This window comes from Buttiauxella cochleicola, assembly GCF_021282405.1.
In the GTDB taxonomy this organism is placed as follows: Bacteria; Pseudomonadota; Gammaproteobacteria; order Enterobacterales; family Enterobacteriaceae; genus Buttiauxella; species Buttiauxella massiliensis.
Map to the genome: position 1 here is coordinate 52,927 of NZ_JAJSOU010000002.1, position 115,343 is coordinate 168,269.

The window sequence follows — 115,343 nt, forward strand, 5'->3', positions numbered from 1 at the left end:
GCGTTGTTTGACGTCTTCGTGCGTCAGCAGCGCTTTGCGCTCAGCCCAACGTTCAATGCCTTCAAACAAAGTGCCTGACTGATTCCAGCTCGGTTGCCCGGCAGTCTGCGTAGTATCAAGGTGAATATGAGGCTCAATAAATGGGGGGATAGCAAGGCCGCCTCGCCCATCAAGCACCTGTTGGCTTTCGGTTTGGGTTTCACTCATTGGTTTTATGGTGCTGATGCACCCATTTTCGATGGCTATTTTCCATAAGCCTTCGCGCCCGACCAGACGCACATTTTGAATTAACTCCAACGCCAGATTGCTCATACCCACTCCTTGTTAATTAGCCGCCCCTATTTCATAGCACACAAGGCAAAATGGGGACATTTATTGTCTTCCCGCGAATAGCTAAACATTTCCGCAACTTAGAAAAACCCACTAAAATCAGCAATATACCTATTAAGAGGTATATAAAGGTGTATTTGATTTGTATCAATAATCGCCATTGCTGAATCGTTAAGGTAGGCAGTAATAGAAAAGAAATTGAGGCAATTATGAGCAAAGTCAAAATCGCAATCATCGGTAATGGCATGGTCGGCCATCGCTTTATCGAGGACTTACTTGATAAAGCCCAGCCAGGCCAATTCGACATTACTGTTTTCTGTGAAGAGCCGCGCAAAGCCTACGATCGCGTGCACCTGTCTTCCTATTTTTCCCATCATACCGCTGAAGAATTATCCCTGGTACGTGACGGCTTCTACGAGAAGCACGGTGTAAAAGTGCTGGTCGGCGAACGCGCCATCACCATTAACCGCCAGGAAAAAGTCATTCACTCGAATACTGGCCGTACCGTGTATTACGACAAACTGGTCATGGCGACCGGTTCTTATCCGTGGATCCCACCGATTAAAGGTTCTGAAACACAAGACTGTTTCGTCTACCGCACTATCGAAGATTTGAACGCTATCGAAGCCTGTGCCCGCCGCAGCAAGCGCGGTGCCGTGGTCGGTGGTGGTCTGCTGGGCCTTGAAGCCGCAGGCGCGCTGAAAAACCTCGGCGTTGAAACGCACGTTATCGAATTCGCACCAATGTTAATGGCCGAGCAACTCGACCGCATGGGCGGCGAGCAACTGCGCAATAAAATCGAAAGCATGGGCGTGCGCGTTCATACCAGCAAAAACACCCAGGAAATCGTCCAGGAAGGCACGCAGGCGCGTAAAACCATGCGCTTTGCCGACGGTACGGATCTGGAAGTCGACTTTATCGTCTTCTCAACCGGTATCCGCCCTCGCGATAAACTGGCTACCCAGTGCGGCCTGGCAACTGGTCAACGCGGCGGCATTGCGGTCAACGATACCTGCCAGACTTCTGACCCGGACATTTACGCCATCGGGGAATGCGCGAGCTGGAACAACCGCACATTCGGCCTGGTTGCACCTGGCTACAAAATGGCGCAGGTTACCGCTGACCACCTGCTCGGCTCAGAAAATGCCTTCGAAGGCGCAGATATGAGCGCCAAGCTGAAACTACTCGGCGTGGACGTTGGCGGGATTGGTGATGCGCATGGTCGCACCCCTGATTGCCGCAGCTATGTTTATCTCGACGAAAGCAAAGAAGTTTATAAGCGCCTGATTGTTAGTGCCGACAACAAAACCCTGCTCGGCGCGGTTCTGGTGGGCGACACCAGCGATTACGGCAACCTGCTGCAACTGGTTCTCAATAACATCGAGCTGCCAGAAAACCCGGATGCGCTGATTCTGCCTGCACATGCCAGTTCCGGTAAGCCAGCAATTGGTGTTGATAAACTCCCGGACAGCGCGCAAATCTGTTCCTGTTTCGATGTCACCAAAGGTCATCTGGTTAAAGCCATCAACAACGGCTGCCATACTGTCGCGGCATTGAAAGCAGAAACCAAAGCCGGCACCGGCTGTGGTGGTTGCATCCCATTGATCACTCAAGTGTTGAATGCTGAGCTGAGCAAACAAGGTATCGAAGTTAACCACAACCTGTGTGAACACTTCGCGTTTTCACGCCAGGAGCTTTATCACCTGATACGCGTTGAAGGAATTAAATCCTTCGACGAGCTATTGCAAAAGTACGGCAAAGGTTACGGCTGCGAAGTCTGTAAACCGACCGTAGGTTCTCTGCTGGCTTCTTGCTGGAACGACTATGTGCTGGCACCACAACACACACCGCTTCAGGACACCAACGACAACTTCTTGGGCAACATCCAGAAAGACGGGACTTACTCAGTCATTCCACGTTCCGCTGGCGGGGAAATTACGCCAGAAGGTCTGATGGAAGTGGGCCGTATCGCACGCGAATTCAATCTCTACACCAAAATCACCGGTTCCCAACGTATCGGCCTGTTTGGTGCGCAAAAAGATGATTTACCAGAGATCTGGCGTCAGCTGATTGAAGCCGGTTTTGAAACTGGCCACGCGTATGCGAAAGCACTGCGTATGGCTAAAACCTGTGTTGGTAGCACCTGGTGCCGTTACGGCGTTGGCGATAGCGTTGGTTTCGGTGTTGAGCTGGAAAATCGCTACAAAGGTATTCGTACCCCGCACAAAATGAAGTTTGGCGTGTCCGGTTGTACCCGTGAGTGTGCGGAAGCACAGGGTAAAGACGTCGGCATCATCGCGACTGAAAAAGGCTGGAACCTGTATGTGTGCGGTAACGGCGGTATGAAACCACGTCACGCAGATTTACTGGCCGCAGATTTAGACCGCGAAACGCTTCTCAAATATCTCGACCGTTTCATGATGTTCTACATCCGTACCGCAGACAAACTGACCCGTACCGCACCATGGCTCGACAGCCTGGAAGGCGGCATTGAGTATCTGAAACAAGTCATCATCGAAGACAAGCTGGGCCTGAACGCTCAACTTGAAGCTGAGTTAGAGCGCCTGCGCGAGAAAGTGATTTGCGAGTGGACTGAAACGGTGAATACCCCGGAAGCTCAGGTTCGCTTCAAGCACTTCATCAACAGCCCGGTGCGCGACCCGAACGTGCAAATCGTGCCTGAACGTGAGCAACATCGCCCGGCGACACCTTACGAGCGTATCCCGGTTACCCTGGTAGAAGAAGTGGAGGAAAATGTATGAGCCAGTGGACTACTGTTTGCCAGTTAAACGACATCCTGCCTGCTACCGGTGTCTGCGCGTTGGTAGGTAATGAGCAAATTGCAATTTTCCGCCCACGTAATGACGACCAGGTTTTCGCCATCAACAACATTGACCCGTTCTTCGAAGCGAGCGTGTTATCTCGTGGTCTTATCGCCGAACACCAGGGTGAACTTTGGGTCGCCAGTCCGTTGAAAAAGCAGCATTTCAGACTGCGAGACGGACTGTGCATGGAAGACGAGAGCCGCTCAATTGCGCACTACCCGGCGCGCGTTCAGGACGGACAGGTTCAGATTAAAGCTTAAAACAAGCCCTTGAGGCTTCATCGTAGAGCGGAAGACGTAAAACGCTTCCCTCTGCGATTTTTTAGATTCTCTTTTTCTTTCAATTTGTTGGGATAACAAAAATGTTCACCGATACCATTAATAAATGTGCAGCGAATGCCGCTCGCATTGCCCGATTGTCGCAAAACAACCCGCTTGGTTTCTGGATCAGCTCCGCAATGGCTGGTGCATATGTAGGCCTTGGGATCATTCTAATATTCACCCTCGGTAACCTGGTCGAGCCATCTTTGCGCCCACTAGTGATGGGAGCGACCTTCGGTATCGCCCTGACACTGGTTATCATTGCTGGCTCTGAATTATTCACCGGCCACACTATGTTCCTGACTTTTGGTGTTAAAGCAGGCACCATTTCCCACGGTCAAATGTGGGGCATTTTGCCGCAAACCTGGCTAGGTAATCTGATTGGCTCCGTGTTTGTTGCCCTGCTGTACAAATGGGGCGGCGGTAGCCTGCTGCCGTTAGACACAAGCCTGGTTCACACTGCGGCGCTGGCAAAAACTTCGGCTCCAGCCATGGTGCTGTTCTTTAAAGGTGCGTTGTGTAACTGGCTGGTTTGCCTGGCAATCTGGATGGCAGTCCGTACTGAAGGTGCTGCGAAATTCATTGCTATCTGGTGGTGCCTACTGGCATTTATCGCTTCCGGCTATGAACACTCCATCGCCAACATGACGCTGTTTGCTCTGTCCTGGTTTGGTCATCACAGCGATGCATATACTATGGCGGGAATCGGCCACAACCTGCTGTGGGTAACGCTGGGGAATACCCTTTCTGGCGTAGTATTCATGGGTCTGGGTTATTGGTATGCTACTCCGAAAGCCGAGCGTCCCCAGCCTGCGCAACTCACCGCGTCGGAGACTGCCCGCAACTAATTTCTTTTGAGGATTGAACGTGGATCACCTGCCTATATTTTGTCAATTGCAAGGTCGTGCCTGCCTACTCGTCGGTGGTGGCGATGTTGCAGAACGTAAAGCGCGTTTGTTGATGGAGGCAGGTGCACGAGTCACTGTAAATGCCCTGGATTTCTCCCCGCAATTTCATGTGTGGGTGGAACAGGGCATGATTACCCTTGTTCAGGGTGAGTTCGACGCCGCACTGCTCGATGTTTGTTGGCTGGCCATCGCCGCGACAGACAACGATGTAGTGAATCAGCAAGTCAGCGATTCGTGTGAATCCCGCCGTATTTTCTGTAACGTGGTTGATGCGCCAAAACAGGCCAGCTTCATCATGCCATCGATTATCGACCGCTCACCGTTGATGGTTGCCGTTTCTTCCGGTGGCACCTCTCCCGTTCTTGCTCGTCTGCTGCGTGAAAAACTCGAAGCTATTCTGCCGCTGCATCTGGGGAAAATTGCCTCTTATGCCGGGACGCTGCGTGGCCGGGTAAAAGCGAATTTCAAAACTATGGCCGAGCGTCGCCGCTTCTGGGAAAAATTCTTCACTAACGACCGGCTGGCACAATATCTGGCAAACGAAGACAAGCAAGCCGTCGATAAAGAAACTGAGTCGATGTTTGCCACGCCTTTAGATCATCGTGGTGAAGTTGTTTTAGTCGGCGCAGGCCCAGGAGATGCAGGGCTTTTGACACTCAAAGGGCTACAGCAAATCCAGCAGGCCGATGTGGTGGTTTATGACCGCCTGGTTTCCGACGATATCATGAACCTGGTGCGCCGTGATGCCGACCGCATATTCGTTGGTAAACGCGCGGGTTATCACTGCGTCCCGCAAGAAGAGATTAACCAGATTCTGCTGCGTGAAGCGCAAAGCGGTAAACGCGTGGTGCGTCTGAAAGGCGGCGACCCGTTTATCTTTGGGCGCGGTGGCGAAGAGTTAGAAACCCTGTGCGATGGCGGCATTCCGTTCTCCGTCGTACCAGGAATTACTGCTGCGTCGGGCTGTTCAGCTTATTCCGGCATTCCGCTAACTCACCGCGATTATGCGCAAAGCGTACGTCTCATTACCGGCCACCTGAAAACAGGTGGCGAGTTGGACTGGGAAAACCTGGCTGCAGAAAAACAGACGCTGGTGTTCTATATGGGCTTAAACCAGGCTCCTGCTATCCAGGAGAAACTGATTCAATACGGTATGTCCGCGGAAATGCCCGTAGCGTTAGTTGAAAATGGTACTGCGGTTAAACAACGCGTGGTCAGCGGAATATTAAGTGAGCTTGGTGAATTATCGACGCAGGTTGAAAGCCCGGCCTTAATTATTGTCGGCCGAGTTGTTGCATTGCGCGATAAGTTGAACTGGTTCTCGAATCATTAATTTTTATTTAAGATAACAAAAAGGCTTGCCCGAGTATTCTCGCCAAGCCTTTTTGTTTATAAGCAGTTAATTAATTTACCAATCATCATAAGCAATATTTATTTCATGCAATAACGTGTCTGATTTCAGACTTAGTAATACCATTAGTAAACCCTATAATTAACCACCTTTTTGAAAGGTCATTACATATACCAAAAACAATTCGAGTTGCACAAAGGCGGCAAGTGCGCGAATCCCGATGAGCTTACCCTGGTAAGTGATTCGGATAGGTAAACGCAGCCAACGCATATGCAGCTTGAAGTATGACGGGTATAAAAATAATTAATGATAGGGAATATCAATGAACAAGTTCGTAAAAGCTGCTTCTGCACTAGCTGTCCTGGCTCTGTTGTCTGGTTGTACAGGTCACATTGAGAACAAAGATAAATCTTGTGGTTATGATTATTTACTGCACCCAGCAATTTCTATTTCAAAAATTATTGGCGGCTGCGGCCCAGCATCTCCACAATAATAATTCAGAAGCAAATATAAAAACCGCCCAAATATAAGGGCGGTTTTTTTTATTATTAGACAGCTACGATGTCCTCCCCATTAAGAGAGTAAACGAGCCATAAGTCATTAAGGCTGTGCGACAAACCCAATCACTTCATAGACTTTCTTCAGCGTAACGCTGGCATGTGAACGCGCTTTTTCAGCACCATCTTTCATCACTTGCTGCAAATAAGCTTCATCATTACGGAAATTGTGATAACGCTCCTGCAATTCAGTCAACATACCAGATACGGCATCAGCAACTTCACCTTTCAGGTGGCCATACATTTTGCCTTCGAACTGCTGCTCAAGTTCAGGGATAGGCTTACCAGTAACAGCAGAAAGAATATCCAACATATTGGAAACCCCTGCTTTATTCACCGGATCGTAACGCACAACAGGTGGCTCGTCCGAGTCAGTTACCGCGCGTTTGATTTTCTTCACGACCGATTTCGGGTCTTCCAACAGGCCGATAACGTTATTACGGTTATCATCTGATTTAGACATTTTCTTGGTCGGCTCAAGCAGAGACATCACGCGCGCGCCTGATTTAGGAATAAACGGCTCAGGCACTTTAAACACGTCGCCATACAGCGCATTGAAACGTGCTGCGATATCACGACTCAGTTCCAGGTGTTGTTTTTGATCGTCACCAACCGGCACCAGATTGGTCTGGTACAGCAAAATATCTGCTGCCATCAATACCGGGTAATCAAACAGGCCGGCATTAATGTTTTCAGAATAACGAGAAGACTTGTCTTTAAACTGAGTCATACGGCTCAGCTCACCAAAATAGGTGTAGCAGTTCAGAGCCCAGCCCAACTGTGCATGTTCTGGCACGTGAGACTGTACAAAGATGGTGCTTTTAGCCGGGTCGATACCACAAGCCAAGTACAGAGCTAACGTATCGAGTGTCCGGCTACGCAATTGCGTTGCATCCTGACGCGCGGTGATCGCGTGTAGGTCAACGATGCAGTAAATGCAGTGGTAATCATCTTGCATGTTGACCCACTGACGCAGCGCACCCATGTAGTTACCAATGGTCAATTCACCTGATGGCTGCGCGCCACTAAAGACGATGGGCTTGCTCATGTTCTTATTCCTGATGTTCTTTGTTAGAGAGCCCTAATGCGGGCAGTAAATCGTTGAAATGGTCAAACACGTAATCGGGTTTGCTCAACTCGATGGACTCACCATAGTTATAACCGTAAGTCAGGCCAATGGAACAGCATCCAGCCGCTTGAGCGGCGAGAATATCGTTGCGGGAGTCACCAACAAAAAGCAGTTCTTCCGCGCTAAGATTCAACTCTTCCATCACTTTATGCAGCGCTTCGGGATGCGGTTTTTTGTTTTCCACATCATCGCCACCAATTATGACTTTGAAGTATTGCGCGATGCCCAATCTTTCCAGCATTGGTAAGACAAACGGTGTCGGCTTGTTAGTTACCAGCCCCATCGGCAAGCCTTTTTCGGCCAAAACAGCCAATGTATTAGCGACTTCCGGGAACAAGAAGCTGCCCTCTTCTGCTGTTTGCGCATAGTAGGCGTCAAACAGTTTACGAGCAATGCTGCATCGATCGGCTTCAGGCTCTTCACCTTTGAGCGCCCAGGTCAATGCGCGCTTAACCAGTACATCAGCACCGTTGCCGATCCACTTTTCAACTTTGTCTTCACCCGCGGTCGGCAACTCCAGCGCATAAAGCGCCTGATCCATTGCCTGCGTCAGACCCAATGCTGTGTCGACCAGTGTACCGTCTAAATCAAAGGCGATACCGCGAATTTTACTTAACTTATCCATGACTTACCTTTGCTAACTCACTACGCATACGATCAATAACGGCTTTGTAATCTGGCTGACTGAAAATCGCCGAACCGGCAACAAACATATCAGCACCTGCCGCAGCAATTTCAGCAATATTGTCTACTTTCACGCCACCATCCACTTCCAGGCGAATGTCATAGCCAGAAGCATCAATGCGCTCACGTACCTGACGCAGTTTTTCCAGCGTATGTGGAATAAATGATTGTCCGCCAAAACCTGGGTTAACAGACATCAGCAAAATGACATCGAGTTTGTCCATGACGTGATCAAGCCAACTCAGCGACGTTGCTGGGTTAAGCACCAGGCCTGCTTTACAGCCGTGCTCTTTGATCAGTTGCAGGGAACGGTCAACATGCTCTGACGCTTCCGGGTGGAAGGTAATGATGTTGGCACCGGCCGCGGCGAAATCCGGAATAATGCGATCAACAGGCTTCACCATCAGATGCACATCAATAGGGGCAGTAATACCGTAATCACGCAGCGCTTTTAACACCATAGGACCAATGGTGAGATTAGGAACGTAATGGTTATCCATAACATCGAAATGGACGACATCCGCACCTGCAGCCAGCACCGCAGCCGTGTCTTCACCCAGGCGGGCAAAATCGGCTGAGAGGATTGAGGGGGCAATCAAAAACTGTTTCATCCGCTTCTCCAATAGCAAATCAAAAAAGACCGCGGACGAAACGTCTTAGGCACTGACTTTATACAGCGCCAGCAGTTCGTCCACCTTGTTACGTGTTCCACCATTCCGGCTAATGCTGCGACGCACCTGCACGACATGCAGTTTTGCCTGGTGATACCACAACCGGGTGAGTTCCGTATCATGGTTAGAAATCAGCACCGGAATGCGATTTCCTTGCAAATTTTCGGCTAACTGCGCGAGATGTTGCTGCTGCACAGCGTTAAAGCTATCGGTGTGATACGCCGTAAAATTAGCCGTTGCAGACAAAGGCGCGTAGGGAGGGTCGCAATAAACAACAGATCCCGCACTGACATTTGCCATGCTGACATCGTACGACTGACACAAGAATATGGCGTTTTGTGCTCGTTCGGCAAAATGATACAACTCTTCTTCAGGAAAGTAGGGTTTGATGTAACGGCCAAACGGGACATTGAATTCACCACGTAGGTTATAACGACACAGGCCGTTGTAACAATGGCGGTTCAGATATAAAAACAGCAGTGCACGACGAAACTCATCTTTGCACTGGTTAAATTCGGTACGATTGAGATAGAACGCCTGCTCATCGTTTTGCTCGGCAGTAAAGAGTTTACGTGACTCCTGAACATACTCATCCGTGCGGGTTTTGACGATGTTATAGAGGTTAATCAGATCGCTATTAATATCTGCGAGGATGTAACGAGAGTATTCAGTATTCAGAAAGACTGAGCCGGCACCAACAAACGGCTCAATCAGACAATCACCTTTCGGCAGATACTTTTTAATGTCTTCAAGCAGGGGGTATTTCCCCCCCGCCCATTTCAGAAAAGCGCGATTTTTTTTCATGCTGCCTAACTATTTACACCTTTTCCTGCTGTGGAAAGGTTCCAACAGCGGCTGCGCTTGTTCATCACTTCAGATCAGACTGAACCTGATGGATAGGTTTTGCCCATGGGTTCTTGGCCTGCACATCGGCTGGTAATGTTGCAACGGCACGTTTTGCCTCATCTTTGTTGGCATAAATACCGCTAACCAACACATACCACGGCTGACCATTTCGCACAGTCTGGTAAACCATATAGTGCTGCAGGTTCTCTTTCTTCGCCCAGGCATTCAGGTTTGCTGAGTTAGAAGAGGAGCTGAGCTGCAAGGTATAATGGCTTCCCGGAGCACCTTTGATTGCACCTGCATCACCCGCGACAGCGCCAGTTGCGGCCGTTGCAGGAGCAGCTTCTGCGGCTTTCGTTACCGGGGCTGCTGCAGTTTGAGTAGCAGCAGCTTTAGGTGCCGCAGCACTGACTGGTGCTTTAGCTGGTGCAGTCGCTGTTGGCGCAGGAGCTGTAACAGGCTCACTACGTTTTGCCGTAGCTACCGGTTTTGGTTCCGCTTTCACCGCTGGTTGTTTTACAGGCTGAGCCTTGTGCTGGGACTCAATCACGACAGTTTTACGTTCCTGACGCGGAGCTGCTTGTTTCTCTGGCTCTGATTTCACTACCGCACGCGGAGCTGTAGTTGCACCCGCAACTGCCGCAACAGTAGCCGGTGCTGTTGGCAATGTTGAGCTATTAACTGCATTGTCAATCTGGCCGGACTGTTGAGTCAGTGCATTATTCAGGTCGCCCGGAACTTCAACACGCTGTTGTCCCTGTGGCGCAGGTTGAGTTTGCGCATCAGACGGCGTTGAAGAAATTGCAGGAAGAGTCACTTCTTGCGGGTTACCTGCGGTTTCGGTCTGATTAGCAGCAGAGGTGTTGCCTGGCTGCGGTTGTGCGCCATTAGCCTGGTCAGCAGCAGCGCCGGACAAGTCGATATTCTTTTCAGCGTTCGGATTGTTATTCGCTGTTTCAGTATCAGTAGAAGGGGCCTTCAGGGCCGAACCAATTCCGATGATTAGCAGCAACAGTACAAGAATACCAATGCCCATCATCAGGTGCTGGCGGGAGACCGGAACTTTCTGTTTAGCGGATTTTTTGCGGGTACGCGCCGGGCGACGTTCTTCTGCATCAACTTGCAGATCATCGTCGTTTTCATACTCTTCTTCATCACGAGCACGACGGGTACGCGCTGGACGAGGCTCATCAGAGTCTAATTCAACATCATCGACATTGATTTGCGGCTCATTATCGCGCTCATCAGATTTACGGTTACGGCCTGAACGACGATCGCTGGGATCGGGTTTCAGCTCGTCTTCCGGTTTAAATTCATCCATTTAACACCCCACTCAAAGGCTTGTGCCAGCAATTCAAAGTCAGCACATCGCCCGAAGTTAAAAATCGCCTGACTTCAGCGACCGAAATTTCTAATAATTAAGCCTGCTGACAATCAGCAATGGCGGACAAAACGATATCGTGTGGAACTCCGCCACGCATTTCACTCTTCCCGATTGCCAGCGGCAGCACTAAGCGCAGCTCACCAGCCAAAACTTTTTTGTCACGCATCATGTGGGGCATATACGCGGCAGCAGACATTTCTTTCGGCCCAGTAACTGGCAGCCCGGCACGTTGCAGCAATTTAATAACGCGCTGCACATCTGCCTCACTGAAGTTCCCTAAACGCTGAGCTGTTCGTGCCGCCATAACCATACCTGCGGAAACAGCTTCACCGTGTAGCCAATTGCCATAGCCCATTTCTGCTTCTATAGCGTGACCAAAGGTGTGGCCCAAATTCAGTAAAGCACGTAAGCCACTTTCGCGCTCGTCAGCGGCAACAACTTCTGCTTTCAGCTCACAACAACGACGAATACACCAGGCCATTGCTTTACCATCCAGCGCAAGCAATGCATCCAGGTTTTCTTCAAGCCAGTTAAAGAAATCGCCGTCGAGAATAATTCCGTACTTAATGACTTCTGCCAGACCAGATGCCAACTCCCGAGCAGGTAAAGTATTTAGACAGTCGAGATCCACCACTACCGAAGCAGGTTGGTAGAACGCGCCAATCATATTTTTACCGAGGGGGTGGTTAACGGCTGTTTTACCGCCAACAGAAGAGTCCACTTGCGAAAGCAAAGTGGTTGGAACTTGAATAAAGCGCACGCCGCGTTGATAACTCGCCGCGGCAAAGCCAGTCAGGTCACCGACGACACCACCGCCCAAGGCAATGAGTGTCGTATCACGACCATGTGGCTTTTCAAGCAACGCAGTAAAGACAGTGTCTAATACAGCGAGACTCTTAAATTGTTCGCCATCCGGAAGGATGACGGAATCGACTTTAACGCCCGCTTGCTCCAGCACGCCACGCACCTTATCCAGGTAGAGCGGCGCCAGGGTTTCATTGGTCACCAGCATCGTCTGGTCGCCAGCTTTCAGCGGCCCAAAAGATGCCGAGTCACTAAATAACCCAGCAGCAATGGTGATAGGGTAACTACGTTCCCCGAGAGTGACTGTTAACCTCTCCATAACGCGAAGTCCACCTTGATGTTGCTTAGCCCGCAGGCGTTTTTTTCGATTAAGCCAGAATCAGTTGCTTTCCAACATATTAATAATCTGGTTAGCAACCACTTTGGCACTTTGGTCGTCAGTGCGAATCGTCACATCAGCAATCTCTTCATAAAGAGGATTGCGTTCCTGAGCTAAGGCTTCAAGAACTTCACGCGGTGGAGTCTCAACTTGCAGTAGTGGGCGTTTTTTATCACGCTGCGTACGAGCGAGCTGTTTTTCAATTGTGGTTTCAAGATACACCACAACTCCACGGGCTGAGAGACGGTTACGGGTCTCACGAGATTTTACAGAACCGCCGCCAGTTGCCAGCACAATGCCCTGTTTTTCAGTGAGTTCGTTGATGATTTTTTCTTCGCGATCGCGGAAGCCGTCTTCGCCTTCAACGTCGAATACCCAGCCCACATCAGCTCCGGTACGTTTCTCAATCTCTTGATCAGAATCGAAAAATTCCATATTGAGTTGCTGAGCTAACTGACGCCCAATAGTGCTTTTGCCGGCACCCATAGGCCCAACCAGAAAGATATTGCGTTTCTCTGCCATTTTTTCGGTACTACTAAGACAATTCGTTGATGATAAACCCGCCCTGTTACAACCAGGTGCAGCGGGACATGAACTGAAACCTCATAAGCGATAGTGCGAGAGTCAGACTGAAAATTATCTCAATACTCAAGGTGGTTTGGCAACCGATTATATTCCCCAGCCTTCTTATGAAGAAGAAAATGCATAAATCGGGGTTATCTGTCACAAGACTTGAGCAACCAGCCTCTCGAAACGGTACACCTTGTAAGCTAATTCCTCTCTGCCGTCAAACACCTGGGCAACGTTTCAAAGAAAAACTGCACGATGAGGAAAGAAAACACTACGAAACAGGGATAAGTCGAGGGGTAATAAATACCACTAATTCACGGCGTTGATGATTTTTTGCATCATGGCGAAACAGGCTGCCCACAATAGGTATTGAGCCAAGCAAAGGGACGCTGTCGCTACTGTCAGTGTTGTGTTGCTGGAAGATCCCACCAAGGGCAAGGGTTTCGCCATTTTTCACCGCAACAACAGTTTCAATTTCTTGCTTGTCAATCGCCAGAACTTCGCCATCAGATTGCTGAATGCTACGGCCAGGCATGTTCTGGCTGATGCGCAATTTTAGACGAATATTGCCATCTGACTGAATAGTGGGCGTCACTTCCATCCCCAGAACAGCTTCTTTAAACTCGATTGCAGTTGCCCCGCTCTCGCCACTGGATACCTGATAAGGGATCTCCGTACCTTGCTTGATGCTGGCAGGCTGTTGATGTGCCGCCATCAGGCGCGGGCTGGCAATGATTTCAAGCTGTTGCTGTTGTTCCAGAGCAGACAATTCAAGCTCCAACAGTCGGCCATCTATTCGAGCGATATTAAAACCGACCTTTGTAGTAGCGTTCTTGACGGAAAGATCGGCTGAAAAACCTGTGGTCTGATGAAGCTTACTTTCCCCTTTTTGCTCGGCAGTAGACCACTTCACGCCAAGTTCACGTAACTTATCCTGGTTAATAGTGACGATATGGGCTGAAATTTCTACTTGCCCGATTGGCAAATCCATTTCTTTCACCCAGTCAGCAATCTGTTTGAGCACTGTCTTATTATCACGCACAATCAGCCGGTTAGTGCGTTTGTCAGCCGTGATATTACCCTGAGCACTCAATAACTTATTTCCACCAGATTTTAGTGATGTCGATAAATCTTCAACATCGGCATGATGAGGAGTGAAGACCTGGTAGAACATCGGTTGATCAAGTGCCTGCTGTTTTCGTTGCTCCATCGCTTGCGCTTGTTGCTCACGTAAGCGAGCCTTCGGAAAAATCTGTATTACATTTCCTTCACGCTGCTGGCTAAGCTCCGCACTATTCAATACCAATTCAAATGCTTGCTTCCACGGTACGTCAATCAAGTTAAGCGAAAGAACTCCATCCACGCCAGGAGCAACCATAAGGTTAACGTTTTGGTTTTCAGCTAATGCCTGCAAAACCTGGGTTACCGGCGCGTTATCGAGGACCAGAGAAATACCTTTACCAGCCTGGCTGGAGAGAGGCAGAGCCAACACCAGAAGAAATACCCGCATCCATGGCATATGTTTTTCCTTTTATTTCCCAACGATAAGAAGAGGGTTTGCAGGCAGGATTAACCCTCGCCACCACATACCCCATCCCGACATTTTCAATGCGAACATCGGGAAATAGCTCTTTATCAACTTTGATTCGCTGCCCGATACCTTGTGGACTGAGCATCAGCGCAGTATTCGCAGTGGGCGAACTGATTACTCCCTGTAATACCCAGGCCGCCAGTTGCACGGTCAGTTTTTCACAAGGAGAAATATGCTGCTGAAAGGGGTTTGGAGGCATCGCACTCACGGTTGAAATGACCATGAATCCTACCCAAAAAATGTTACGCTCCATCTGAAAACTCCATTTTTATCACAAACTTGAGTAAGTCACCTTGTTCAGTAATGGTGAAAGAGTGCCCCGATACCACTCGATATTCTGCAAGCCTGGTAAATAAACCCGGTAGCTCTTCCCATGGCAAAAGAATTTCCAGTGTTCCCTCCTTATTTTCAGGCTGCCACTTCAGCAACTTCCCCCTTGATTCCCCAACGAACTCCGCCACAGAAAATACCCGTAAATTAGATGGACGCATGTGCAGTTCAGAGGGTGAAACTTGAAGGACTTTGCGTTGCAACTCAGCAATGCGTTGAGTTGTCTGCTTGTTGTCCACTTCCAGCTGAGAAAAATGAGAATGATGTGGCCGTATCAAACTCACCCAGGCAACAACGCTGACTAAGCCCGTTACGACGACAATCATCGCCACACGCCTCCAGCCTGGCCCACTCAGCCAGCGTTCAATTAACCAGGGCATTTGCCACCTCAGATATCGTTAAGGTGAAAACAAAACCAAAACCGCCCTGTGCTTCGCGCTGGACCGCACCTGTCCGAACTGTAGAAACACCTTCAAGATGAGCAAGTTCCTTTTCCAGCCCCTGTAAATCTTCAAGAAGGTTGGTGCGTCCCTTTACTATCAATTGCCCTTTTTGCAGTGTTAGGGAAGACAGCCAGGCCCCACCTGGCATAAAGCTAGCGATATGGATCAAACGTTTTTCCCAAATCCGAATAGCTTTTTGCTGCTCTTCACGAATGCGCTGCAAACGCAGTATTTCTTGGTTCTGCTTTTGTAAAACCAGCCGCTGCTGATAGAGATGCTGCAATGCTGATTGCATGCTTGTCAGGTGGTCGTTTCGTGCCTGCTGTAGGCGAATTTCCCATACGGTGAACTGCAGCGCGCCCATTACAAGCAACGGCACAAGCACCAAAATCAGGCTGAATAACAGGCTCCAGCGGCGTACACGTTGCTGGCGCTGTATCTGACGCCAGGGTAGTAAATTAATCAGGCGCATCAGCTGAATACTCTACCTATCGCCAGCGCTATCGCGACCGTAAACTCAGCGCCATTACGCGGTAATGGTGGCTGTAAACGGGAAAATGCTCGCCAGGCATCCAAAGATAAAATCTTCGCCGGTACTGGTGACGATTGCGCAAGGCTCAATGCAACCAACTCAGGCTCGGTTTTTAATTGCTGACACAAGTCGAAAATTGTTGGCACCGCGTTGGTATCACTCCATCCCCAACGTGGCACAGGCTCGGTAGAAGCCCACAGCCAATGGCCCTGTTCTTGATGAACCAGGTACTGATATTTCTCCAGACGACACGGAGAAACGAGTGCCGGCAATGCGCTGGCTCCGGGGGTTAGTGTCGTGGGATAGAGCCTTATCGCGGCCAGACTTTTGAGCAACGCAGCAACATCTGTCTGGCGCGCAGCTACTATCAAATGTGGGTCAGCAACATCTTGTGACGGTAAATAATCCCAACACAATTGAGCCGATGTCATTTGCAACTGACGGGCAGTTGCTGAGGCGATATAAGCTTCTCTTGCTGGTTCAGACAAACGTTTATCGGGAGCCGGGACCGGGCGTTGTAATGTCCGTGACACAGGAAAAGAGATGCGTATCTGGTGACGTAGAGGTAACTCTTTTCGCCACTCCACCAGTGCTTTAGTCAGCGCTTCAGTATTCATTATTAGCCCATCGCTGAAGGTGCCTTCAGGCAATGGCAATTGCCACCAATGCCGAAGTTGCCACCCTTGCCGTTGGCGCTGAACAGCCACAACACGAATGCTTTCGCGTTGAATATCCATGCCAATTTGCCAGGTTGTGAATACCATGTTTACGATCTCCTTATCGCCGGTTACGGAAAATGCCATACCAATGCCACTGGCTTGCCTTTATACTACCGCGCGGTTGTTTATAAACTGCCCAATGGAAACGTAATGGGAAATTTAAGGTGAAGTTCGTAAAGTATTTATTCATCCTTGCAGTATGTTGCATTCTGCTGGGAGCAGGCTCGATCTTCGGGCTCTACAAATTTATTGAGCCGCAGTTGCCTGATGTCGCCACGCTGAAAGATGTGCGACTGCAAATTCCAATGCAGGTTTATACAGCTGATGGCGAGTTAATCGCGCAATACGGTGAAAAGCGCCGTATTCCGGTTACGCTCGATCAAATTCCGCCGGTGATGGTGAAAGCATTTATTGCGACTGAAGACAGCCGTTTTTACGAACACCACGGTGTCGATCCGGTTGGGATCTTCCGTGCCGCCAGCGTGGCACTGTTTTCTGGTCATGCATCGCAGGGCGCAAGTACTATCACCCAACAGTTGGCACGTAACTTCTTCTTAAGTCCTGAACGCACGCTGACGCGTAAGATAAAAGAAGTGTTCCTGGCAATTCGTATTGAGCAGTTGCTGACCAAAGACGAAATCCTAGAACTGTACCTCAACAAGATTTATCTCGGTTACCGCGCTTATGGCGTGGGTGCTGCAGCACAAGTCTATTTTGGTAAGTCAGTTGATGAATTGAGCCTGAGTGAAATAGCGGTTATTGCCGGTTTGCCAAAGGCACCGTCAACCTTTAACCCGCTTTACTCGCTTGATCGTGCAACTTCCCGTCGTAATGTGGTGTTATCACGTATGTTGAGTGAGAACTACATCACTCAGGCGCAATACGATGAAGCGCGGAATCAGCCAATAGATGCGAACTACCACGCACCGGAAATCGCGTTCTCCTCACCTTACCTGTCTGAGTTAGTCCGCCAGGACATGGTTGCTAAGTATGGTGAGAAGGCCTATGAAGATGGTTATAAGGTTTACACCACCATCACTCGCAAAACGCAGGAAGCCGCGCAACAAGCCGTACGTAACAACGTAATGGCCTATGACATGCGCCACGGCTATCGCGGCCCATCAAACGTGTTGTGGAAAGTAGGTGAAACACCGTGGGACAAAACGAAGATTGTCGATTCGCTAAAGAATCTACCGGCCTACGGCCCGCTTTTCCCTGCTGTGATTACAGAAGCATCACCGAATGAAGCTACCGCATTGTTGGCGGATGGCAGCGCCGTTTCCATCAATATGGACGGTATGCGCTGGGCGCGCCCTTATCGTTCAGATACTGCACAGGGCCCAACGCCACGAAAAGTGACCGATGTGGTGCAATCCGGGCAGCAAATATGGGTGCGTAAAGTCGATGATAATTGGTGGCTTGGACAAGTCCCGGATGTGAACTCCGCCCTGGTTTCCATCAACCCACATGATGGTGCTGTAGTCGCACTCGTCGGTGGCTTTGATTTCAACCAGAGCAAGTTCAACCGCGCAACGCAGGCATTACGTCAGGTTGGCTCCAACATCAAACCATTCCTCTACACAGCGGCAATGGATAAAGGTTTGACGCTGGCGAGCGTGCTCAACGATGTGCCAATTTCGCGCTGGGATGCCGGTGCGGGTTCCGACTGGCGCCCGAAAAACTCCCCGCCAGAATATGCCGGACCAATAAGATTGCGTCAGGGTCTTGGTCAGTCGAAAAACGTGGTAATGGTGCGTGCGATGCGCGCTATGGGCGTGGATTATGCGGCTGAATACCTGCAACGCTTTGGCTTCCCTGCGCAAAACATCGTGCATACCGAATCGCTGGCATTAGGCTCGGCATCCTTCACACCAATGCAAGTCGCGCGTGGTTACTCGGTGATGGCTAACGGTGGCTTCCTGGTTGACCCGTATTACATCTCTAAAATTGAGAATGAAATCGGTGGCACAATCTTTGAAGCGAAGCCGAAAGTAGCTTGCCCGGATTGTGATATCCCGGTGATTTATGGTGAAACGCAGAAGTCTAACGTGCTGGAAAATCAGAACGTAGAAGACGTAGCGCAGTCTGAGGAAAAACAGAATGTTAGCGTTCCGATGCCGAAGCTTGAACAAGCGAATAACGAGTTGGTTGCGCAGAGCAGCCCGCCTGAATACGCGCCACATGTTATCAACACCCCACTGGCTTTCCTGATTAAGAGTGCGTTGAACTCAAACATCTATGGCGAACCAGGTTGGCAAGGTACTGGCTGGCGTGCAGGGCGTGATTTGAAACGCAATGATATCGGCGGCAAAACCGGTACGACAAACAGTTCGAAAGATGCATGGTTCTCAGGCTACGGACCGGGCGTGGTGACTTCTGTCTGGATTGGCTTTGATGATCATCGTCGCGATCTTGGACGTACATCAGCATCAGGTGCGATTAAAGATCAAATCTCAGGTTATGAAGGTGGGGCGAAGAGTGCTCAACCAGCCTGGGATGAGTTTATGAAAGCCGCACTGGAAGGTGTTCCGGAAGAGCCGTTAACGCCGCCACCAGGCATTGTTACGGTCAATATCGATCGCAGCACCGGGCAACTTGCCAATGGCGGGAATAGCCGTCCTGAATTCTTTATTGAAGGTACCCAACCGACGCAGCAGGCTGTGCATGAAGTCGGGACTACGATAATTGATAACGGCGAGACCCACGAGCTGTTCTAGGTAGTGATAAAGCCCGTTTCACCTTGAAACGGGCTTTAAGAGAAAAGTTACAAACGCCCCTGCTCTTTCAACCATTCACGCACGAGGAAAAGCGCACTCACATTCCGCGCTTCGCTAAAATCTTCCTCGTTAAGCAGATCAAGCATTGATTCTATCGGCCAAAGCACTTGCGGTAGTTCTTCTGGCTCATCACCTTCCAGAGATTCTGGATAGAGATTTTCAGCAATCACGATGTTCATTTTGCTGGAGAAATAGGATGGTGCCATCGTCAATTTTTTCAAAAATGTCAGCTGATTAGCTCCGAAGCCAACCTCTTCTTTCAACTCGCGGTTCGCTGCTTCAAAGACCGTCTCGCCCGGGTCAATTAACCCTTTAGAGAAGCCAAGTTCATATGATTCCGTGCCAACCGCGTATTCGCGAATCAAAATCAAATGGTTATCAACGATAGGGACTATCATTACAGCTTCGCGGGCAGATGGGCGCATGCGCTCATAGACTCGGCGCACACCGTTGCTGAACTCCAGGTCCACCGTTTCGACATTAAACAGCCGTGAACGAGCCACTGTTTCAACATGTAAAATGGTCGGTTTTTGTAATGGTTTGCTCATCGTTGCAGGGCTAACAGTAAATACAGGTGCTCCATTGTGCGTTATGCCACATATCTCACGCAACGGACATTAGTTATTATTTACATTTTTGCAACTTTAGGTGATTTTTCAAGACCTCCGTCACGTGTCAATAGACGACAAATGAAATAGGAATTTGCTGATATTTCTCGTAAAGTCGCTTTGCTAACATTATGTTACAGCAGGCTATACATACAAAAATGCCTCAAGATTGAGGCCGTACCTGCCGATAACGTTTTTTACACCCAGATGCTGTAAAGGGTGCAACTTGCTGCGTTTTAATAAGAAAACGAGTGTTTGATGGGGAAGGCATGAGCACCTTATTACTTCTTTTAGCTGCTATGCTGGCCTGCATCTTAATTGCGGGGTGGCTTATCTGGCGCAGCCTGCGTTTACGCGCTCGTGCTTCACAAGCCCAATCGTTTAGCGGTGCAACTTCGCGCAAGTTGACCACAGACGAACGCAGCGCCGTTGAAAACTATATTGAATCATTAGACCGCACGCAGGATATCGTGGGGCCTTCAGGTGCCAGTGCTGCACCGACAAAACTAGTATTAAATTCCCTGAGCAACACAGCACTTGCTCTCACACGCTCCATCACCCGCTATGGCTTATCAACTGACGACCCGAATAAGTGGCGCTATTACCTTGATTCAGTAGAGGTACATCTTCCGCCATTCTGGGAACAGTACATTACTAACGATAACTACGTTGAGTTGATTCGTACTGAAACCATGCCGTTGGTTATCTCCCTTAACGGGCACACCCTTATCGACTACAGCAGCGAAAATCGTGGTTTTGCACTGGAACAAACTCCTCATAGTCAGGCCTCTATTCGTGGCGAAGAAAGCGAACAGATAGAGCTGCTCAATATCCGCCAGGAAACGCCCGAAGAGTATGCACTGAGCCGCCCCGATGGGTTACGCGAAGCCATTCTTATTTGTGTCGCCTTTGTAATGCTGTTTTTGTGCCTGGTTACGCCTGCAGTTGTGTTGCCGTGGTTAGTCGGTGGTGCATTTATGCTACTGGCTGCGAGCCTTTGGGGCCTATTTGCGCCTCCGGCAAAGAATGCGCTGCGTGAGGTCCACTGTTTACGTGGGACACCTAAGCGCTGGGGGCTTTTTGGGGAATCGAATCAGGATCAGGTTAACAATATCTCTTTGGGGATAATTGATCTGATCTACCCTGCGCACTGGCAACCTTATGTTGCTCAGGACCTGGGGCAAAAAACCGATATTGATATTTATCTCGACAGGCATGTTATTCGCCAGGGTCGATTCCTGTCACTGCATGACGAAGTACGCAACTTCCCTATTCAGCATTGGGTTCGCAATCTGGTGATTGCCATTGGAAGCCTGGCCGTTTTAATCATGCTGACAATTTGGGTGCCGCTGGAGATGCCTTTAAAACTGAGTATCTCCAAGCTAAAAGGCGCGCAAACTATAGAAGCGACCACCGTAGCTGACCTCGATAAAACGACGCTTCGTGTTGGTGATACGCTGAAAGTAAACGGTACTGGCATGTGCAATATCCACACGCCTAGTAATTATACCAATCGACAATCTTATCCGTTTACCCCCTTCGACTGTTCGCAAATCATCTGGAATAACGCACAGGCGTTGCCGTTGCCTGAATCCGATATTATGGATAAAGCCACAGCACTAACTCAGGCGGTGAGTGGGCAAATTCATCCGCAAACCAGTGATGATTCAAAAGTTAACCCGCAGCTACGCAGCGCTATTCAGAAATCAGGCATGGTGTTGTTGGATGATTTCGCCGGTATTGTGCTGAAAACACAGGCACTATGTACCGCAGAAGATGAATGTGTGCGCCTGAAAAATGCGCTGGTCAATCTGGGTAATACCAAGGATTGGGATACGCTGACTAAGAAGGCAGATTCAGGAAAACTCACAGGCGTAAATGTTCTGCTGCGACCGGTCAGTGCCGAGTCACTAGATAACCTGGTCACCACCTCGACAGCGCCGTTCTTTATTCGTGAAACAGCACGCGCAGCACAGTCTCTGAACAGTCCTGCTCCTGCTGGATATGTGATTATTAGCGATGAAGGAAGTGATCTCGTAGACCAGCCTTTGCCACCGGTTCCGTTGTATGACATTCCGGCCCAGGAGCAGTGGAGTGAATTCCAACGCCTGGCAGATATGCTGCTTAAAACACCGTTTAGTGCCGAGGGCATTATTACCGGCATCTACCAGGATGCTAACGGTACGCAGCACATCACCCTGCATAAAATCCCGGATAGCAGCAGCATGTGGCGCTACATCAGTACTACACTGTTGCTTATCGGCATGATTGCCTGTCTGCTCATTAACGGCGTGCTGGCGATTCGCCGCTATCGCCGCAGCCGCAATCGCCTGGCGCAAATCCAGCAGTACTACGATAACTGTATAAATCCATCGTTAACCACGATCTCCGCTGTACGCCCGCTGTTCTAAACGTCACGCGGCAGGTTGTGCTAACCTGTCGCGCAGTTTCCTCTAATCAGGTCCGAACCTATGCATATTGATATTGCCTGGCAGGATGTCGATACCGTATTGCTCGATATGGACGGCACATTGCTGGATCTCGCGTTCGATAGCCACTTCTGGCAAAAATTGGTGCCAGAAACAGTCAGTGAGCAAAGGAACATTCCACTGGATGAAGCCCATCAGTTGATCGCCCGCGAATATCACGCCGTACAACATACGCTAAACTGGTACTGCCTGGATTTCTGGAGTGAGCGTCTTGGCCTGGACATTTGTGCCATGACTACAGCTCAGGGGCCAAACGCGGTGATACGTGAAGATACGGTCCCGTTCCTTGATGCCCTAAAATCCTGTGGCAAACGTCGTATTTTACTGACGAATGCTCACCCACATAATCTGGCTGTCAAACTTGAGCACACTGGTTTAGCTCAGCACCTTGATTTATTGCTTTCCACCCACACATTTGGTTATCCGAAAGAAGATCAGCGGTTGTGGCAAGCCGTTGCCGAGCATACCGGGCTGGAACCCGCCAGAACGCTATTTATTGACGATAGCGAAGCTATTCTGGATTCCGCCGCGAAGTTTGGTATTCGTTATTGCCTGGGCGTAACCAATCCCGATTCTGGCCAGGCTGACAAAACTTATCAGCACCATCCGGCATTGAACGACTATCGCCGACTACTCCCGAAGTTGATATCTAAGGAGTCGTGATGAAAGAAAAATCGTCTGAAGGTGTGCGTCTCGACAAATGGCTGTGGGCTGCACGTTTTTATAAAACGCGTGCTATTGCCCGGGAAATGGTTGAAGGCGGTAAGGTGCATTACAACGGGCAACGCAGCAAACCGAGTAAAATCGTTGAGCTGAATGCCATGCTGACGCTACGTCAGGGCAATGACGAAAAAACCGTTAAAGTGCTGGCGCTAACTGAACAGCGCCGCCCGGCCACCGATGCCTCGCAGCTTTATGAAGAGACAGCAGAAAGTATCACTAAGCGGGAAAAAGTAGCGCTGGCACGCAAAATGAACGCGCTGACCATGCCCCACCCCGACCGACGCCCGGATAAAAAAGAGCGTCGTGATTTGATGAAATTTAAACACGGTGGCAACGAATAAAAGATGTCATCCGAATGAGAGAAAATTATGACCCAACACGACCAACTACATCGTTACCTGTTTGAAAACTTTGCCGTTCGCGGTGAACTGGTAACGGTTTCAGACACCTGGCAGCAAATCATGCAAAACCATGATTACCCAGCCCCGGTAAAAACCATTCTTGGTGAATTGCTGGTCGCAACCAGTCTACTGACTGCAACGCTGAAGTTTGATGGTGATATTACTGTGCAATTGCAGGGTGATGGCCCAATGACCCTTGCAGTGATTAACGGCAACAATAACCAGCAAATGCGTGGTGTTGCGCGTTTTAAAGGTGATATCCCTGCCGATGCGGATCTGAAAACGTTGGTTGGCAATGGCTATCTGGTCATTACTATCACCCCGGCTCAAGGAGAGCGTTACCAGGGTGTTGTCGGGCTTGAAGGTGATACTCTGGCGGCATGTCTGGAAGATTACTTCTTACGTTCCGAGCAGTTGCCAACGCGTCTGTTTATTCGTACTGGTGATGTTGAAGGCAAACCAGCTGCGGGCGGCATGTTGCTGCAAGTTCTGCCAGCGCAAGATGCGCAGGCTGACGACTTCAACCACCTGGCGGCACTGACTGAAACCATCAAGGCTGAAGAGTTATTGACCCTGCCAGCTAATGACGTGCTGTGGCGTTTGTACCACGAAGAAGAAGTGACACTTTACGATCCGCAAGACGTTGAATTTAAGTGTACTTGTTCACGCGAACGCTGTGCCGATGCACTAAGAACTCTGCCTGATGAAGAAGTGAATAGCATCATTGCAGAAGAAGGCGAAATCGACATGAACTGTGATTACTGCGGTAATCACTATGTGTTCAACGCCATGGACATTGCAGAGATCCGCAACAACGCATCCCCAGCCGATCCGCAAGTGCATTAATGCCTTCTGCCCTTCCGTTTGTGGAAGGGCAAATCTGCGTTTCATAGAATTGAGTGCTTAATCACACCTCGTCCGTTAATCGCACTATTTTTTAACATATTCAGAATATTTTCCCTGCCGTATTAGCATTTCCTGCCATACTCTCACCCCGTTGTGACTCGCTTCACAGCGTTTTCCGCTATACCCAAGCTATTCAAAATGCCGGTAGGCGGCAATCGAGTGAATCCCGATGAGCTTACTCAAGTAAGTGATTCGGGTAAATGAGAGCAGCCAACACCCCCGCATTTTGAAGGGCGAAGGGTATATATGGATTCGAGTGGATGCTCAAATCTATGATAGGTGTCGCGGTTAACAACCAATAAACAACCCTACAATCTCAGGCAGTACAAATTGGCTAAGGAGCAGTGAAATGCGAGTTAAAGGCATAACCCCGCAAGATCTCAAGGCTTATGGAATTCATGACGCAAGTGAAGTGGTTTACAACCCCGATTACGACACTCTGTATCACGAAGAACTCAATCCCAATCTGGAAGGTTTTGAGCGCGGCATAGAAACCAATCTCGGTGCAATAGCTGTAGATACCGGCATATTTACCGGCCGCTCCCCAAAAGATAAATACATCGTCCGTGACGACACCACCCGCGACACTCTGTGGTGGGCAGATAACGGCAAAGGTAAAAACGACAATAAACCGCTAAGTGAAGAAACCTGGCAGCATCTGAAAGGTCTGGTTACTACACAACTCTCTGGCAAACGCCTCTTTATTATTGATGCTTACTGCGGTGCGAATGCAGACACCCGTCTGTCGGTGCGTTTTATTACCGAAGTGGCCTGGCAGGCTCACTTCGTTAAGAACATGTTCATCCGTCCAACCGAAGAAGAGCTTGAAACATTCGAAGCAGATTTTGTGGTAATGAATGGCGCCAAGTGCACCAACCCACAATGGAAAGAGCAGGGTTTGAACTCTGAAAACTTCATCGCGTTTAACCTCACCGAGCGCGTGCAGCTTATTGGCGGCACTTGGTACGGTGGCGAAATGAAGAAAGGGATGTTCTCGATCATGAACTACCTGCTGCCGCTAAAAGGCATCGCTTCAATGCACTGTTCGGCAAACGTCGGCGAAAAAGGCGATGTTGCTGTGTTCTTTGGCCTGTCTGGAACAGGCAAAACAACGCTTTCTACCGATCCGAAACGCCGCCTGATTGGTGATGACGAACACGGATGGGACGATGACGGCGTGTTCAACTTCGAAGGTGGTTGCTACGCAAAAACGATTCGTTTATCCCAGGAAGCAGAGCCAGAAATTTATAATGCGATTCGTCGTGACGCGCTGCTGGAAAACGTAACGGTACGTGCCGATGGTTCAATTGATTTTGACGACGGTTCGAAAACCGAGAACACTCGAGTTTCTTACCCGATTTACCACATCGAAAACATCGTTCAGCCGGTTTCGAAAGCCGGGCATGCCAAGAAAGTTATCTTCCTGACTGCTGATGCTTTTGGTGTATTGCCACCGGTTTCGCGCCTGACTGCCAACCAAACCCAGTATCACTTCCTGTCAGGCTTCACGGCCAAACTTGCGGGTACCGAGCGTGGCATTACTGAACCGACTCCAACTTTCTCTTCCTGTTTTGGCGCTGCATTCTTATCGCTGCACCCGACACAATACGCAGAAGTGCTGGTGAAACGCATGCAGGCGGCAGGTGCACAGGCCTATCTGGTTAACACTGGCTGGAATGGCACAGGTAAGCGTATCTCCATTAAAGACACGCGCGCGATTATCGACGCTATTCTCAATGGTTCTCTGGACGATACCGAAACCTTCACGCTGCCAATCTTTGGTCTTGCTGTTCCAACAGCACTGGCAGGTGTGGAAGCCAATATTCTGGATCCGCGTAAAACGTACGCATCACCAGAACAGTGGCAGGAAAAATCGGAGCAGCTGGCTAAGTTGTTTATCGAGAACTTCGAGAAATATACCGACACTCCAGCGGGTGCAGCCCTTGTAAGCGCAGGGCCAAAGCTTTAATTTTCGAATAGCAAATGAGTTCGTAAGGTGGATTGGCGCAAGTGACATCCACCATCTACGCTAACCCGACCTACAAAAAAGCGAACCTTAAAGGTTCGCTTTTTTATTTATCACTCAGCTTTCTTTTAGCTGGCTGACCGTTTTGTTCATCGGTAACGGTAAATAAGCCCGTATCCGCAAACCGCCCCGCTCGCTAACGCCGATATCCAACAGGCCGTTATGGTTGTCGATAATACGCTGCACAATCGCCAGCCCTAAACCGGTGCCGCTGGTGCTCCGCGCGCTATCGCCACGCACAAAAGGCTGGAACAGGTGTTTGAGCTGGTCAGGTTTAATCCCTGGGCCGTCATCTTCCACCTGGAACCAGGCGCGGTTTAACTCGCCGCCACTGCTGACTTTAATCCAGCCATTTCCGTAACGCGCAGCATTCACCACCATATTGGCCACGGCACGTTTAATGGATAACGGGTGGATGTTGACCAGCAATTCGCCGGCTTGCAGATCGGTGTCGATTTCTCGCTCGTATCCACTTTCCGCAGCCACCACTTCGCCCAACACGGTATTGAGATCGGCAGTTTCCAGCGGCATCTCTTGCCCTGTACGCAGGTAATCGATGAACTGCTCGATTATCGCATTACACTCTTCGATATCTTTGTTAATCGATTCAGACAGATAGCCATCTTCTTCACTCATCATTTCTGTTGCCAGACGAATACGAGTGAGGGGGGTACGCAGATCGTGACTAACACCCGCCATTAGCAGCGTGCGGTCATCGGCGAGTTGCTTCACACCAGCAGCCATATGGTTGAAGGCTCGCGTTACCGAGCGCACCTCAGAAGCACCATATTCACGAAGCGGTGGTGGAATGATCCCCTTACCTACTTGCAAAGCAGCATGTTCAAGGTCAACCAAGGGTCGGTTCTGAATACGAATAAACAGCCATGCGCCACCTATCGCCAGCAGCATTATTGCAAGCGTATAGCGGAACAGTGGTGAGAAGTCGCCCTGATGAATTTCAGTCAGAGGAACGCGAACCCAGATATTCGGTGACAGCCAAGTCTTCAACCAGACAACTGGCGAGCTTTTGTTAACCTCAACACGAACTTCGGTTGGGCCACCCAACTGCTGCGCCATTTGATGGCTGAGGAATTCGTAATGCTGAGCCCAACGTAAACCCGCGTCTTCCGCCGCTTCATTGGAATAAAGAGAGATACCCAATTCACGGTAGATTTCACGCCGAAATGCAGGCGGAACCACCAGTTGCGTGCCATCTTCCAGTTGCAGCTTATCGGTCATCAGCATACGGACTTCGTAAGCCAGTACCTTATTAAACTGTTGCAAACTCGGCAGAATGGCGAAGTTCAACACCACAAGATATGTCGTCACCAGGCTGACGAACAGCAAGGTGACGATCAGTAACAGCGTGCGTGCAAACGAGCTTCTGGGGGAGAAGCGGACTCGCCTCATGCCTTGGAACCGTCCGGCACGAATACGTAGCCCAGGCCCCATACGGTCTGGATATAGCGTGGATGCGCAGGGTCTTCTTCAACCATGCGGCGCAGGCGGGAGATCTGCACGTCAATAGAACGTTCCATCGCACTGTATTCACGGCCACGGGCCAGGTTCATCAGCTTATCGCGTGATAATGGCTCACGAGGGTGGCTCACCAGTGCTTTCAGCACCGCGAACTCGCCGCTGGTTAATGGCATAGGCTCATCTTCACGGAACATCTCACGGGTGCCGAGGTTCAGCTTAAACTTACCAAACGCAATAACCGCCTCTTCCTGAGAAGGAGCGCCCGGCAGTTCATTGGCCTGGCGGCGCAGAACAGCACGGATACGCGCAAGCAGTTCACGCGGGTTAAATGGTTTTGGAATGTAGTCATCGGCACCAATTTCCAGACCAACAATACGGTCAACTTCTTCGCCTTTGGCGGTGACCATAATGATTGGCATTGGATTGCTTTGACTGCGCAGACGGCGACAAATAGACAAGCCATCTTCACCTGGTAGCATCAGATCAAGCACCATCAGGTGGAAGGACTCACGGGTTAGCAGGCGATCCATCTGTTCTGCGTTAGCAACGCTACGGACCTGGAAGCCTTGTTCGGTGAGATAACGTTCTAACAGCGCGCGCAGGCGCATGTCGTCATCCACGACCAGAATCTTATAATTCTCTTGCATTCTTATACTCCCAAAGGCACGAACAGTGAGTGCGTATTCTTAAAAAACTGGAGCGTTACGACCAGTCAAATCTGGTATATATTCTAGTCGAAATTGTTACAAAGCATATTAAACAGATGGTTATAGGCACTTTTTAACACAGAATAATGACTTACTTCGCAAATCTCCGGGATTACCATCACCCTGATATTTCGGTTTAAATCACCTTTAATTGTTTCACCCATGCAAGGCTTGCTGATGAAAACGCCATTAATTACCCGCGAAGGCTATGAAAAGCTCAAACAAGAAAAGGACTACTTGTGGCGTGAAGAGCGTCCAGAGGTGACAAAAAAGGTCACCTGGGCGGCAAGCCTTGGCGATCGCAGTGAAAATGCCGACTACCAGTACAACAAAAAACGTCTGCGAGAAATAGATCGTAGAGTGCGTTATCTCACGAAATGCCTCGAACAGTTGAAGATTGTCGACTATTCGCCACAACAGGAAGGCAAAGTGTTCTTCGGCGCGTGGGTTGAGATTGAAAACGATGCAGGAAACCAGATGCGTTTTCGCATTGTGGGCTACGACGAAATTTTTGGGCGCAGAGACTACATCTCTATCGATTCGCCGATGGCGCGTGCGTTGCTGAAAAAAGAAGTCGGCGACTTGGCCATCGTGCAAACACCTGCCGGTGAAGCGCAGTGGTACGTTAACGAAATCGAGTATGTGAAATAGCCCGCAGGCCAGCAACAGAACCGTCCGATTCATCACCTCTCGGGCGCTGTAGCTGGCATTTTTGCCCTCCAATCCGTATAACTACACCCCTGATATGTCAGTCTACACAGATGAAAAAACCATGATGAATGATTCACTCTGCCGCATTATTGCCAGCGAGCTTAAGGCCAGAAATGAACAGGTTGACGCCGCCGTTCGCCTGCTGGATGAAGGGAATACCGTGCCGTTTATTGCACGTTATCGTAAGGAAGTCACCGGCGGTCTGGACGACACGCAACTGCGTCAACTGGAAACTCGTCTGGGCTATCTGCGCGAATTAGAAGACCGTCGCCAGACGATCCTCAAGTCCATTACCGAACAAGGCAAACTGACCGACGAGCTCGCCGCAGCCATCAACGGCACGCTGAGCAAAACCGAGCTCGAAGACCTCTATTTGCCGTATAAACAAAAGCGTCGCACACGTGGCCAGATTGCTATCGAAGCAGGTCTGGAGCCGCTGGCTGAGTTGCTGTGGAATGACCCTTCCCACACGCCGGAAGAAGCCGCTGCAAGTTATGTTGACGCCGATAAAGGTGTTGCCGATACCAAAGCCGCACTCGATGGCGCACGCTACATTCTGATGGAGCGTTTTGCCGAAGATGCGGCGTTGCTGGCAAAAGTGCGTAACTACTTGTGGAAGAACGCGCACCTGGTCGCAAACGTGGTTGCAGGCAAAGAGGAAGAAGGCGCGAAATTCCGCGACTATTTCGACCATCACGAACCGATTGCCACCGCTCCTTCTCACCGCGCCCTCGCCATGTTCCGTGGCCGTAACGAAGGCATTTTACAGCTCGCGCTGAATGCCGATCCGCAACACGATGAACCACCGCGTGAAAGCTATTGTGAACAAATCATTATCGACCATCTCGGTTTGCGCCTGAACAATGCTCCGGCAGACACCTGGCGCCGCGCAGTGGTGAGCTGGACCTGGCGCATTAAAGTGCTGATGCACCTTGAGACGGAGCTGATGGGTACAGTACGTGAACGCGCCGAAGACGAAGCGATCAACGTTTTTGCCCGTAACCTGCATGATTTATTGATGGCAGCCCCTGCTGGACTGCGTGCGACTATGGGTCTCGACCCAGGTTTGCGTACCGGCGTGAAAGTGGCAGTAGTTGATGCAACTGGCAAACTTGTTGCCACCGACACCATTTACCCACACACCGGGCAGTCCGCGAAAGCTGCTGTTGCAGTTGCTGCACTGTGCGAAAAACACAACGTTGAGCTGGTTGCTATTGGCAACGGCACAGCATCGCGTGAAACCGAGCGCTTCTTCCTCGATGTGCAGGAGCAATTCCCGAAAGTCACCGCACAAAAAGTGATTGTCAGCGAAGCGGGCGCATCGGTGTATTCCGCATCCGAGCTTGCAGCGCTGGAATTCCCTGATTTAGACGTATCTATTCGTGGCGCAGTTTCCATTGCTCGCCGCCTGCAAGACCCACTGGCTGAGCTGGTGAAAATCGATCCTAAATCTATCGGTGTCGGCCAGTATCAACACGATGTCAGCCAGTCTCAACTGGCGAAGAAACTGGATGCGGTAGTCGAAGACTGCGTAAACGCCGTGGGCGTGGATCTGAACACCGCCTCTGTGCCGTTACTGACGCGCGTGGCAGGTTTAACGCGCATGATGGCGCAGAACATCGTTAACTGGCGTGATGAAAATGGCCGTTTCAAGAATCGCCAGCAGTTGCTGAAAGTGAGCCGTCTGGGGCCAAAAGCGTTCGAGCAGTGTGCGGGCTTCCTGCGTATTAACCATGGTGATAATCCGCTGGATGCCTCCACCGTTCACCCGGAAGCGTACCCGATTGTTGAACGCATTCTGGCCGCGACCGAACAGGCGCTCCAGGATTTGATGGGCAACGGCGAAGCGTTACGTGGCCTGAGCCCACGTGATTTCACCGATGAGCGTTTTGGTGTGCCAACGGTTACCGACATCATCAAAGAGCTGGAAAAACCAGGCCGTGACCCGCGTCCTGAGTTCAAAACCGCGAAGTTTGCCGATGGTGTTGAAACCATGAATGACCTTCAGCCTGGCATGGTGTTGGAAGGGGCTGTCACGAACGTGACCAACTTCGGCGCGTTTGTCGATATCGGCGTGCATCAGGATGGTTTAGTCCACATCTCCTCACTTTCCGACAAGTTCATCGACGACCCGCACAAAGTGGTGAAAGCCGGTGATATCGTCAAGGTGAAAGTCATGGAAGTGGATCTGGCGCGCAAACGTATTGCCCTGACCATGCGTCTGGACGAGCAACCTGGTGAAACCACGCGTCGTAGCAGCGCACCGCGTGAGCAAAACGAGCGCCGCCCGGTACAACAGCAGAAACCTCGTGGGCGTGACAACGCCAACAGCAGTAGCGCAGGCAACAGCGCGATGAGTGATGCACTGGCAGCAGCATTGGGTAAGAAACGTTAACTCTTAATGCTGATTTCCCCCTCTCCTTTCATCAGGAGGGGGCGGAATAAACCTGCATCTATTCCCCAGCGTTAAATTCAGCACAATTTGCCTCTTTCATGCCCGGCAGCTAATGAATAACATTTCTTTAGCATGCGCGATAATTCTTCAGAAAATAGAGTGAGTTTGCGATAGATCAATTTTCGCAAAAATATAAAAACATCACTAATATTTATCAAACATGTAACACATGAAATATCATGACAACATTACCAGAGATAAAATAATAAAATTAGCATTTTAAAATAAACATAACATACTGTTATTAATCAATTTTATATAAAAACAGCATATACACCCAACATTTCTAATAAATAAAATCCCCCTGAAAAAATAAATTCAAACGAGTCATTCGCCACAAAAATAATTATTGAAGAGAGAAACCATTCTCATTATCATTGATTTGTTCGTTATTTCTCCTCAATGCCCAACGATATTTTTAAATACCCGAGCCCAACTCTAAGTAGGTCCTATGCGTTTCTTACCAAGTAGTGCGTGGAAGATTACCGGCTTTTCCAGCGAAATTAGTCCGTCATACCGCCAAAAATTATTATCACTCGGTATGTTGCCTGGTTCTTCATTCAACGTTGTACGTGTTGCGCCGTTAGGCGATCCGATTCATATCGAAACACGTCGCGTCAGTTTGGTACTACGTAAAAAAGATCTCGAATTACTGCATGTTGAAGCCATTGCCTGATTGGCGGGGTGAGCGCTCGCGCTCGTTGCTATTTTCTTTAAGTTCACGAAAAAAATGAAAAAATTAACTATCGGCTTAATCGGTAACCCTAACTCCGGAAAAACCACGTTGTTCAACCAGCTCACCGGTTCACGCCAGCGAGTGGGTAACTGGGCGGGCGTTACCGTAGAACGTAAAGAAGGTCAGTTTTCAACGCTTGCGCATCAGGTCACACTTGTTGATCTGCCAGGTACCTACTCGCTGACCACCATTTCATCGCAAACTTCTCTGGATGAACAAATTGCCTGCCACTACATCCTGAGTGGTGATGCAGACTTACTGATAAATGTCGTCGATGCATCCAACCTTGAGCGCAATTTATATCTGACGCTGCAATTGCTCGAACTCGGCATTCCGTGTGTCGTCGCGCTCAACATGCTCGACATCGCCGAGAAGCAAGATATTCGCATTGATATCGACGCGCTGGCCGCCCGACTGGGTTGTCCGGTTGTACCGCTGGTTTCCACTCGTGGCCGTGGCATGGAAGGCCTGAAACTGGCAATCGACCGCCGCCAGCCAAACACGCATAGCGATTTAGTGCTTTATCCGCCAAAATTAATTGAAGAAGCCGACAAACTGGCCACTGAAATGCCTTCCGATATGCCCGCACAGCAGCGCCGTTGGTTAGCGCTGCAAATGCTGGAGGGCGATATCTACAGCCGTGAATATGCCGGTCATGCCGCTGACAAACTGGACGCGGTGCGTGCACAGCTCGCTGAAGAGAACGAAGATCCAGCACTGCTGATTGCCGATGCACGTTATCAAACCATCGCCGCTATCTGTGATTCCATCAGCAACAGTCTGACCGCCGAACCGCATCGTTTAACAGCAATGATGGATAAAATCATCCTTAACCGTTTCCTCGGTTTGCCTGTGTTCCTGCTGGTGATGTACCTGATGTTCCTGCTGGCGATTAACATCGGTGGCGCATTGCAGCCCATTTTTGACGGCGGTTCAGCGGCCATCTTTATCCACGGTATTCAGTGGATTGGGGCCACACTTCACTTCCCAAGCTGGCTGACGATTTTCTTAGCGCAAGGTATCGGTGGTGGTATCAACACCGTGCTGCCACTGGTGCCGCAAATCGGCATGATGTACCTGTTCCTCTCATTCCTTGAAGACTCCGGTTACATGGCGCGTGCGGCATTCGTTATGGACCGCCTGATGCAATCCCTCGGCTTGCCGGGTAAATCATTTGTCCCGTTGATCGTCGGCTTTGGCTGTAACGTGCCTTCGGTGATGGGTGCGCGTACGCTCGATGCCCCGCGTGAACGCCTGATGACCATCATGATGGCGCCGTTTATGTCATGCGGTGCACGTCTTGCCATCTTTGCAGTATTTGCCGCCGCGTTCTTCGGGCAGCAAGGCGCGCTGGTTGTCTTCTCGCTCTATATTCTGGGCATCGTGATGGCGATTCTGACCGGCCTGATGCTCAAGCACACCATCATGCGCGGTGAAGCAACACCGTTTGTGATGGAGCTGCCGGTGTATCACGTTCCGCACCTGAAAAGCCTGCTGCTGCAAACCTGGCAACGCCTGAAAGGTTTCGTGCTGCGTGCCGGTAAAGTTATCGTCATCGTCAGTATTTTCATTGGTGCGCTAAATAGCTTCTCGTTTAGCGGTAAAGAAGTGGACAACATCAATGATTCGGCGCTGGCATCGGTTAGCCGCGTGCTGACCCCGTTGCTCAAACCGATTGGCGTCCACGAAGATAACTGGCAGGCGACCGTTGGCCTGTTTACTGGCGCAATGGCGAAAGAAGTGGTTGTCGGTACATTGAACACGCTTTACACCGCTGAAGACATGCACGAAGAACCGTTTGATGCTGCAAGCTTCAACTTGCTCGACGAGTTAGGCAGTGCTGCCGGTGAAACCTGGCAAAGCCTGAAAGACACCTTTAGCCTGAGCGTGCTGCTCAACCCAATCGAAGCCAGCAAAGGCGATGGTGAAATGGCAAGCGGCGCAATGGGCGTGATGAGCAGCAAATTTGGCAGCCCGGCTGCGGCCTATAGCTACCTGATTTTCGTTCTGCTCTACATCCCATGTATTTCGGTGATGGGCGCAGTGGCCCGTGAATCAAGCCGTGGCTGGATGATGTTCTCGGTACTGTGGGGGCTGAATATCGCCTATTCACTTTCCACGCTTTACTACCAGACAGTGACATTTAGTGCCCATCCGCAATTCAGCCTGGTCTGTATTCTTGCGGTAGTGTTGTTCAACGTGCTGTTGATTGGCGGCCTGCGCCGGGCGCGTAGCCGTGTGGATGTCAGCATCATGTCGACCCGTAAAACAGTCACCGCGCCCTGCTGTAAAAGCAGCGCTGGCGATTGCCACTAAGGAGAAGGTATGGCGAGTTTAATTGAGATTCGTGATGCGCTGGCGCTGCAAGGCCGCCTGGATGCGACGCAAATTAGCCAACAGCTCGCCACACCTTTGCCATTGGTGAACGCCATGCTAGGTCGTCTTGAAGCAATGGGCAAAGCGATGCGCATCACCGAAGACCCGAGTGATTGCCTGACCGGCAGCTGTAAAAGCTGCCCGGAAGGTAAGAAATGTGTTCGGGAAGTGTGGGCGCTGCGGGCATGAAACTAAAAACGGCGGGCCAATCCCCGCCGTTTTCTATTAAATCTGTTTCTGAAACTCCACCACCACCCGGCAAAATTCCTGCGGATGCGAAATAAACGGCGCGTGTGCTGCTTTCGGGAAAATCACCGCTTTGCTTTGCGGCCAACGCTCATCCAGCAAGCCCGCGATTTTACGTGGTACCAGCCCATCAAGATGCCCATATAAGCGCAAGAACGGCACCGTAAGCTGACTCAACGAATCGCGCAAATCTGCCGTTTTCAGGATTTCCAGGCCGCCGTTTAGCACTTCTACAGTCGGCATAGGCTGCTCAAGCACAACCGCTTTCAGGCGGCGAGCATCCTGCCGTGCAGTTTCTGTACCCAACGTTTGCAACGCCAGAAAACGCTCCACGGTACGCTGAAAATCTTCGCTTAGTTGGTGCTGGAAGTTCGCCAGCACTTCCGGTTTGATTCCCGGCCAGTCGTCATTTGCAGCAAAACAGGGGGACGATGCAACCGTGATTAACCCTTTCACACGTTCGGGATTACCCAGCGCAATCTGACTCGCCACCAGCCCGCCCAAACTCCAGCCCATCCAGATTGCGCGTTCCGGCGCTTGCGCCAGTACAACTTCAGCCATTTCTTCAAGTGTCAGCGCGCCGAAATCCTGGCTACGGCCATAGCCCGGCAAATCGACCAGATGAAGGTGAAAATGCGAGCCGAGTTCCTCGGTAATGTAATGCCACACTTCCGCGTTCAGTCCCCATCCGTGCAGCAGCACAAGATCGACTTTTCCCTCACCTTTTGTCTGCCACCAAAGCTTGCTCATCAGTTACTGTTCTCATTTTTCTACGCAAGGAAGCGAATATGCTAACAATCCCAGGGTTGTGTTGGCTATGCCGGATGCCACTCGCGTGCGCACATTGGGGAGTTTGTTCATGCTGCGCCAAAGCATTACCCTCTCCACCGCCCTGTTGCCCGTGTTGTGGTTTGCCCAGCGCCAATACGCGTGTGGCCTGTGGTCGCTGCCTACAAAAACCGCCCGCGTGGGATTCACTGGTGTTTGTCACCGATTATTGTTCGCCGTTAAAGCAGCTCGTTCAGCATTTTAAATTTAACGCCACCGTGGCGCTGGCTCCGGCTTTAGCGCGTTTACTGCTGCTGAAAGTGCTGGCGACCAGAGACCACAAAGCGGATTGCATCGTTAGTGTTCCGCTGCATTCACGCCGCGTCTGGCGCCGTGGCTTTAATCAAAGTGACCTGCTGGCAAGACGCCTTGCACATTGGCTGCAATGTGACTATTTTCCTAAAGGAATCAGGCGGATTCGCGCAACGCCAACACAGCTCCAACTCACCGCCCGAATGCGGCGAACTAACCTTAAAGGGGCTTTCAGGGTTGATTTTCCCGTGGCAGGCCGCCATATAATTATTGTGGATGATGTCGTCACGACGGGCAGTACGGTGGCGGAAATTGCGCGAATGCTGAAAAAGCAGGGCGCGGCGACTATCCAGGTGTGGTGCCTTTGTCGAACCTTGTAGACCCTCGATGATGGGCGTATTATAACCGACTAAAATAGTCAACTATTGAGCAATCGTTATGATCCGTATTTCCGATACAGCACAATCCCACTTTGCCAAACTGCTGGCAGGTCAGGAAGAAGGGACGCAAATTCGCGTATTCGTCATCAATCCTGGTACTCCAAATGCGGAGTGCGGGGTTTCTTACTGTCCGCCGGATGCGGTAGAAGCATCAGATACTGCCCTCAAATTCGAGCAGTTGACCGCATATGTCGATGAATTGAGCAAACCTTATCTTGAAGATGCTGAAATTGATTTCGTCACCGACCAGCTTGGTTCACAGCTGACGCTGAAAGCGCCAAACGCCAAAATGCGTAAAGTTTCCGATGATGCGCCTTTGATGGAGCGCGTTGAATATATGCTGCAAGCGACGGTAAACCCACAGCTGGCAGGCCACGGTGGTCGCGTTACGCTGATGGAAATTACCGACGAAGGTTTTGCGATTCTGCAATTTGGCGGCGGTTGTAACGGCTGTTCAATGGTAGACGTGACCCTGAAAGAAGGCATCGAGAAGCAACTGCTGGCAGAGTTCCCTGAACTGAAAGGCGTTCGTGATTTGACCGAACACCAGCGTGGCGAACACTCGTACTACTGATTTTCACCCTCATCCCGGCCCTCTCCCGCAGGAGAGGGAGCAAATTCTGGGCTGTCTCTTATACGCAACTTTGAAGGGCAGTTCCTGCCAATTCGGAGAAGGTTCCGTTCACGAGGCGAAAGTGTATTTATGTCGCCTCGGAACAGGTGAACGTCTTAGGGTGGCCACCGTCGCCACCCTAAGAACCCGGACTCCCGGCAAATAAATCGCCGCAAGCGGTAAACCTCCATTTTGCCTCCGTGTCAGGGTCGGTTGCGATTCGTTCCCGACGATCGCGCCCTCCAGCCGTTCCCGACGGCTGGCCCCTGCCACCTGGAGTCAAAATGGAGGCGATTTAAGCCGGACCCGAAAGTCAAAGTCAAAAGCCAGATCGGTTTTGACCTTGTTCCCGGCTTCAATCGCACCGTTTTTTACCCTTCAGTTGGGGTCACGTGGTCGGGAACCACGTGAGAGAGCGATCGTCTGGAACGAATCGCGAACGACCCCGAATGTTGGGTGAAAAACGGTGTTTACCGCTTTAGCGGCGATTGATTTGCCGGGCGCCTGGATTATTAAGGAGTTGGCGTTAACTCCTTAATACGTTCACCATTTTCGGGAATTAAAGAGATAACTGAACGCACGGGTGAACGGAAAACCTGCGGGGCTTACAGATCTCGCCCCGACAAGATTGCCAGGGCGAGTTGTATATAAGAGACTGGCCTCGGGAGAAAGTTAGAGCGAGAGCGTATTACACCTTCACCTTTTCTTACGTCGCTTATCCAAATCCTTCAGCAACTTATTCACTGTTTCGTCTGCGAACATTGCTTCGAGCGATGTCGACAACTTGCGCCGCCAGTTTTTGTACTGGTAGCTGGTGCCTGGAATATTCACCGGCTCCGCCATACCTAACCAATCTTCCGGTTGCAGACCCAACAACGCACTGTTGCTGTCGGCGATGTAGCGCTGCATTGCGCGATTAAGCGTTGAAGTCATCGCCATCAGCGAGGCTTTGTGCCCTGCTCGTTTAGGCAAACAACCATATTCGTGCAGGCTATCCAGCAAACCTTGTTTCGCACGCTCACGATCCTGATACAACTCCGTCAGCATCTCTTCATCAGGATAAAGCCCAAGCGTTTTACCCAGCGTCAAATCACCGCTTTCCCAGTAACCACGCAGCGTCGGTAAATCGTGGGTGGTGGCAACCGCCATCGACTGCTTCGGCCACGCTTTTGGCGAGCGGAACTGCTTTTCGTCGTCATGCTCGAAATAGAGCACTTTGTAAGAGTAAACCCCGCTATCGCGCAGTTTACCGACGATCTCAACTGGTACAGTACCCAGATCTTCACCGATCACCATGCAATTATGGCGTTTGCTTTCCAGAGCCAGGATCGACAGGAGATCGTCAACCGGGTAATGCACGTATGCGCCTTTGTCTGCGGTTTCGCCATACGGTATCCACCACAAACGCAGCATCGACATCACATGGTCAATACGCAATGCACCGCAGCTGGTCATATTGGCGCGTAGCAGCTCGATAAACGGCTGATAGGCGCGCGCAGTAATCACATGCGGGTCCATCGGCGGTAAACCCCAGTTCTGGCCGAGCGGGCCAAGAATATCCGGCGGAGCACCAACTGAGGCCTTCAGGCAGTAAAGCTCACGGTCACACCAGGTTTCAGAACCGCCTTCAGCAACACCTACCGCTAAGTCGCGATACAAACCGATTGGCATTTTAAAGCCCTGACTGGTTTGCCAGCATGCATCGAACTGAACGTAGGCAAGGTATTGCAGCCACAGATAGAAATTCACTTCGTCACTGTGTTCGGTACAGAACTCTTTTACTTCAGGATTGTGCGCGTCGCGGAAACCTTCCGGCCACACCGGCCAGCCCCAGCGCATTTCATCTTCTTTGACCTGATAGGCATGCAGCGCATCGAACGCCGCCTGGTAATACAGGCTGTCGCCGCCTTCCTGCACAAACTTCTGGAAGGTAACAACTTGCTCATCACGCGCCCCGCGCCGCGAGAATTGCTTCCACGCCATCCGCAGCGCAGCCATCTTCAGCACGGTAACGGTGGAATAATCTACCCACTGTGCATCACGAACTTCTTTAAGCATTTGCTGCGTGACCGGCATTTTCCACCAGTCTTGCGCTTCATCACTGAGCAAGAAATCATCAACCGCGTTCACATCGATATAAATCACGTTCAACCAACGACGAGACGACGGGCTGTACGGGCTGGCGCTTTCCGGATTTGCAGGATACAACGCGTGGATTGGGTTCAGGCCGATAAATGCCCCGCCGCGTTTTGCCACATCCACCAGCATGCGCTGTAAATCACCGAAATCGCCAATTCCCCAGTTATGCGCGGAACGTAAGGTGTAGAGCTGCACGCATGCGCCCCACAGTTTTTCATCCTGCATCAGAGCCGCAGGTTCATAACAGCGTTTTGGCGCAACAATCACGCGGCACTGCCAGTGGTGTTCGTTCTGGCTGACCGTCAGGTCGTGATAGCCTTCCGCCAGAGCAGAAGGGAGAGTGAGTTTTTTGCCCGCCAGCACATGACCTTTGTGCTGCTTACCGTCTTCGGTAGTCAGTTGCCAGGTGTAATCACCGTTGCCTTCCAGCACCGTCGCCATGCGAGTACCGGAGGTAAACACCAGCACATTTGCGACCGGCGTAACCGCCACCTTTTTCAAGGTGGTGGTACGGCTCATGGCTTCCAGCAAACGCTGCTTGGTGTCCGCAGGAATAGCCTGCGGTTTGCCATGGGCGTTAATGTAGTTTGGGCTAATTCCCGCCTCAAGAGCGGCGTTATCAAGACGTTTGCTGTCCATGCGTTCCCTTAGCGTTTTGCCTGCCAGATGCGTTGCTGATAATCACGGATAGAGCGATCGGAGCTGAACATGCCGCAACGTGCCGTGTTCAGAATCGCAGCGCGAGTCCATGCCTCCTGGTCGAGATACAACGCATCAGCTAATTTCTGAGCTTCTGCATAGGCGGTGAAATCGGCCATCACTAAATACGGATCGCCACCTTCTTTGCCGATACTGTGCAGCATCTGATCAAAGGCGTGTTTATCACCATCAGCGTAAATGCCCTTCTCAAGCTCTTTGAGCACAGCATCCAGCGCTTTGTCTTTCTTACGCCATTTCACCGGGTCATAGCCTTTAGCTTTCAGCGCTTTCACTTGTTCCACGGTGTGACCAAAGATAAAGATGTTTTCCTCACCCACTTTCTCGGCGATTTCGACGTTCGCGCCATCCAGCGTGCCGACTGTCAGTGCACCGTTGAGTGCCAGTTTCATGTTGCCGGTACCGGAAGCTTCTTTACCTGCGGTAGAGATTTGTTCAGAAATATCCGCCGCCGGGATCATCACTTCCGCCGCAGAAACGCAGTAGTCCGGCAAGAACACCACTTTCAACTGATCGCCAACGATCGGATCGTTATTGATTGCGTGCGCGACTTTGTTGATCGCGAAGATAATATTTTTAGCCAGGTAGTAACCCGGTGCTGCTTTCGCGCCGAACAGATACACACGCGGTACACGGGAAGCACCTGGGTTTTCACGAATCTCTTTGTACTGCGCCAGGATATGCAGCAGGTTCAAGTGCTGGCGTTTATATTCGTGCAGGCGTTTGATTTGCACGTCGAACAACGCATCCGGGCTTATCACGATGCCAGTGCGCGCTTTGACGAATGCCGCCAGTTTCACTTTGTTCTGGTATTTGATGTCGCGATATTCTTTGCGGAATTTCGCGTCGTCAGCGTATTTTTCCAGCCCTTCGAGCACATCCAGATCGTTAGCCCACTCTTTCTTGAGCTTCTTATCGAGCAGCGCAGCAAGCGCTGGGTTGCACTGTTTAATCCAGCGGCGTGGCGTGATGCCGTTGGTGACGTTATGGAATTTGTTCGGCCACAACTGGTGATATTCCGGGAACAGGTCTTTCACTACCAGATCGGAGTGCAGCGCCGCCACACCGTTTACCGCAAAGCCACTGACCACGCACATGTTCGCCATGCGAACTTGTTTGTCGTAAACCACCGCCAGTTTCGCCCAAACTGCTTCATCACCCGGCCAGGTTTTAGTCACCAGTTTCTTAAAGCGTGCGTTGATCTCATTGATAATCTGCATATGACGCGGCAGCAGCGCCTTCACCAGTTTCTCGTCCCAGCACTCCAGCGCTTCCGGCATCAACGTGTGGTTGGTGTACGCGAAGGTTTTGCTGGTGATGGCCCAAGCGTCGTCCCAGCTCATCTGGTGCTCGTCGATTAATACGCGCAGCAGTTCAGGAATGGCGATAGTCGGGTGCGTGTCGTTAAGCTGAATGACTTCAAACTCCGCCAGTTCAGAAAGCTTGCGGCCCGCAAGATGGTGACGACGTAAAATATCGCCCACTGAACACGCACACTGGAAATACTGCTGCATCAGGCGCAGCTTCTTGCCGTTCAGGTGGTTGTCGTTCGGGTAGAGTACTTTCGTCAGTTTTTCAGCGTCGATACCCTGTTGTTCTGCTTTCAGGAAATCGCCGTCATTGAATTTGGTGAGGTCAAAAGGATGCGCATGTTTTGCCTGCCACAAACGCAGCGGTTGCGCCACGCCGTTACGATAGCCGAGAACAGGCAGATCCCAGGCTTCGCCATGGAATATAAACGCCGGTTCCCAACGCACGGTTTTACCGTCTTTCAACACTTTGCCGCCGACGCCGACCTGCACGTCGAGCGCCGAGTTATGCTGGAACCACGGGTAGCTGCCGCGCTTCCAGTCGTCGGGCGCTTCCATCTGCTGGCCGTCTTTGAACGACTGGCGGAACAGGCCGTACTGGTAATTCAGGCCGTAACCAATCGCAGACTGGCCAACCGTTGCCATAGAGTCCAGGAAGCATGCAGCAAGACGCCCCAGGCCACCATTGCCTAGCGCCGGGTCGGTCTCTTCTTCCAGCAAATCAGTCAGGTTGATATCGAATGCTTTCAGTTCATCCGCCACTTCCTGATACCAGCCAAGGTTCAGCAAGTTGTTGCCCGTCAGACGACCAATCAAAAACTCCATTGAGATGTAGTTAACGTGGCGCTGCTTCTTCTCAGGTTTAGCCACAGGCTGCGACACCAACAGTTCTGCCAGCGCACCACTCACGGCGTGCCACCACTGTTGCTGGGTCATTTCTGAGGCTGAGTGCAGTCCATATCGCTGCCACTGACGTGTCAGTGCAGCCTGAAATTGTGCTTTATTGAAGGTCGTCTGTGACATAGGGGCTCGGGTCCTGTGATGTTCTAATTTCATTACCCGTTAGTGTGCCGGGTGGCCTGGGCTTATTCCTCCTCCTGAGGGGGATTAGGGAGGGAGGAGTAGCGGGGAGTAGCTAGAAATGTGATCGCCGCCACTTAACGGTAGGTGCTTGCTGGCAGAATGCCCACCAGCACTGAATTTTTGCTTCGACCAACTCTACGCCTCGATTGGATTCATCTAATCAATAGATTTGTGACAAAGTGCAACTTACAACGTCTGAAACCCTTAACAATCTTGCAATAAGCCGCAATCTGGTCGACCTTGTAGTTAGTATTAATTACGAAGCGTGAAAAAAATCGCATTCGTGCATATCTCATACACAGTGAAGTGATTGACCATGCTGATCCCCTCCAAATTAAGTCGTCCAGTTCGTCTGGAAAATACAGTGGTCCGCGACCGGCTGTTGATGAAATTATCAACAGCTAATAACTATCGGCTGGCGCTAATCACCAGCCCGGCGGGTTATGGGAAAACCACACTGATTTCTCAGTGGGCGGCAGGGAAAAATGAGCTAGGTTGGTACTCTCTGGATGAGGGTGATAACCAACAAGAACGATTCGCCAGCTATTTGATAGCGGCTATTCAACAAGCTACATCTGGTCATTGTGTGACCAGCGAAGTGATGGTGCAAAAACGCCAATACTCAAGTCTGACAGCCTTATTCGCACAGCTCTTTATTGAAATGGTGGAATGGCATCGCCCACTATTTTTAGTGATTGATGATTACCATCTAATTACTAACCCTGTAATTCATGAAGCTATGCGCTTTTTCATTCGCCACCAGCCAGAAAATATGACGCTGGTCGTGTTGTCGCGCAATTTGCCACAGCTGGGAATCGCCAATTTACGCGTGCGCGATCAGCTGCTGGAAATTGGTAGCCAGCAACTTGCATTTACACATCCGGAAGCGAAACAATTCTTTGACCATCGGCTGAATTCTCCACTCGAACATACCGACAGCAACAGCCTGTGTGATGATGTCGCGGGCTGGGCAACCGCACTGCAATTAATCGCGCTTTCCGCACGCCAGAACAGCAACTCATCGGCGCATCACTCTGCGCGCCGTCTTTCGGGCATTAATGCCAGCCACTTATCCGACTATCTGGCCGATGAAGTGCTGGATAATGTCGATGCGCAAACGCGTAACTTCCTGCTGCGTAGCTCAGTCCTGCGTTCGATGAACGATGCATTGATTGTTCGCGTCACGGGCGAAGAAAACGGCCAGATGCGCCTTGAAGAAACCGAACGACAGGGATTATTCATTCAACGCATGGATGACAGCGGCGAGTGGTTCCGTTTTCACCCACTGTTTGGCAATTTCTTGCGTCAGCGCTGCCAATGGGAACTGGCGACAGAACTTCCGGATATTCACCGCGCCGCCGCAGAAAGCTGGATGGCACAGGGCTTCCCAAGCGAAGCTATTCACCACGCCCTTGCCGCAGGCGATGCCAGCCTGCTGCGCGATATCTTGCTGCATCATGCCTGGGCACTGTTTAATCATAGTGAACTCACGTTGCTGGAAGAGTCGTTAAAAGCGCTGCCGTGGGAAAGCCTACTGGAAAACCCAAAACTTGTTTTGCTTCAGGCGTGGCTGATGCAAAGCCAACATCGCTACAGCGAAGTGAACACGCTTCTGGCGCGTGCTGAACAAGAAATGAATGTCGTGATGGACGATGTCATGCATGGCGAATTCAACGCCCTGCGTGCCCAGGTTGCCATTAATGACGGCAACCCTGACGAAGCAGAACGTCTGGCCATGATTGCTCTCGACATGCTGCCGCTTGCTAGCTTCTACAGCCGTATTGTCGCAACATCAGTTCACGGTGAAGTGCTGCACTGCAAAGGTGAGCTCACCAAATCGTTGTCTGTTATGCAGCAAACTGAGCAGATGGCGCGCCGCCACGATATGTGGCATTACGCGTTATGGGGCTTATGTCAGCAGAGCGAAATCTTACTGGCACAAGGCTTCCTTCAGTCTGCATGGGAATGCCAGGAAAAAGCCTTTGCGCTGATTGAAGAGCAGCACCTTGAGCAACTCCCCTTACATGAGTTCCTGCTCCGTATTCGTGCGCAACTCCTGTGGGCATGGTCGCGCCTGGATGAAGCTGAAGCAACCACTCGCATGGGTCTGGAAGTACTTTCAGGTTATCAGCCACAACAGCAATTACAGTGCATGGCGTTGTTAGTGCAATGTTCACTGGCGCGAGGCGACCTGGACAATGCGCGTAATCACCTGAACCGCCTGGAAAATTTGTTGGGCAATGGCTCGTTCCACAGCGACTGGGTTTCCAACGCCGACAAAGTGCGGGTGATTTACTGGCAAATGACGGGGGATAAAAAATCTGCCGCCAACTGGCTGCGCCTGACGCCGAAGCCGGAGTTTGCCAATAACCATTTCCTGCAAAGCCAGTGGCGTAATATCGCACGTGCACAAATTTTGCTGAGTGATTTCGAACCCGCCGAAATGGTGCTCGAAGAGTTAAACGAAAATGCGCGCAGCCTGCGTTTAATGAGCGATCTTAACCGCAACCTGCTGTTGTTGAACCAGCTTTACTGGCAGGCGGGGCGTAAAAGCGATGCGCAGCGCGTGTTGCTGGAAGCACTCGCTTTAGCTAACCGTACAGGGTTTATCAGCCACTTCGTCATTGAAGGTGAAGCGATGGCGCAGCAGTTGCGCCAATTAATCCAACTCAACACACTGCCTGAGTTAGATCAACATCGCGCGCAGCGCATTTTGCGGGAAATTAACCAGCACCATCGCCATAAGTTCGCCCATTTTGATGAGAACTTTGTTAACCGTTTACTGACGCACCCTGAAGTACCGGAGCTTATTCGTACCAGTCCACTGACTCAGCGCGAATGGCAGGTTTTAGGGCTGATTTATTCGGGTTACAGCAATGAACAAATCGCCGGAGAGCTGGATGTTGCGGCCACGACGATTAAAACGCACATTCGTAATTTGTATCAGAAGCTGGGTGTCGCGCATCGTCAAGATGCGGTGCAGCATGCGCAGAAATTGCTGAAGATGATGGGTTACGGAGTTTAAGAAATAATCCTCTCCCTAAGGGAGAGGACTGTTTAAGAGTTTTAAGACGCCAGCGATAACTTCGCCTTAACGCCCCGCTTTACTAGCCACTGCGCCACCCTTGCCTGCTGTTCTTCGGTCAACCACATCCCTAATTTGGTACGACGCCAGATGGCATCATCAACACCACGCACCCACTCATGCTCAACCAGGTAGCGCAATTCGGCCTCGTAAAACTCATGTCCGAAATCTTCACCTAAATCACTGATGCTGGTGGCTCTGCCCAGAATCAAATCACTGTTGCTACCGTAAGTACGTGAGAAACGGCGTGCCAGGCTTTCTGTCAGGAACGTGTAACGGCGGCGCAACTGCGCGGCGTAATCATCACGGTCGCCATTGATATCGCCACCCGGCAACGTACTGCCTTTGGTCCAGGCCGGGCCCATTTTTGGGTAATAGCCTTTCAGTTTATCCAGCGCGTGTTCGGCGAGTTTACGATAGGTTGTGAGCTTGCCGCCAAACACAGACAGCAGCGGTGCTTTGCCCTGCTCGTCATGGATATCGAGCGTGTAGTCACGCGTGATCGCCTGCGGTGAATCAGACTCATCGTCGCAAAGTGGGCGCACGCCCGAATATGTCCAGACGATATCTTCGCGGCTTAGTGTCTTTTTGAAGTGTGCGTTATAAGCATTCAGCAGGTAATTAATTTCATTGTCGTCGATGTGAACATCTTTCGGATCGCCCTTATATTCCACATCGGTGGTACCAATAATAGAAAACTCATCCATCCACGGAATCACGAACACGATACGCTTATCTTCGTTTTGTAGAATGTAAGCCTGCTTCTGGTTGTGCACACGTGGCACCACGATATGGCTGCCTTTGATCAATCGGATACCGTATGGCGAAGGCAGTTGCAGACCATCATCAAAGAAGTTCTTCACCCACGGACCGGTGGCATTTACCAGGCCACGAGCGCGCCAGGTAAAGGTTTCGCCGGTATCGATATCCTGGGCTTCAACAATCCAGTGGCCATTTTCACGACGAGCTCTGGTTGCGCGGGTACGTGTTTTCACTTCCCCACCTTCACGCGTCACCATTTGTGCGTTCGCCAGAACCAGGCGAGCATCGTCTACCCAGCAGTCAGAATATTCGAAACCGCGCACGATATTCGGTTTCAGCACCGAATCTGCACCAAAACGCAAACCGGTAGAGGCAGGCAAACTGGTGCGTTTACCCAAATGATCGTACATAAACAGGCCAATTCGAATCATCCACGCCGGGCGCAGATGTGGGCGATGTGGCAAACGAAAGCGCATTGGGAAGGCGATATGTGGCGCCATATTGAGCAGCACTTCGCGCTCGGCTAATGCTTCGCTCACTAAACGAAACTCGTAATGTTCCAGGTAGCGTAGGCCACCGTGAATCAATTTAGAGCTATTAGATGATGTAGCACTGGCCAGATCCTGCGCTTCGAGCATCAACACGGATAAACCACGGCCTGCGGCGTCAGCGGCGATACCTGCCCCGTTAATTCCTCCGCCAATCACAATCAGATCTTTAGTTTCCATGTTGCCCTCACACGCTTTCGTTAAAGTTCAAATATGTTCGTTATCGCTCATACTAGCAAGAGTACGCGCGCTTTGTAACGAAAAAAAAACATTACTGCGTGATATGGATAACATAATGACGTTAATATACTCGAGCTACTTCAAGATGCAGGTAGGCGGCAAACGAATGAAGCCCGATGAGCTTACTGTAGTAAGTGATTCGGGTGAATGAGGGCAGCCAACAACCCTGCAACTTGAAGGGCGACGGGTATATCAGCAGGCAGAGGGGGAGATTCCCTTAATACAGCGCAAGGCAATTCAATAAAATGACGAGCAAAACCATGGAAACTTTTGAGTGTATTGGTGTGGAAGAAGCGCACCAGAAGTTGCAGCAAAAACACGCTGTGTTAGTGGATATCCGCGATCCACAAAGCTTTGCGATGGGCCACACGCCGGGCGCGTTCCATCTGACCAACGACCGTCTTGTCGCTTTTATGCAGCAAACCGATTTTGAAACACCCGTCATGGTGATGTGCTATCACGGCAACAGCAGTAAAGGTGCGGCGCAGTATTTGCTGCAACAAGGATACGATCAGGTGTATAGCGTCGATGGTGGTTTTGACGCATGGCATCGTCATTTCCCGGCTGAAGTCGAACATGGCGCATCTTAAATCGTCAGGGAATAGAGACGTTGCGGGTATAATCATTTTTTTCTGTACGGATTTAGTAGAAAACCTATGATCATGATTACCTCGTTTGCCAACCCGCGAGTCGCGCAGGCATTTGTCGACTATATGGCGACGCAGGGGATTATCCTCACAATTCAAACCCATGAACAAACGGATATCTGGCTGGCAAACGACAGCCAGGAATCGCGCGTTCGTGCCGAGCTTGAACAATTCCTCGCAAACCCTGGTGACTCACGCTATCTGGCAGCAAGCTGGAATACAGGTCATACAGGTGGTGGTTTGCGTTATCAGCGCTACCCTTTCCTGGCCACAATTTCGCAAAAAGCGGGCCCCTTCACGATGGTCATTATGGCCGCCTGTGTGTTGGTCTACCTGCTGATGCAAATCGTAGGCGATCGTGCGGTCATGACCTGGTTAGCCTGGCCATACAAAGACAGTTTGCACTATGAATTGTGGCGCTATTTCAGCCATGCGTTGATGCACTTTTCTATTATGCATATCGCGTTTAACTTGCTGTGGTGGTGGTATCTCGGCGGCCCGGTGGAAAAGCGCCTCGGCAGCGGTAAACTCATCACATTAACGCTGGTTTCTGCACTGTTGAGCGGTTTCGTGCAGGCGAAATTCGGCGGCCCGTTGTTTGGTGGCTTATCCGGCGTGGTTTATGCGCTGATGGGTTATGTCTGGCTACGTGGCGAACGCGATCCAGAAAGCGGCATCTATATGCAGCGCGGCCTGATGGGCTTTGCGTTATTGTGGATTGTGATAGGATTTTTCGATGTTTTAGGAATGTCGATCGCCAACGCTGCACACATCACCGGCCTGGTTGTTGGGCTCGCGATGGCGCTGGTTGATACAATGCATGCGCGAAAACGAACATAGCATTTCAGGAGAATAAAACAGCGTGAAGCAAACACAACGTCATGATGCGATTGTCGAATTGGTTAAAAAACAAGGCTATGTCAGTACCGAAGAGCTCGTCGAACAGTTTGCAGTCAGCCCGCAAACTATTCGTCGCGATCTAAACGATCTGGCAGACCAGAATCTGATCATGCGCCATCACGGTGGCGCCGCTCTGCCTTCAAGTTCTGTGAATACGCCGTGGCACGATCGTAAGGCGACCCAGACGGCGGAAAAAGAGCGTATCGCGCAAAAGGTTGCCAGCCAGATCCCTAACGGTGCCACGCTGTTTATTGATATCGGCACCACACCGGAAGCCGTCGCTCATGCGTTGTTGAATCACAGCAATTTGCGCGTGGTAACCAATAACTTGAACGTGGCTAACACGCTCAAGGTTAAAGAAGACTTCCGCATTATTCTGGCCGGCGGCGAATTACGCAGCCGCGACGGGGGCATTATCGGCGAGGCGACACTCGATTTTATCTCTCAGTTCCGCCTGGATTTCGGCATTCTGGGGATTAGCGGCATCGACGGTGACGGTTCGCTGCTGGAGTTTGATTATCACGAAGTTCGCACCAAACGCGCCATCATTGAAAACTCACGCTGCGTGATGTTGGTTGTCGATCACTCGAAGTTTGGCCGTAATGCGATGGTGAATCTGGGCAGTATTGCTTTGGTGGATGCGGTATATACCGATGCCATTCCACCAGCAGGCGTGATGCAGGTGATTGCCGAGAATAATGTGCAACTGGAGTTGTGCTAGTACAAAGAAGTCAGATTTCGGACATAAAAAAACCGCCTTTCTTGAATGGCGGTTTTTTTATTGGTGTTGGTCAGGTTAAGCGGCCTTTCCAACGATTTTTACTGTGTTGCTCGAGCAGAGCAGGCACACCTCAGTGGTCGAAAAATTAACCGAATCATTCCTAATTGTCAAGGGTACGCGGTTACGTTTACGGAGCAATTGTATATAGTCTACTCGGCCCTTTTCGCCGCCCTAAGCAAGCGGGCGCTGGCTTTAGAGAAGGCTATTTCACGACCGTGTACGCAGGCACACCTCAGTGCTTGTTATCACGGCGATATCGCCAGTGGTGTGGCCGTGATGCGGTCTTTTGCATGGACCGCACAATGAAACGATACCTTTGTATCGTGCTTATTGTAACCGCTGCGCTAATGTCGTCAGGGAAAGGTGGCTGGAATATTTCCGGTAACGCCATTCAGATGACAATCAACGTTTCGGGCAAGTAAGCATGGATGCCGCCCCTCGGGGCGGCTTTCCTTTTTGTAAATTACAATCTCACCGGCTTAATATGCCAAATCTCATCGGCGTATTCCTGAATCGTCCTGTCGGATGAGAAATACCCCATATTGGCGATATTGTGCATCGTGCGGATCGTCCACTCTTCCGGCTGGCGATACAGCTCATCTACCCTGTCCTGGCAATCCACATAGCTGCGGTAATCTGCCAGCACCTGATAGTGGTCACCAAAGTTGATCAGTGAATCCAGCAGGTCACGGTAGCGCGTTGGCTCACCCGGGCTAAAGGTACCCGTACCGATTTGCGTCAGCACCTGGTGCAACTCTTCATCTTTCTCGTAATACTCACGCGGCTTATAGCCTTCGCGCCGTAGCGTTTCGACCTCTTCCGCCGTATTACCAAAGATAAAGATATTATCTGCCCCCACATGCTCCAGCATTTCGACGTTTGCCCCATCCAGCGTGCCGATAGTCAGCGCGCCGTTCAGGCCAAACTTCATATTACTGGTGCCGGATGCTTCAGTTCCCGCCAGAGAGATCTGCTCGGAGAGATCCGCCGCAGGGATAATGATCTGCGCAAGGCTAACGCTGTAGTTCGGGATAAACACCACTTTCAGGCGATCTTTCACGTCCGGATCGTTGTTGATCACCGCCGCCACATCATTGATGAGGTGAATAATGTGTTTTGCCATGTAATACGCCGACGCCGCTTTACCGGCGAAGATATTCACGCGCGGCACCCAATCGGCTGTCGGATCGGCCTTAATGCGGTTGTAGCGCGTGATCACATGCAGCACGTTCATTAACTGACGTTTGTACTCGTGAATACGTTTGATCTGCACATCAAACAGCGCATTTGGGTTGACTACCACATTGAGCTGCTGGCCGATGTAACTTGCCAGACGCTTCTTGTTGGCAAGCTTCGCCTTGCGCACATCCTGGTGCACCGTTGGGTAATCAATATGCTGTTTCAGGTCGTTCAACTGGCTAAGATCGGTACGCCAGGTGCGGCCAATATTTTCATCCAACACTTCTGAAAGCGATGGGTTAGCCAAAGCCAGCCAGCGACGTGGTGTCACGCCGTTCGTTTTATTACAAAAACGCATCGGGAAGATGGCAGCAAAATCAGCAAATAACGACTGAACCATCAGGTTGGAGTGCAGTTCAGAAACGCCATTCACTTTGTGGCTGACTACCACTGCAAGCCACGCCATACGAACTTTACGGCCATTGGATTCATCAATAATCGAAGTGCGCCCCAGTAGAGCGGTATCGTTTGGATGCTGCTCCTGAAGAGTTTTCAGGAAGTAGTCGTTAATCTCGAAGATTATCTGCAAATGGCGCGGCAGAATTTTGCCCAGCATATCTACCGGCCAGGTTTCCAGCGCCTCGCTCATCAAGGTGTGGTTGGTGTACGAGAATGCCTGGCAGCAAACCTCAAAGGCATCTTCCCAGCTGAACTTATGCTCATCGATTAACAAACGCATCAGCTCAGGAATCGCTAATACCGGATGTGTGTCGTTGAGGTGGATGGCGATTTTATCCGCCAGATTGTCATAGGTTTTATGTAGCTGGAAATGGCGGCTAAGAATGTCCTGCACTGTTGATGAGACCAGGAAATACTCCTGGCGCAAACGCAGTTCACGGCCTGAATAGGTCGAGTCATCCGGGTAGAGCACGCGCGAGACGTTTTCTGAATGGTTTTTATCTTCGACCGCCGCGAAATAGTCGCCCTGGTTAAATTTACCCAGGTTAATTTCGCTACTGGCCTGCGCATTCCACAGACGCAGCGTGTTTGTTGCATCGGTATCGTAGCCAGGGATTATCTGGTCATACGCGACCGCAAGTATTTCTTCAGTTTCTACCCAGCGGAATTTTTTGGCTTCAAGCTGCACGCGTCCACCAAAGCGCACTTTGTAGCGTGTGTTGTGGCGCTTGAACTCCCACGGGTTACCGTACTCGAGCCAGTAGTCCGGGGACTCTTTCTGCCGGCCATCAACGATATTTTGTTTGAACATGCCATAGTCGTAGCGAATACCATAACCACGGCCTGGCAAACCGAGCGTTGCCAGTGAATCGAGGAAACAGGCGGCGAGACGACCGAGCCCGCCATTACCGAGGCCGGGGTCGTTCTCTTCGTCAATCAACTCTTCAAGATCCAGCCCCATCTCTTCCAGTGCGTTTTTGACATCCTCATAAATACCTAATGAAAGCAGCGCATTAGAGAGCGTACGGCCAATCAAAAACTCCATCGACAGATAGTAAACCTGGCGAACTTCCTGGGATAGCTGAGCACGGTTAGAACGCAGCCAGCGCTCTACCAACCTGTCACGAACCGCAAACAACGTGGCGTTTAGCCACTCATGTTTGTTCGCAATGGCAGGGTCTTTCCCAACCGTAAACATCAGTTTATAGGCGATTGAGTGCTTTAGAGCCTCAATACTGAGCGTCGGTGAAGCATAGGAAAAGGGTGCGTTCATATCAGTGATTCCTGGTGGATGGCTACAGCAAACGTTGGTACAGATCGCGGTAGGAATGCGCCGCTACCTGCCAGCTAAAATCCATGCCCATTGCCTGACGTTGAACAAATCGCCACAGCGAAGGGCGAGACCACAACACGAAGGCACGTCTAATCGCTCTTAACAGCGACCAGGCATTACTGTCTTCAAACACGAATCCACTGGCGATACCGTCAGCCAGGTTTTCCAGCGAACTGTCAGACACGGTATCTGCAAGCCCGCCTGTACGCCGCACCAATGGCAATGTGCCGTACTTAAGGCCATACAATTGCGTTAAGCCGCAAGGTTCAAAACGACTCGGCACCAGAATGACATCTGCCCCGCCTATAATGCGGTGCGAGAAAGCTTCGTGATAACCAATTTGAACACCCACCTGCCCGGGATGCTCTGCCGCCGCCGCAAGGAATCCTTCCTGCATCACCGAATCACCCGCGCCGAGTAACGCCAGTTGCCCACCTTGCTCGAGTAACCCCGGCAACGCTTCCAGCACCAAATCCAGGCCTTTCTGGCTGGTTAAACGGCTGACGACTGCAAACAGCGGCGCTTTATCGTTAACCTTCAGTCCCATCGCCACCTGCAGTTGGCGTTTGTTCTCAGCCTTTTCCTCCAGCGTGTCGCGGGTATAGCGAGCAGCCAGAAGCAAGTCATGAGCCGGGTCCCAAATTTTTTCGTCGACACCATTGAGAATGCCGGACAAACGCCCCTCACGGTGACGCTGGCGCAACAGTCCTTCCATGCCGTAGGCAAATTGCGGTTCGGTTATCTCGCGGGCATAAGTCGGGCTGACCGCCGTAATATGATCAGCATAGTAAAGGCCAGCTTTCAAGTACGAAATTTGACCATTGAACTCCAGACCGTTCATGTCATAGAACGACCAGGGCAGATCAATTTCATTCATATGATGGGCGTAAAACAGCCCCTGATACGCCAGGTTATGGACAGTAAATACCGATTTTGCCGGGCGACCACGCGCTTCCAGGTACGCAGGTACCAGGCCCGCATGCCAGTCATGCGCATGCACAATATCCGGGCGCCAGAAGGGGTCCAGACCACATGCCATCTCAGCGCCGACCCAACCCAACAATGCAAAACGGTGCACGTTGTCGGTGTAAGCGAACTGATTGGTGTCGTGATATGGGCTACCGGGACGATCGTATAAATGTGGGGCGTCAATCAGGTAAATTCCCACGCCGTTGAAGTGGCCATATAACAAAGTCATATGACCCGCGAAGGTGTCGCGATGTGCCACAACCTGCGCATCAACAATGCCACGACGAATGTCAGGGAAAGCAGGCAGCAAGACTCGCGTCTCAACACCGCCTGCAATTTGTGCCGCCGGTAACGCGCCAAGCACATCCGCAAGACCACCCGTTTTCAGCAGTGGAAACATTTCAGAACATACATGTAAGACCTGCATTATCGCTCCCATATGGAAAGTCGTAGCGTGAACAAACTGACGCCAAACGATAAAAATACAACGCGCGACCCTTGCCGCGCGAAGGTCAATCCAACTATCTGTGCCTGCTAATTCGGTAATTTCGCCAGCATCTCCCGCGTCACCAGCACAATACCTTCCTCGGAACGGTAGAAACGGCGTGCATCTTCTTCGGCGTTTTCCCCGACAACCATCCCTTCAGGAATGACGCAGGCGCGGTCGATAATGCAACGGCGTAAACGGCACGAACGCCCGACGATGACGTCTGGCAACAATACTGAGGAATCAATATTGCAAAACGAGTTAACGCGCACGCGGGGGAACAACACTGACTGAACCACCACGGAGCCCGAAATAATGCAGCCGCCAGACACCAGCGAGTTCAGCGTCATACCGTGGCTGCCGGAGCGGTCTTGCACAAATTTCGCCGGAGGCAACGGTTCCATGTGGGTGCGAATCGGCCAGTCGCGGTCGTACATATCCAGTTCCGGCGTCACCGAGGCTAGGTCGAGGTTGGCTTTCCAGTAAGCTTCCAGGGTACCAACATCGCGCCAGTACGGTTCGGCATCCGGGTCTGATTGCACACAAGAAAGCGGGAATGGGTGGGCAAACGCCGAACCTGATTTCATCACGTACGGGATGATATCTTTCCCGAAGTCGTGGCTTGAGTTTTCGTCTTTGTCGTCAGTTTCCAGCAATTCGTACAAGTAATCGGCATCGAAAACGTAGATACCCATGCTGGCGAGCGCTTTCGTGTCATCGCCCGGCATAGACGGCGGATTTGCCGGTTTCTCAACGAATTCGATAATTTTCTCTTCGCTATCAACCGCCATTACGCCAAATGCAGAAGCTTCATGGAGTGGAACAGGCATACATGCCACGGTACAACGCGCACCTTTCTCCACATGGTCTATCAACATGCGTGAGTAATCTTGCTTGTAGATATGATCACCCGCGAGGATAACCACGTACTCGGCTTTGTAGCGGCGGATAATATCGAGGTTTTGCGTAACGGCATCAGCCGTGCCGCGATACCAGTTTTCACCGTGTACACGTTGCTGTGCCGGGAGCAAATCGACAAACTCGTTCATCTCTTCGCTAAAAAATGACCAGCCACGTTGGATATGTTGAACCAACGTATGTGACTGATATTGCGTAATCACGCCGATACGGCGAATACCCGAGTTAATGCAATTGGACAGCGCAAAATCAATAATGCGGAACTTGCCACCAAAGTGGACAGCAGGCTTAGCGCGCGTTGAGGTTAAATCTTTCAATCGGGTACCGCGCCCACCAGCCAGAATCAGGGCTACAGATTTATTTGGCAGTTGTCTTGCCAACATCAGAGGATCGTTCTTATCAAGCCTAACCATGACTGACTCCTTTTTTATGATTTCTGGAAAACGCATACTCCGTGCGCGGGACCATGCCATACAGCCATTACCACCGGGTTGTCTTCGCCGGCAAACGGAGGAATAGCACGCCATTCCCCTTCGGGTAGAACGATGTCAGCCACTTCTTCGGTAGCGTTAATCGTAATAAGCCAACGATCTGAGAGTTGGATTTGTAACCGATGAACCCCGTTCTCCCACTCGTCAGCATTCAGAGGTTGAGCCTCTTTATTCCACCAGCGCACATTGCCATCGCCTTCCTCCCACCAGACATTCCGGGTTAATGCCGGAATCGTCTTGCGTAGATGAATCAATGCCGCGGTAAAAGTGGTTAAGCCATCGTTGCAGTGTTCCCAGTCAAGCCATGTCAGTTGGTTATCCTGGCAATAAGCATTGTTATTACCATGCTGACTGTGACCGTGTTCATCACCGGCCAAAAGCATCGGCGTACCCTGAGAAAGCAGTAACAATGTGAGCAAGGCGTGAACACTGTCGCGCCGCCGTTCTTTAATATAAAGCGAGGCTTCCAGCCCTTCGAAGCCATAGTTATTGCTGTAGTTATTGTTGGTGCCATCACGGTTGTCTTCACCGTTCGCTTCATTGTGTTTTTGGTTGAAGCTGACACAATCGCGCAAGGTAAAACCGTCGTGAGCCGTGATTAAATTGATGCTGGTCGAAGGGAGACGCTCCCCATGTCGATAGACATCACTTGAACCGGCAAAGCGGCAAGCGAATCCACCTAACGATAAATCTTGTCGCAGCCAGAAACGCCGCATGCCATCACGAAAATGATCGTTCCATTCCGCAAATAACGGCGGGTAGTTACCGACCTGATAACCCCCCGCGCCAATATCCCACGGCTCAGCAATCAGCTTTATCTGCGACAAAATCGGATCGTTTTTGATCGCCTCAAACAACGGTGCATCCTGACGGAACTCTGGCGTACGCCCCATGATCGATGCAAGATCGAAGCGGAACCCGTCAATATGACAGCTGTCGACCCAATAACGCAGGCAATCCACCACCTGTGCCACCACGCCTGGCGTACTCAAATTCAAGGTGTTACCGCAACCAGTCCAGTTCTGGTAATCACCATTGTCCATTAACCAATAATAGCTACGGTTATCGATTCCGCTCAGCGAGAGGGTTGGACCGTCACGATCAAGTTCCGCGCTGTGGTTAAGAACAATGTCGAGAATCACCTCAATGCCCGCTTCGTGCAGCGCTTTCACCGCACCACGCAGCTCGTTGGCGGCCGCCAGCGGATCATGATTCACTGCGTAATAACCTTCGACGGCGTAAAACGAACGCGGGTTATAGCCCCAATAGTTGCTTAACCCTAAGTGGGCGACGCGCGGCTCAGTGATAAAATGCGCGACAGGCATCAGTTCAAGCGCCGTGATCCCGAGGCGTTTGAAATAGTTAATCATCACTGGATGGCCGAGTGCGGCATAAGTACCACGCAGCTCTTCGGGTATTTCAGGGTGTAGAAGCGTCAACCCACGAACATGCGCTTCGTAAATAACGGTGTCACCCCAAGGGGTACGCGGGTGTTCGTCGCCTTCCCAGTCAAACTTATCGCGCACCACCATGCATTTCGCCATGTGTGGGCCGCTGTCTTCCAGATTCGGCTCGTCATAGCCACCGTGAAGATGCGGGTGGTTATCGACACCGCCAACAACCACTCGAGCGCAAGGGTCTAGCAGCAGTTTTGCCGGGTTAAAACGATGCCCGTTTTGCGGATCCCACGGGCCATGGACGCGATAGCCATATTTCAGGCCAGGCTTTGCATCGGGCAAATAACCATGCCAGATGTCGCCTGTACGCACCGGCAAGTCATAACGCCGCTCGTGGCCGTGTTCGTCAAAAACGCAGAGTTCGACTTTTTCTGCATGAGCCGAAAACAGCGTGAAATTGACGCCTTTGCCATCAAAAAACGAACCATACGGAGCCGGGTTCCCGGCAGTGAGTTGCGTCATTCAGCCTCCCGTACCAACCAGATAGTCGAAAGCGGAGGTAGTGTCAGACTCAGGGAGTGCTCGCGACCGTGGCTTGGAATAGCATCGCTCTGCACGGCACCGCTGTTTCCGGCATTACTGCCGTGATAATGCATTGAGTCTGTATTCAGCTCCTCGCGCCAGCGACCTGGCTGATTAATGCCAAAGCGATAGTTGTAGCGCGGCACCGGGGTGAAGTTACTGGCGACAATGATTTCATTGCCTTTTGAATCACGGCGCACAAAGATAAAGACGGAATTAATGTTGTCTTCAACCACCAGCCATTCAAAACCATAGCTGTCAAAATCCAGTTCATGCATCGCGGCGTGGTGGCGATATGTGTGGTTTAAATCGCGTACCAGGCGTTTCACGCCGTGGTGCCAGTTGTCGCCGCCTTCCAGCAAATGCCAGTCGAGACTACTGTCGTGGTTCCACTCTCGCCCTTGGGCAAATTCATTGCCCATAAACAGCAGTTTCTTGCCGGGGAAAGCCCACATCCAACCGTAGTAAGCACGCAGGTTGGCAAATTTCTGCCAGGCATCACCCGGCATACGGTCGAGAATGGATTTTTTGCCATGTACCACTTCATCGTGCGACAAAGGCAGTACGAAGTTTTCGGTGCTGTTGTACAACATGCCAAAAGTCATCTTGTCGTGATGATACTGGCGATGCACCGGGTCGAGTTTCATGTAATCGAGCGTGTCGTGCATCCAGCCGAGGTTCCATTTAAACCAGAAACCTAACCCCCCCATGGAAGGTGGCCGCGACACGCCAGTAAAATCGGTAGACTCTTCAGCCATGGTCACCGCACCCGGCGTTTGCTCGCCAATAATACGGTTGGTATTGCGCAGGAATTCAATCGCTTCGAGGTTTTCACGCCCGCCTTTATCGTTCGGGATCCACTCGCCAGGCTGGCGGCTGTAATCGCGGTAAATCATCGATGCCACCGCATCAACGCGTAAGCCATCAATACCGAAGCGTTCAATCCAGTACAGTGCGTTGCCCACCAGATAGTTGCTGACTTCACGCCGCCCATAGTTGTAAATCAGCGTGTTCCAGTCCTGGTGATATCCTTCGCGCGGATCGCCGTGTTCATACAGCGAGGTGCCGTCGAACTTCGCAAGCCCAGCATCGTCAGTCGGGAAATGCCCTGGAACCCAGTCCAGCAAAACGTTTAAGCCCGCAGCATGCGCGGCATTAATAAAGTAGCGGAAGTCTTCACGCGTACCGAAGCGGCGTGTTGGCGCGTATAAACCTTGTGGCTGATACCCCCAACTGCCATCGAACGGGTGCTCGTTAATCGGCAACAGTTCGAGGTGAGTAAAGCCCATCTCTTTGACGTACGGCACCAGTTGATCTGCCAATTCGCGGTAACTGAGCCAGAAATTATTGTCGGCATGGCGACGCCACGAACCAAGATGTACTTCATAAATTGAAATTGGCTGATCAAAGCCATTCGCATGCTGGCGCGCAGGGCTAAGGGTAGTTTTGTCAGGCAAGCCACAAATCAGCGACGCGGTTTCCGGGCGCATTTGCGACTCAAACGCATACGGGTCAGCCTTCAGGCGCAGATGCCCTTCGGTATCAATCAGTTCGAATTTGTAGAGTTGCCCAGGATGAGCGCCAGGAATAAAGAGTTCCCAGATACCGCTTTCACGGCGCAAACGCATCGGGTGGCGACGGCCATCCCAATAGTTAAATTGCCCAACAACTGAGACTCGGCGGGCATTAGGTGCCCAAACGGAGAAACGCGTTCCGGTCACGCCGTCCATGGTGTCGGCATGCGCGCCGAGCGTTTCATAGGGGCGTAAGTGCGTGCCTTCGGACAACAGCCAGCTATCCATCTCCTGAATTAGCGGGCCAAAGCGATAGGGATCATCAATAAGATTTTCATGGCCATGCCAGACAACAGCAAGTTGATAACGGAAAAGATTTTTACGTCGCGGGATAACCCCGCAAAAGAAACCACGTGAATCAATACATTCTAACTTGCCGACCTTCCCACCGGTCTTCGGGTCGATAATCCACACTTCTGTCGCGTTCGGTAACAGGGCACGAACTTCCAGCCCGGCTTCAGTTTTATGCATTCCCAGCAGAGAAAAAGGATCAGCAAAATGACCCGCAATTAGCGCATTTATCACGTCTTTTTCTGGATGAACAGACATGGTTTCGTCCTGTTTTTTGTCATTCATTGACCCTAACGGACGGCAATAACATTGTTTTCCTGCAAGCCGTTCCGCCCAACTAATCTTCATGGCGGTTTATCGCCCTGAATAAAGCATAGCCAACGCTCTGTTTTGCTCCCGAAAATTAATCAACTAAAGTCATATGCTTCATGTATACCCAAATAATTCGAGTTATGGGAAGGCGTTAAACTCAGGAGTCCCAGGAGCTTACTTAAGTAAGTGACTGGGGTGACGGAGTGCAACCAACACACCCATAACTTGAAGTATGAAGGGTATATGACGTGATAAAAAAAGGGGCTGCAATGCCCCTTTAGTGAGTAAGTGTAATTATGCGAGCAAGCGCAACATTCTACGTAACGGTTCGGCAGCGCCCCACAGCAACTGGTCGCCAACAGTGAAGGCAGACAAGTACTCAGGACCCATATTCAGTTTACGCAAACGTCCGACTGGAGTAGTGAGCGTGCCAGTTACCGCAGCAGGCGTCAGCTCACGCATAGTGATATCACGGTCGTTTGGCACGACTTTGACCCAATCGTTATGCCCAGCCAGCATCGCTTCGATGGTTGGCAGCGAGACATCTTTTTTCAGTTTGAGGGTGAATGCCTGGCTGTGGCAGCGCAGCGCGCCAACACGGACACAAAGGCCATCAACCGGAATGATAGTGCCGGTATTAAGGATTTTGTTGGTCTCAGCCTGGCCTTTCCACTCTTCGCGGGTCTGACCATTATCAAGCTGCTTGTCGATCCATGGGATCAGGCTGCCAGCCAATGGCACACCGAAGTTATCCGTTGGCAGACTGCCGCTACGAGCCAGATCAGTCACTTTACGTTCGATGTTCAAAATGGCAGATGCAGGATCAGCAAGCTCGCTGGCAACGTGGCTATGCAACTGGCCCATCTGGGTCAACAGTTCACGCATATGGCGCGCGCCACCGCCGGATGCCGCCTGGTAAGTCGCAACAGAAACCCAGTCAACCAGGTCGTTTGCAAACAGGCCGCCAAGGGACATCAGCATCAGGCTAACGGTGCAGTTACCGCCAACAAAGGTTTTCACGCCATTATTCAGACCTTCCTGAATAACGTGCTGGTTAACCGGGTCGAGGATGATAATCGCGTCATCTTTCATACGCAGTGAAGATGCAGCATCAATCCAGTAACCTTGCCAGCCGCTTTCACGAAGCTTTGGATAGATTTCGTTGGTATAATCGCCGCCCTGGCAGGTAATGATAATGTCCAGTGCCTTCAGCGCTTCCAGGTCGTAGGCATCTTGCAGTGTGCCGTTGTTCTGGCCTGCAAAAGATGGGGCCGGGAGGCCTAACTGAGAAGTGGAGAAGAAAACTGGGCGAATGGCGTCAAAATTGCGTTCTTCAACCATGCGTTGCATGAGAACGGAACCGACCATACCGCGCCAACCGATAAAACCAACATTTTTCATAGCGACTAATCCTGCAGAGGTATTTGCGTTGAGTGCATTCAAGGGAATATGTCCCACATTACAAAATGCTACCAAAGTCGCAAGTGAAATTAATCAATGATCTGCAAGCTATTAGAAATACAACTTATTAGAGACAACTATTCATGACCGAAATCATTTCTGCGGCAGTATTGTTAATCCTGATTATGGACCCGTTGGGGAACCTGCCGATTTTTATGTCAGTGCTCAAGCATACTGAGCCGAAGCGCCGCCGGGCCATCATGATCCGCGAGCTGCTTATTGCACTGATCATCATGTTGATCTTCCTGTTTGCCGGGGAAAAAATCCTTGCGTTTCTTAACCTGCGTGCGGAAAGCGTGTCGATTTCTGGCGGGATTATCCTGTTCCTGATTGCCATCCGAATGATCTTCCCAAGCCATGAAGGCAACGCCTCTGGCCTGCCTGCTGGCGAAGAGCCATTTATCGTGCCGCTGGCTATTCCGCTGGTTGCCGGGCCAACGTTACTGGCAACATTAATGCTGTTATCACACCAGTATCCAAACCAGATGGGGCACCTGGTTGCTGCGTTGATGCTGGCCTGGGGCGGCACCGTGGTAATTTTGCTGCAATCATCGCTGTTCTTACGCTTACTCGGGGAAAAAGGCGTTAACGCGCTGGAGCGCCTGATGGGCCTGGTATTGGTCATGCTGGCAACTCAAATGTTCCTCGATGGGCTTAGAATTTGGATGAAGGGATAAGGCGTAGACATTCCGCTAACTCCCTTTCAGTATCAGCACAAACAAGAAAGCCGCCTTCATAAAAGGCGGCTTTCTATTATCGTAACGTCCTGCGTATCACTTCTCTGAAATCACGGGCTTGCAAAGCACAGGAGAATGAAGCTGGCGACGGCTCATCAGCGTCACCCCCGCCAATACCAGCATAACCAACGCTTCGACCAGCAAGAATCCCATCATCGCCTCCACATAGTCACCATTGCTCAGCACACGGAAATGCAGGAACAACGCACCGAGGATTGCCGGGCCAAGTCCAAGCGTTGATTGTTGCAGCGTACTTAAAATCGCACTCCCCGCGCCGGCATCATTAGGGGCGATGTCACGCATCCCGAGGCGATAAAAACTGTTAACGATCAGCGCCTGCCCGTAGCCAATCAACAATGTTGCAGGGGCGACAGCTAACGCGCCAGCACTGTGACCAAAGTGTTGTAACGTAGCAATGAGCGCCAATAGCCCAGCCACCTGCACCACAATGCCAGCCAGCAAAATCGTGCTCATGGAATGGCGTGCAATCAGTTTTGGGGCATAACAAGCTGAAATAAAATAGGCTACTCCAAGGGCAATAAAGCTGTTACCCGACTGCCACGGAGCCATTCCCAGCCCAGCCTGTAGCGTTAAAGCCATGCAAAACATAAAGCCCGACCAGCAGGTATAGAACATAACGGCTATCAAAATGCCAAAACGAATGCTGGTGAGTTTAAGCAATCGCGGTGGAAGCAAAGGCTGTAGGCCACGTTGTTGCTGGCTTAATGCTCCGGAACGCATCCACCAACCAAGTGGAATAATCGCTATCAACGCAGCTTGCATCTGCCATGGCCAGTGTAGTTCTGGGCCAAGTGCCATAGGAAAGAGCAGGCAGCAGAGTATTAACGCCAGGCAAAAAGTCCCCTGCCAATCGATACGCGAAACGCTTTCACTACGGGTTTCCGGCAAATAACGCTTTCCTACCATCAATACAAAGATGCAAATCGGGACATTAATAAAAAAGGCGTTACGCCAGCCAAGCCCGGCGATATCTGCTGATACCAGCCATCCCCCACCCATTTGCCCAATAATAAAAGCAATACCTCCGATGCCTCCATAAAGGCTAATGGCTTTGGTATGAGCGGTGCCTTTTAACGTGACGTGAAGTGTTGCCAAAATCTGCGGCACAATTAATGCGGCCCCCATGCCCTGCAACGTGCGTGCAGCGAGCAGCGTTCCAACAGAGCCGGCAATGCCACACAGCAAAGAGGCAATACCAAACAACGCTACACCCCACATCAGAACACGCCTGCGGCCCAGGTTATCTCCAAGCTTGCTGCCGACAGCCAGACAAACGGCGAAGGCCACCCCATAGAGCGCCACAATAAGTTCCAACTCTGTATGGCTGGTACCCAATGACTGGGTGATCGAGTCCAGGGCCACGTTGGTAATCGACGTATCAATAAGCGGCAACATCTGGCTTGTCAGAAGCAAAATCAAACCTGCTCGTCCAAGGGAAAAAGGGGGAATTCTCATCATGTGCTCCATTGCACGGTTCAGGATACCGGCGTAGCATCCCCCAATGTTTAAACGGGTACCAGTTCTTGCTTATACTGGTATTGGCACTACCCTTCTGGAGTTTTCCGTGACAACCATCACAAAACTTGACCAGCGCACTACCACCCTGGAAGACAATCGAAAAATGTTGGCGGCTTTTTTACGCACCCGGCGTGAAAGTCTTGACCCTCAACGTCTCGGTTTACCCCGCAGTGGCCGCCGCCGCACGCCAGGGCTGCGCCGTGAAGAAGTCGCGCTGTTGGCAGACGTTGGTGTGACCTGGTACACCTGGCTTGAGCAAGGACGGGATGTGAACCCCTCCGTCAGCGTGATGACGGCTATCACTAGCGCGTTGCAATGCTCTCCCGTTGAGACACGTCATTTATTTATTCTCGCGGGCTTATCACCGGCAGAGATTCCCGCCGCTGCGCTGTGTGAAAATCTCAGCCCCGCATCTCGCCGCTTACTTGATGCACTGATGCCAAATCCGGCCAGCATGCAAAAGCCCAACTTCGATCTTATTGGTTACAACCGCAATTTTTGTCTGCTAATGGGAGTGGATCTGGATGCCGTTCCGGTTGATGAACGCAACTGCATTTACCAGTATCTGACTAACGATAACTGGAGCCGCCGCCTTGGTGACAAAGAGTACATTTTGCCGTTATTTGTCGGCTACTTCCGGGCTGGGATGGCAGAACACCGAGGCGAGCCACGCTGGGAGGCATTACTGGAGTGCTTTTTCTCTGTCTCGGCAGAATTTAAAGCCCTGTGGCAGCAGCGTTATGAAGTACGCGCGATTGAAAACCATCGGAAGCAATTTATTCACCCACAAATCGGCACCATCCAGATGCAGCAAACGAACTGGTATTCAGCCCCGCGTGATGGCGCGCGCCTACTGGTGTATTTACCGGTGGATGAAGAAGGGGAACGGCAGTTGGAACAGCTATCGAGATTCTGCTGAATATTCCTGCTTCAAACTATTTTTATGATCGCGAAAACCGGCTTTTTAAGGTTGTGAGAAATAAAGGGCGGGTAGGTCATTCAAAGAGGCTAAGAAGTGCTAAACGCGTGGTAAGTGAACGATTTAATTGATCGTGCTAATAGTATTGAAGGATTCATTGGGGAAAGGGGAAAGCATTGTTTGGTACAAGCGAAAAACCAGGTATACTGCGCACCGCCTCCATGTAGCAATCGAGGCTAGGAAGATCGTCGTCTCCGGTGAGGCGGCTGGACTTCAAATCCAGTTGGTGCCGCCAGCGGTGCCGGGCAGGTTCAACTCCTGTGATCTTCCGCCATTTCATATCATTTAACTGATGCATCCTATGGACACAATAATGTGTGGGAGAGCTATAGTCGCTGATATAAACATGGGTTATATTAACAAGCATTCATTTCTAAAAAAGACTCTTTGATAAATGAAAGATCAATTAACTGAAATATTAAAATCTCGACCTGCAGGACCTTTTCTATTTATAGGCTCAGGATTATCAAGAAGATATATTGGGTTAGAGGATTGGCAAGGGTTATTAAGTAAGTTTTGTGTAACGGGCAAACCATTTGAATATTATCTAGCTTCCGCAAATGGTGATTACCCACAAGTTGCATCTCTTTTGGCTACCGAATTCAATGAGTACTGGTGGGGGGCAGATGAATATAAAAACAGCGTAGCAAGCAATAAATCTAAAATCACAGACTCGACCTCTGCCCTGCGAATTGAAATTTGCAAATATTTATCTACGCTTGACCCAGCAAAAGCGAAACAATCTGATTATATAGATGAAATCAATTTACTGGCGGAACTAAATGTCGATGGGATAATCACGACTAATTGGGATATGTTTCTTGAACAACTCTTTCCTGATTATAAAATTTACATAGGGCAAGAGGAATTATTGTTTTCTAACCCTCAACAAATTGGTGAGATTTATAAAATACATGGTTGTTCTACGATACCAAGCTCTTTAGTTTTAACAAACAATGATTATAAAGAGTTTAATGAACGCAATGCATACCTTGCATCAAAACTCATCACGATCTTCGTAGAGCACCCGATTATTTTTATTGGTTATTCTATATCAGACCCTAATATATCCAGCCTTCTTTGTGCAATATCCAATTGTATTGGTAAGAATAACATTGAACAACTAAGAAAAAATTTGATATTTGTCGAACGTCCAAGAGAAAATGAACCAGAAGGTATTTCAGATACATACATTACGATAAATGGCATTCAAATTCCTTTGATTTTAGTCAGAACAAATGACTTTAAACCAATTTATCAAGCGCTGGGAGCCACAAAGCGAAAAATACCCGCACGTGTTCTCCGATACTGTAAAGAGCAAATGTATGAATTAGTAAAATCTTCCGAACCTGAAAAAAAACTTTGTGTAGTAAATTTAGATGATATTGATAGAAAGGAAGACATTGAGTTCTTAGTTGGTGTTGGTGTTGCCAGCGATGGTAATGCGGGAATTGCCGACATTGGTTATGCACCAATCGAACTACATAACTTAATCAATGATATACTGCATGATAACTGTGATTATAATGCACAAGCCATTATTGATAATGTTATTAGAGTTGTCGGAAGAAGAACTAAGAACATACCTATATTCAAATATTTACGAGCCATTGGGATTACATCGCTAAATGATTACAACGAAAGCGGATTGGAATTAGATAAATGGGTAAAGCGAGACATTAAAGATTTTCGTGTTAATTCTTACTCAAAACCATTTTTTAGAAATTACCGACATAAGAACATGCAGGAAATAATAAATTCCTGCACAGCAGAAAATGCTGCAAGCTTTATTCCATTTTTACCAGCAGATAAAATAAATCTTGAGGTATTAAAAGAATTTTTAATTATCCATGAAGCAAAAATGGATTATAATATATCTTCATATGCAAGTGGTTTTAGGAAGCTAGCCGTACTTTTTGATAAACTAAAGCACGGTTTTTGATTTCAAATAGAAAGGCAGAACTTCCTGTCTTTCTAGTATTAATTTTCATCGTCAATTATTCCCTAACCTCTCTAACTCTTTCCTACCCAACGTCTTCAACCAATTCCCCAAACTCATACCTGCATCTTTCGCTGCAACTTCAAACTGAGCTTTCAGCTCTGGTGAGATCCTGATCTGAAAAGCAGGATTTTTACCGGAAGCGGACTGTTTAGTATCATATTTGACCGTTGACATGTATGTACCCTTAGGAATAGTGTGGTCGTTAAGGTACACACCCTATCATAGGGTTACCTGAAAAAAAACGCCCCCGAAAGGTATTACGAGTACCAGTCGGGGGCTCACCACTAACGTTAAGGACATAACGCAATGGCTAACACGAATACTATCACAACCAATCCCCTTGAAACCGCATACACACAGCCAGTTACTGAATCCGCAATCACAGCGCTATTAAAAACCCCGCTCGGTGCCACGCACGATCTCTTCCAGGTGCTCGACGCCTGCCAGCATTATGTTGATGCGATTATTGAAAACGACGACAACACCGAACGCATGGCATTGTGTGGGCGTTTGCTTGCCGCACTTGAAGTATTGAAAGTTACGCTAAAAGCACCGTTACCCGTGCATTTAATCGAGCGCCTGACGGTGGATGTGGCAGAACCCGATAATTATCGCGGCCCGCTTTCAACCGATTCCGAGACTCTGCGCGAGTACTGTTCCGCTCTCACCATCTTGTTGCTGCAACGCCAGCAGTTGCCTGAGCAGGAAGAACAGATCACCGGTTTATTGTTCGAGTTGATTAACCTTCTGGTCGAGGATTTGAAAACGCCGCGTTTTGTTCGCACCGATGGTGGGCTGGCAATGATCAGTGGCGAGGCGGTGCCGGGAATTCACTAGGTTTTGCAGGGCGGTTAAGTACAGCGTCACTCGCCAAAAACGGTGGATGACGCTTATCCACCCAACGAATACTGGTCCGGGAATCAAACCATGAATAACATTATTAAAATTGACGGCCACACCGCCATTGTTAGCTTCAACCCAGACATTGAAATGTTTCGCGGCGAGTTCGTTGGCTTAAACGGCGGTGCAGATTTTTACGCCTATAGTGTGCAGGAACTGAAAACAGAGGGAGCCGAATCTCTGAAATTCTTTCTTGATACATGTCGTGCAAAAAACATTGAGCCTTATAAATCATACAGCGGGAAGATTTCTGCTCGTCTAACGCCTGAAGACCATGCTGCTCTTGAACGTATCGCGCTGGCATGCGGCGAGAGTATTAATCAGTTACTCAATCAGGGCGCAAAATTAATCATTAAGCAACATGATGCGTGATTAGCGGTGCCAGGAATTAATCAGGTTTTATAGGGCGGATTAGCTCGCGACATCCGCCATTTTTTTAAAGCAACGCCTTCATCCACACGCCCCCTGCACGCTCTTCTTTGTCACCCCAGCATGTGAGATACTGCGCCAATATTATTTCCGCCACATAAGCAAAAGAATCAGTCCGTTAGACTTACCTGGCGTAAACTAAATAAAACAAGGGGTTACGTGATGCGTAGCCCTTTTTTAATGCCTGATAAAGCAGGCAGCAATTTAAGAGGTTTTTATGAATTGGGATGTGTTGAAGTGGTTGATTGGCATCTACTTTGGCTGTTTTTTTGGTCTTCTCAAAGTCGCCTACTCAGACCCGAAATTTTATCTGGAATACATAGATAAAAAGCTCACCTGGTTCTGTTACACCTGCATGATTGCCTTCAGCGCTTTCTGGTACGGGTTATATGCCTGTAAGAGCTACACCATTGATAACATCGACCTGATATCAGAACAGCTAGCCCATTTAGACAAAGAATATAACTACGTTACTTCTTACCTTCTTGTCCTAATTATTGCGTCCTGTTTGTCTTTTGCTGCCAGCATTTTGTATATCGACGTCGCGCGTAGAAAACAAGCTCATTTGAGCTCTTAAAAAGCGCTAACACCTTGAACAGGTAAAAAAACCGTATGGAAAAACCATGCGGTTTTTTTGTTTTGTAGCAAAGCAGCGCCATAGCTCCAAAAACCCTTCGTCATACACCTTAACAATCTGTCTTGAGCGCAACAGGTAGAATCCCCTTCTTATTTAAAAGGGATATTTCAGCATGAAAAAATTTATGGCAGTGCTGCTGTTAAGCGGTGTGGCGCTTTCGGTCACGGCGTGTTCGAGCGATTACGTTATGTCGACCAAAACAGGCGATATGATTGTGACGCAGGGGAAACCGCAAGTGGATTCAGATACTGGCCTGATTAGTTACACCGACCAGCAAGGTAACGAGCACCAGATTAATGACGACCAAATCGTGCAAATGATTAAGAAGGACTGATTTTGCCATTTATACCAGCCAGTACATGCTGGCTGGTATTTTCATCCCCCATTATTTCCCTTTCCTGGCAGACAAACTCCGAAAGCAAACGTTCTGGAATGCGGCTCGTAAAAACGAAAACTCGCCAAATCAATGTCTTAATAACCCCTATTGATCTGTGTATTATTTACGCACAAGAAAGGTGAAAAATTAAACAGGGATGATATATTGAGGTGATATATGGCTACGATTTTTGGAGAGATGATGGGACGAATTCTTCTGGATCTGTCTGATGAGGCAATCAGCCGCCTTGATAGCCTTAAACAGAAACGCAATTTACCGCGAGCAGAGCTTTTACGGGAAGCAGTCGAGGAGTATCTGGAAAGGCAGGCTCAAACCAGTATCAAAGAAGCATTTGGTCTTTGGGGCGAAGATGCACCTGATGGTTTGGAATATGAACGCAAACTTCGCGAGAAATGGTGAAGATGATGCAATCTGCTGTTTTTGATACCAATATTTTAATCGATTATCTGAAAGGGATTCCACAAGCGCGTGCAACCATTGAAAGCTACGGTAATTCCCCGTCAATTAGCATTGTGACCTGGATGGAAATCATGGCGGGGGCAAAACACCACGATCAGGAGCAGCAGACCAGGCACTTCCTGAGTGGATTTGAAATTTTGCCGGTCAATCAGGCGGTGGCAGAACACTCCGTAGCGCTACGTCAGCAATATGGAATGAAACTACCTGATGCAATTATTTTGGCCAGTACTCAGATCAGTGCCAGAAAACTCATCACTCGAAATTCAAAAGACTTTAAGGATCTGCCAGGTGTTATTTTGCCTTATTCCCTGGGATAAATACCCCTTGCTTCGCAAAAGCACACGTTGCCGATAACGCCCTTTTATTCCAGCCCGCAAAAAAATTTCATTTTTCTGACAATATTTCTGCTTCTCATTCGTCTACCTCATCAGAAGCAATAATTAACTAATCTGATGAGGAGTAAAAATAATGAGAGATTTTGATATGCGTGGACCAGGCCGGGAGCGCGGCCACGGATTCGGTGGTCACCCGATGGCTAAACCTTTGCTGATGGGCATTGTGTTTATTGCAGCATTGAGTCTGCTGGTGATGTCTTTGTGGAATGCACTGCTGCCTGCGATTATCGGCGTGAAAAGCATTGGTTTCTGGCAGGCACTTGGCTTGCTGGTGCTGTGCCGTATTCTGTTCGGCGGTCTTGGGCTGCGTTCTGGGATGTTCGGTATGGGCCGGGAGCGCCGTCGTATGCATGAACGCTGGATGCAAATGACACCAGAGCAGCGCGAACAGTTTGTTCAGCAGCGCCGCGGTGGATTCTGGCGTCATGGTCGCGGGCATTGCCATCATCGCGATGAGCATCATGGTGATAGCCATGAGCGGCACGGTGAGAATGAGCATTGCCGTCAGAAACCGGAAGATAACGCCCAGAAACCGACGCAGGCTGAGTGACCGTAATGAAAGCCGGGACAGCAGGACATTCTCGAGTCATGTTGGCGCTCAATGCGTGTCGCTCGAAGCTGAAAGCTTTTATCGTTGGCCGCACGCCGGTACGTGATGACGCAGACGATATCCTGCAAGAAGTGACATGGCAGTTGATGAAAGTGGAGCAACCGGTGGAGAACGTCGCCGCCTGGTTGTTTCGCGCCGCACGTAATGAAATGACCGACAGGGCACGTAAAAAGCGCGAGCTTCCGCTTTCTGACTATTATTCTGACGACGATGAGGGTTTTCTTCCGGAGGACGAACTGGCGGAAACGTTGTTTGGTGTGCCGCAGTCACCGGAAGACGAATATCTGAGCCAACTGCTCTGGGATGAGCTGGAAGATGCGATGTCGGAGCTTCCTGTGGCGCAGCGTGAGGCGTTCGAAAAAACCGAACTCCACGGCTACAGCTTTAAGGAGTTAGCGGAAGAAACCGGCATTAGCGTCCAGGCCCTGCTATCCCGCAAGCACAAGGCCGTGCTTTATCTACGAACCCGTCTTCGCAATCTTTATGATGAGCTAACTGAAGGCTGAGTTGGGAGAATCTGCGTTCTCTGAACAATAGCCCCGGCCAGCATAACTGACCGGAGTGGTGCGAGAACTTGATTGAGCTGTTGAGCTTATTGACCGACCCGCCACGCAACATCACGCATGGCGTCGCGCGCTGCCTGGCTGATACCACCAAGCTGGAAAAAGCCATGGATGACGCCGAGATAGCGTTGGCAGGTGGACTCAACGCCCTGGTCCATCAGGCACTCATGCAGCACCTCGCCTTCATTGCGAAGAGGGTCGTATTCAGCGGTGATGATATGCACCGGTGGCAGGCCTGCAAAATCTTCGCGAAATAATGGGCTGGCTTCATCATCCATTGCGTCCAGATCGGGCATATAGGCTTCGTAGCCGGAAAGCAGCGTGTCGCGGGTGATGATGTAGTCGTAGCCATTTTCCTGATAGCTGACAGATTCCGCCGTCGCGTCCAGCATCGGGTAAATCAGCATCAGCCGCGCAGGCAACCAGTTTCCCGCACTTTTCAGGCGCAGGGCAGTCACCAGGGCAATGTGCCCACCAGCGCTGTCGCCAGCGAGCGTGATTCGTTCACGATCCACTTCCAGCTGATCAGCCGCTTGCCAGATAGTGTCCGCCGCACGCTCCGCATCATCATGCGCTGCCGGATAAGTGTGCTCTGGTGCCACGCGATACTGAACGGCAACCACCCGGCAGCCACTGTGATAGCAAAGCTGGCGTAACTGATTGTCATGAGTTTCAAACCCACCGCTAACAAAGCAACCGCCGTGGTAGTAGATCACGGCAGGAAGCGATCCGGTCGCATTAAGCGGGGAAAATATGCGTAACGTGCATCCATTCAGACAGATGTCTTTCACGTCGACTCGAGTTTCAGTTTCACCCGCTAAAACAGTGCTGGCGATATACCCGGCTCGGCGTTCGGCAAAGGTTTGTTGGCGTGAAGAAGGACGGCCTGAGTCGATGAACTCATCAACCAGCCCGGCGATTGCGGGTTCGAGGGACATAGAGGAATTCCTTTTATGCTGTATGGATGAACAGTTATATCGTATTTATGGGATCGCGTGAACCGAGTTTTTTTACTATTTCAGCATTCTGGAAGGCGCCTCGAACAAATGAAAACCACCAGAAAAATGCAGATAACAGTACGCTTTTTGCGGTTTATATTACCCGACAAGCTCATTCACAAAACAACATTAGATACCGTAAATAATGTAGATGGTTAAACATTGTGCGATTCACCCATCGTGTTAAAATGAGTTTAAACATTGTTTAATTTGGTAATCGTTGTGAAAACGCTGATTCGTAAATGGGGTAATTCCGCAGGGGCCATTATTCCTGCTGCTGTTCTGGAGAAAGCTGGGATGAGAATAGGTGACAAAGTGGATATTGAAGCCGTTGAAGGAGGAATTATGTTGCGAGTCGCAAAGCCGATATACACGCTAAGTGAGTTACTGGCCCAATCACCTGAAGGAAGTTTCGAGCTTGATGATGAAGACCGTGAGTGGCTGAATTCTCCTCCTGTTGGCAAGGAGATCGATTAGGTGAGTCTTTATATGCCTGATAGAGGCGATTTAGTTTGGCTCGATTTTGATCCTGCCGCAGGTCACGAACAAGCCAAAACTCGGCCTGCGCTAGTATTGTCACCAGTCGAATTTAGCCGCAAGGCTGGCATGGCGATTGTGGCACCAATAACATCTCGTGTTCGTGGCAATGCGTTTGAAGTACATCTGACAGAAACTCACACGCAGGGAGTTATCATTTGCCATCATGTGAAATCGATTGATTTCCGGGCCAGACAAATGCGTTTCATTGAAAAAGCACCGGATGAAGTGGCAGAAGAAGCGCTGTCCAGAGTGAAGGTATTATTTGAATAGTTCAGCGGGATGCAAAGCACCCCGCCTATTTGTTACTCGCCTTCCCCTGGGAACAGGAAAGGATTAATGCTGCTGCGGGCAAAGCCTTCTTGCTCCATGCGTGCATCCAGCACCAGCGAGGCTAAATCGTCGGCCACGGCTTCTACTTTGGCATCTTTTTCCTGATACAAAATCTTCAGGTAAGTGCCGCAGTCGCCGCAGCTTTCCGCTTTAATTGCTGACTGTTCGCTTTCCAGCGACCAGTAGTTCAAATCGCGGGTTTGCTCGCAGTTGCTGCATTTAATGCGCACCACATGCCACTCGGTTTCGCACAGATTGCAGTGCAAATAACGCAGGCCGCTGGTGCCGCCGATTTGCACGACGCTGGATACCGGAATCGAACCGCAAACCGGGCAGAACTGGCGTTGCTCGCCATATTCCGCTTTCGCACGCCCTGGGATCAGGCTGGCCATTTGCGCCCAGTAAAGCGACAACGCAGCCCAAATGAACGGGGCTTTGTCGCTCGAAACTAGCGCAAAGTCTGAATTAAATAGCGCGGTGGCCATCTCTTCCAGCTCTTGCGAAGAGGCTTTTTCCAGGTTTTCGATAACCGCTAAAGCCTGGCCGTCCATTTCTGGTTTCAGCTCAGCAATCAGTGAGTTAAGCAAACGCTGCCAGTGTGGGTCACGCGGCAGCACATGAATATCCAACGGCGGTTTGCCCGTCTCAGAAGACTTCTGAATCAGCGCCGTTAAGTCCATTTGCAGCGGGTGGTCGTACAGCACCACTTCCTGCGCATGGGCGATAAGTGCGGCAAAGCGCAAGAAATCACCCAACGGATTGTCAGTCGCCAGTTCGCGCAGGCGATCTGCACGGCGGTTATAGAGATGTTTCAGCCGGGGGAACAGTAACGGCGGAATCATCTCCGCCGTACGTTTGTCGCTCTTCTCCAGCTGATCTTGCGGGATTATGCGAATACTCATTCCGATCGTTTTTCCTGTTTCTGGCGAACTTCACGGTACCATTTCGGATGGTGTTTCTTCGCCCAGGACGTCGTGACCCAGCCTTCCACCATCGCGGTAATCGTGCCTTTCACCCAAAGGGCGGCGTAGATGTGGACCATAATAACCACAATCAAGGCCACTGCGGCAAATGAATGCACCATCAGGGCTACGCGTATCACCGGGATTGAGAAAGCAGGAGCAAAGTACGGACGCCAGATAATCACGCCGCTCACCAGCAACAGCACCAGGAAGATAATCGCCGCCCAGAACACGCATTTCTGGCCGAAGTTATACCGCCCGGTGTCACCTACTTCCTCGTTGACGACGATCTTACGAATATTCTTCGCCCAAAAGATATCATCCCGATTGATTAGATTATGGTGCCAGTAACGGAAAAACATGATGATAAACGAGGCAAACATCACCACACCGACGAATGGGTGGAGAATGCGCGCCAGCTGCGGCGTACCCAGAATGTGCATCAGCCAGTTGAAGGATGGGAAGAAGAACCCTAATCCGCTCACCGCCGCCAGTATGAAGCAGAAGGCGGTCACCCAGTGGTTGATGCGCTCAGGCGCGCTATAACGCTGAATAGTCACTTGTTTTTTCATGGTTTGCGCACCTCGTCGTCTTCATGGTGCAAGTTGTCGTCCTCTTCTTCGGCACGGTTCGGGCCGACACCCACATAGTGGAACACGCTGGCGGCGAAGGTCGCAGCAAAGCCAATAGCAGCAAGCGGCTTCCAGACACCTTTCCAGAATTTCACGGTTGGGCTGATGGACGGATTTTCCGGCAGGCCGTGATACAGCGTCGGCTTGTCCGCATGATGCAGCACATACATAACATGTGTGCCGCCAACGCCTTCCGGGTCGTACAAACCGGCGTTGTCGTAACCGCGCGTTTTCAGCTCAGCCACGCGCTCGCCCGCCAGGGTTTTCATGTCGTCTTTCGATCCGAAATGAATCGCCCCGGTTGGGCAGGTTTTCACGCAAGCAGGCTCCTGGCCGACGGTCACACGGTCTACACACAGGGTGCATTTGTAGACACGGTTGTCCTCCGGGTTCAGGCGCGGCACGTCGAACGGGCAACCGGCGATGCAATAACCACAGCCGATGCACTGCTCGGACTGGAAATCGACAATGCCGTTGGCGTACTGAATGATGGCACCTTCCGCCGGACACGCCTTCAAGCAGCCCGGGTCCGCGCAGTGCATACAGCCATCTTTGCGGATTAACCATTCCAGTTTGTCGTTTTGCTCCACTTCCGAAAAACGCATAACCGTCCACGATTTCGCGGTTAAATCCGCCGGGTTGTCGTAAACGCCGACGTTGCTGCCGATCTCATCACGCAGGTCGTTCCACTCCGAACAGGCCACCTGGCAGGCTTTACAGCCAATGCAGGTGGTGACGTCGATAAGTTTCGCAACCTCTTGCTGATGATCCCGCGCCTGAGGCGCGGGCGTGAGGCCATTAGTGGCGGAACGACGGATAATGTCCTGAGATTGATAAGCCATAATTCGTCTCCGTTACACCTTTTCCACATTGACCAGGAACGCTTTAAATTCAGGCGTTTGCGTGTTGGCATCACCGACAAATGGCGTCAGGGTGTTAGCGATAAAGCCTTTCTTCGCCACGCCCTCATAACCCCAGTGAATCGGAATACCGATGGTATCGACTTTCTGGCCGTTCACATCGAGCTGGCGTATACGCTTGGTCACCACCGCTTTGGCTTTAATAAAGCCACGGTTGGAGGAGACTTTCACCGTGTCGCCGTGAGCAATGCCGAGTGAATTTGCGAGCTTCTCGCCAATCTCGATAAACTGCTCTGGCTGCGCGATGGCGTTCAGTACCGCGTGTTTGGTCCAGTAGTGGAAGTGCTCGGTCAGGCGATAAGTGGTGCCGACATACGGGAATTTGTCGTGCTTGCCCATCGCTTCCAGGTCACCTTTAAACACGCGTGCCGCTGGGTTAGAAACCACGTTCGGGTGCAGCGGGTTGGTGCCAAGCGGTGTTTCAAACGGCTCGTAGTGCTCAGGGAACGGCCCTTCTGCCATCTTGTCGATAGCAAACAAGCGCCCTAAACCTTCCGGCTGCATGATGAATGGCCCAACGTCAGTGCCCGGTGCGGCAGTGCTGTAGTCGGCGATATCCGCACCGCTCCACTTCGCGCCATCCCAGGAAATCAGGCGGCGTTTTTCATCCCACGGTTTACCCGCTGGATCAGCAGAGGCACGGTTATACAGAATGCGGCGGTTGAGCGGCCATGCCCAGGCCCAGCCTAACGTGTTACCCAAACCTGACGGGTCGGCGTTATCACGACGTGCCATCTGGTTGCCGTCTGGCGTCCAGGAACCGGCAAAAATCCAGCAACCGCTGGAAGTGGTGCCGTCGTCACGCAGTTGTGCGAACGAGCTAAGTTGCTGGCCTTTTTTCACCAGAACCGCACCGGTTGCCGGGTCGACAACGTCCTGCAACGCTTTACCGTTGCTCTCCATCGCCACTTCTTCCGGTGCCGGGTTGTCCGGTGTCTGGTAATTCCAGGTCATATTCAGCACTTGCTCAGGCAGCGCACCGCCTTCGCTCTGATACATGTGGCGCATACGGCTGAAGATACCCGCAAGGATTTCGCCGTCGTTCAGCGCTTCCCCTGGGGCGTCCGCACCTTTCCAGTGCCACTGCAACCAGCGGCCGGAGTTAACGATAGAACCGTTTTCCTCAGCAAAGCAGGTCGACGGCAGGCGGAACACTTCGGTCTGGATTTTCGACGGGTCGACATCGTTAAACTCGCCGTGGTTTTGCCAGAAGTTCGCGGTTTCGGTGTTCAGCGGGTCGATGGTCACGAGGAATTTCAGCTTCGACAGTGACGCAATGACTTTGTTTTTGTTCGGGAACGACGCCACCGGGTTAAAGCCCTGGCAGAGGTAGCCGTTCACTTTGCCCTGGTTCATCATCTCGAAATATTGCAGGACGTCGTAGCCCTTATCCCACTTCGGCAACCAGTCGTAACCCCAGCTATTTTCCGCTGTGGCTTTGTCGCCAAAGAAGGCTTTCATCATCGAAACGAAGAATTTCGGGTAGTTGCCCCAGTAGTTGACCTGGCCTTCCAGCAGCGGTTTTGGCGTGTTGGCGGCAAGGTACGTCTGGAGATCGGGCTGTTTCTCGTTCGGCAGCGTCATGTAGCCCGGCAGGCTTTGCGACAGCAGGCCGAGGTCAGTCAGACCCTGAATGTTGGAGTGACCGCGCAGGGCGTTCACGCCGCCACCTGCCATTCCCATATTGCCGAGCAGCAGCTGAATCATCGCCATGGTGCGGATGTTCTGCGCGCCCACGGAGTGTTGCGTCCAGCCCAGCGCATACAAGAACGATGCGGTTTTGTTTTTGGCGCTGGTTTCTGCGATGTATTCACAAACTTTCAGGAAATCATCTTTCGGGGTGCCGCAAATATTGGAAACCACTTCCGGCGTGTAGCGAGAAACGTGCTCTTTGAGCAGGTTCCAAACGCAACGTGGGTGAGTCAGCGTCAGGTCGCGTTTGGCGAAGCCTTTTTCGTCCAGCTCATAGTTCCAGGTAGTTTTGTCGTATTTACGGTTTGCCGCGTCGTAGCCCGAGAACAGGCCATCTTCGAAACTGTAATCCTCACGCACAATCAGGTTGGCGTTGGTGTAAGCCTCAACGTATTCGCGGTTGAATTTATTGTTGTTTATCAGGTACAGCAGCACGCCTGACAGGAAAGCAATGTCAGAACCGGAACGAATCGGGGTGTAGAAATCCGCCACCGAAGCGGTACGCGTAAAGCGCGGATCGATAACAATCAGCTTCGCGCCGTTATGGATTTTGGCTTCCATCGCCCAGCGGAACCCGACCGGATGCGCTTCTGCGGCGTTGCCACCCATCACAATAACGAGATCGGCGTTCTTGATATCAACCCAGTGGTTGGTCATCGCACCGCGACCAAATGTTGGAGCAAGACTTGCTACCGTTGGTCCGTGTCAGACACGCGCCTGGTTATCCACGGCTAACATGCCGAGGGCGCGGGAAAATTTCTGGGTTAAATAGCCGGTTTCATTACTGGAAGCTGATGCACACAACATGCCGGTGGAGAGCCAACGGTTAACCGTGGTTCCCTGGTCGTTCTGCGCAATAAAATTGGCGTCGCGGTCTTGTTTCATCAGTTTGGCGATACGGTCAAACGCCGTTTCCCAACTGATTTGCTCCCATTTATCCGAGCCTGGTGCGCGGTAAGACGGGAATTTAAGACGGCTTTCACTGTGGATGAAATCCACCAGTCCTGCACCTTTCGGGCAGAGCGCGCCGCGGTTAACCGGATGGTCCGGGTCACCTTCAATATGGAAGATAGATGCTTTGGCATTTTTCGCGCCATCGCCGAGGCTATACATTAATAACCCACAACCGACGGAACAGTATGTGCAGGTATTACGCGTTTCACGGGTGCGCAGCAGCTTGTACTGCCGTGTTTCCGCGAGTGCAACGCCTGGTGCAAAGCCCAGTGCCGCTGCCGTAGTCCCTGCCATACCGCCAGCACAGATCTTAAAGAACTGTCTTCTGCTGACCTGCATGGATGCTCCTTTTTTCGACATTTTTCACATTATTATTAGGTGTATTTTTTGCGGTATTGACTGAGAAGGTTCACAATCAAGCCCGTACTGGCTATTGCCCCTAATCCCAAAGGGGTAATGTTTCCAGAATACCACATTAGAATTAAGGCTGTTCCAATCAGGTTAAGACAAAGTGAACAATTCCGACCCAAATCAGGACAAAATTGTGAACACCATCACTGGTGCGCGGACGATCGAACTATGGCAACGCCATGATTTGCTCGAGGCAAAAGGCGACTGGCTGGCTGAAGAAGTGCCGGTAGCCCTGGTCTACAACGGCATTTCCCATGTTGTGATGATGGCATCGCCCAAAGATCTGGAGCTTTTTGCGTTAGGTTTTTCCTTATCAGAAGGGATAATTGAATCCCCATCAGACATTTACGGAATTGATGTTTCACAAGTCTGTAACGGCCTGGAAGTGCAAATAGAGCTCTCAAGCCGCCGCTTTATGGGGCTGAAAGAACGCCGCCGCTCACTTGCCGGGCGTACTGGTTGTGGCGTCTGCGGTGTTGAGCAACTCAACGATATTGGCCGTCCGATTACCCCTCTGCCGTTCACGCAAACTTTCGATTTGAATAATCTTGATGCCGCCTTAAACCAGATGCGCGACTACCAGCCGGTGGGGCAACTCACAGGGTGTACGCACGCAGCATTGTGGCTTAACGAAAATGGCCAGATTCTGGAAGGTAAAGAAGATATAGGCCGCCATGTGGCGCTGGATAAACTGCTCGGTGCACGCGGGCGTGAGGGCTGGCACAACGGTGCGGTTTTAGTCTCAAGCCGCGCAAGCTATGAGATGGTGCAAAAGTCAGCCCAGTGTGGCGTAGAAATTCTGTTTGCCGTTTCTGCCGCGACCACGCTTGCCGTAGAAGTGGCAAGCCGCTGTAACCTCACGCTGGTTGGCTTTAGTAAACCAGGTCGAGCAACGGTTTACACCCATCCGCAGCGATTGTGTTAACAGGCTGTACATTCCGTTACGTACCGACACCAATCACTCACTGAACGTATTTGTTTGTTGGCATAGAGTTATTTCAACGGGCCAACAACCCACACATAAACAAATACGAGACTATCAAAATGAAAAAAGTATTAACTCTGATTGCTGTTGCTGTAATGGGTATGTCCTCTGTTGCTTTCGCTGCTGAAACTACTGCAGCACCTGCTCCGGCAAAACACACCACTACTGTGCACCACAAGAAACACCATAAAGCAGCTCCTGTAGCTCAGAAAGCGCAAGCAGCTAAAAAGCACCACAAAAAAGCAACTACAACCGCAACTCCAGCAGCACCACAGAAAGCCCAGGCTGCTAAAAAGCACCACAAAAAAGCCGCTACTACTGCAACTCCAGTAGCGCCACAGAAAGCTCAGGCTGCTAAAAAGCACCACAAAAAAGCAGCTGCACCAGTAGCGCCAGCAGCAAAACCAGCGGTTAAACCAGCTGCATAAGTTGCAATGAAATCCCTCATTACTAGAAACACCCGGCTTGCCGGGTGTTTTTTTATCAAGCCTGAGCAACTGCTAAAACGCTTTCGGTTTGAAATCATCCTGATGATGGTCATTCTTTATGGAATGGCTGCGGTCTGCTGCTACTTTTTGTTTTTCACGCCGTCCACGACTTAAACTCCCACTGGTTTCTTATTCCACCAATCGTCTGCACATCACATTCCTGAAAAACAAAATTCCGCCTGACTGTCTTGTAAACAGTTCTTCCTCTTTCTTTCACGCCTCTTAATTAATTTCACTCCCTTTCACCCGCAGAAAAATGCGTGAGCAGTCACATTTTTGAAAGCTGATATTCTTCATTTACGACTCAAATAATATCGGTGAATTCTATTCCCCAACCGATAAGAATAATCCATTGAAATATAGAGTTTTTCTTTATTCTTCAGTCATAAATCTTATATCAAAAATTCGTGACTTAAATCACAAATATCACCACCAAGAAGTATCTGTCAACCGCTACTCCTAATAAATGAATCCCAATTTTGTGATGTCTCTTGCAAATCCAAGGCTTGTTTAAAGGGAAAAATGTCTGCAAGGAAAATAAACGAGGCAAGTGTCATGAGAATCGGCATGGTAATTAGCGGCGGTGATGTCACGGGGATAAATAACTTTGTTTTTCAGGTTTCCCGACTGGCTCAAGCAGAAATCGTTTTGTTTAATGGTGGTATTCCGGGTCTATTGCAGAATAAACACCAGGATATTTCCATCCGCGATTTAGTGGATTTTTCCGTAGCATCCATTCCGATTATGTCTTCGGGTAGAACCAACCGTAAATTAATGGGTAGCGAATATGAAACTATCGCAAAACAGTTAAAAGCCCTGCATATCGATGTGCTTATTATGGCCGGTGGTGATGGCTCATTACAATTTCTGAATAACCTCAGTGAATATGGTGTGAATTGTTTCGGTGTCGGTATGACCATCGACAATGATGTTTACGGTAGTGATTACACCATCGGTTTTTCAACTGCATGTGAACAAGTGATTAAAGAAGTCGCCAAGCTGCGTAATACAGGCCGCGCTTTGCCAGGGCGTGTCTTTATGGTTGAACTGCTCGGCGGTTACTGCGGTGAATTGACGCTGCAATCGGCGATTAAAAGCAATGCTGATTTTGCGCTAATCCCCGAGTGCCAACAATCGTTGAGCGAACTGGCACATAAGATTAGCGCACGCCTTGAGACACAAAATAGCGTCGTGATCCTGTGCTCTGAAGGTTATACCAAAGAGTATTCCCCCGGCTTTCAAGGGGCAATTGACACCATGATTAAACAGCTTGAACCGAAAATTGGCGTACGTATTCGTAAGTCAATTATTGGTTATAGCCTGCGTAACGGTGACCCTACCTGCGAGGAAATTTATCAGGGCACGATTATGGCAGGCGAAGTCGTTCGTTGTATCCAGTCCGGCATGAGAAATAAAGCCATTATTATTAATTCGAGTAACAAACCGATCCCTATAGATTTAATCAGTATGCAAAAACGCCTCGTCGACACCGAAGGGCATCATTATAAATTAGCGAAGCAGCTCAATATTATTTGAGGAGACTTTCAATGCTTAAAATTCTTTGTGTATGCGGCTGTGGTTTAGGTTCCAGTTTCGCCATTGAAATGGCAGCAACTGCGGTACTTAAAAAACTTCAGATTCCGGCAGAAATTGATCACACCACCGTTTCAGAAGCGGGGGCCTTTAAATCTGACATTATTTTAACGCAAAAAACGTTCGCCGATATTTTAACGGCCGATGCTAGCGAAGAAGAAATTAAACGCGTCATTGTTCTACATCGCCTGACGGATAAAGACGAAATCGAACAAAAGATTGTCGCCTTTTTAAAAGATCGCAATGTGAAGGTATTCGACCATGAATAGCATCATTAACTTTATTGTTAAAGACCTGCTAGGACAGGCATCAATATTGATTGCCTTTATTGCCATGCTCGGTCTTTTGCTGCAAAAAAAATCGAAGGGTAAAGTCGCGGAAGGGACGTTTAAAACGCTGCTTGGTTTTTTAATCATGATGGCGGGTATCAACATTATTGTGGATACCCTGACTTTCTTGAACGATATCTTCACCCACGGTTTCGGCATGAAAGGCTACATCACCGATGTGGCGGCCATTGCCGGGTTGGCAAACCGCGAACTGGGTTCCGAAGTGGCACTCACGCTGATGGTGATATTTATCGTCAACATCATCATTGCCCGCATCACGCCGTTTAAATACATCTTTCTCACCGGGCAAGCACTACTTTGGATGGCAACGATTGGTGCAGTTATCGGCTATAAAGCCGGGCTGACCGGGCTGCCGTTGATTCTCACCGGTGGGATTTTCGGGGGAATTATGGCGGTGCTGATGCCTGCTCTCGCTCAACCCGTAGTGCGCCGCATTACCGGTTCTGACGATGTAGCTCTGGGTCACTTCTGCACTATTGGTTATTTGGTGCAGGCTGCGGTGGCGAAGGTTGTCGGCAAGGGTTCTAAATCTACCGAAGATTTGGTGTTGCCGGATAACTTCAAATTCTTGCAAGATACTTACCTTTCGATGGCCGTGGTGATGATCCCTATGTACCTCATCCCGGCGCTGGCGGCTGGCCCGGAATATATCGGCCAATACTCTCACGGCGTGAATTACCTGATGTTCGCCTTTATGCAGGCGATTCAATTTGTTGCCGGGGTATTTGTGCTCTACAGCGGTGTGCGTTTGCTGCTTAACGAATTGGTGCCTGCGTTCCGTGGTATTGCGATGCGCATCGTACCGGATGCGAAACCTGCGCTGGACTGCCCGGTTCTGTTCCCTTACGCCCCCAATGCCGTGATTGTTGGCTTCCTGGCCACCACCGTCGGCTCCATCATCGGCATGATTGTCTTCCCAATGTTTGGCCTGGCGATGATTCTGCCTGGCTTGTTGACCAACTTCTTTGCTGGTGGCACCGCAGGGATTTTCGGTAACGCAATGGGCGGCAGACGCGGTGCAATCATCGGTGGTGTGGTGCATGGCCTGTTTATTACCTTCCTTCCTGCCATCCTGGTGCCAATGCTTGAAAGCTACGGCTTTACCGGTGTGACTTTCAGCGATTCAGATGTGATCAGTAGTGGCCTGATTTTGGGGCATGTCTTCCAGAATAACTGGACGTTTGTCGGCTTATTCATCCTGTTCGTAGCGCTTATCGCCTGGTTCGTGAATGGCAAATCAACCAAACCTCAAGAGGAAAAAGCACATGAGTCTGTATAACTTCCCGGATTTATTACAGGTAGCCAAAGAGCGTAAATTTAAAGCGGTAGGCTCCTTTAATTTGCATTGCCTTGAAATGCTGCCCGCTTATTTTAAAGCTGCCAAAGCAACCAATAGCCCGTTAATGATTCAAATTTCTACCGGGACTGCGGAATATTTAGGTTATCGTTTATTAGTAGATTCAATTCGTTCTTTATCCGAAAGCCAGCAAATACCAACCTGCTTGCATCTGGATCACTGCTCAGATATTGAATCCATCAAAACGGCCATCGATGCTGGGTTTAGTTCAGTAATGTATGACGGTTCTCATCTGGACATGGCGGATAATATTGCTAATACACGTAAGGTTATTGATATTGCCCACCCGCGTAATATCTCCGTAGAAGCAGAACTGGGAGCGATTGGCGGCTCAGAAGATGGCAAAGCGGTCGCCATGGAAGATATCTGCTTTACCACCACCGAAGACGCTAAACGTTTCGTTGATGAAACCGGGGTGGATATGCTGGCGGTGTCCGTCGGTACAGTACACGGTCTGTATACTGGCAAAGCGAAAATTCAGCATCAACGCCTGGCAGATATCAGCGAAGTGACCAAAACCCCGCTGGTACTGCACGGTGGCACAGGTGTCAGCGATGAAGATATGCGCCGCGCTGTCGCCGGAGGCATTGATAAAGTCAACGTCGGTACTGAAATGAACGTGCAGTGGGTTGGGCACTGCAAAGAAACCTTTGAAAAAGGAAAAGTGAATGACAGCGTGCGCAAATTTTTAATACCGGCAAATGATGCAGTCGCTGCTGTATTAATCGAAAAGATCGCATTGTTTAAATAAAGCAGGCGTTATCCTCTACTCTTCATTGTAACCCTGGTTGCGTGGCAACCGTCGGGCGGGAGCTAGCTATGTTTGGATCTTTGAAAAAACTTTTTCACAGTGATAATTCGGATACGGCGCAATATGATATTCAAGCCGTACAACTTGAAACTGAATTAACTGCTTTGGAAAACACATTAACGGAAAACCCAAATAATGGCGAAACACAAAAAGCATTAATGTTGCGCTATAACCAGGCGTTACAAGTTTTTGCGAAGAGTAAAACACACCGTCAGCATATCGATGCTTTATTTGTCAAAATTGATGAGCTGAGAAATATTATTCGTAAGAATATTTAGGGAGTTCGCATGGCTATTAAAGAGTTATTAATTGAAGCCCAGGCGATACAAGTTGGCGTACGCGAAACAGACTGGAAAAAGGTGATTAGACTTGCGGCTCAACCGCTGGTTGATAATGGCTATATCCTGCCCTCCTACTACCAGGCAGTAATTAATAATACCCTTGAGCATGGTGCGTATTACGTTTTTGAAGAGGGCGTCGCCATGCCCCACGCTCGCCCGGAATGCGGGGTGATAAAAAATGGCTTCAGTCTGGTTTTACTTGATGAACCCATCACCTTTGCCGACAGCGAAAAGGCCGATATCGTGATTATGTTTGCCGCCTGCGACAGCAATGGGCATATCGAAGAAGGTATCCGCGCGATTGTAAATTTGTTGGGCGATGACGATGTGATGGCAAAACTGCGTCGGGCAAAAGGCAAGGAAGAGGTGATCGCAATATTATGAGCCAGACCACGCGAACACAGGGCAAAACGGTAGTACTTGTGAACGGCGTACCCGCCTCAGGAAAAAGCACTATCGCCCGTTTGTTGTCCGAACATTTTACGTTACCGCTACTGACTATCGACGGTATCAAGGAACCTTTTATGGCGCAGTTCGAGGAGATAGACAGGCCGTTTAATCGCCGCCTCGGAAGTGCTGCTTATGAGGTAATTTGGTCGATAGTGGCGGATAGCCCAACGCAGTGTGTCTTTATTGTCGATGCATGGTTTGGCTTCCAGCCGAAAGAGATGCTTGAACGTTATCTAGAGCAGGCGGGCGTCACCAGAGTTCTGGAGGTATGGAACCACATTCCCGGCGCCCTTGCCGCCGAACGCTATGCGCAGCGGCTTGGCGTAAGACGCCCCGGCCACCCAGGGGAAGAATATCTGCCGGAGTTGGTAAAACTTGCGGATAGCGCTGAGCCTATGTCTCTTGGGCCGGTTTTCACTGTGGACCACCGAGAGCCGATCGACACCGCTGGTCTCCTTGCATGGCTGAGTGAAGAATTTGGAGACTAACCCGAATGTTGCTTCCGTTAGTCGGTTAAGCCCTCTGCGTTCCAGAGGGCTTAGGGAGAAATCAAGAAGCAGGTGAAGCCACGAGTTTGCGCGTCTTACCATAAATAATGGTCAGAACCGCAGGGACAGTAAATGCGACGATTATCGCAAACACTTCATAAATCATTTTTGAATCTGGGCCGCTGAATAGACCTAATTCGAACACATTAAGCACCGGCAGGAAGCTGTAAGTTTTGACGCCCAGCAAACCGGTAATACCACCGCCCAATGCGGCACCAATACAACCGAAGACAAACAACATTCTGTATTTCAGATTCACGCCATACAGCGCCGGTTCAGTAATACCGAAGAAGGCAGAAATTGAGGCAGAAATCGCAATCTGTTTGTCCTTGAGGTTGCGGGCAATAAAGATTGCGCCGAATGCCGCGCCAAACTGCCCCATCACCGCCGACATAAACATCGCCATAATGGTGTCGTAGCCGTTGACCTGAATATTTATCAGCGCGAGTGGGATGATGCCCCAGTGCACACCGAACACTACAAACAGCTGGCCAATACCGGCAAGCAGCGCACCAGAAATGACCGGGCTGAGGTTATAAAGCCATGCATATCCGTTAGCAATACCGACCCCGACGTAATCCGCAATCGGGCCAATTAAGGTGAACACTACAAACCCGCAGATGATGAGCGATAAACAAGGCACAAATACAAACGCAGCCAGCTCCGGGATTATCTTTTTCAGCCAGCGTTCCACATAACTCAGGAACAACACGGCAAATACAGCAGGGATAACCGCACCGCCATAAATCTTAACGTTCAGAGCAAGCCCCATAATATGGAATGCACCGGGAACACTTGGGTCGGTTAACGGGAAAATCATCGCCGCAGTCAGTGCCAGCGCAGTAAACTTATTAGTTTTAAAACGTTCTGATGCCGTAACTGCGATAAACAATGGCAACATCACAAACACGCCGCTCGACAGCGCATTAAACACGGTGAACACATAAGAATGCGTATCCACCAGGTTCATTGTTTGCAGCAATACCACAATCCCTTTTACAACACCGACACCCGCCAGCACACCGATGTAAGGCGTGAAAATAGCGGAAAGTGTAGCCAGCAAGCGGCTTACCCATGAGCCTTGCGCAGTTGTTTCTTCAGCTACAGGCGTTTGTTCACCGAGCAGCTCTTTAATCGCTGAACATACCTGATCGACTTTCGGGCCAATCACTATCTGGAATTGACTCGGGCTATCCACTAATTTCACAACTTCAGGAAGACCATAGAGCGCTTCCGGATTCACTTTATTTTTATCTTTTAATGTAAAACGTAAACGTGTTGCGCAATGAGTAATATGCTCAATATTCTCGGACTCACCAACATGTTTAATTATTTGTTGGGCAAGCTGACTATATGTCGTCATGGTATTTCCTTAGTTTCAAGGTTTGCGCTGTATTTATTGCCCGATAAAAATATCGGACAACGTTGTAGGGTCAGACGGGTATATTAGGCATAATCGCCAGGCTTTGTTTTACTCTTAACGGAAATACCAAAATCAGTAAAAATACGTTGTGGCAAGTCATTACCTTTCGCTTCGGCGATATGGTGCGCCAGAATCTGGAAAGGAATCACCATCAGTAACGGGGCGATAAATATATCTACATCAGCGTTAATGGCGAGCGTTCGCTCATCACTGCTTACACCTAATTTAATGGTGTAAATATAATCGGTATATTTTTTCTCATAGTCTTTCAGCAGTAATAAACGCTCACGCGCTTCTCCAGGTGTGTCGAGGAAAAACATCCGGTGATTGCCATTCACTTCAAAATAAGGGCCATGCATAAAGGCTTCCAATTCTACCCCTTGCGATGGCACGCGAATAGTTTCTGCAAACTTGGTTTCCATTTCTTTAATCACACCCACGCTCGGGCCATAGCCAATTGCCGTAAATCTTGGGGAGGCAGTTAGCTCGTCTTTCCATTTTTCGAAAAAGACTTCAGTTGTATCAATAATCTGTGGGATAGATTTTACTGCTACGGATAATTTCGCTAACTCTTCGGTTTCCTGCGTTTCAGTGATTAAACCATTGCAGCGCGCGGTATAAAGACCGAGCAACATGAATTTAAAAATAGTCGCCACATAACCTTTAGTGACGTAACCCACGCGCTCTTCACCAATTTCAATATCGATGGCGTGATCAACGGTTTTCGCCAGTTCGCTGGACAGTTTGCTGGTTAAACCATAGGTCACTAACGGGAAACTTTTGCGGATGTGTTTTATCGCATTGATGGTGGATGTGCTTTCACCGCTTTGCGATACACCAAGCACCAGATCGGTCGCGACATCCATTTTTTCGTAGTGCTGGAAGTGGAACGGCTCCTCCACGGTAACGCGCACGTTCGCCAGGTTTTCAACATAGTATTTCGCGCTTTTGATGGCGTTAATACTTGAACCAGTAGCTAAAACCAACCACGTGCTCTTTCCCTTAATCTCTGGCAGATCATGTGGATAACGATCAAGCATTGCTGAAAGTGTCGCTTGCTCTTCGTGAATGTAAGTCATCATTGTCGGCTTCATTGGCCCTCCTGAAATCAAAACCTGAAAACGTTTTCAGGTTTTAGGCTAGAGGAGCTTGAGTGGGGTTGTCAATCCACTTTTCAGCAATTGTGGTGGGGATCAAAAAATATCGTATGCGGAGGTTTTGGAGCCTTCAGAAATACTGAAATGCTAAAAGGGAGCTAGCAGGACTCACCTGGTATCAGGCTCAGTTGGATTTTTTCAGGCACTACAGATTCAGTCGTATCTTTCAGCGATGTCATTAAAACTTTCATCACTGTTTTACCGATGAGTTCATTGTGATGGTTCACAGTAGTAATTCGTGGAATGAAATATTCGCTACCAGGGAAATATTCACAGCTGACAATAGCAATATCTTCAGGCACAGAAATATTTCTATCTTTTAATGCCCTAATTGCTCCTTTTGCGACATGATCATTAATCGCCACAATAGCTTCGGGCAATTTTTCACTCTGCGAGAGCAACTTATCTACCGCTTCATAGCCATGCTGTAAGTAGAAGTTATTTAATACAATGTGATTATCGTCAACCATTATATTAGCTTGCTGAAGCGTGTTTTTAAAAGAATCTATACGTTGCTGGGTAATATAAACACTTTTCGAGCCACCAATAAATCCGATTTTTTTATAGCCCTTACTTATCAGATGATTAGTTGCAAGTGCAACACACCCAGACTGATCGCGCTCTACACAAGAATAATCTACACCAACTAATTGTCGTCCAACCACGATTACCGGAATGGCCGCACAAAGTTTCTTCAACTCATGGAAATAAGAGTCTGGCACATTATTATAATCAATATTCCCACCAAGAATAATAACTCCATCAATCTGACTATCAGTAATCGAGTTGAAAATATTTTCTTCCGGAATAATTCCCCCCTGCGAAGAGGATTTATTTGCAGATTGTGTATCGTAGAGTGTGACTTTATATCCGGCCCGCAAACTCTCATTTTCGATTTGAGCAACCAGCATCACAAAATAGGGGTTACTGATATCGGAAACGACAATCGCCAGCGTCTGTGTCTTTTTGGAAATCATACCGCGCGCCAACAAATTGGGGCTGAATTGCTGCTCCTGAATAACTTTTTCAACCCTGGCGCGAGTTTTATCCGCCACCCAGCTGTTGTTATTCAGAACACGGGAAACTGTCGCAATAGATACATTGGCCAGTTCAGCAATATCCTTGATTGTTAGCGGCTTTTTCATTTTTTTGTCCCGACCCTACAAGGCGTTAATAGTAGGGCAACGCGCCGGGTGAAGCAAAGGGGGATTTTCTTCATCCAAACAGACTGCACTTTTTATTCCATCTGCCGATAACTTAAACAGGAAACGGGGCAACGATGACCCGCCGGGTTACAACCAGAGGTTAAAATGGATAGTTTTCAAAAAGATATTGATGAAAGGGCTAACCTGGCGTTATCCAACAAATTTGAGCTGTTGTTGTTCCGCTTAGGGGAAGGCCAGCACGGCGGCAAATCAGAGCTGTATGGCATCAACGTATTTAAGCTGCGCGAAATTGTGCCAATGCAGAAGATCAATCGCGCTGCTGGGATGATGTCACCGCTGTTGGGTATGGCAAATATTCGTGACCAATTTATCCCGGTTATCGACCTGCCCGCCGTTACCGGCTGCACGCCAAAAACGGGCCTGAATCTTCTTTTGATTACCGAATATGCACGCAGCACGCAGGCATTTGCAGTGGAATCGGTGGAAAATATTATCCGCCTCGACTGGAGCCAGGTTCACGCTGCCGAATCCGGTGTGAGTAGCCGCAATATCACCAGTATCGCTTCACTCAATAGCGACGAATACAAAGGCGAACTGGCACTGGTACTCGATGTTGAACAGATTCTTTACGACATTATTCCTTCAGGCCGCAAAGTCGATATGGCGGCCATCGAAGGGAACACAAACCCTCTGAAACCGGGTGCTGTCGCGATTGTTGCCGAAGATTCAAAAGTCGCCCGCCAGATGCTTGAGCAAGGCCTGAAAGGCATGGGTATTCCGGTGATGATGCATTCCACGGGCCTCGAAGCCTGGGAGAAAATAAAAGTTATCGCCGCAGAAGCCAAAGCCGCAGGCCAGCCGATCACCGATCGTATTGGTATGGTATTAACAGACATTGAAATGCCGGAAATGGACGGATTTACGCTGACGCGCAATATCAAAACAGATATCACGTTAAAACACATTCCGGTGGTGATTCACTCGTCTCTATCAGGTAGCGCCAACGAAGATCACGTCCGCAAGGTGGGCGCGAACGGCTATGTAGCGAAGTTCGATGTGAAAGAGCTCTCGCAGGTGATTAATAAAGCGCTGGAAGGTGCAGTGGTTTAGTAGTTCGATTAGACTGAAAAAGGGCGAGCTGCGCAATGCACCCGCCCTCCGTTTTACTCTAAATAAAACACTTCTTTCAGCTCCGCACTCACCGGGCTGTTGTCGGCATTGCTCGGCATAATCTCGCTCATATGCTTCCACCAGCGCTGGCAAACTTCCGTTTGTGCGACAGCATTCCAGCGGGTTTCAGACTCAATCTCTACCGTGGCAAAAAGTAGGTGGCGTTGTGCATCAAGATAAATAGCGTAGTGATGAGCACCGTGCTGTTTAAGTACCGCTTCCAGCTCTGGCCAAATCGGCGTATGGCGACGTTGATATTCTTCATGAGCATCCGGGTTTACCTGCATCACAAAAGCTTTGCGGATCATAACGCCTCCAGATACAGCTCGCGCACTTCCTCGCGGGTTGCCACGCGTGGATTACATGGCGCACATGGGTCAGCCAAAGCGTTATCCAGCCAATCTTCGATATCTGTGGTTTGAATTCCAAGCTGGCTAAAGCCAGATGGAATACCGACGCGAGTAGAAAGCGCACGAATCGCCAGAATTGCCTCAAAGCTGGCTTCTTCTTCGTTCATATCCTGAGTATTGACTCCCATCGCTGCGGCAACTTTTGCAAAACGTGCAACGGCTTTCGGGCGGTTAAAAGCTTCAATAACTGGCAGTAAAATCGCGTTGCAAACACCGTGTGGCAGGTTGTGCGTGGCACCCGGTTGGTGGGCCAGCGCATGTACCAATCCAAGGCCTGCGCTGTTAAACGCCATACCTGCCAGGTATTGCCCGTAAGCCATCATTTCACGCGCTTCAAGGTTATGACCATCGTCGACTGCTTTCGGCAACCACTGGCTAATCAGGCGGATAGATTCCAATGCGTTAGCATCAGTTAACGGATGCGCGGCAACGGAAACATAAGCTTCAATGGCGTGAGTTAACGCATCCATACCCGTTGCAGCAGTGACACTTGCCGGAATATCGAGCATTACGCTTGCATCATCCACAGCAATATCCGGGATGAGGTTAGTGTCGATAATCACTTCTTTTACATGGCGCACAGAATCGGTGATGACGGCGTTACTGGTCATCTCTGCCGCCGTTCCCGCAGTGGTGTTAATCGCCACCAGCGGAACACCCGGGTTAGTGACTTTGCCAACGCCCGAATAAGCGGTTGATGGACCTGGGTTTGCAGTCAGGATCTTCACCGCTTTGGCAGTATCGATTGGACTGCCGCCACCGAAGGCAATCAGGTAGTTACAGTTGGCAGCCTGATAAGCGGCAAAGCCTTTTTGCACCAGTTCTTCGGTCGGGTTCGGGAACACTTCATCAAACAGTTCATAAGAAAGCTGATGCTCATCAAGCGCGCTAAACAGGCTGTCTAGCAAGCCCATTTTCACCAGTTGCCCGTCAGTAATGATTAACGCTTTTCCCCACGGTTTGGCGGCAATCAATTTCACCATATCGCCGATGGCACCTGCGCCGTGAAGGCTGATTTTTGGTAAGGCCAACATAAAGCTCATCGTCATGTTCCTTATAGTTCTAAAGCGCTTGCTAACGGGGTGACGCCAAAACGTTTACCAAGAGCGATAAGCTCGTCACGACTGATGGTTTGTTTCATGCCGCCCATGGAAATGACTTTTACCAACACTTCGGCAGACTTCTCGGCGGTGTCGATAAGACCGAATGCCTCATCAAGCGTTGGGCCACTACCGAATACCCCGTGGAACGGCCACAGCACCAGCGAGTGTTTTGCCATTTCACCTGCGGTCGCGTTGCCAATTTCATCGGTACCCGGCACCATCCACGGCAGAATGCCGACGCCGTCCGGGAATACGACTAAGCACTCAGTGCTGCCTTCCCACAGTTTGCGTGTGATGACGTCGGTTCTATTTTCCAGCACGTAGGTCAAGGCAATCAGGTTGGTGGCGTGGCAGTGCATGATCACGCGGTCTTTCCCGCCGGTAGTTTTGATACGCACACTGTGTGACTGGAAATGCGCCGCCAGCTCAGATGTTGGCACAGCTTCGTTTTCCAGGCCCCATAAGATGTGGTAGCCGGTACCCCGGTTGTCGACTTTCACCACGCCGATATTTGCCGCCGGATCAAGTTGCACATTGCGGAAGAATTTTCCTGAACCAGTGACGATAAATGGCGTGTTAGCCAGTTCAGGCATTGGCTGGCTTAATGAGATGTAACGCGGTGCGGCGTGGAAATCAGCCTGGAATGGCGCGATATCGGCTTCATCCAGGCGCATGGTAATGTTGCCGCCATTGCGCTCGTCCCAACCTTTCAGCCAGGCATCGCTGGTTGCTTTGATCATGCCTTCTACAAACCAGGCGTTGAGGATGTTCTGCATAGTCTTGTGTTCCTGTTATTCGTCTGGCAGATGGCTCTGCCCTACGTTCGATAATAAGTAGTAGGGTGGATAAGCGAAGTGTCATCCACCGTTGAGTCGTTAAGCGCGTTTGCTCAACACGTCTTTTTCATAGCTGCGTACTGTTTTCAGCCACTGGGCATCAACCGGCGTGTCGTTGCGCTGGCAGTACATTTCCCACACCGCCGCCCACGGCAGAGATTTTTGCTCTTCGAGTAACGCCAGGCGCGCGGTGTAATCACCTTCAAGTTCCAGCTGGCGCAGCGTCTCGGTTGGCTCGAGCAGCGCGCGTAGCATGGCTTTCTTCATGTTGCGCGTACCGATAACCCAGGCGGCGATACGGTTGATTGAGGCATCGAAGAAATCCAGGCCAATATGAACGCGGTCGAACAGGTCATTGCGGATAATCTCGCTGGCAATGGCCTGAGTTTCGTCGTCCAACAGCACGACGTGGTCGCTGTCCCAACGCACCGGACGGCTTACGTGTAGCAGCAGGCGCGGCACATACAACATGGCGCTGGAGATTTTGTCGGAGATGACTTCGGTTGGGTGGAAGTGACCGGCATCCAGACACAGTGCGGTCTGGCGGCTGGTTGCGTAACCAAAATAAAACTCGTTAGAGCCGACGGTGTAGCTTTCCGCTCCAATGCCAAACAGCTTGCTTTCTACCGCGTCGATATGGTGCTCAGGGTTAAGTTTTTCGCTCATCGCTTCATCAAGAGCGGCGACTAAACGCTGGCGCGGGGCCAGGCGGTCGACGGTGATGTCTTTCATGCCATCCGGGATCCAGATGTTCATCACCGACGGCGTGCCGAGTTGTTCGCCGAAATACGCAGAAATTTTGCGGCTGGCTTTCACGTGGTCAATCCAGAACTGGCGGATTTCATCGTTAGCATGGGACAGCGTAAAACCGTCGGCACTGAGCGGGTGCGAGAAGCAAGACGGGTTAAAATCCAGACCCAGTTTGTTGGCTTTCGCCCATTCCACCCAGTTTTTAAAATGCTCTGGTTTGATTTTGTCGCGGGAAACCGGTTGTTCAGACTCCAGATAAATCGCGTGCAGGTTCAGGCGTTTTGGCCCAGGAATCAGGCTTAATGCACGTTCCAAATCCGAGCGTAATTCGGTGGCACTGCGTGCTTTACCTGGGTAGTTCCCCGTGGCCTGAATCCCACCGCTCAGCGCACCTTCCGGGTTTTCAAATCCGGCAACGTCATCGCCCTGCCAGCAGTGCATAGAAACCGGTAAACGATCGAGCTGTTGCAGTGCGGTTTCAACATCAACACCGACAGCAGCAAAGCGCTGTTTTGCCAGTTCCCAGGCTTGATCAAGAGGTGTGGTCATGCGCAAAACTCCTTACTTGTTTGAATGTTGAGCTGAAACTGCGCGATGTGGCGAGCAATTTCGCTATCTAATTGAGGGGTAAAAGATTTCAGTTCGTAGCTGGCGGCGACAATTTTGCGGAAGTCGTCGACATCAGTAATTTCGTCCAGCGCCATTAACTGGCAGCCAATATTGCCAAGCGTTGAAGCTTCAATCGGTCCGGCGAAAACAGGAATACCGCAGGCATCGGCACAAAGTTGGTTAAGCAAGGCGTTCTGGCTACCGCCGCCAACAATGTGCAGGCAGCTAAACGGGCGGCCACGGACGGCGGCCAGTTCTTGCAGAGTTTTGGCATACAGCAGCGCCAGGCTGTCGAAAATACAGCGCGCCAGTTCGTTGTCGGTGAACGGCACCGGCTGGTTGCTTTCGCGGCACGCAGCCTGAATTTCGCGGCTCATGCTTTCCGGGTTAATAAAACGATCGTCGTTCGGGTTGATCACAAAACGGCAGGCAGCGGTTTTTTGAGTGCGATCGATAAGATCACCCAGATCGGTGATCCCCAATTCTTTGGTGACGCGCTGCAAAAGCCACAGCCCCATAATATTTTTCAGTACCCGGTAGCGCCCTTCTGCACCGCCTTCATTAGTGATGTTTGCGGCTAACGCAGCACTGTTGGCGTAGGGGGTTTTGCTCTCAAAGCCCATTAACGACCAGGTGCCGGATGAGAGATATGCCGCGTCTTTGTCTTTGAGCGGCGCACCAATGACCGCGCTGGCGGTGTCATGCGTGGCAACGGAAACCACCGGGATTTTGTTGCCTTCGCGGCAAACCCATTGGCCGATAACATTGCCAGGATGCGTCGGCTTGCCGAACCATTTATGCGGCACGCCCGCCCAGTTGAGCAGCGTTTCATCCCAATTGTCGCTGTTGATATTCACCAGTTGTGTGGTGGTAGCGTTGGTGTATTCCCAGTTGAGCGCACCGGTCAGCCGGAAGCAGAAATAGTCCGGGATCAGCAGCGCATGTTCGACGTTATCGATAAGTTCTGGCTGCTGCTCCACCAGCGCACGCAATTGATAAAGCGTGTTGAATGGCATGAACTGGATGCCCGTACGACGGTAAATCTCGTCACGGCCAAGTTGATTTAGCGCGGTGTCCATCACGCCATCGGTGCGGCTGTCGCGGTAAGAAACTGGCTGCCCAACGCGATTACCGTCGCGACCAACCAGCACGTAATCCACACCCCAGGTGTCGATGCCGATGCTGTCGATGGCGATGCCTTCGTCGCAGGCTTTTTGCAGGCCGGTACGGATTTCACCTTCAAGCGCATCGACGTCCCAGACGGTAGAACCATCGATCTGTTTTAAGCAGTTGGTAAAACGATGAATTTCACGCAGACAGATGCTGCGGGTTTCACGTTCAAAGCGTGCCAGCATGACACGGCCGCTTGATGCGCCCAGGTCTACCGCAACACTATGGCGTAGAGTCATTTTGGGGGTCCTTGCTAAATGAATTGCCCCCACTCTAAAAAGTTACGCTGTCGTGCACCTTCTCGACACTGACAGCGCCAATCAGCCGTTGGCAAAAAGGCAAAGGTGAACGTGAGTGATGTCACATATTCGTGTTTATCACCCCTAAAACTGCCCTGTGACGCCCTCCGCATTTCCTGATAATTCCCAGCCTTTCTTAAAAAACGAACAGTTTTTAGCTAGTTTCGTGTCGAAACTTTAAGGTGCTGATGAGAAGCGTTATCTACTATCGAGCTACTTTAAATGAGCCTGGGGGTAATGATGACGATATTGCATGGTTTTGATTTTTTCCCATCTGGACATTCATCCGTGGCGATTGAGCCGCGTTTACCCCAGCCCGCATTCCCGGAACACCATCATGATTTTTATGAGATTGTTATCGTAGAACACGGTACTGGAACGCATGTTTTTAATGGTCAACCGTATACGTTGAGCGGGGGCTCCGTCTGTTTTGTGCGTGACCACGACCGCCATTTGTACGAGCAGACCGAAAACCTCTGCCTGACCAATATTCTGTATCGTGCACCCGATGCGTTTTGCTTTTTGTCCGGGCTCGATAAGCTGCTGCCACAGGAGCAGGACGGCAATTATCCATCCCACTGGCGCGTGAACCAGCCGGTGTTGCAACAGGTTCGCGGTTTGATTGAAAAGTTTGAACAGATTGGTGAAGCAGCGGATACCCACGCCGTCGCTAACCGTGAAATTCTGTTTATGCAACTGCTGGTGTTGCTACGCAGAGGCAGCATGATGGAAGGTGCTACCAACTCGGAAGGCCGCTTAAACCAACTAATGGCGTGGCTTGAAGACCATTTCGCCGAAGATATATGTTGGGAGCAACTGGCCTCGCAATTCACCCTTTCCCTGCGCACGCTGCATCGTCAGTTAAAACAGCAAACCGGCATGACACCGCAGCGTTATCTCAACCGTTTACGCCTGATGAAAGCCCGGCACCTGCTGCGCCACGGCGAGGAGAGCGTAACGGATATCGCCTTCCAGTGCGGGTTTGGCGACAGTAACCATTTTTCGACGCTTTTTAAGCGCGAGTTTTCCTGGTCCCCGCGTGAGATTCGCCAGGGGCGCGACACACAACTTCAGTAATCGCGAAGGCAATCACCGTTTTTTTAGCCAAAAAAGCCAATACTTTCTGATTGTTCTGGTTTTGAGGTATTGCTGTGGCGGGTCATTTAGTTCTCAAAAAAGCAGATTTTTTCGCCTCCACCGTACAACCCGTAGCGGTGGCCGACCGCTATCCGCAAAACGTCTTTGCCGAACATACCCATGATTTCTGCGAGCTGGTGCTGGTGTGGCGCGGCAACGGCCTGCACGTACTGAACGACCGCCCCTATCGCATCACCTGCGGCGACCTGTTTTATATTCGCGCCGAAGATCGCCACAGCTACGAATCGGTTAACGGCCTGGTGTTGCATAACATTATCTATTGCCCGGAACGGCTGAAGCTCAACGTCGACTGGAGCGAACTGCTGGATAACGCGGCAGCTTCTGGAAAAGACCCGCGCTGGCGTTTGAGCAGCCACGGCATGGCGCAGGCACGCCAGTTAATTGGCCAACTGGAACACGAAAGCGTGAAGCCCGATGCGCTGTCGTTGTGTTTGACGGAAAGTCTGTTTCTGCAGCTGTGTATTCTGCTGCGTCGCCACCGTTACAAATCTCAGGATGCCGCCGGGCCAGACAGCAACGAAACCCTCGATTTATTGATGGCTGCGCTTGGGAAAAGCCTCAACACGCCTTTTGAACTATCGCAATTTTGCCAGCAGCATCAGCTGGCAGAGCGCTATTTGCGGCAGTTTTTCCGCCAACAAACCGGCATGTCCATCAGTCAGTATTTACGCCAGCTAAAGATTTGCCAGGCTCAGGATTTATTGCGCCATAGCGAGCTGTTGATTGGGGATATCGCCACACGGTGCGGCTTTGAGGATAGTAACTACTTTTCAGTGGTGTTTACGAAAGAGACGGGGATGACGCCACGGATGTGGCGTCAACGATACACGCTTCAATTGGATACCCTAAATAATTCAAGTTGCAGGTAGGCGGCAAAGGAACTTATCCCCAGGAGCTTACTAAAGTAAGTGACTGGGGTAAGTGAGTGCAGCCAACAACCCTGCGACTTGAAGTATGACGGGTATTACGCAGCCATACCAAGGCCGACGATGTTTGCCGCAATAATAATCACCACACAACCGATGCTCAGTACACCAACAGGCCTTCTACCTGCTGACTTCCACTCTTTCATGATCAAGCCGACCAAACCGCCGCACAGCACGTAGAAACTCATGTGCAACATCCAGCTCATGTAGTCGTATTGCGCAGGAATTTTGGCGTGGCCCCAGGCGTAGAAGAAGAATTGCAGATACCACATCAAACCGGCAAGGGCTGCGAAAAGCACGTTGCTGATGATCAGCGGTTTTGCCAGTGAGAAGTCGGCTTTTATCGACAAGCTCTGCATTTTGGCCAGACGAATGAAGCAGTAGCCAAGGTTAATTACCGCGCCGCCACCCATAATGATGACGTAACTCGGCAGCGCGACATACAGTGGGTCAACGCCCAATGCTGCTGCGGCTTCATGCATCGGTTTTGCGGCGTCCATCGCAAAAGACATACCCGCCGAGAAAATGCCGCACATTACCGCTAGTATCAGCCCTTTTTTCAGGTTGAACTCTTCGGCTTTAATGCCCATTTTGCGTTCTTTAAGTTGCCCTGCGCGGGTGACAATCGCCACGCCCACCAGTGCCACCAAAACGCCCAGCAGTGTCATGCGCCCGCCAGGTGTGCCGATTAAAACATCAAATTTTCCGGCAATAATTGGCGTCATTAACGTACCGACAATCAGCGTGATACCAATTGCGATGCCAATGCCCATCGACATGCCGAGATAGCGCATCGTCAGGCCGTAGTTAATGTTACCAATGCCCCACATCGCACCGAACAGGAAGACTGGCAGCAGGGTTGAAGCGTTAAACGAACCGTAGTAAGCCCAAAAATCAGGAAGCAAAATGTAGCTGACCAGCCATGGCAGGATTATCCACGAGACGAAACCGCCAACGGCCCACATGGTTTCCCATGACCAATGCTGTACTTTCTTAAAAGGGGCGTAAAAGCAGGCGGCGCTTGCAGCACCCACCAGATGCCAGATTATCCCCATTGTTATTGCGTTACTCATTTTCTATCCCTCTGTTTTAGCCAAAAACGCAGGGGTGACAACTGGCAACCCCAATGCCATTGAGTCTAAAGAGTGAACAATGGGCGAACCTTCCATGTACTGCCGCCGCAGGGGTAAAGCTGGCAAAATTCAGGGGGTAGGATTGATGGGAGTCACAGTTCTTTATATCCCTTCAACCTGTTTTTGTAGGGTGGATAAGCGGTACGCGTCATCCACCATTTCTCGGATTAACAGATTTTCACGCTCTGTACGCCAAGCAGCCAGGCGAGTTTTTCCAGAACCTCACCCTGATGCCCAAGACCAATTGCACAATGATGAGCTGGCCCGCCGAGGCACCATTGGGTGGTGAAATCACGAGCATTTAACGGGAAACGGTAGCGGCTGTTGGTGTTGCCGATATCCAGCACTTCGCCCGGCACGGCTTCACCTTCGGCGTACTGCAAACGCACACCGTTTTGTGCATCCTCAACAATAGAAAGGAAAGTTACCGGGCCGGGTTTCACCGTCATCTGAATCGACACGCCTTTGCCCGGTTTGCCGTGATAAACCGGCAGAGGAACAAGGCACACATCTCCTTCGGCCATTAGCGGATGCGCCGGGCCATCATGCCCCCAGAGCACTACATCATCTTTAAACTCAATGCCATAAGGTTCCGAAAACGAGCCACCCGCCCCCAGAAGTTGCTGGATTTTCATTGCCAGTACGTTTTTGATCTCATACTCCCCGGCGACCGGAACGCCGCGCTGAGTCAGCAGCGTGTTGCCGAGAATAATTGAAGTAATTATGTTCTCGTAAGCGTTGCCGTTGCGTCCTTCGTAGTAATAGGCCAGCGCGCCGAGGCGGTTGTTTTCGATGAGTTTGTCCATTGCACAGGCGGTTTGCACCGCGCGTTCCAGTTCGACCTTTTCACAAGACGGATCGATTTGCAGCGAGGATTCAACTTCCTGCCATTTTTGTGCGCAGGTCTCAGGCGTGACTTGCTCGCGATATTCCGCCAGTTCGCACATTTCAAGCGGTTTGAAACGCACGCCAAGTCTGGCACTCAGATTGGTCATGTTGCTGTAAACATCTACCATGCCATCGTAATAGTGACCCAGAACGCCCACCTGGCAAGCAGACAACCCTTTTTGTACTTCCAGCGCCTGTAGCCATTGCGAGGTTTGCTCCCAGACATAGTCATCACCTTGTAATGCACCAACGATAAGTTGATAACGAATACCTGCGCGATTAAATACGTTCGCCAACTCTGGTGCACTGCACGCCTGGCAATGAGCAAGCCACTCACCGGTACGTTGACCGCGATCGGTCATGTCACGGATTTTGGCGTAGGGCAAACCTGGCTCCGGTTGCAGCGCCAGGATAATCACCGGCTTATTTATTTTTTGCACCAGCGGCAGCACGGTTGAGCTAAGCGCGTAAGTGCTGATGTAAAGCACAATGGCATCGACCGGCTGGCTTTGGAGTTGCGTAGCAAACGTATCTGCATTGGCGACGCTATCAATCAGCCCACCGTTAATGACAGTGGCGTTAAGCGTTGTGAGGCGTTGGTCAATGTGCTGCAAATAGTCCGTCAGGCGTTGTTCGAGGCCCGAAAACTGTGGCCAGTAAGTATCAAGGCCAATACCGAAAAGGGCGATATTAAGCGACATAAGGATGCTCCTGCGTATGAAGAAACGCTGACTATCACCCTAATTTTTCCGTACTGCCTTTGCCGCAATGCCAGTTTCTGAACAGCGTGGCAAAAAACGATTTATCCACCTGACAACGCTCACATTTTCGCCATCATGCCAAAAAGTTATAACCTTATAAAAACTACGGCATTGATAATCATTTTCAATATCATTTAATTAACTATAATGAACCAACTGATTACGCGGCGTTAACAGCTTGTTCGCCGTTCGATAATATCCCTAAGACCTTCGAGTTACAGGAAGGCGGCAAGTGAATGAGTCCTGATGAGCTTAGTAAACTAAGTGATTCAGGTGAGTGAACGCAGCCAACGCATCTGCAGCTTGAAGGGGGACGGGTATAAATGGAGATGATGAATATGAGTTATACACTGCCATCCCTGCCTTACGCATACGACGCCCTGGAACCACATTTCGACAAACAAACGATGGAAATCCATCACAGCAAACACCACCAGGCGTACGTAAACAACGCGAATGCAGCGCTGGAGTCTCTGCCAGAGTTCGCAAGCCTGCCTGTTGAAGAGCTGATCGCTAAACTGGATCAACTGCCGGCAGACAAAAAAACCGTTCTGCGTAACAACGCAGGCGGCCACGCTAACCACAGCTTCTTCTGGAAAGGCCTGAAAACTGGCACCACTTTGCAAGGTGACCTGAAGGCAGCCATCGAGCGTGATTTCGGTAGCGTTGATAACTTCAAAGCTGAATTTGAGAAAGCAGCAGCAACACGTTTCGGCTCCGGCTGGGCGTGGCTGGTTCTGAAAGGCGACAAACTGGCTGTTGTTTCTACTGCAAACCAGGACAGCCCTCTGATGGGCGAAGCGGTCGCTGGCGTTTCTGGCTTCCCAATCGTGGGTCTGGACGTTTGGGAACACGCTTACTACCTGAAATTCCAAAACCGTCGCCCTGACTACATCAAAGCATTCTGGGATGTGGTGAACTGGGACGAAGCAGCAGCACGTTTTGCCGCTAAAAAATAAGTTGCATTGCAACTGACGAGAGGCGAGCCTGATGGCTCGCTTTTTTTATGTCTGTTGCAGGGAGGTTCAGATGCACTATTCGCTAAACGTTTATATCGGCAAAATTCGTGAATATCAGGGCAGTAGGCCGAGTGCTATCGCCAAATATCAGGTCGATGGTGAACTTAAACTCACCGAACTGGGCCTTGAAGGCGATCAGCAGGCTGAAAAAGTCATTCATGGTGGGCCGGATCGCGCGTTATGCCACTACCCACGTGAACATTATCTTCACTGGGCGCGTGAATTCCCCGAACAAGCTGAGCTTTTTACCGCTCCTGCCTACGGTGAAAACTTATCGACCGAAGGCCTGACAGAAAAAGATGTCTATATCGGCGATATTTTCCGTTGGGGAGAAGCACTGATTCAGGTCACGCAACCGCGCTCACCCTGCTTCAAGCTGAATTACCATTTTGGCATTAACGATATGTCTTCTTTGATGCAGGAAACAGGTTATTGCGGCTGGCTTTATCGAGTCGTAATGGCAGGAAATGTATCGACGGAATCACCGCTTGAGCTGGTTTCTCGCGTTAGTGATGTGACGGTCGCAGAAGCGATTGCGACAGCATGGCATATGCCATTTGATGATGAGCAGTATCACCGGTTACTTTCGGCTGCGGGGCTATCCGTGAGCTGGACACGGACCATGCAGAAACGGCGACTGCAGGGGAAGATCGAAGATAATTCCCGAAGACTTTTTGGGAAATAAACCCCAGATACGAAAAAACCCGCCGAGGCGGGTTTTTAAATTCTTAGCTTTGCTAACGTTAACCTTACAGGTTAGTTACGTTACCAGCAGCTGGGCCTTTAGCACCACTTTCGATGGTGAAAGACACTTTCTGGCCTTCGTCCAGAGACTTGTAGCCATCAATCTGGATAGCAGAGAAGTGTACGAACACGTCTTTTGAGCCATCGTCAGGAGTGATGAAGCCGAAGCCTTTGTCAGAGTTGAACCATTTTACGAGACCAGTCATTTTGTTAGACATAGATATTACCTTTTAAATTAAATTTGCCTTCCGGCGCAATTGGAATGTTTTACAGATTTTTTAAAGCGATAAAGGAAGGTAGATCACGTCGAAGGGTATCTATGATAACTCTTTGAGGACTGCGCTACTAAACTGCTTAAGGGTCTGTGCTTCAAACCGATGAATGCATTAACTCATATAACAGCAGTGAATAACAAGGTTTATTTTAGCCGTCCGAAGGGCTGGAGCTCAGGCCATCTGCGGTCTGGACGCTCAGAGTAGGGGTAAACTCAGTAAATAACATTGTGGCGATAGAGCGCCGATTCGAAATCTTCCTTCATGCTTGCATAGAGTAAAATGCCGATTTCAGAATGGTTGCTGTCATCATAAAAACAACGATACTCATTTTCCACATCCAGCCACTCACGAATCCTGACACCTTTGTCCGCGAGAGTACCGTTTATACGATATCGGCTTGGGTCCTCTGAAATAGCCGCAACCGAACGTAACAACAGCGATTCAATGAACGTTCCCGCAGCTTCCACACCGATAAATTGTGACTTAAAGAATTCAATATCCTGGAGGCTTTTCACCGCAGTTTCGGTAAGTACAATGCTGTGTTCCTTCACTTTATACTCCCTGTTTATTTCCTTGCGGAACGGAGTCGTTGGAGGGCCGCTTCAGGCAAAACCGTTTTCCCTTCTGTCACCTCGAGCTTAGCCTTCATCACCAGTTTTAATAGCGCGTTGCTCTGGCGCTCACGTAGGCGTTCAGCCTCTTCCAACTGGCGCTCTGCTGCTGTCTGAACAAAGAGTTCCGCGACACCGTTTTTCGTGACGTAAACGCCGCCTTCAAAAAGCTCAGGGTTGCTTAACCCTTCTCGGGCAGTCTTTTGGGACATTGTATTTGGCATGAGAACTCCTCATAACGGACAGTTAATGACGAGTTTATGAACAGCATCAGGTGGTGTCAAATTTATGACAAATTTGTACCCTGGGTAGGAATTAAGCGCGGATGTGGAATGCTAAAGCGGGAGAATATTCCCCGTCTTTCGACGGGGAAAACTGCAATTACTGCATTGAAGTTTGAGCGGCTGAATAAGCCTGCATAAACGCCTGATGCTGTGAAGTCAGCGGAGCAATCAGCGAGTTGTACTGGCTTGCCTGCTGTGAGGTTGGGAACTGAATGCCACCTGCAGTAAAGCCAACTTGAGTGCCCTGCTGCTGGATGAAGTTACCCACTTGCACCAGTTGTGCTGTGAAAGTTTGTGCCGCAGGGATCAGTGGAGCCATAGCGTCTGCCGGAGCAGTAACCACTTTCTGATAAACCTTGTCGTAAACAGCTTTCAAATCGTCAGGCTGCTTTAAGGTGGAACGAGCGCTGTCTGCCTGCATTTTGGCATTCTGCACTTGTTGGCCTAACACGTTCAGTGAACCGTTAGCCTGGCTCAGAGGTTCGCGCTGAGTCATATAATCTTGTGGTACTCGAATGCTGTTTACGCTGTCAGCGACTGGCTTCATGCCGTCATCCATTGCCTGGTTTACCTGTTGGGCAAAGCCATACAAAATCGCGTAATCAGAAACCAGTGGACCAAATTGCTTTTTCTGATCGGTTGTCAGCGTTGGCAGGCGTTCACCGCTGCGCATCGCTGTGTTTTGTAAGAAATCGATAAACGCTTTACGTTGATCGCCTTCTTTATCAAAACAGCCACTCAGACTCACCACCATTAAAATTGCCGCAAGCGGCGCAAACCAGCGTGACCAGGACTTACCTGTCGCCATCTTTTCTACTCCTTCACCATTCAATGCAAATACGCAAATGCGCACCCAATAATGCTGCTAAGGATAGTCCAACCTGACTTTGCAAGATACCCTTTCACAACAATCTCTTTCAGGCAGATTTGCGCTGAAATGGTGCATTTTCATACGCTACTCTGCACCTTATTGGCACATTTCCCTTCAATTGTGCACACCCCTAAATGTAGGTTAATCCTCTGTAATAAATAGATAAATTATCTATTTATTACACCTGGCATTCATCTTGCTGATATCTGGATGCAGGGGTGATACGGGCAACCGATGTCGCCATACAATTTGGTAATGGATCACTAGGGTTCCGGTCGAAAGATGCTGGTCCGAGAGTGATCGACCGCCCTCTGGCGGTTACACGGCGGGACAAAAGCCCGGGAGGATAAGCGACCATTGAGCGCCGCCCTCCTGCACCTTTTTCCGCAACCGTCAGAGGAACCACCATGCTTAAAGCTTGCCACCGTGGAATCTTGTTTGCCGCAATCGCGCTGTTTAGTGTCAGCAGCTTTGCCGCAAAACCCTCGTTTAAACTCTGCTGGTCTATCTACGCAGGCTGGATGCCGTGGGATTACGCCCAACAAAGCGGCATCGTCAAAAAATGGGCCGACAAATACGGCATCGATATTAAATTTGTGCAGGTTAACGACTATATCGAATCGGTGAACCAATACACCGCCGGAGGGTTTGACGGCTGCACCATGACCAACATGGACGCGCTGACCATTCCGGCCGCTGGCGGCGTCGACAGCACCGCACTGATTATTGGCGACTACTCCAACGGTAATGACGGCATCCTCTCTAAATCCGCAAAATCTATTGCCGAATTAAAAGGCCAGCCCGTTAACCTGGTCGAGCTTTCTGTTTCACACTATTTACTGGCTCGCGCGCTGGAAAAATCAGGCCTGAGCGAGCGTGATGTGAAGGTGGTGAACACCGCCGATGCGGATCTGGTTGCCGCGTTCACCACGCCGGATGTGAAATCCATCGTCACCTGGAACCCGCTGTTAGCCGAAGCGCAAAAACAGCCCAACGCCAAACTCCTGTTCTCCTCCGCCCAAATCCCCGGCGAAATTCTCGACCTGTTGGTGGTGAACACCGAAACCCTGAGAGCCCACCCGGAACTCGGCAAAGCGCTGACCGGAGCCTGGTTTGAAACGCTGAAAGTGATGCAGGGAGAATCGGAAACTGCCAAAACCGCTCGCACGCAAATGGGCCAGGCCGCAGGCACAGATTTAGCCGGGTTCGACGCCCAGCTCGCCGCCACGCATTTATTCAGCGACCCGAAACTGGCGCTCGATTTCACCGACAGCCCACAACTGAAAACCACCATGCAGATGGTTGCCGAGTTCTCCTTTAAACACGGCTTATTGGGCGATGCCGCGCCGTCTGCCGACGTCGTCGGTGTGGCGACACCGGCCGGAAACTGGGGCGATACCAACAACACCAAACTGCGTTTCACCGATGAGTTTCTTCGCCTCGTCGTGAGCAACGCGCTGTAAACCGGAGGTGCCCGATGCGCAAAATCATTAACTATCACCCTCAGCCAATGACCCGAGTGCTGATGGGCGCCCTGCCGTTAGTCGCGCTGATTTTCTTCTATCTGGTGTCGTCTGATGCCCGCCTCGCCGCCAACAGTTACGACAAACTGCTGCCGGGGTTTGATGCGATGTGGGCGGCTATCGACCGCATGGCGTTCACGCCAAGCCCGCGTACCGGGGAATATCTGTTCTGGACGGACAGTGCGGCAAGCCTGCTTCGCCTTCTGGTCGGCGTGGGGCTAAGCGCATTTCTGGCGCTGATTTTTGGCCTGTTTTGCGGGGCGCTGCCAGTTGTGCGTTCGGTGCTTTCACCGCTGATTACCCTGATAGCGCTGGTCCCACCGCTGGCGATTTTACCGATTCTTTTCATCACATTTGGTTTGGGAGAAGTGTCAAAAGTGGTGCTGATTGTCATCGGCATTACGCCGTTTATCGTGCGCGATTTACAGCTCCAGGTGCAGGCGATTCCCCACGAACAAATGGTGAAAGCCCAGACGCTGGGCGGCCACAGTGCACAAATTCTCTGGCGCGTCGTTCTGCCACAACTGTTGCCACGCCTGATTGATGCGGTGCGTTTGTCGCTGTGTTCCGCCTGGCTGTTCCTGATTGCCGCCGAAGCGATTGCCGCCACCGAAGGGCTGGGTTACCGCATCTTCCTGATGCGCCGTTATATGGCGATGGACGTAATTTTGCCGTACGTGGCGTGGATTACGCTGCTGGCTTTCACACTCGACCTGCTGCTGCGCGTGGTTAATCGCCGCTGCTTCCCGTGGTATTACGCAAAATAAGGAGGCGCTATGGCGTTGCTCGAACTGAAAAATATCGAAAAGCACTACGGTGACCAGGTGGTGCTGGAACGGCTGAATGTCAGGGTGGAAGAAGGCGAGTTTGTCTCGATTGTCGGCGCTTCAGGCTGCGGGAAAACTACCTTTCTGAAAATGCTGCTCGGCACTGAATCAGCCACCAAAGGCGAATTTTTGCTGGATGGAAGACCTATCTCACAAGAACCGGATGCTCAGCGTGGCGTGGTTTTCCAGCGCTACTCGGTGTTTCCGCACCTCACCGTAATTGGCAATGTGATGCTGGCGGAGGAGTTCAGCACCGCTCGCTGGTTGGGCCGTGTATGGGGCAAGAAACGCCGGGGAATTCGTGAACGCGCCCGCGCCATGCTCGATCAAGTCGGCTTACTACCCGCACAAAACAAATACCCGCACCAACTTTCTGGCGGTATGCAGCAGCGCCTGGCGCTGGCTCAGGCATTGATGAAACAGCCACGCATTCTGCTGCTTGATGAGCCTTTTGGCGCACTCGACCCCGGCATTCGCAACGAAATGCACTTGCTGATAAGCGATTTGTGGGAGCGCCACCGCCTGACCATTTTCATGATTACGCATGACCTGAATGAGGGATTTTCGCTCGGTTCACGTCTGTGGGTGTTCGACAAAGTGCGTCACGACCCGCAAGCACCGGACCGCTGGGGTGCGAGCATTACCTACGATATCCCACTTGATAAGAAACCCGCCAGCGCGGTGGATGCCGAACCCGAACGTAAAGTCGCCTGAACTAAGGAGCCAAACATGACCTACCAAACCGAACTCCCCGCGGGCAGCCACTGGTCGCTGATCATGCGCCGTGGCACCGCGCTCACCCTCACCGACATCGACGGTGGTGTGAACGCCGCAGCTCTGTTCTACAACCCGGAAAACCTGCTGGAGCGCTATAACGCGCCGGACACCCTGAAATGCCAGCACACCTTCCGCCTCACCGCAGGGCACTGCCTGTATTCCGATATGGGGCGCATTTTCTGCGGAATCGAACAAGACATTTTCGGCTGGCATGAAACCGTCTGCGGCAGCAGCAACTCAGCGCAAATCGCGGAGCAATTTGGCGCACTGGATTACCAGCAAGCTCGCAATGAACGCCATCAAAACGGCTACGACAGCTTCCTGATTGAATTGGCGAAATATGGCCTCGGCAAGCGAGACATGGCGGCCAATATCAACTTTTTCGCCAAAGTCACCGCCAGCGACGAAGGCGATTTAAAACTGGAACAACAGGGCCTTGCGGGCGCAACTGTCACGCTGCGTTTTGCGATGGACACCTTAGTGATTCTGCATACCTGCCCGCATCCGTTGAACGAGGCAATGACTTACCCGCGCCAGGCGCTCGGCATTCAACTGGACGCCACCCGCCAGCCACTGCCGGAAATCTGCCTGCAACGTGAAGAAAACTGCCGTGGCCTGCATAACAACGAACTTTATATCCTGACTGAAGGAGCCTGCGGATGCTGACTGAAAGCCCACGCCATACAGAAACTGCCCAGCTCAAAGCCACGGTAAACGCCGGTGATTACTGGGTTTATCGCCTGCAAGAAGGCCAGACACTGCGCATCACCGATCTGGAAGGCAACCAGGCGGCAGATACCCTGTTTTATAACGCTGACGACACCGCCGAACGCTATAGCGTAACCGACACACTGCGCGGCCAGCGCAACGTTTTCCTCACCAGTGGCAGCGTTTTGCGCTCGAACGAAGACCGCCCGATGCTGGAAATTGTGGCCGATACCTGTGGCCGCCACGACACTCTCGGCGGTGCCTGCGCCACCGAAAGCAACACCGTGCGTTACTCATTAGAAAAACGCCATATGCACGCCTGCCGCGACAGCTGGCTGCTCGCCGTGGCGCAGCACCCGGAATATGGCCTGACGCGCCGCGACATCACCCACAACATCAATTTCTTTATGAACGTGCCGGTCACTCAAGAAGGCGGATTGCAGTTTGCCGATGGCATTTCAGCACCGGGGAAATACGTCGAACTGGTGGCGAAAATGAATGTTCTGGTGCTGATCTCCAACTGCCCGCAGCTCAACAACCCTTGCAACGGTTACAACCCAACGCCGATTGAAGTCGCCGTCTGGTAATCATTTAGCGCTGCGGGACGGCCCGCACTCCAGCGCCCGAATTGACAGCAGGACGACCTGCGAGCCTGAGAAACCGCTATGTTTAAACGAGTCTTGATTGCCAACCGTGGCGCGATTGCGGTGCGTATCATCCGCACCCTCAAGCAAATGGGCATCACCGCGATTGCGGTTTATGCCGAAGCCGACAAACACTCCCAACACGTGCGCCAGGCCGATCTCGCCTTCTCTTTAGGCGACGGCAACGTGCGCGAAACGTACCTCAACCAGGACAAACTGTTTGCGATCCTCAAAGAATGTGGCGCAGAAGCAGTGCATCCGGGTTACGGTTTTTTGAGTGAAAACGCCAGTTTTGTCGAGCGCTGCGACAGTGAAAATATCGTGTTCCTTGGCCCCACCGTTGAACAAATGGCGGCTTTCGGCCTTAAACATCGCGCCCGTGAACTGGCAGAGTTGAACCATGTTCCGCTGCTTTCCGGTAGCGGCCTGTTGACTTCGCTGGATGTCGCACTGGAAGAAGCAAACCGCATCGGCTATCCGGTGATGCTGAAAAGCACGGCGGGCGGCGGCGGAATTGGTATGCAGTGTTGCGACAACGCATCCGCATTGAAAGAAGCATTTACTCGCGTAAAACGCCTCGCAGGCAACAACTTCTCCGACGATGGCGTCTTTTTAGAGAAATTTATCGCCCACGCTCGCCATATCGAAGTGCAGGTCTTTGGTGACGGAGCGGGCAACGTTATCGCACTGGGCGAACGCGATTGTTCAGCACAGCGCCGCAACCAAAAAGTCATTGAAGAAACTCCCGCACCACGCTTGTCTGACGCGACCCGCAGTGCCCTGCACCGCACGGCGGTCGAGCTTTGCAGCGCGGTGAATTATCGCAGCGCCGGAACGGTGGAATACGTTTACGACGACATCAGCGAGCAGTTCTGGTTCCTCGAAGTCAACACGCGTTTGCAGGTGGAACATGGCGTGACCGAGATGGTTTATGGCGTGGATATTGTGAGCTGGATGGTGGCGTTGGGTGCAAATGAGCTGCCCGCACTCGAAACTTTGCGCACTTCGCCGCAGGGCCATGCGATTCAGGTGCGCGTGTATGCCGAAGATCCAGCGAAGAACTTCCAGCCGGTGGCCGGGCTGTTAAGCGAGGTGATATTCCCGCCAGAGGTTGACGGCGCAACGCTTCGCGTCGATCACTGGCTGGCGACGGGCTGTGAAGTGTCACCATTTTATGACCCGATGCTGGCAAAAGTCATTGTTCATGCGGATTCTCGCGAGCAGGCGCTTTCTTCGCTTGCAAACGCTTTGCAGCAAACGTCGCTGTATGGCATCGAAACCAACCTAAACTGGCTGCGATATTTGCTGACTTTGCCAGAAGTGCAGCAAGGGCGAGTGATTACCGCCACGCTCGGCAAGGTGAACTGGCAACCTGCGACGCTGGATGTGTTGACCGGCGGTACCATGACCACCATTCAGGATGCACCGGGGCGCAGCGGTTACTGGCATGTCGGCGTGCCGCCTTCCGGCCCGTTCGACAACCGCGCCTTTACCGTCGGCAATAAATTGTTGGGGAACGACGCGCAAGCCGCAGGCCTGGAAATCACCTTACGCGGCCCGACGCTGCGCTTTAATCAACCGTGTGCATTCGTGCTAACCGGGGCTGAAATTGCCGCAAAGCTGGATGATAAAACGGTTTCAACGGGTGTGGTCGTCAATGCCAACGCGGGGCAAGTTTTAACGCTCGGCGATATTATCGGCGCGGGTTGCCGCAGCTATTTGCTGCTGGCCGGCGGGCTGAATTGCCCGGAATATCTCGGCAGCCGCAGCACCTTTACGCTGGGTAAATTTGGTGGTCACGCCGGGCGCGCGCTGCGTGCAGGAGATGTGCTGCATCTTGCCGCCGCCGAGCACCGCAACGCCGCGTCGTTATCCGCAGAAGATTACCCACAGCTCAGCAATAACTGGCAACTGCGCGTGGTTTACGGCCCGCACGGCGCACCGGAGTTTTTCACCGAGCAAGATATTGAGGAATTTTTTGCCGCCCGCTGGCAGGTGCATTACAACTCCAGCCGCACCGGTATTCGCCTGATTGGCCCAAAACCGACCTGGGCACGCAGCGATGGCGGTGAGGCGGGAATGCACCCGTCAAATATTCACGACAACGCCTACGCTTTCGGCACCGTGGATTTTACCGGCGACATGCCGGTGATCCTCGGCCCGGACGGCCCGTCGCTCGGCGGATTTGTCTGCCCGGCGACGGTGATGAGTGACGATTTGTGGAAGTTGGGGCAGCTTAAGGCCGGGGATACAATTGAGTTTGTAGCGGTGAGTCTTGATGACCGCCCAGCTCAATCGCCAATCCTCTACCACGATCCCGCCAACAACGGCATGCCGTCTGTCACCATCCGCGCGGCGGGGGACCGCTTTTTACTGGTGGAATACGGCGAGCAAGTGCTGGATATCGCGCTGCGTTTTCGCGTCCACGCGCTGATGCAGCGGCTGGAAGCACATCCGCAGGAAGGCCGCCTGGAACTGACGCCAGGCATTCGTTCGCTACAAATTCATTTCGACAATCACCGTTGCCCGCGCCAGCGATTGCTGGAAACGATTATTGCCGCCGATCACGCGCTGGGCGATTTGCAAAACGCCAAAGTGCCGTCGCGCACCGTCTGGCTACCACTGAGCTGGGACGATGCCGCCTGCCGCGAAGCGATAACTCGCTACACCCAGTCGGTTCGCCCCGGAGCGCCGTGGTGCCCGAGCAATATCGAGTTTATTCGCCGAATTAACGGGCTGGATTCCATTGAAGAGGTGAAAAAAATCGTCTTTGACGCCAGCTATTTAGTGATGGGTTTGGGGGATGTTTACCTGGGCGCGCCCGTTGCCACACCGCTTGACCCACGCCACCGCCTGGTCACCACCAAATACAACCCGGCACGCACCTGGACTGCGGAAAACTCCGTGGGAATCGGTGGCGCTTATATGTGCGTTTACGGTATGGAAGGTCCTGGCGGCTATCAGTTTATCGGGCGAACCCTGCAAATGTGGAACCGCGACCGCCAGACCGAAGTGTTCACGAAACCGTGGCTGCTGCGCTTTTTCGACCAGATTCGCTTTTACGAAGTCAGTGCCGAAGAGCTGCTGGAAATCCGCGAGCGTTTCCCGTGGGGCGACTATCCGCTGCGCATTGAGGACGGGGAATTTAGCCTCGATGCGTATCAGCAAATGCTTGAGCAAGAAGCCGAAACTATCGACACCTTCCAGCAGCAACGCCAACACGCGTTTGATGAAGAACTGGCGCGCTGGCGGGCGGAGGGGCAATTCACATTTGACAGCGCACTTGATGAAACGCCGACCAACGACGAGTTCATTCCCGACTCCTGTTGCGGTGTGGAAAGCCAGGTCGCCGGGAGCGTGTGGCAATGGCTGGTTGAGCCAGGCGAGCAGGTGAAAGCCGGGCAAACCATTGGCATTCTGGAGTCGATGAAGATGGAAATCCCGATTACCTCGCCGGTTGATGGCGTTATTCGCACCTTCCAGCGCCAGCAGGGCCACCAGGTTCATGCCGGGCAATTGTTAATGGTGATTGAAACCGCAGCATAAAAGTAAATGTTGCTTGATTGTTAAGCCCCTCACAAATCCGGTGACATCCTGTCGCCGGAAATCTCATTTCAACCCATTAATATTTAAAGCTTAATTTGACTCGCTCTGCTGACACCTACGTAATCAGTACGATAATCGCACACAAACACCTGCCGGATGATTGCCCAATAGCCTGCTGAGTGGTTTGATTTAACGAACGATTAACGAATTATTGTTCGATAATCGAACACCTCAGCATCCTTCAGGACGTGCCTTATGACAAAGACAACAACGACAGATATTCAGGCATTTATTAACAATAATAAGTTTTCCAGATATCAGTGGATGATCCTTATCCTCTGTTTCATTACGGTGGCGTTGGACGGCTTCGATACCGCGATTATTGGTTTTATCGCCTCTGATCTGGTGCAGGAATGGGGCGTGCAGAAATCTGACCTTGGCCCGGTGATGAGTGCGGCATTGGTCGGATTGGCGGTGGGTGCGTTAACCGCTGGGCCAATGGCTGACCGCATCGGGCGCAAAAAAGTGTTGGTGCTGTCGATTCTGGTATTCGGAGGTTTTAGCCTGCTGACAGCATTTGCTACCAGTCTGACATCACTCGCTCTCCTGCGTTTCCTCACCGGGCTTGGTCTGGGTGCGGCAATGCCAAACGCAGCAACACTGATGTCAGAATATGCACCGGAACGTAAACGCGCACTGCTGGTGAACCTGATGTTTGTCGGCTTCCCGATTGGTTCTTCAATGGGTGGCTTTGTCTCCGCATGGATGATCCCGCATTACGGCTGGCAGAGCGTACTGGTGCTGGGCGGCGTGATGCCACTCATTCTTTCTGTGGTGCTGATGATTTGGCTGCCGGAATCCGCACGTTATCTGGTGGTGAAGAACAAACCGCAGAAAGATATCGCCACGATTTTGCGACGCATTGCCCCGCTGCCGTCAGGTGAAAACCTGCGCTTCGTGCTGAACGAAGTCGGCGGCCATATCAAAGATAAAACCGCGCTGGGCGTGATTTTCTCGCCACGTTATCTGGTGGGAACCTTAATGCTGTGCCTGACCTATTTTATGGGCCTGCTGATTTTCTATCTCCTGACCAGTTGGCTGCCGCTGCTGATTCGTGAAACCGGCGCGACACTCAGTCAGGCGTCGATTATCACTGCGCTGTTCCCGCTCGGCGGCGGCATTGGCGTGCTGATTATTGGTGCACTGATGGACAAGCTGAACCCGAATAAAGTCGTCGCGGTGGGATATTTGCTGACGGGCCTGTTCGTCTGCCTGGTCGGTTTCTCCACCTCTAGCCTGGTGCTGATGGGCGTGATGGTGTTTATCGCAGGCACTATTATGAATGGCGCACAATCGTCGATGCCTGCGCTAGCGGCAGGTTTTTACCCCACGCAAGGGCGTGCGACTGGCGTGGCGTGGATGTTAGGGCTGGGGCGTTTCGGCGGGATTCTTGGGGCGTTTAGTGGCGCATTCCTGATGCAGGCCGAGCTGTCGTTCAAAACCATTTTCATGCTACTGGCAATTCCGGCACTACTTTCCGCCACCGCGTTGATGGTGAAATCCTGGGCGGGCCAGCGCACATTGGCAGAGAACCGCGCCAATAACCACGAGCTGGATAAAGTTACGCAAAAAGCATGATGGAAAAATCTATAAGCACGGCGGGCCAGTCCCGCCGTTTTGCGTAAAATGCATAACCATTTACAAATTTATACTCAAGCCCGCTCATCACAGGCTTTTCAATTCGTTATACCGCTTAGTTTTTTTGCTGAAACGCATAAGCCTGACGCTGCAAGAAAATAGTTAGCCTGAAAACCATCGGCACGCTTTTTTTCCAACTACTCTTAATAGGCTTCTTACCGTTCACGAGGTCGATGTGTGATTTATGAGGAGTTCTCGATGGAATACAAAGATCCAATGTTTGAGCTGCTAAGTAACCTTGAGCAGATTGTTTTTAAAGATAAGCATCAAACGATGGCACTTAATGATAAGCCCAATGCATTTTCTGAATTTGAACAACTTAGAAAAAGTACCGGGCTTAAGATTGATGATTTCGCCCGCGCAATGGGTGTGAGTGTTTCAATGGTACAGGAGTGGGAATCAAAACGACTCAGACCCTCCAATACCGAGCTGAAGTTGATGCGCTTAATGCAGGCGAATCCGACGATCAGTAAGCAGTTGATGGAATGATTTTGTACTTTGTACCCTGATTGCCTTGTCCCAAAATTGTTAACCAAAACCCCGCCTGAGCGGGGTTTGTCGTTTTGAAAGCTACGTAAATAGTATGAAACGAAACGGCAATGCTCGAAAATCTGACCTGTGTCACTCCCGTAATCACAAATCTAATCCATAACTTAAAGAGGGTTATTAACACGTAAAGCAAAAGGAGGTTGTATGTCTAAGAAAATCCTGGTTCCTATCGATATTTCCGAAACTGAGCTGACACAGCAGGTTATCCCCCATGTAGAAGGGTATGCAAAGCAGGACGATGCCACGATCCACTTCCTGGCCGTCATCCCTGACTATACCTATTTTGCCGCTTACGGCCTGGGCTATACCTCGATTGCACCAGATGCTAGGGAAAGGGAAGCTGCCGCCATGGAATCGCTGAGCGAAATAGTGGCTAAATTTAACCTGCCTGAAGATCGGATTGAAAAGCATGTTCTGAGCGGTTCGCCGAAAGATCATATTCTCCAACTGGCCGATGACATTGACGCCGATGTGATTATTCTGGCCTCCCACCGCCCAAGCATGTCTACCTATCTTCTTGGCTCAAACGCCGCCGCCGTAGTTCGCCATGCAAAATGCTCAGTACTCGTGGTTCGCTGAAGCATTAAAAAACCCCGTATAGGGCTAACGCCATTAGTTTAAGAGCAAGGTATTTGGGGCGACCACCGGGTTTGGCATCCCTTCGGGAACCAAGTCCCGGTGTTTGTCGTTTATGGCGCGGCTCAGAACGTTTCCCAATTTGCATCAGAGCTTGCAGGTTGCGGCTTCAACGATGTTGGTTTTATACGTGGTGCTCGGGCTGGAGGTATAATTTCTTGCCTGGAATTTTGCTCTATTCGGAACACGGCTACAGCCTGGCGCAACTGGCGGGCCTGGTCTTCCAGTGCAGACGCGGCGGCAGCCGATTCTTCCACCAGCGAGGCGTTTTGCTGAGTCACACTGTCCATTTCTGAAACCGCCTGCGCCACCTGTTCGATACCCTTGCTCTGCTCATCAGATGCCGATGAAATCTCGCTCATAATGTCAGTAACACGGGTCACAGCCGAGACAATTTCCTTCATCGTATCGCCAGCCTCACGAACCTGATTTGAACCGGTATCAATTCGGGAAACCGAGTTCTCAATCAGCACCTTAATCTCTTTTGCGGCCTGGGCACTACGGCTAGCAAGCGTTCGGACTTCCCCTGCCACCACGGCAAAACCACGTCCCTGCTCACCCGCACGAGCCGCTTCTACTGCCGCATTTAGCGCCAGAATATTGGTCTGGAACGCAATACCATCGATAACGCTGGTGATATCAACAATTTTCTCAGAGCTTTCAGCAATTTCGTTCATGGTGTTAACCACGCTGTCCACCACTCGACCACCTTTTAACGCAGTATCCGAGGCGTTCTTCGCAAGATGTGTCGCCTGGCGTGCGTTGTCGGTGTTCTGTTTCACCGTAGCGGTAAGCTGTTCCATACTGGCGGCAGTCTCTTCCAAAGAGGCCGCTTGCTGTTCAGTTCGGGAT

Annotated in this window: 106 protein-coding genes, 1 tRNA gene and 1 riboswitch (2 of these 108 only partly in view); of the genes, 59 read left to right on the plus strand and 48 right to left on the minus strand. The window is 50.7% G+C overall.

The features are described from left to right. Positions 1 to 312 carry the 5' end (the start) of a cytosine deaminase gene (locus LVQ79_RS02545; RefSeq protein WP_232863779.1) on the minus strand. Its footprint begins 972 nt before the window's first position, so only the first 312 of its 1,284 coding nucleotides appear in the window; it begins with the start codon at positions 310 to 312; the stop codon falls past the left edge of the window. Between the two features lie 227 nt (positions 313 to 539). On the opposite strand from LVQ79_RS02545, the gene nirB reads away from it, so the two are divergent. From nirB to LVQ79_RS02570, 5 genes are all read left to right on the plus strand, one after another. Continuing rightward, positions 540 to 3,092, plus strand: coding sequence for a nitrite reductase large subunit NirB (nirB, locus tag LVQ79_RS02550; RefSeq protein WP_232863780.1), 2,553 nt, complete (start codon positions 540 to 542; stop codon positions 3,090 to 3,092). After that, positions 3,089 to 3,415 carry a nitrite reductase small subunit NirD gene (gene nirD / locus LVQ79_RS02555; RefSeq protein ID WP_064514301.1) on the plus strand — a complete coding sequence of 109 codons (327 nt, stop codon included), beginning with the start codon at positions 3,089 to 3,091 and terminating at the stop codon, positions 3,413 to 3,415. Before nirB ends, nirD begins: the two co-directional genes overlap by 4 nt. Positions 3,416 to 3,516: 101 nt before the next feature. After that, the gene (gene nirC, locus LVQ79_RS02560) at positions 3,517 to 4,323 is read left to right on the plus strand and encodes a nitrite transporter NirC (protein WP_151993655.1); all 807 of its coding nucleotides are present in this window, start codon (positions 3,517 to 3,519) and stop codon (positions 4,321 to 4,323) included. A 19-nt stretch (positions 4,324 to 4,342) separates the two neighbouring features. Beyond that, positions 4,343 to 5,716: a siroheme synthase CysG gene (cysG, locus tag LVQ79_RS02565; protein WP_232863781.1), complete on the plus strand. Its 1,374-nt coding sequence runs from the start codon at positions 4,343 to 4,345 to the stop codon at positions 5,714 to 5,716. 340 nt (positions 5,717 to 6,056) lie between these two features. Next, a complete protein-coding gene (locus LVQ79_RS02570) occupies positions 6,057 to 6,227 on the plus strand; it encodes a DUF4223 family protein (protein ID WP_151993657.1) in 171 nt (56 codons plus the stop codon). Between the two features lie 107 nt (positions 6,228 to 6,334). On the opposite strand, the gene trpS is transcribed toward LVQ79_RS02570, so the two are convergent. The 12 genes from trpS to pilM form a co-directional block, all read right to left on the minus strand. Next, the gene (trpS, locus tag LVQ79_RS02575; protein WP_232863782.1) at positions 6,335 to 7,339 is read right to left on the minus strand and encodes a tryptophan--tRNA ligase; all 1,005 of its coding nucleotides are present in this window, start codon (positions 7,337 to 7,339) and stop codon (positions 6,335 to 6,337) included. 4 nt (positions 7,340 to 7,343) lie between these two features. After that, positions 7,344 to 8,045: a phosphoglycolate phosphatase gene (locus LVQ79_RS02580; RefSeq protein ID WP_232863783.1), complete on the minus strand. Its 702-nt coding sequence runs from the start codon at positions 8,043 to 8,045 to the stop codon at positions 7,344 to 7,346. Further along, positions 8,038 to 8,715 (minus strand): ribulose-phosphate 3-epimerase, encoded by a 678-nt coding sequence (rpe, locus tag LVQ79_RS02585; protein ID WP_232863784.1) that lies wholly within the window; start codon positions 8,713 to 8,715, stop codon positions 8,038 to 8,040. Before rpe ends, LVQ79_RS02580 begins: the two co-directional genes overlap by 8 nt. Positions 8,716 to 8,760: 45 nt before the next feature. Then, complete coding sequence (dam, locus tag LVQ79_RS02590; protein ID WP_232863785.1) at positions 8,761 to 9,579, minus strand: adenine-specific DNA-methyltransferase; 819 nt, start codon at positions 9,577 to 9,579, stop codon at positions 8,761 to 8,763. A gap of 64 nt (positions 9,580 to 9,643) precedes the next feature. Beyond that, on the minus strand, positions 9,644 to 10,942 hold the full coding sequence (gene damX, locus LVQ79_RS02595) for a cell division protein DamX (RefSeq protein ID WP_232863786.1): 1,299 nt from the start codon (positions 10,940 to 10,942) through the stop codon (positions 9,644 to 9,646). A gap of 97 nt (positions 10,943 to 11,039) precedes the next feature. After that, positions 11,040 to 12,128, minus strand: coding sequence for a 3-dehydroquinate synthase (aroB, locus tag LVQ79_RS02600; RefSeq protein WP_034460277.1), 1,089 nt, complete (start codon positions 12,126 to 12,128; stop codon positions 11,040 to 11,042). Between the two features lie 60 nt (positions 12,129 to 12,188). Then, complete coding sequence (gene aroK / locus LVQ79_RS02605; RefSeq protein ID WP_034460280.1) at positions 12,189 to 12,710, minus strand: shikimate kinase AroK; 522 nt, start codon at positions 12,708 to 12,710, stop codon at positions 12,189 to 12,191. A gap of 319 nt (positions 12,711 to 13,029) precedes the next feature. Beyond that, positions 13,030 to 14,277: a DNA uptake porin HofQ gene (hofQ, locus tag LVQ79_RS02610; RefSeq protein WP_370639825.1), complete on the minus strand. Its 1,248-nt coding sequence runs from the start codon at positions 14,275 to 14,277 to the stop codon at positions 13,030 to 13,032. Further along, complete coding sequence (locus LVQ79_RS02615) at positions 14,216 to 14,602, minus strand: hypothetical protein (protein WP_232863788.1); 387 nt, start codon at positions 14,600 to 14,602, stop codon at positions 14,216 to 14,218. Before LVQ79_RS02615 ends, hofQ begins: the two co-directional genes overlap by 62 nt. After that, positions 14,592 to 15,005 (minus strand): HofO family protein, encoded by a 414-nt coding sequence (locus LVQ79_RS02620; RefSeq protein ID WP_232863789.1) that lies wholly within the window; start codon positions 15,003 to 15,005, stop codon positions 14,592 to 14,594. The genes LVQ79_RS02615 and LVQ79_RS02620 overlap by 11 nt, the downstream gene beginning before the upstream one ends. A gap of 37 nt (positions 15,006 to 15,042) precedes the next feature. After that, a complete protein-coding gene (locus LVQ79_RS02625; RefSeq protein ID WP_232863790.1) occupies positions 15,043 to 15,594 on the minus strand; it encodes a PilN domain-containing protein in 552 nt (183 codons plus the stop codon). Next, positions 15,594 to 16,418: a type IV pilus biogenesis protein PilM gene (gene pilM, locus LVQ79_RS02630; RefSeq protein WP_232863791.1), complete on the minus strand. Its 825-nt coding sequence runs from the start codon at positions 16,416 to 16,418 to the stop codon at positions 15,594 to 15,596. Before pilM ends, LVQ79_RS02625 begins: the two co-directional genes overlap by 1 nt. A gap of 119 nt (positions 16,419 to 16,537) precedes the next feature. On the opposite strand from pilM, the gene mrcA reads away from it, so the two are divergent. Then, positions 16,538 to 19,090, plus strand: a complete 2,553-nt coding sequence (gene mrcA / locus LVQ79_RS02635; protein WP_232863792.1) for a peptidoglycan glycosyltransferase/peptidoglycan DD-transpeptidase MrcA — start codon at positions 16,538 to 16,540, stop codon at positions 19,088 to 19,090. Positions 19,091 to 19,137: 47 nt separating this feature from the next. Here mrcA and nudE read toward each other — a convergent pair whose 3' ends face one another. Continuing rightward, on the minus strand, positions 19,138 to 19,698 hold the full coding sequence (nudE, locus tag LVQ79_RS02640) for an ADP compounds hydrolase NudE (protein ID WP_134185664.1): 561 nt from the start codon (positions 19,696 to 19,698) through the stop codon (positions 19,138 to 19,140). 329 nt (positions 19,699 to 20,027) lie between these two features. Here nudE and LVQ79_RS02645 point away from each other — a divergent pair, with 329 nt between their 5' ends. The 5 genes from LVQ79_RS02645 to pckA all read left to right on the plus strand — a co-directional run bounded on the left by LVQ79_RS02645 (position 20,028) and on the right by pckA (position 26,246). Then, a complete protein-coding gene (locus tag LVQ79_RS02645) occupies positions 20,028 to 22,169 on the plus strand; it encodes an intracellular growth attenuator family protein (protein WP_232863794.1) in 2,142 nt (713 codons plus the stop codon). A gap of 60 nt (positions 22,170 to 22,229) precedes the next feature. Further along, positions 22,230 to 22,910: a GMP/IMP nucleotidase gene (yrfG, locus tag LVQ79_RS02650; RefSeq protein ID WP_151993670.1), complete on the plus strand. Its 681-nt coding sequence runs from the start codon at positions 22,230 to 22,232 to the stop codon at positions 22,908 to 22,910. Further along, entirely contained in the window at positions 22,910 to 23,311 is a 402-nt protein-coding gene (gene hslR / locus LVQ79_RS02655; RefSeq protein WP_064514338.1) for a ribosome-associated heat shock protein Hsp15, read from the plus strand. The genes yrfG and hslR overlap by 1 nt, the downstream gene beginning before the upstream one ends. A gap of 27 nt (positions 23,312 to 23,338) precedes the next feature. Then, entirely contained in the window at positions 23,339 to 24,217 is an 879-nt protein-coding gene (gene hslO, locus LVQ79_RS02660) for an Hsp33 family molecular chaperone HslO (RefSeq protein ID WP_232863795.1), read from the plus strand. Positions 24,218 to 24,626: 409 nt separating this feature from the next. After that, positions 24,627 to 26,246 (plus strand): phosphoenolpyruvate carboxykinase (ATP), encoded by a 1,620-nt coding sequence (pckA, locus tag LVQ79_RS02665; protein WP_232863797.1) that lies wholly within the window; start codon positions 24,627 to 24,629, stop codon positions 26,244 to 26,246. A gap of 114 nt (positions 26,247 to 26,360) precedes the next feature. Here the strand turns inward: pckA and envZ are convergent, their stop codons facing one another. Then, positions 26,361 to 27,713, minus strand: coding sequence for a two-component system sensor histidine kinase EnvZ (envZ, locus tag LVQ79_RS02670; protein WP_151993674.1), 1,353 nt, complete (start codon positions 27,711 to 27,713; stop codon positions 26,361 to 26,363). Beyond that, positions 27,710 to 28,429: an osmolarity response regulator transcription factor OmpR gene (gene ompR / locus LVQ79_RS02675; protein ID WP_001157751.1), complete on the minus strand. Its 720-nt coding sequence runs from the start codon at positions 28,427 to 28,429 to the stop codon at positions 27,710 to 27,712. Before ompR ends, envZ begins: the two co-directional genes overlap by 4 nt. A gap of 237 nt (positions 28,430 to 28,666) precedes the next feature. Between ompR and greB the strand changes: the two genes are divergently transcribed. From greB to feoC, 5 genes are all read left to right on the plus strand, one after another. Then, positions 28,667 to 29,140, plus strand: coding sequence for a transcription elongation factor GreB (gene greB / locus LVQ79_RS02680; protein ID WP_064514344.1), 474 nt, complete (start codon positions 28,667 to 28,669; stop codon positions 29,138 to 29,140). Between the two features lie 121 nt (positions 29,141 to 29,261). Beyond that, complete coding sequence (locus LVQ79_RS02685; protein ID WP_232863798.1) at positions 29,262 to 31,595, plus strand: Tex family protein; 2,334 nt, start codon at positions 29,262 to 29,264, stop codon at positions 31,593 to 31,595. 511 nt (positions 31,596 to 32,106) lie between these two features. Next, positions 32,107 to 32,331, plus strand: a complete 225-nt coding sequence (gene feoA, locus LVQ79_RS02690; protein ID WP_064514348.1) for a ferrous iron transporter A — start codon at positions 32,107 to 32,109, stop codon at positions 32,329 to 32,331. A gap of 54 nt (positions 32,332 to 32,385) precedes the next feature. Next, entirely contained in the window at positions 32,386 to 34,707 is a 2,322-nt protein-coding gene (feoB, locus tag LVQ79_RS02695; RefSeq protein ID WP_232863802.1) for a Fe(2+) transporter permease subunit FeoB, read from the plus strand. Positions 34,708 to 34,716: 9 nt separating this feature from the next. Continuing rightward, positions 34,717 to 34,956, plus strand: coding sequence for a [Fe-S]-dependent transcriptional repressor FeoC (gene feoC, locus LVQ79_RS02700; protein ID WP_232863803.1), 240 nt, complete (start codon positions 34,717 to 34,719; stop codon positions 34,954 to 34,956). Positions 34,957 to 34,992: 36 nt separating this feature from the next. Here feoC and bioH read toward each other — a convergent pair whose 3' ends face one another. Further along, entirely contained in the window at positions 34,993 to 35,763 is a 771-nt protein-coding gene (gene bioH, locus LVQ79_RS02705; RefSeq protein WP_232863804.1) for a pimeloyl-ACP methyl ester esterase BioH, read from the minus strand. Positions 35,764 to 35,801: 38 nt separating this feature from the next. Here bioH and gntX point away from each other — a divergent pair, with 38 nt between their 5' ends. Together gntX and nfuA are read left to right on the plus strand one after the other, a co-directional pair. Further along, on the plus strand, positions 35,802 to 36,473 hold the full coding sequence (gene gntX / locus LVQ79_RS02710; protein ID WP_232863805.1) for a DNA utilization protein GntX: 672 nt from the start codon (positions 35,802 to 35,804) through the stop codon (positions 36,471 to 36,473). A gap of 58 nt (positions 36,474 to 36,531) precedes the next feature. Continuing rightward, positions 36,532 to 37,107 (plus strand): Fe-S biogenesis protein NfuA, encoded by a 576-nt coding sequence (nfuA, locus tag LVQ79_RS02715; protein ID WP_064542768.1) that lies wholly within the window; start codon positions 36,532 to 36,534, stop codon positions 37,105 to 37,107. 735 nt (positions 37,108 to 37,842) lie between these two features. On the opposite strand, the gene malQ is transcribed toward nfuA, so the two are convergent. Both malQ and malP read right to left on the minus strand, forming a co-directional pair. Beyond that, the gene (gene malQ, locus LVQ79_RS02720) at positions 37,843 to 39,924 is read right to left on the minus strand and encodes a 4-alpha-glucanotransferase (protein ID WP_232863806.1); all 2,082 of its coding nucleotides are present in this window, start codon (positions 39,922 to 39,924) and stop codon (positions 37,843 to 37,845) included. A gap of 8 nt (positions 39,925 to 39,932) precedes the next feature. After that, on the minus strand, positions 39,933 to 42,335 hold the full coding sequence (gene malP, locus LVQ79_RS02725) for a maltodextrin phosphorylase (RefSeq protein WP_232863807.1): 2,403 nt from the start codon (positions 42,333 to 42,335) through the stop codon (positions 39,933 to 39,935). Positions 42,336 to 42,711: 376 nt separating this feature from the next. Between malP and malT the strand changes: the two genes are divergently transcribed. Further along, the gene (gene malT / locus LVQ79_RS02730; RefSeq protein WP_232863808.1) at positions 42,712 to 45,420 is read left to right on the plus strand and encodes an HTH-type transcriptional regulator MalT; all 2,709 of its coding nucleotides are present in this window, start codon (positions 42,712 to 42,714) and stop codon (positions 45,418 to 45,420) included. 41 nt (positions 45,421 to 45,461) lie between these two features. On the opposite strand, the gene glpD is transcribed toward malT, so the two are convergent. Beyond that, the gene (glpD, locus tag LVQ79_RS02735; protein ID WP_232863809.1) at positions 45,462 to 46,970 is read right to left on the minus strand and encodes a glycerol-3-phosphate dehydrogenase; all 1,509 of its coding nucleotides are present in this window, start codon (positions 46,968 to 46,970) and stop codon (positions 45,462 to 45,464) included. Between the two features lie 320 nt (positions 46,971 to 47,290). Between glpD and glpE the strand changes: the two genes are divergently transcribed. From glpE to LVQ79_RS02750, 3 genes are all read left to right on the plus strand, one after another. Further along, on the plus strand, positions 47,291 to 47,620 hold the full coding sequence (gene glpE / locus LVQ79_RS02740) for a thiosulfate sulfurtransferase GlpE (RefSeq protein WP_134186019.1): 330 nt from the start codon (positions 47,291 to 47,293) through the stop codon (positions 47,618 to 47,620). A 66-nt stretch (positions 47,621 to 47,686) separates the two neighbouring features. Continuing rightward, positions 47,687 to 48,517 (plus strand): rhomboid family intramembrane serine protease GlpG, encoded by an 831-nt coding sequence (gene glpG, locus LVQ79_RS02745; protein WP_151993684.1) that lies wholly within the window; start codon positions 47,687 to 47,689, stop codon positions 48,515 to 48,517. A gap of 22 nt (positions 48,518 to 48,539) precedes the next feature. Beyond that, on the plus strand, positions 48,540 to 49,298 hold the full coding sequence (locus tag LVQ79_RS02750; RefSeq protein ID WP_151993685.1) for a DeoR/GlpR family transcriptional regulator: 759 nt from the start codon (positions 48,540 to 48,542) through the stop codon (positions 49,296 to 49,298). 523 nt (positions 49,299 to 49,821) lie between these two features. On the opposite strand, the gene glgP is transcribed toward LVQ79_RS02750, so the two are convergent. The 6 genes from glgP to asd form a co-directional block, all read right to left on the minus strand. After that, complete coding sequence (glgP, locus tag LVQ79_RS02755) at positions 49,822 to 52,269, minus strand: glycogen phosphorylase (RefSeq protein WP_232863810.1); 2,448 nt, start codon at positions 52,267 to 52,269, stop codon at positions 49,822 to 49,824. Positions 52,270 to 52,291: 22 nt separating this feature from the next. Next, positions 52,292 to 53,725, minus strand: a complete 1,434-nt coding sequence (gene glgA / locus LVQ79_RS02760; protein ID WP_151993687.1) for a glycogen synthase GlgA — start codon at positions 53,723 to 53,725, stop codon at positions 52,292 to 52,294. Between the two features lie 107 nt (positions 53,726 to 53,832). Further along, entirely contained in the window at positions 53,833 to 55,116 is a 1,284-nt protein-coding gene (gene glgC / locus LVQ79_RS02765; protein WP_232863811.1) for a glucose-1-phosphate adenylyltransferase, read from the minus strand. A 14-nt stretch (positions 55,117 to 55,130) separates the two neighbouring features. Further along, entirely contained in the window at positions 55,131 to 57,113 is a 1,983-nt protein-coding gene (gene glgX, locus LVQ79_RS02770; protein WP_232863812.1) for a glycogen debranching protein GlgX, read from the minus strand. Then, positions 57,110 to 59,296, minus strand: a complete 2,187-nt coding sequence (glgB, locus tag LVQ79_RS02775) for a 1,4-alpha-glucan branching enzyme (protein ID WP_151993690.1) — start codon at positions 59,294 to 59,296, stop codon at positions 57,110 to 57,112. Before glgB ends, glgX begins: the two co-directional genes overlap by 4 nt. Before the next feature lie 348 nt (positions 59,297 to 59,644). Beyond that, on the minus strand, positions 59,645 to 60,751 hold the full coding sequence (asd, locus tag LVQ79_RS02780; protein ID WP_232863813.1) for an aspartate-semialdehyde dehydrogenase: 1,107 nt from the start codon (positions 60,749 to 60,751) through the stop codon (positions 59,645 to 59,647). Between the two features lie 143 nt (positions 60,752 to 60,894). Here asd and LVQ79_RS02785 point away from each other — a divergent pair, with 143 nt between their 5' ends. Beyond that, entirely contained in the window at positions 60,895 to 61,488 is a 594-nt protein-coding gene (locus LVQ79_RS02785) for a YhgN family NAAT transporter (protein ID WP_034460330.1), read from the plus strand. Between the two features lie 96 nt (positions 61,489 to 61,584). Here LVQ79_RS02785 and LVQ79_RS02790 read toward each other — a convergent pair whose 3' ends face one another. Then, positions 61,585 to 63,024 (minus strand): MFS transporter, encoded by a 1,440-nt coding sequence (locus tag LVQ79_RS02790; protein ID WP_151993691.1) that lies wholly within the window; start codon positions 63,022 to 63,024, stop codon positions 61,585 to 61,587. A 166-nt stretch (positions 63,025 to 63,190) separates the two neighbouring features. Between LVQ79_RS02790 and LVQ79_RS02795 the strand changes: the two genes are divergently transcribed. The 3 genes from LVQ79_RS02795 to LVQ79_RS02805 all read left to right on the plus strand — a co-directional run bounded on the left by LVQ79_RS02795 (position 63,191) and on the right by LVQ79_RS02805 (position 66,008). Next, positions 63,191 to 64,006, plus strand: a complete 816-nt coding sequence (locus LVQ79_RS02795) for a helix-turn-helix transcriptional regulator (protein ID WP_232864021.1) — start codon at positions 63,191 to 63,193, stop codon at positions 64,004 to 64,006. Between the two features lie 239 nt (positions 64,007 to 64,245). Then, positions 64,246 to 64,340: transfer RNA gene (locus LVQ79_RS02800), tRNA-Sec, on the plus strand. A 120-nt stretch (positions 64,341 to 64,460) separates the two neighbouring features. Further along, entirely contained in the window at positions 64,461 to 66,008 is a 1,548-nt protein-coding gene (locus LVQ79_RS02805; protein WP_232863814.1) for an SIR2 family protein, read from the plus strand. A 51-nt stretch (positions 66,009 to 66,059) separates the two neighbouring features. Here LVQ79_RS02805 and LVQ79_RS02810 read toward each other — a convergent pair whose 3' ends face one another. After that, the gene (locus tag LVQ79_RS02810) at positions 66,060 to 66,242 is read right to left on the minus strand and encodes a toxin-antitoxin system HicB family antitoxin (protein WP_232863815.1); all 183 of its coding nucleotides are present in this window, start codon (positions 66,240 to 66,242) and stop codon (positions 66,060 to 66,062) included. 132 nt (positions 66,243 to 66,374) lie between these two features. On the opposite strand from LVQ79_RS02810, the gene LVQ79_RS02815 reads away from it, so the two are divergent. The 8 genes from LVQ79_RS02815 (at position 66,375) to LVQ79_RS02850 (ending at position 70,401) form a co-directional block, all read left to right on the plus strand. Beyond that, entirely contained in the window at positions 66,375 to 66,905 is a 531-nt protein-coding gene (locus LVQ79_RS02815) for a hypothetical protein (protein WP_232863816.1), read from the plus strand. Between the two features lie 90 nt (positions 66,906 to 66,995). Further along, positions 66,996 to 67,340: a type II toxin-antitoxin system HicB family antitoxin gene (locus tag LVQ79_RS02820; RefSeq protein ID WP_232863817.1), complete on the plus strand. Its 345-nt coding sequence runs from the start codon at positions 66,996 to 66,998 to the stop codon at positions 67,338 to 67,340. Between the two features lie 274 nt (positions 67,341 to 67,614). Continuing rightward, on the plus strand, positions 67,615 to 67,974 hold the full coding sequence (locus LVQ79_RS02825) for a hypothetical protein (protein WP_151993697.1): 360 nt from the start codon (positions 67,615 to 67,617) through the stop codon (positions 67,972 to 67,974). 172 nt (positions 67,975 to 68,146) lie between these two features. Beyond that, positions 68,147 to 68,368, plus strand: a complete 222-nt coding sequence (locus LVQ79_RS02830) for a YgdI/YgdR family lipoprotein (RefSeq protein ID WP_232863818.1) — start codon at positions 68,147 to 68,149, stop codon at positions 68,366 to 68,368. Positions 68,369 to 68,587: 219 nt separating this feature from the next. Continuing rightward, positions 68,588 to 68,830, plus strand: a complete 243-nt coding sequence (locus tag LVQ79_RS02835; protein ID WP_232863819.1) for a ribbon-helix-helix domain-containing protein — start codon at positions 68,588 to 68,590, stop codon at positions 68,828 to 68,830. Then, entirely contained in the window at positions 68,824 to 69,207 is a 384-nt protein-coding gene (locus tag LVQ79_RS02840) for a type II toxin-antitoxin system VapC family toxin (protein ID WP_232863820.1), read from the plus strand. The genes LVQ79_RS02835 and LVQ79_RS02840 overlap by 7 nt, the downstream gene beginning before the upstream one ends. A 151-nt stretch (positions 69,208 to 69,358) precedes the next feature. Beyond that, positions 69,359 to 69,835 carry a hypothetical protein gene (locus tag LVQ79_RS02845; RefSeq protein WP_232863821.1) on the plus strand — a complete coding sequence of 159 codons (477 nt, stop codon included), beginning with the start codon at positions 69,359 to 69,361 and terminating at the stop codon, positions 69,833 to 69,835. A 5-nt stretch (positions 69,836 to 69,840) separates the two neighbouring features. Further along, positions 69,841 to 70,401: an RNA polymerase sigma factor gene (locus LVQ79_RS02850; protein ID WP_232864022.1), complete on the plus strand. Its 561-nt coding sequence runs from the start codon at positions 69,841 to 69,843 to the stop codon at positions 70,399 to 70,401. An 86-nt stretch (positions 70,402 to 70,487) separates the two neighbouring features. Here the strand turns inward: LVQ79_RS02850 and LVQ79_RS02855 are convergent, their stop codons facing one another. After that, positions 70,488 to 71,396 (minus strand): alpha/beta hydrolase, encoded by a 909-nt coding sequence (locus LVQ79_RS02855; protein ID WP_232863822.1) that lies wholly within the window; start codon positions 71,394 to 71,396, stop codon positions 70,488 to 70,490. A 282-nt stretch (positions 71,397 to 71,678) separates the two neighbouring features. On the opposite strand from LVQ79_RS02855, the gene LVQ79_RS02860 reads away from it, so the two are divergent. Both LVQ79_RS02860 and LVQ79_RS02865 read left to right on the plus strand, forming a co-directional pair. After that, complete coding sequence (locus LVQ79_RS02860; protein WP_083963253.1) at positions 71,679 to 71,933, plus strand: AbrB/MazE/SpoVT family DNA-binding domain-containing protein; 255 nt, start codon at positions 71,679 to 71,681, stop codon at positions 71,931 to 71,933. Continuing rightward, positions 71,934 to 72,266 (plus strand): type II toxin-antitoxin system PemK/MazF family toxin, encoded by a 333-nt coding sequence (locus LVQ79_RS02865; RefSeq protein ID WP_232863823.1) that lies wholly within the window; start codon positions 71,934 to 71,936, stop codon positions 72,264 to 72,266. It begins immediately after the preceding gene. Between the two features lie 32 nt (positions 72,267 to 72,298). Here the strand turns inward: LVQ79_RS02865 and fdhE are convergent, their stop codons facing one another. From fdhE to fdnG, 4 genes are read right to left on the minus strand one after another with little or no spacing between them, the layout of a single operon-like run. Beyond that, positions 72,299 to 73,228: a formate dehydrogenase accessory protein FdhE gene (gene fdhE / locus LVQ79_RS02870; protein ID WP_232863824.1), complete on the minus strand. Its 930-nt coding sequence runs from the start codon at positions 73,226 to 73,228 to the stop codon at positions 72,299 to 72,301. Further along, positions 73,225 to 73,860 (minus strand): formate dehydrogenase cytochrome b556 subunit, encoded by a 636-nt coding sequence (gene fdoI, locus LVQ79_RS02875; RefSeq protein ID WP_232863825.1) that lies wholly within the window; start codon positions 73,858 to 73,860, stop codon positions 73,225 to 73,227. Before fdoI ends, fdhE begins: the two co-directional genes overlap by 4 nt. After that, positions 73,857 to 74,762: a formate dehydrogenase subunit beta gene (gene fdxH / locus LVQ79_RS02880; RefSeq protein ID WP_232863826.1), complete on the minus strand. Its 906-nt coding sequence runs from the start codon at positions 74,760 to 74,762 to the stop codon at positions 73,857 to 73,859. Before fdxH ends, fdoI begins: the two co-directional genes overlap by 4 nt. Before the next feature lie 12 nt (positions 74,763 to 74,774). Further along, a complete protein-coding gene (gene fdnG, locus LVQ79_RS02885) occupies positions 74,775 to 77,825 on the minus strand; it encodes a formate dehydrogenase-N subunit alpha (RefSeq protein WP_232863827.1) in 3,051 nt (1,016 codons plus the stop codon). 172 nt (positions 77,826 to 77,997) lie between these two features. Here fdnG and fdhD point away from each other — a divergent pair, with 172 nt between their 5' ends. The 9 genes from fdhD to LVQ79_RS02930 all read left to right on the plus strand — a co-directional run bounded on the left by fdhD (position 77,998) and on the right by LVQ79_RS02930 (position 84,760). Further along, the gene (fdhD, locus tag LVQ79_RS02890; protein ID WP_232863828.1) at positions 77,998 to 78,822 is read left to right on the plus strand and encodes a formate dehydrogenase accessory sulfurtransferase FdhD; all 825 of its coding nucleotides are present in this window, start codon (positions 77,998 to 78,000) and stop codon (positions 78,820 to 78,822) included. A gap of 119 nt (positions 78,823 to 78,941) precedes the next feature. After that, positions 78,942 to 79,310 carry an acid resistance repetitive basic protein Asr gene (asr, locus tag LVQ79_RS02895; RefSeq protein WP_064514407.1) on the plus strand — a complete coding sequence of 123 codons (369 nt, stop codon included), beginning with the start codon at positions 78,942 to 78,944 and terminating at the stop codon, positions 79,308 to 79,310. A gap of 615 nt (positions 79,311 to 79,925) precedes the next feature. Continuing rightward, positions 79,926 to 80,906: a 6-phosphofructokinase gene (locus tag LVQ79_RS02900; RefSeq protein ID WP_232863829.1), complete on the plus strand. Its 981-nt coding sequence runs from the start codon at positions 79,926 to 79,928 to the stop codon at positions 80,904 to 80,906. Between the two features lie 11 nt (positions 80,907 to 80,917). Further along, positions 80,918 to 81,232, plus strand: coding sequence for a PTS sugar transporter subunit IIB (locus LVQ79_RS02905; protein WP_034460367.1), 315 nt, complete (start codon positions 80,918 to 80,920; stop codon positions 81,230 to 81,232). After that, positions 81,225 to 82,592: a PTS sugar transporter subunit IIC gene (locus LVQ79_RS02910; RefSeq protein ID WP_064561195.1), complete on the plus strand. Its 1,368-nt coding sequence runs from the start codon at positions 81,225 to 81,227 to the stop codon at positions 82,590 to 82,592. Before LVQ79_RS02905 ends, LVQ79_RS02910 begins: the two co-directional genes overlap by 8 nt. Then, a complete protein-coding gene (locus tag LVQ79_RS02915; protein WP_232863830.1) occupies positions 82,579 to 83,421 on the plus strand; it encodes a class II fructose-bisphosphate aldolase in 843 nt (280 codons plus the stop codon). The genes LVQ79_RS02910 and LVQ79_RS02915 overlap by 14 nt, the downstream gene beginning before the upstream one ends. 68 nt (positions 83,422 to 83,489) lie before the next feature. Beyond that, the gene (locus tag LVQ79_RS02920; protein WP_034499301.1) at positions 83,490 to 83,759 is read left to right on the plus strand and encodes a hypothetical protein; all 270 of its coding nucleotides are present in this window, start codon (positions 83,490 to 83,492) and stop codon (positions 83,757 to 83,759) included. A gap of 9 nt (positions 83,760 to 83,768) precedes the next feature. Then, complete coding sequence (locus tag LVQ79_RS02925; RefSeq protein WP_232863831.1) at positions 83,769 to 84,206, plus strand: PTS sugar transporter subunit IIA; 438 nt, start codon at positions 83,769 to 83,771, stop codon at positions 84,204 to 84,206. Further along, a complete protein-coding gene (locus LVQ79_RS02930) occupies positions 84,203 to 84,760 on the plus strand; it encodes a P-loop nucleotide/nucleoside kinase family protein (RefSeq protein ID WP_232863832.1) in 558 nt (185 codons plus the stop codon). The genes LVQ79_RS02925 and LVQ79_RS02930 overlap by 4 nt, the downstream gene beginning before the upstream one ends. Before the next feature lie 61 nt (positions 84,761 to 84,821). On the opposite strand, the gene LVQ79_RS02935 is transcribed toward LVQ79_RS02930, so the two are convergent. The 3 genes from LVQ79_RS02935 to LVQ79_RS02945 form a co-directional block, all read right to left on the minus strand. Further along, positions 84,822 to 86,183, minus strand: a complete 1,362-nt coding sequence (locus LVQ79_RS02935) for a PTS transporter subunit EIIC (protein WP_232863833.1) — start codon at positions 86,181 to 86,183, stop codon at positions 84,822 to 84,824. Between the two features lie 83 nt (positions 86,184 to 86,266). Continuing rightward, on the minus strand, positions 86,267 to 87,337 hold the full coding sequence (locus tag LVQ79_RS02940; RefSeq protein ID WP_232863834.1) for an SIS domain-containing protein: 1,071 nt from the start codon (positions 87,335 to 87,337) through the stop codon (positions 86,267 to 86,269). A gap of 161 nt (positions 87,338 to 87,498) precedes the next feature. After that, a complete protein-coding gene (locus LVQ79_RS02945) occupies positions 87,499 to 88,545 on the minus strand; it encodes a LacI family DNA-binding transcriptional regulator (RefSeq protein ID WP_232863835.1) in 1,047 nt (348 codons plus the stop codon). Between the two features lie 165 nt (positions 88,546 to 88,710). Here LVQ79_RS02945 and LVQ79_RS02950 point away from each other — a divergent pair, with 165 nt between their 5' ends. Then, complete coding sequence (locus tag LVQ79_RS02950) at positions 88,711 to 89,676, plus strand: chemotaxis protein (protein WP_232863836.1); 966 nt, start codon at positions 88,711 to 88,713, stop codon at positions 89,674 to 89,676. A gap of 53 nt (positions 89,677 to 89,729) precedes the next feature. On the opposite strand, the gene rhaM is transcribed toward LVQ79_RS02950, so the two are convergent. The 5 genes from rhaM to rhaB all read right to left on the minus strand — a co-directional run bounded on the left by rhaM (position 89,730) and on the right by rhaB (position 94,853). Next, entirely contained in the window at positions 89,730 to 90,044 is a 315-nt protein-coding gene (gene rhaM, locus LVQ79_RS02955) for an L-rhamnose mutarotase (protein ID WP_134185738.1), read from the minus strand. Beyond that, positions 90,041 to 91,189 carry a lactaldehyde reductase gene (fucO, locus tag LVQ79_RS02960; RefSeq protein WP_232863837.1) on the minus strand — a complete coding sequence of 383 codons (1,149 nt, stop codon included), beginning with the start codon at positions 91,187 to 91,189 and terminating at the stop codon, positions 90,041 to 90,043. Before fucO ends, rhaM begins: the two co-directional genes overlap by 4 nt. 11 nt (positions 91,190 to 91,200) lie before the next feature. Next, positions 91,201 to 92,025 carry a rhamnulose-1-phosphate aldolase gene (gene rhaD, locus LVQ79_RS02965; protein ID WP_151993716.1) on the minus strand — a complete coding sequence of 275 codons (825 nt, stop codon included), beginning with the start codon at positions 92,023 to 92,025 and terminating at the stop codon, positions 91,201 to 91,203. A gap of 99 nt (positions 92,026 to 92,124) precedes the next feature. Continuing rightward, positions 92,125 to 93,384, minus strand: a complete 1,260-nt coding sequence (gene rhaA, locus LVQ79_RS02970; RefSeq protein ID WP_232863838.1) for an L-rhamnose isomerase — start codon at positions 93,382 to 93,384, stop codon at positions 92,125 to 92,127. Next, positions 93,381 to 94,853: a rhamnulokinase gene (gene rhaB, locus LVQ79_RS02975; protein ID WP_232863839.1), complete on the minus strand. Its 1,473-nt coding sequence runs from the start codon at positions 94,851 to 94,853 to the stop codon at positions 93,381 to 93,383. The genes rhaA and rhaB overlap by 4 nt, the downstream gene beginning before the upstream one ends. A 300-nt stretch (positions 94,854 to 95,153) precedes the next feature. Between rhaB and rhaS the strand changes: the two genes are divergently transcribed. Continuing rightward, the gene (rhaS, locus tag LVQ79_RS02980; RefSeq protein ID WP_232864023.1) at positions 95,154 to 95,990 is read left to right on the plus strand and encodes an HTH-type transcriptional activator RhaS; all 837 of its coding nucleotides are present in this window, start codon (positions 95,154 to 95,156) and stop codon (positions 95,988 to 95,990) included. 74 nt (positions 95,991 to 96,064) lie between these two features. Then, positions 96,065 to 96,940, plus strand: coding sequence for an HTH-type transcriptional activator RhaR (rhaR, locus tag LVQ79_RS02985; RefSeq protein WP_232863840.1), 876 nt, complete (start codon positions 96,065 to 96,067; stop codon positions 96,938 to 96,940). A 95-nt stretch (positions 96,941 to 97,035) separates the two neighbouring features. On the opposite strand, the gene rhaT is transcribed toward rhaR, so the two are convergent. Beyond that, the gene (rhaT, locus tag LVQ79_RS02990) at positions 97,036 to 98,070 is read right to left on the minus strand and encodes an L-rhamnose/proton symporter RhaT (RefSeq protein ID WP_232863841.1); all 1,035 of its coding nucleotides are present in this window, start codon (positions 98,068 to 98,070) and stop codon (positions 97,036 to 97,038) included. 227 nt (positions 98,071 to 98,297) lie between these two features. Further along, positions 98,298 to 99,719, minus strand: a complete 1,422-nt coding sequence (locus LVQ79_RS02995) for an L-fucose/L-arabinose isomerase family protein (protein ID WP_232863842.1) — start codon at positions 99,717 to 99,719, stop codon at positions 98,298 to 98,300. Between the two features lie 398 nt (positions 99,720 to 100,117). On the opposite strand from LVQ79_RS02995, the gene sodA reads away from it, so the two are divergent. Together sodA and yiiM are read left to right on the plus strand one after the other, a co-directional pair. Continuing rightward, positions 100,118 to 100,738, plus strand: coding sequence for a superoxide dismutase [Mn] (sodA, locus tag LVQ79_RS03000; protein WP_120065883.1), 621 nt, complete (start codon positions 100,118 to 100,120; stop codon positions 100,736 to 100,738). A 70-nt stretch (positions 100,739 to 100,808) separates the two neighbouring features. Further along, positions 100,809 to 101,483, plus strand: a complete 675-nt coding sequence (gene yiiM, locus LVQ79_RS03005; protein WP_232863843.1) for a 6-hydroxyaminopurine reductase — start codon at positions 100,809 to 100,811, stop codon at positions 101,481 to 101,483. Positions 101,484 to 101,547: 64 nt separating this feature from the next. Here yiiM and cspE read toward each other — a convergent pair whose 3' ends face one another. From cspE to LVQ79_RS03025, 4 genes are all read right to left on the minus strand, one after another. Further along, positions 101,548 to 101,760: a transcription antiterminator/RNA stability regulator CspE gene (cspE, locus tag LVQ79_RS03010; protein WP_034460397.1), complete on the minus strand. Its 213-nt coding sequence runs from the start codon at positions 101,758 to 101,760 to the stop codon at positions 101,548 to 101,550. Between the two features lie 269 nt (positions 101,761 to 102,029). After that, positions 102,030 to 102,368: a hypothetical protein gene (locus LVQ79_RS03015; protein WP_232863844.1), complete on the minus strand. Its 339-nt coding sequence runs from the start codon at positions 102,366 to 102,368 to the stop codon at positions 102,030 to 102,032. 14 nt (positions 102,369 to 102,382) lie between these two features. After that, positions 102,383 to 102,652, minus strand: coding sequence for a hypothetical protein (locus LVQ79_RS03020; RefSeq protein ID WP_232863845.1), 270 nt, complete (start codon positions 102,650 to 102,652; stop codon positions 102,383 to 102,385). A gap of 157 nt (positions 102,653 to 102,809) precedes the next feature. Beyond that, entirely contained in the window at positions 102,810 to 103,520 is a 711-nt protein-coding gene (locus LVQ79_RS03025) for a DUF3053 domain-containing protein (protein WP_232863846.1), read from the minus strand. Positions 103,521 to 103,835: 315 nt separating this feature from the next. Then, positions 103,836 to 103,930: riboswitch (guanidine-I (ykkC/yxkD leader) on the plus strand. A gap of 60 nt (positions 103,931 to 103,990) precedes the next feature. Between LVQ79_RS03025 and LVQ79_RS03030 the strand changes: the two genes are divergently transcribed. The 9 genes from LVQ79_RS03030 to uspF all read left to right on the plus strand — a co-directional run bounded on the left by LVQ79_RS03030 (position 103,991) and on the right by uspF (position 114,434). Next, positions 103,991 to 105,046 (plus strand): putative urea ABC transporter substrate-binding protein, encoded by a 1,056-nt coding sequence (locus tag LVQ79_RS03030; protein ID WP_232863847.1) that lies wholly within the window; start codon positions 103,991 to 103,993, stop codon positions 105,044 to 105,046. Between the two features lie 14 nt (positions 105,047 to 105,060). Beyond that, entirely contained in the window at positions 105,061 to 105,873 is an 813-nt protein-coding gene (locus tag LVQ79_RS03035; RefSeq protein WP_232863848.1) for an ABC transporter permease, read from the plus strand. Between the two features lie 9 nt (positions 105,874 to 105,882). Then, positions 105,883 to 106,647, plus strand: a complete 765-nt coding sequence (locus LVQ79_RS03040) for an ABC transporter ATP-binding protein (protein WP_232863849.1) — start codon at positions 105,883 to 105,885, stop codon at positions 106,645 to 106,647. Between the two features lie 15 nt (positions 106,648 to 106,662). Next, positions 106,663 to 107,376, plus strand: coding sequence for an urea amidolyase associated protein UAAP1 (locus tag LVQ79_RS03045; protein WP_232863850.1), 714 nt, complete (start codon positions 106,663 to 106,665; stop codon positions 107,374 to 107,376). Beyond that, on the plus strand, positions 107,370 to 108,005 hold the full coding sequence (locus LVQ79_RS03050) for an urea amidolyase associated protein UAAP2 (protein WP_232863851.1): 636 nt from the start codon (positions 107,370 to 107,372) through the stop codon (positions 108,003 to 108,005). Before LVQ79_RS03045 ends, LVQ79_RS03050 begins: the two co-directional genes overlap by 7 nt. Before the next feature lie 78 nt (positions 108,006 to 108,083). Next, positions 108,084 to 111,608, plus strand: coding sequence for a 5-oxoprolinase/urea amidolyase family protein (locus LVQ79_RS03055; protein ID WP_232863852.1), 3,525 nt, complete (start codon positions 108,084 to 108,086; stop codon positions 111,606 to 111,608). A 255-nt stretch (positions 111,609 to 111,863) separates the two neighbouring features. Beyond that, positions 111,864 to 113,246 carry an MFS transporter gene (locus LVQ79_RS03060; protein WP_064514482.1) on the plus strand — a complete coding sequence of 461 codons (1,383 nt, stop codon included), beginning with the start codon at positions 111,864 to 111,866 and terminating at the stop codon, positions 113,244 to 113,246. A 258-nt stretch (positions 113,247 to 113,504) separates the two neighbouring features. Next, a complete protein-coding gene (locus LVQ79_RS03065) occupies positions 113,505 to 113,795 on the plus strand; it encodes an HTH-type transcriptional regulator (protein ID WP_151993734.1) in 291 nt (96 codons plus the stop codon). Between the two features lie 204 nt (positions 113,796 to 113,999). Then, positions 114,000 to 114,434, plus strand: coding sequence for a universal stress protein UspF (uspF, locus tag LVQ79_RS03070; protein WP_151993735.1), 435 nt, complete (start codon positions 114,000 to 114,002; stop codon positions 114,432 to 114,434). A gap of 122 nt (positions 114,435 to 114,556) precedes the next feature. Here the strand turns inward: uspF and tcp are convergent, their stop codons facing one another. Further along, positions 114,557 to 115,343, minus strand: the 3' portion of a protein-coding gene (tcp, locus tag LVQ79_RS03075) for a methyl-accepting chemotaxis citrate transducer (protein ID WP_232863853.1). Its footprint extends 872 nt past the window's final position; 787 of the gene's 1,659 nt are visible here — the last part of the coding sequence; its start codon lies beyond the right edge, outside the window — the gene reads right to left on this strand; it ends in the stop codon at positions 114,557 to 114,559.

Coding starts and splice junctions, on each gene's coding strand:
- LVQ79_RS02915 (WP_232863830.1), top strand. CDS start 82,579: ATGAGTCTGTATAACTTCCCGGATTTATTACAGGTAGCCAAAGAGCGT.
- bioH (WP_232863804.1), bottom strand. CDS start 35,763: ATGAGCAAGCTTTGGTGGCAGACAAAAGGTGAGGGAAAAGTCGATCTT.
- hofQ (WP_370639825.1), bottom strand. CDS start 14,277: ATGCCATGGATGCGGGTATTTCTTCTGGTGTTGGCTCTGCCTCTCTCC.
- glgA (WP_151993687.1), bottom strand. CDS start 53,725: ATGCAGGTCTTACATGTATGTTCTGAAATGTTTCCACTGCTGAAAACG.
- LVQ79_RS02790 (WP_151993691.1), bottom strand. CDS start 63,024: ATGAGAATTCCCCCTTTTTCCCTTGGACGAGCAGGTTTGATTTTGCTT.
- glgC (WP_232863811.1), bottom strand. CDS start 55,116: ATGGTTAGGCTTGATAAGAACGATCCTCTGATGTTGGCAAGACAACTG.
- LVQ79_RS03030 (WP_232863847.1), top strand. CDS start 103,991: ATGCTTAAAGCTTGCCACCGTGGAATCTTGTTTGCCGCAATCGCGCTG.
- yrfG (WP_151993670.1), top strand. CDS start 22,230: ATGCATATTGATATTGCCTGGCAGGATGTCGATACCGTATTGCTCGAT.
- LVQ79_RS02805 (WP_232863814.1), top strand. CDS start 64,461: ATGAAAGATCAATTAACTGAAATATTAAAATCTCGACCTGCAGGACCT.
- glpG (WP_151993684.1), top strand. CDS start 47,687: ATGATCATGATTACCTCGTTTGCCAACCCGCGAGTCGCGCAGGCATTT.
- LVQ79_RS02940 (WP_232863834.1), bottom strand. CDS start 87,337: ATGAAGCCGACAATGATGACTTACATTCACGAAGAGCAAGCGACACTT.
- LVQ79_RS02925 (WP_232863831.1), top strand. CDS start 83,769: ATGGCTATTAAAGAGTTATTAATTGAAGCCCAGGCGATACAAGTTGGC.
- nfuA (WP_064542768.1), top strand. CDS start 36,532: ATGATCCGTATTTCCGATACAGCACAATCCCACTTTGCCAAACTGCTG.
- greB (WP_064514344.1), top strand. CDS start 28,667: ATGAAAACGCCATTAATTACCCGCGAAGGCTATGAAAAGCTCAAACAA.
- LVQ79_RS02945 (WP_232863835.1), bottom strand. CDS start 88,545: ATGAAAAAGCCGCTAACAATCAAGGATATTGCTGAACTGGCCAATGTA.
- hslR (WP_064514338.1), top strand. CDS start 22,910: ATGAAAGAAAAATCGTCTGAAGGTGTGCGTCTCGACAAATGGCTGTGG.
- LVQ79_RS02645 (WP_232863794.1), top strand. CDS start 20,028: ATGAGCACCTTATTACTTCTTTTAGCTGCTATGCTGGCCTGCATCTTA.
- LVQ79_RS03045 (WP_232863850.1), top strand. CDS start 106,663: ATGACCTACCAAACCGAACTCCCCGCGGGCAGCCACTGGTCGCTGATC.
- glpE (WP_134186019.1), top strand. CDS start 47,291: ATGGAAACTTTTGAGTGTATTGGTGTGGAAGAAGCGCACCAGAAGTTG.
- fdxH (WP_232863826.1), bottom strand. CDS start 74,762: ATGGCTTATCAATCTCAGGACATTATCCGTCGTTCCGCCACTAATGGC.
- feoC (WP_232863803.1), top strand. CDS start 34,717: ATGGCGAGTTTAATTGAGATTCGTGATGCGCTGGCGCTGCAAGGCCGC.
- yiiM (WP_232863843.1), top strand. CDS start 100,809: ATGCACTATTCGCTAAACGTTTATATCGGCAAAATTCGTGAATATCAG.
- aroK (WP_034460280.1), bottom strand. CDS start 12,710: ATGGCAGAGAAACGCAATATCTTTCTGGTTGGGCCTATGGGTGCCGGC.
- fdoI (WP_232863825.1), bottom strand. CDS start 73,860: ATGAAAAAACAAGTGACTATTCAGCGTTATAGCGCGCCTGAGCGCATC.
- feoB (WP_232863802.1), top strand. CDS start 32,386: ATGAAAAAATTAACTATCGGCTTAATCGGTAACCCTAACTCCGGAAAA.
- feoA (WP_064514348.1), top strand. CDS start 32,107: ATGCGTTTCTTACCAAGTAGTGCGTGGAAGATTACCGGCTTTTCCAGC.
- asd (WP_232863813.1), bottom strand. CDS start 60,751: ATGAAAAATGTTGGTTTTATCGGTTGGCGCGGTATGGTCGGTTCCGTT.
- LVQ79_RS02830 (WP_232863818.1), top strand. CDS start 68,147: ATGAAAAAATTTATGGCAGTGCTGCTGTTAAGCGGTGTGGCGCTTTCG.
- LVQ79_RS02685 (WP_232863798.1), top strand. CDS start 29,262: ATGATGAATGATTCACTCTGCCGCATTATTGCCAGCGAGCTTAAGGCC.
- LVQ79_RS03055 (WP_232863852.1), top strand. CDS start 108,084: ATGTTTAAACGAGTCTTGATTGCCAACCGTGGCGCGATTGCGGTGCGT.
- LVQ79_RS03020 (WP_232863845.1), bottom strand. CDS start 102,652: ATGCCAAATACAATGTCCCAAAAGACTGCCCGAGAAGGGTTAAGCAAC.
- LVQ79_RS02580 (WP_232863783.1), bottom strand. CDS start 8,045: ATGGATAAGTTAAGTAAAATTCGCGGTATCGCCTTTGATTTAGACGGT.
- LVQ79_RS03050 (WP_232863851.1), top strand. CDS start 107,370: ATGCTGACTGAAAGCCCACGCCATACAGAAACTGCCCAGCTCAAAGCC.
- LVQ79_RS02570 (WP_151993657.1), top strand. CDS start 6,057: ATGAACAAGTTCGTAAAAGCTGCTTCTGCACTAGCTGTCCTGGCTCTG.
- rhaB (WP_232863839.1), bottom strand. CDS start 94,853: ATGACTCTACGCCATAGTGTTGCGGTAGACCTGGGCGCATCAAGCGGC.
- damX (WP_232863786.1), bottom strand. CDS start 10,942: ATGGATGAATTTAAACCGGAAGACGAGCTGAAACCCGATCCCAGCGAT.
- LVQ79_RS02935 (WP_232863833.1), bottom strand. CDS start 86,183: ATGACGACATATAGTCAGCTTGCCCAACAAATAATTAAACATGTTGGT.
- LVQ79_RS03060 (WP_064514482.1), top strand. CDS start 111,864: ATGACAAAGACAACAACGACAGATATTCAGGCATTTATTAACAATAAT.
- LVQ79_RS02920 (WP_034499301.1), top strand. CDS start 83,490: ATGTTTGGATCTTTGAAAAAACTTTTTCACAGTGATAATTCGGATACG.
- malT (WP_232863808.1), top strand. CDS start 42,712: ATGCTGATCCCCTCCAAATTAAGTCGTCCAGTTCGTCTGGAAAATACA.
- LVQ79_RS02905 (WP_034460367.1), top strand. CDS start 80,918: ATGCTTAAAATTCTTTGTGTATGCGGCTGTGGTTTAGGTTCCAGTTTC.
- malQ (WP_232863806.1), bottom strand. CDS start 39,924: ATGGACAGCAAACGTCTTGATAACGCCGCTCTTGAGGCGGGAATTAGC.
- LVQ79_RS03035 (WP_232863848.1), top strand. CDS start 105,061: ATGCGCAAAATCATTAACTATCACCCTCAGCCAATGACCCGAGTGCTG.
- glgP (WP_232863810.1), bottom strand. CDS start 52,269: ATGAACGCACCCTTTTCCTATGCTTCACCGACGCTCAGTATTGAGGCT.
- gntX (WP_232863805.1), top strand. CDS start 35,802: ATGCTAACAATCCCAGGGTTGTGTTGGCTATGCCGGATGCCACTCGCG.
- LVQ79_RS03065 (WP_151993734.1), top strand. CDS start 113,505: ATGGAATACAAAGATCCAATGTTTGAGCTGCTAAGTAACCTTGAGCAG.
- LVQ79_RS02850 (WP_232864022.1), top strand. CDS start 69,841: ATGAAAGCCGGGACAGCAGGACATTCTCGAGTCATGTTGGCGCTCAAT.
- LVQ79_RS02625 (WP_232863790.1), bottom strand. CDS start 15,594: ATGCGCCTGATTAATTTACTACCCTGGCGTCAGATACAGCGCCAGCAA.
- LVQ79_RS02855 (WP_232863822.1), bottom strand. CDS start 71,396: ATGTCCCTCGAACCCGCAATCGCCGGGCTGGTTGATGAGTTCATCGAC.
- sodA (WP_120065883.1), top strand. CDS start 100,118: ATGAGTTATACACTGCCATCCCTGCCTTACGCATACGACGCCCTGGAA.
- LVQ79_RS02620 (WP_232863789.1), bottom strand. CDS start 15,005: ATGATTGTCGTCGTAACGGGCTTAGTCAGCGTTGTTGCCTGGGTGAGT.
- LVQ79_RS02815 (WP_232863816.1), top strand. CDS start 66,375: ATGGCTAACACGAATACTATCACAACCAATCCCCTTGAAACCGCATAC.
- LVQ79_RS02835 (WP_232863819.1), top strand. CDS start 68,588: ATGGCTACGATTTTTGGAGAGATGATGGGACGAATTCTTCTGGATCTG.
- dam (WP_232863785.1), bottom strand. CDS start 9,579: ATGAAAAAAAATCGCGCTTTTCTGAAATGGGCGGGGGGGAAATACCCC.
- glgX (WP_232863812.1), bottom strand. CDS start 57,113: ATGACGCAACTCACTGCCGGGAACCCGGCTCCGTATGGTTCGTTTTTT.
- fdhE (WP_232863824.1), bottom strand. CDS start 73,228: ATGAGTATTCGCATAATCCCGCAAGATCAGCTGGAGAAGAGCGACAAA.
- rhaS (WP_232864023.1), top strand. CDS start 95,154: ATGACGATATTGCATGGTTTTGATTTTTTCCCATCTGGACATTCATCC.
- aroB (WP_034460277.1), bottom strand. CDS start 12,128: ATGGAGAGGTTAACAGTCACTCTCGGGGAACGTAGTTACCCTATCACC.
- nirD (WP_064514301.1), top strand. CDS start 3,089: ATGAGCCAGTGGACTACTGTTTGCCAGTTAAACGACATCCTGCCTGCT.
- trpS (WP_232863782.1), bottom strand. CDS start 7,339: ATGAGCAAGCCCATCGTCTTTAGTGGCGCGCAGCCATCAGGTGAATTG.
- LVQ79_RS02845 (WP_232863821.1), top strand. CDS start 69,359: ATGAGAGATTTTGATATGCGTGGACCAGGCCGGGAGCGCGGCCACGGA.
- uspF (WP_151993735.1), top strand. CDS start 114,000: ATGTCTAAGAAAATCCTGGTTCCTATCGATATTTCCGAAACTGAGCTG.
- rpe (WP_232863784.1), bottom strand. CDS start 8,715: ATGAAACAGTTTTTGATTGCCCCCTCAATCCTCTCAGCCGATTTTGCC.
- LVQ79_RS02950 (WP_232863836.1), top strand. CDS start 88,711: ATGGATAGTTTTCAAAAAGATATTGATGAAAGGGCTAACCTGGCGTTA.
- asr (WP_064514407.1), top strand. CDS start 78,942: ATGAAAAAAGTATTAACTCTGATTGCTGTTGCTGTAATGGGTATGTCC.
- malP (WP_232863807.1), bottom strand. CDS start 42,335: ATGTCACAGACGACCTTCAATAAAGCACAATTTCAGGCTGCACTGACA.
- LVQ79_RS03040 (WP_232863849.1), top strand. CDS start 105,883: ATGGCGTTGCTCGAACTGAAAAATATCGAAAAGCACTACGGTGACCAG.
- LVQ79_RS02930 (WP_232863832.1), top strand. CDS start 84,203: ATGAGCCAGACCACGCGAACACAGGGCAAAACGGTAGTACTTGTGAAC.
- LVQ79_RS02825 (WP_151993697.1), top strand. CDS start 67,615: ATGAATTGGGATGTGTTGAAGTGGTTGATTGGCATCTACTTTGGCTGT.
- LVQ79_RS02910 (WP_064561195.1), top strand. CDS start 81,225: ATGAATAGCATCATTAACTTTATTGTTAAAGACCTGCTAGGACAGGCA.
- LVQ79_RS02900 (WP_232863829.1), top strand. CDS start 79,926: ATGAGAATCGGCATGGTAATTAGCGGCGGTGATGTCACGGGGATAAAT.
- pilM (WP_232863791.1), bottom strand. CDS start 16,418: ATGGTATTCACAACCTGGCAAATTGGCATGGATATTCAACGCGAAAGC.
- rhaM (WP_134185738.1), bottom strand. CDS start 90,044: ATGATCCGCAAAGCTTTTGTGATGCAGGTAAACCCGGATGCTCATGAA.
- LVQ79_RS02995 (WP_232863842.1), bottom strand. CDS start 99,719: ATGTCGCTTAATATCGCCCTTTTCGGTATTGGCCTTGATACTTACTGG.
- nirB (WP_232863780.1), top strand. CDS start 540: ATGAGCAAAGTCAAAATCGCAATCATCGGTAATGGCATGGTCGGCCAT.
- hslO (WP_232863795.1), top strand. CDS start 23,339: ATGACCCAACACGACCAACTACATCGTTACCTGTTTGAAAACTTTGCC.
- glgB (WP_151993690.1), bottom strand. CDS start 59,296: ATGTCTGTTCATCCAGAAAAAGACGTGATAAATGCGCTAATTGCGGGT.
- glpD (WP_232863809.1), bottom strand. CDS start 46,970: ATGGAAACTAAAGATCTGATTGTGATTGGCGGAGGAATTAACGGGGCA.
- pckA (WP_232863797.1), top strand. CDS start 24,627: ATGCGAGTTAAAGGCATAACCCCGCAAGATCTCAAGGCTTATGGAATT.
- envZ (WP_151993674.1), bottom strand. CDS start 27,713: ATGAGGCGAGTCCGCTTCTCCCCCAGAAGCTCGTTTGCACGCACGCTG.
- fucO (WP_232863837.1), bottom strand. CDS start 91,189: ATGAGCTTTATGTTGGCCTTACCAAAAATCAGCCTTCACGGCGCAGGT.
- nirC (WP_151993655.1), top strand. CDS start 3,517: ATGTTCACCGATACCATTAATAAATGTGCAGCGAATGCCGCTCGCATT.
- rhaT (WP_232863841.1), bottom strand. CDS start 98,070: ATGAGTAACGCAATAACAATGGGGATAATCTGGCATCTGGTGGGTGCT.
- nudE (WP_134185664.1), bottom strand. CDS start 19,698: ATGAGCAAACCATTACAAAAACCGACCATTTTACATGTTGAAACAGTG.
- cspE (WP_034460397.1), bottom strand. CDS start 101,760: ATGTCTAACAAAATGACTGGTCTCGTAAAATGGTTCAACTCTGACAAA.
- LVQ79_RS02785 (WP_034460330.1), top strand. CDS start 60,895: ATGACCGAAATCATTTCTGCGGCAGTATTGTTAATCCTGATTATGGAC.
- ompR (WP_001157751.1), bottom strand. CDS start 28,429: ATGCAAGAGAATTATAAGATTCTGGTCGTGGATGACGACATGCGCCTG.
- rhaA (WP_232863838.1), bottom strand. CDS start 93,384: ATGACCACACCTCTTGATCAAGCCTGGGAACTGGCAAAACAGCGCTTT.
- LVQ79_RS02820 (WP_232863817.1), top strand. CDS start 66,996: ATGAATAACATTATTAAAATTGACGGCCACACCGCCATTGTTAGCTTC.
- rhaD (WP_151993716.1), bottom strand. CDS start 92,025: ATGCAGAACATCCTCAACGCCTGGTTTGTAGAAGGCATGATCAAAGCA.
- LVQ79_RS02840 (WP_232863820.1), top strand. CDS start 68,824: ATGGTGAAGATGATGCAATCTGCTGTTTTTGATACCAATATTTTAATC.
- LVQ79_RS02810 (WP_232863815.1), bottom strand. CDS start 66,242: ATGTCAACGGTCAAATATGATACTAAACAGTCCGCTTCCGGTAAAAAT.
- LVQ79_RS02795 (WP_232864021.1), top strand. CDS start 63,191: ATGTTGGCGGCTTTTTTACGCACCCGGCGTGAAAGTCTTGACCCTCAA.
- LVQ79_RS02615 (WP_232863788.1), bottom strand. CDS start 14,602: ATGGAGCGTAACATTTTTTGGGTAGGATTCATGGTCATTTCAACCGTG.
- LVQ79_RS03025 (WP_232863846.1), bottom strand. CDS start 103,520: ATGGCGACAGGTAAGTCCTGGTCACGCTGGTTTGCGCCGCTTGCGGCA.